A 110855-nucleotide genomic window follows, 5' to 3' on the forward strand; every position below is an offset into this window, starting at 1 on the left:
AAAAGTTGAAAAAAAGAAACCCCTATCCCCTCAAGATTGAGGGGCAGGGGAGTTGAAGTGTCGAAGACACTTTTTTAACTTATGACGCATTATTTTCATTGGAGCAGAGCGTTCCATAGAAACTGAGCAGATACAGACCCGAAAGTCCGACCAGTGCGTAGATGATTCTGGAAATCCAGCTCATACTGCCAAAGATGAGAGCTACCAGGTTAAAGTTGAAGAACCCGATCAGTCCCCAGTTGACAGCGCCGATTATTGTAAGAGTCAGACAGAAACAATTTAAAAATTTATTTTCCATAAGTCACCATCCTTTCGTAACTATAGTGTTTCTTTTTATCGTGGAAATTATACGAAAAAGCCTGTATAAAATGTGGTAAAAGATGGAATTTTAGCAGCAAAAAACAGGGGGACTGTCTGAAACTGCAAAGAGAGACATAAAAATACGCGAAAGCCTTAAACGGAACTTTCGCGTATAAAAGATTTCATTGTGCTTCCCATATGGTGATGTGCTGGTTGCTTCTTTTACTGGAGATTTAATGTCTGTGCTGCTGTAATTCCAGTATCCAGACCAAATGCGTCTGAAGCATGCAAGGTAACCGGGCTCATATCATTAAGGGAAAAAGCCTGACATACATTTACTGTTTCTCCTGGCTGGATTTCTTTCATAAATGCATCAACAGCCTCATCACTGTTTGCCGGAATAGCTGCTTCAAGAGCCGCATCATTCTGATAAGCGGTAAGATTTACATCTACCATAGCACTGGAAGAACTTTCTCCGTTATTTGTGTAGTCATAGTAGACGAGAAGGCAGGGCTCACCGCCAAAGTCTGTGGAAACTACATTTCTGGTATAGTGGATAGAGAAACGCTGGTTGGAAAGATCAATGGTTCCATCAGATGTGGCAGGCGTCTGGACCACAGAATCAGCTGGACCATCGGTTCCCTCTGCTGTGGAGTCGGAATCCGCCAGAGCCTGGCTGATCTCATCCTCTACACTTTTGAAATTGGCGGACATGATCTTTACTGTTTCATCATCAAGAGCTGTAACCTTCCATTGGCCGTTTACTTTGATCATAGGATAAACAATGTCTGTTTCACTGAATTTGTCTTCCAGGCTGGAGGCTTTTTCCATTAAAATAGAAGCAAGCTTGTCCTGGGTTTCCTGTTCCGTAAGACTCTCGCCGGAAAAGGCGCTGGAAACAATCTGACGAAGGAATTCGGTTACAGTTTCACGGTAGATATCAGATCCGTCTACATAGCGGATCCGCGCAGTGACTTCAGCAGTGCCGTCTTGAAAACTGAAACGTGTCTTTGTGATCTTCCAGGTCATTTTGGCATTGATGGATTTGAAGAAGCTTTCGTAGGTGGCGTTTCGCACATCTGCATTGTCAAGAGCGGAAAGATCGGCGCTCTGGAGCATACTTTCCATTGTGTCGAAATCAAGGCTCTGGATGCCGGTAAGATATTTATCCAATTCTTTGGCTGGCTGGCTGCGTTCGTAGAAATAGTAGCCAATGGCGGCACCGACGATAAGGATAAGAATAAGCAGAAGCAGAATGCGTCCGGCCTTTTCTTTCCTTTTTTTCTTCGGAACAGGGTGTTCATCTGGCATATTTAGTTGTTTTTCTTCCATGTTTCCTCCTTGTTAAGTTTAGAGCGTGTTTGAAAAATCATTCCCGCAATCTGCACGCCCCACTTTGCGGTATATTTCGCCCGAATTCGGTTGCCTTAGCCCGGCTACGGCGCCCTCATCCGGAAAAAATCTCTCACAAATCGTGACGCACATCTTGCAGAAAGTCTTTTTCAAACATGCTCTGGCGATGTCTATGATATTATAATTTCATAAATTGACCGTCTGTAAAAATTTCACATATAAATCTTTGTGACATCTTTTTTATTATAGTATACTCTTGGGAGAGTGTCAAAGTATTTACAGAGTGTTACTGCTCACTCCGTTCAAAGTAACCAGTAACTTTACGGATACCGGTTATTTATGTTAAGATAATAAAAAAAGAAGAAAGGCGGAAAAACTATGGGTGCAAAGTATGAAGCTTATATAGAATCAGAGGCGGATGGACTTGATATTTCCGTTCTGGCAGTGGTTCCGGATGAGACACCGTACAAAGGAATCCTGCAGCTTGTTCATGGGATGAGCGAATACAAGGAGCGCTATCTTCCCTTTATGGAATACATGGCTAAAAAAGGCTATGTATGCGTGATCCACGATCACCGTGGCCATGGGAAAAGTGTGCGGGCGCTGGATGACCTGGGATATATGTATGGCGGCGGCGCGGATGCGATCCTCAAGGATATTGAGGTGGTGAACCGGGAAATGCACCAGCAGCTTCCGGATCTGCCATTGATCTTATTCGGGCATAGTATGGGTTCGCTGGCCGTGCGCGCTTTTGCAAGAGATCATGATGACTGCATGGACATGCTGATCGTTTGTGGTTCTCCAAGCAAGAATGGGGCAAGATCTCTTGGAGAAGCAATTGCCCATATGGAAAGTGCTGTGTTTGGACCAGCTCACAAGAGTAAAGTTATCGAAACCCTTTCCTTTGCCGGAAATGTGATGCGCTTCCGCAAGGACAAAAACTGTACTTCCTGGATCTGTGCCAATAAGGCAGCAGCTCAGGAATACTCCGATTCTGAACTTTGTGGCTTTACGTTTACAGATGATGGCTATCTGGCACTTTTTGAGCTGATGAAGCGTGCTTACGACGTAAAGCACTGGCACTGCACCAGACCGAAAATGCCCGTGCTTTTTGTCAGTGGTTCTGATGATCCCTGTATGATCAACGTGCGTCATTTTGCAAAAGCAGTGCAGGATATGCGGCGCGCCGGTTATGTAGACGTGAAAGGCAAGCTGTATCCGGGAATGCGCCACGAAATTCTGAATGAGACAGACCGGAAGCGGGTTTATCATGACATTGCCTTCTATATAAAGAAAAAGGGTTTTTGAGAAAACACGTCCATTATGCATAATATGCTCTATTTTGCACATACTCACAGAAATACAGTGTGAAATGGAGAACTATATGAGAAAAAAAGGCTGGATTCTGCTGCTGGTTCTTCTGGGTGTGGCTTTTCTTATGAGCTGCGGCAAAGATACGGAGCCGGATGAAGCAAAAGGGGAACTGGTAAGAATTGAGAGAGAAGGATGCCAAGCTGGTATCCTTCTTTTTTGAATTGGAAAATAGATTGGTCCTGTACAGATTACAGGAATGATTTTTAAAACAGGCTCAAAAGTTTTTTTTAAACATGCTGTAGAGTTATGATAAACAATCTGCGCTTGTGAAACAAACAAATGTCTTTGTATAAAATACACAAAAAATATACCATAATAGCACTGAAAAATAGTACAAGCTTAAAAAATTGCACCGTCACCGTTCTAAAGTTTAAAATGTTACTTGAATAAAGCGAATTGAAATGCTATAATTTTTTTCATATATTATAAAAATGAACTCTGGTCAGAAATCAGTCTGATATGGGTGTGGCGTTTTTGACGGCATCGCTCATAAAGGAAACCGAAATAAATGTTTTCGACCGGAAAAAATAAGGAGGAAAAATGGGAAAGTATTTTGCAAAAAGACTTGGAATGGCGATTCTGACTATCTTTCTGGTAGCCTGTCTTACCTTCCTGCTGATGAATGCTGTACCTGGAAGCCCATGGCTCAGTGAAAAAACACCTTCTGAGACCACACTGGCTGCGCTGAATGCCAAATATGGACTGGATAAGCCGGTCTATGTACAGTTGTTTATGTATCTGAAAAATATTCTTCACGGTGACTTCGGTGTATCACTTAAGATGCAGAAGAACCGTGCAGTTCTTGACATTATCGTGGATATGTTCCCGGTATCTGCCAAGGTAGGTGCACTTGCACTTGCATGGGCGATTCTGGTGGGTGTACCTCTTGGCTGTCTTGCCGCATTTAAGAGAGGCAAGCTGACAGACAGCATTCTTCGTGTGATCTGTACACTTGGAATCTCCATGCCAAGCTTCGTTGTGGCATCTGTTCTTCTGGTAACCCTGACTGGAAACAATGCACTGAATCTGTTTCCGTCTATTTTTGATCCGTCGCAGGGATGGCGCGCCTATGTACTGCCATGCTTTGCCCTGGGCTTTTACCCAATGTGCTATACAGCACGTCAGACACGTTCTGCCATGCTGGATTCCTTAAGCCAGGAGTACATTAAGACAGCCCGCGCCAAAGGTCTGAAGAACAAAAAGATTATTTTCAAGCATGCTCTTAGAAATGCACTGATTCCGGTTATTACATACTTAGGACCGCAGGTGGCCTTTACTCTTTGTGGTGGTTTTGTTGTAGAGAGCGTATTCTCAATTCCAGGACTTGGACGTTACTTCGTACAGTCCATCCAGAACCGTGATTATCCGGTTATTATGGGAACTACCATTTTCCTGGCAGCATTTATTATTCTGATGAACCTGGTTGTAGACCTCCTTTATAAGGTTGCTGACCCGAGAATCAGCCTTGCGAAAGGAGGAGAATGATCGTGGCAGAAGATAAGAAGATTAAGAAATGTCCGGTGAGTCTTCAGCCGGATATTGAGAACCTCCTTCAGGATTTAAGTCCGGATGATTTTGCATCTGCGTCCAGACAGGAGAAGGATGATTTTATTCAGGACCGCCAGAGCGTTTCCTACTGGAAAGATGCCTGGAGAAGATTAAAGAAAAATGTGGTGGCTATGGTTGCACTTGGTGTGATCGTATTCCTGTTTTTATTTGCCTTTGTGGGCCCGCTTCTGATCCCATATGGTTATGACGAGTTTAACAAAGGTGCTGAGAACCTTTATCCCTATCACTACACACTGGAGGACACTCAGCGTGTGAACGACGAGATCGCTTCCAGAACCCAGTCCGATGTAGTGGATGTAGATGAAATGATCGCCCAGGCGAAAGCAGAAGCTGAGAAAAAGGGCGAGAAATTTACAAAGAAAGATGAAGCAGTTATCCGTGCAAAAGCAAAAGTCGCTGCAAAACCTTCAGAAGATTCTTCTGAGGAGCAGAGCGTAGATGAGGATTCCATCCGCAAGGAGCTTGGAATCAAGAAGCATATTTTCGGTTATTCCCAGGCAGAGCTTGAGCGCAAGGCAAATGGGGAAAAAGTATTCCCTCATGTATTTGGTACTGACATGTATGGCCGTGATATTCTGGTCCGTGTTATGTATGGTGCCCGTGTTTCCATGTCTGTCGGCGTATTCGCAGCTATCCTGGTACTGGTGATCGGCGCCCTTTATGGTGCTATTTCCGGTTACTGTGGCGGCAAGGTGGACGCAGTGATGCAGCGTATTGTTGAACTTATTTATGCAGTTCCGGAGATGCTGGTTGTCCTTTTGATCGCAACTGCACTGAAACCAATCCTTACTGACTATGTGAATTCATCAGGAACCAGTCCTATGAAATCCTTTGTCAATGTACTTGGACCGAACCTGATCTCCATGTTTATTGCATTTGGTCTGTTATACTGGGTTACCATGAGTCGTATTATCCGTGGCCAGGTACTTCAGCTGAAACAGCAGGAATATGTAACCGCAGCAAGAGCACTTGGTGCATCTGGCGGCAGAATCATCCGCCGTCATCTGCTTCCAAACTGTATCGGACAGATCGTTGTTACTACCTGCCTGCAGATACCGTCTGCAATTTTCCTGGAATCCTTCTTATCCTACCTTGGAGTTGGTGTTTCTGCACCTCTTCCAAGCCTTGGATCCATGGCAACAGACGCACTTAGCGGTATGTACACTTATACTTACAGACTGATCGTACCTTCCGTGATCCTGAGCATTATGATCCTTGCATTCAACCTGTTTGGCGATGGACTTCGCGATGCTCTTGATCCGAAGCTGAAGAAATAAGAGAGGAGGAGAACAATGTCTGAACAGAAAAATAAATTGCTGGAAGTAAAAGACCTGAAAGTCTCCTTCTTTACCCCGGCCGGCGAGGTAAAAGCCGTTGGCGGTATCTCCTATGACCTTGATTATGGCGAAGTTATGGGAGTTGTTGGAGAATCTGGTTCTGGAAAGAGCCAGGAGGCATATTCTATTATGGGGCTTCTTCAGTCCCCAGGTAAAGTTATCGGAGGCTCCATTACCTTCGAGGGAAAAGATGTCCTTTCTTTTTCCAAGGAAGAGATGACTGCGTTCCGCGGAAACAAAGTAGCTATGATTTTCCAGAATCCCATGACCTGTCTGAATCCGGTTTACACCATCGGAAATCAGCTTGTGGAAGCTCTTCGTGCCCATGATAAGAAAATCAGCAAAGAAGAAGCCCAGAAACGTGCCATGGAAATGATGGAACTGGTTGGAATCAATAATGTGGAGAAGCGTATGAAGCAGTATCCACACGAGTTTTCCGGCGGTATGCGACAGCGTGTCATGATCGCTATGGGACTGATCTGCCATCCGCAGCTTCTGATCGCAGATGAGCCGACCACAGCCCTTGATGTTACCATTCAGGCACAGATCCTTGACTTGATGAAGGATCTTCAGAAAAAGACCGGAATGGGAATCATTTTCATCACACACAACCTTGGTGTTGTGGCAGATATCTGTGACAAGGTATCCGTTATGTATGCAGGTAAAATTGTGGAGCAGGGACCTGTAGATGACATTTTCTACGAGCCTGCACATCCATATACAAAGGGTCTTCTTCGTTCCATGCCCCGTGTTGATGCCGAGAGCTATGAAAGACTGATCCCAATCGAGGGAACCCCGGTTGATATGCTGAATCCGCCGGAAGGATGTCCGTTTGCTCCACGTTGTGAGCATTGCATGAAGATCTGTCTGAAGAAAATGCCTCCTTACGTGGAAGTGGGCGAGAAACATCGTTCCGCCTGCTGGCTTCGGGTTCAGGAGCTTATGAACAAGGAGGAGAAATAAATGGCAGAAGAAAAGAAGCTTCTTGAAATTGAGAATTTACGAAAATATTTTCCGGTAAACGGCATAAAAGGTCCGGGGGTACAGGCTGTACAGGATGTTTCCCTTTATATCAAAAAAGGTGAAACACTCGGTCTTGTAGGAGAGTCCGGATGTGGAAAGACCACACTGGGAAGAACGATTCTTCGCCTTTATGAGCCAACCGGAGGAAAGATTATTTATGATGGCGAAACCATTTACGACAATCCTCTGGATAAAGACGGCAAACCTCTTGGAAAAGCCAAAGCTGCCAAAATGCTTCCCTACAGAAGAAAAATGCAGATCATTTTCCAGGATCCGTCCGCTTCCCTGGATCCTCGAATGACAGTTGGTGAGATCATTGGAGAGGCCATTGATATCCACAAGCTTGCAGCGAGTAAGAAAGACCGCGCTGACATGATCAAAGAGCTGCTGGCGCAGGTTGGATTAAATACAGAGCATGCAAACCGTTATCCACATGAGTTTTCCGGCGGTCAGCAGCAGCGTGTTGGTATTGCCCGCGCCCTTGCAGTAAAACCGGAGTTCATCGTCTGTGACGAGCCGATTTCCGCATTGGATGTTTCTATCCAGTCACAGGTGGTAAACATGCTGGAAGACATGCAGGAGCAGATGGGTCTGACTTATCTGTTCATTGCCCATGATCTTTCCGTTGTCCGTCATATTTCCAACAGAATCGGTGTTATGTATCTTGGCTCTCTTGTTGAGTTGGGCGAGAGCTATGAGCTGAACAGACATCCGATCCATCCATATACACAGACCCTGCTTTCCGCAGTTCCGGTTCCGGATCCAAAGCTGAGCCGGACAAGAAAGCGTATTATTCTGGAAGGAGACGTGCCAAGTCCTATGAATCCGCCAAGCGGATGCCGTTTCCACACCAGATGTCCATATGCCACTGAAAAGTGCAGCCAGGTAACTCCTGTGTTCAGAGAGCATGAGCCGGGCCACTGGGCAGCCTGCCATTTGCTGGACAAATAAAGGAAGTTTAGGTATTTCGTTCTTCTTCACGGAAGAGCTGATGAATACAAGCGTCGATTCTCATCTCTCATGCGGCGCAAAAAAGCATAAAGGAGGAAATGTAATGAGAAGAAAATTTATGTCTATGGCACTGACTGCAGCTATGGTATTAAGCATGGCAGCAACTCCTGTATTCGCCGAGGATACAGCATCTGACGAAGGATTCAACCTGAACCTTTGTATCGCATCTGAACCACAGACAATTGACCCTGCACTGAACTCTGCAGTTGATGGAGCTATCATGTGCAACCATATGTTCGAAGGTCTGGCTAAATGGGTAAATGATGGTGAAGGAAATGCTGTCACAGCTCCTGGACAGGCTGAGTCCTGGGAAAAGGCCGAGAACGAAGATGGTACAGTTACTTACACTGTTAAACTTCGTGACGGAATCAAATGGTCTGATGGACAGGCTGTAACAGCTGGTGACTTCGTTTATGCATGGCAGCGTCTAGCAAATCCTGAGACAGCAGCAGATTACTGCTACATGATCGACATGGTAAAAGGATATGACGCAGTTGCTGACGGAAGTGCGGATCCAAGCACTCTTGGAATTACAGCAGTTGATGATCAGACTCTTCAGATCGATCTTACCTATGACTGCCCGTATTTCGAAGAAATCATGGCATTCCCGGCAACCTTCCCGGTTCGTCAGGATATGGTAGAGAGCAGTGACAACTGGACATTTGATCCAAGCACATACATTGGCAATGGACCATACAAAATGACAGAGTGGTCTCACAATGCTTACATCTCCATGGAGAAAAACGAGAACTACTATGACTATGAGAATCTTGGACCGGATACTATCAAGTTTACACTTCTTGATGACAACAACGCAATGCTCAAAGGTTACAACAACGGAGAGCTTGATTTCATCGAGAACCTTCCTGTAGACGAGATCCCGACCTACCTTGCTTCTGGCGAGCTTGAGATTGGTGACTATCTTGGAACCTACTATGTATGCTTCAACACAGAGGACGAAGTTTTCTCTGACCCTAACATCCGTAAAGCGTTCTCACTTGTAATCGACCGTAACTACATCGTAGAGAACGTTTCCCAGGCTGGTGAGGTTCCGGCTGACGGATATGTACCGAACGGTGTAAATGATGCAGCTGGTGCTGGTAGTGATGACTTCCGTACAGTAGGCGGTTCTTACTACAGCATTTCCGATGAGGATTATGAGGCTAACTGCGAAGAGGCCCGTCAGCTTCTTGCAGACGCTGGTTATCCGAACGGCGAAGGCTTCCCGACTGTAGAGTATCTGTACAACACAGCTGATAACCACAAGAAGATCGGTGAGGCTCTTCAGAACATGTGGCAGACAGAGCTTGGTGTAACTGTTAACTTGAACAACCAGGATTGGAACGTATTCCTTCAGAACAGAAAAGATGGTAACTTCCAGATCGCCCGTAACGGCTGGATCGCAGACTACAACGATCCTTGCTCATTCCTGGATATGTGGTACACAGACGGCGGTAACAACGACGCTCAGTACTCTAACCCAGACTATGATGCAGCTATCGATGCAGCAAAAGCTACTTCTGATCCGGAAGAGCGTATGAAAGCATTCCACGAAGCTGAGGATATCCTCATTGGACAGGACAGCGTACTTGCTCCGATCTACTTCTATACACAGCCATATATGCTCAATCCAGACATTGACGGCATGTACTACACACCACTTGGATACTTCTTCTTCGGTTATACAAGTAAGAAATAATCAAGTCAAAAGAATATAAGTCTTTTGGTATTACTTAAATGTGATGCAGAAGAAAATGACAGGCATTCGGAATTTTTCCGGGTGCCTGTTTTTTGAGCAGAAACGAAAGCAGGATAAAATTTGCGAAGCTGTTTTATTCTGTTGACCGATTATGCATGATAGCGGTATAATAAGCAGATAATGGTTATTGAACCAGACAGGAGGAACATATGATGAGAGCCAGCGGTATTTTATTGCCTATATCCAGTATCCCTTCCAACTATGGAATCGGATGTTTTTCTAAAGAAGCTTACGCTTTTGTAGATCAGCTTGCAGAAGCGGGTCAGAAATACTGGCAGATCCTGCCACTTGGACCTACCGGATACGGGGATTCCCCTTACCAGTCTTTTTCCACATTTGCAGGAAATCCTTATTTCATTGATTTGGAGGAATTGATCCAGAGAGACCTTCTCACAGCAGCAGAATGTGCAGAATGTGACTGGGGCGGCAGCAAAAGCTATGTGGACTATGAGAAGGTTTATCTTTCCAGATTTTCCCTTCTTCGGAAGGCTTACAGACGTTTTTACCAAATGGATGGGAAAGAAAAGGAGCTTCAGCTGATCCGTGAGGAGATGGAAGCCTTTGAGAAAGAGCAGGGCTTCTGGCTTGCAGATTATTGTCTTTATATGGCAGTAAAGGACAGCCTGGAGGGAATTTCCTGGAATCAGTGGCCGGAGGACTTAAAGACACGTAAGCCGGAGGCGCTTGCTAAGGCAAGAGAGGAGCTGAAGGAGGATATCAGCTTCTATGCCTTTCAGCAGTTCTGGTTCTACCGCCAGTGGAACCGGCTGAAGAAATATGCAAATGACAGAGGTATTAAGATCATCGGTGATCTTCCTATTTATGTGGCTTTTGATGGCGCAGATGCATGGGCGAACCCGGATCTGTTCCAGTTTGATGAGGAGGCTACACCGGCAGCAGTGGCAGGATGTCCTCCAGACGCTTTTTCCGCAACTGGTCAGCTGTGGGGAAATCCACTTTATAATTGGGAATATCATAAGAAAACAGGTTATAACTGGTGGATCCTTCGTATGGCTCACTGTATGAAGCTGTACGACAAGGTCCGGATCGATCATTTCCGCGGTTTTGACGAGTACTGGTCAGTTCCCTATGGAGATGAGACCGCTGAGAATGGAAAATGGGAAAAAGGTCCTGGAATAGAACTGTTCAAGGTCCTGGAGGAAAAAATTAAGAATCTGGATGTGATCGCAGAGGATCTGGGATTCCTTACAGACAGCGTCAGGGAGCTTCTGGCAGAATCCGGATATCCGGGTATGAAGGTGCTTCAGTTTGCCTTTGATGAAAGCGGCGAGAGCGTATATCTTCCTTTCCGATATGACAAAAACTGTATTGTATACACTGGAACCCACGACAATGAGACTACGAAGGGCTGGCTTGGAAACCTTACCCAGTCAAACAGAGACTATGTGAACCAGTACACAGCCTGTGAGGAGAAAGACACAGATGAATGTGTATGGGGGCTTATCCGGGCGGCACAGTCCTCAGTAGCAGAAGTGTGCGTAGTACCTTTGCAGGATTATCTCTGTCTTGGAAATGAAGCGAGAATGAATACGCCTTCTACTTTGGGAGACAACTGGAAATGGCGTCTTACAAGAGGTCAGCTTACGGATGAGATCATTCATAGAATTAACGCAATGACCAGATTATATGGACGAATCCAGGAGAATAAGAAGTAAGATGAAGAGATTGCTTATATTTTTGAAGGGCTATGAGAAAGAAAGTTTTCTGGCTCCTTTGTTCAAAATGCTGGAGGCCACCTTTGAGCTGATCGTGCCTCTGGTTGTTGCAAGAATCATGGATATCGGCATTAAGAATCAGGACAATGTCTATATCTGGCACCAGTGTGTGATCATGGTACTGCTTGGAGTGATCGGTCTTGCATGTTCCCTGACAGCACAGTATTTCTCTGCAAAGGCAGCCATGGGATTCAGCACTGCCCTTCGCAAGGAGCTTTTTTCCCATATCAGCAGGCTTTCTTACAGAGAACTGGATATGCTTGGAACTCCTACCCTTGTGACAAGGATCACCAATGACGTGAATCAGGCACAGACTGGTGTGAACATGGTACTTCGTCTGTTCCTTCGTTCTCCTTTTATTGTTGTGGGTGCAGTGATCATGTCCTTTACCATTGATGTGAAGATTGGTCTGATCTTCCTGATTGCGGTTCCGGTGATCTCCATTGTAATTTACGGAATTATGCGTACAACAGTGCCAATTTACAAAAAGGCTCAGTCATTTCTGGACCGAATTTCACTGATCACCAGAGAGAATCATGTGGGTGCCAGAGTGGTAAGGGCTTTTGGAAGACAGCAGGAAGAATATAAAGAATTTTCAGAAGTAAACGACGATTACACCAAGGTGCAGGTAAGAGCGGGAAAAATTTCCGCACTTCTGAATCCTGCCACTACGGTTATCATGAACTTTGCCATTATCGGAATCCTCTGGTATGGAAGCAAGGAAGTGTCTGTGGGTATTCTTACACAGGGGGAAGTGGTTGCCCTTGTAAACTATATGAACCAGATCCTGATCGCACTGATCGCTCTTGCAAACCTGATCGTGGCAGTGACAAAGGCTATGGCTTCCGGTGTGCGTCTGAATGAGGTGCTGGATACACAGCCGTCTCTCACGGATCAGGGCAATAGTGTTCAGAAAGAAAATGCAGGCGCTGCAAGAGTTGTCTTTGAAGATGTGAGCTTTACCTATGCAGGCAGCAAGGAGCCGGCGCTTTCCCATATTTCCTTTACGGCAAAACCAGGTGAGACCATCGGCATCATTGGTGGTACCGGATGTGGTAAATCCACTCTGGTCAATCTGATCCCACGCTTCTATGACGTAACTTCCGGTAATGTGGTAATTGATGGAAATAATGTAAAAGAATATCCATTTTCACAGCTTCGTAAAAAGGTGGGGATGGTACCACAACAGGCAGTTCTGTTTAAGGGAACCATCCGTGACAATATGAAATGGGGCAAAGAGGACGCTTCCGAAGAAGAAATCCAACGGGCTCTTTCCATTGCGCAGGCAAGTGGTTTTGTAAAAAGTAAGCCGGAGGGCTTAAATACCATGGTAAGTCAGGGCGGCGCCAATCTTTCCGGCGGACAGCGCCAGCGTCTTACCATAGCAAGAGCACTGGTGGGAGATCCGGAGATCCTGATCATGGATGACAGTGCTTCTGCCCTTGACTTTGCCACAGATGCGGCTCTTCGTCATGCCATTCATGAGCAGACAAAGGGAATGACTGTGTTTATCGTTTCCCAGAGAGCAACCTCCATCAAGCAGGCAGATAAGATCCTGGTTCTGGATGATGGTGAGCTGGCTGGTGTGGGAACACACAAAGAGCTTATGGAATCCTGTGAGGTCTACAGAGAAATCTGCCTGTCACAGCTTTCCGAACAGGAGGTGAACCGCTGATGGGAAGGAATAAAGAGACTATGAAGAGGGTACTGAAATTTATCAGCCCTTACAAAGCAAAAATTATCATTATGCTTCTGACAGCGCTTGTCACCGTTGGATTTACCCTGTATACACCCATTCTGATTGGTAATGGTGTAGATAATATCGTAGGTCCGGGAAATGTAAATACAGCCGGACTTTTGAAGGTGCTTGGAGCTCTGGCTGTGATCGTTGTGGGAAATGCAGTTTCCCAGTGGGTGATGAACCTTCTTACCAATCAGGTTACCTACAGCGTGGTGCAGGATGTGCGAAGCCAGGCGTTTGCCCATCTTCAGGAGGTGCCGGTATCTTATATAGATGCCAATCAGCCAGGAGATATTTTAAGCCGTATTGTTTCTGATGTCAGTCAGTTTTCAGATGGTCTCCTTATGGGCTTTACCCAGCTGTTTACCGGTGTGCTGACCATCTTTGGAACCATTGGATTTATGCTTTCCATCAGTGTGAAGATCACAGTGATCGTTATTTTGCTCACTCCGATTTCCCTGTTCGTGGCAAGCTTTATCGCAGGCAGAACCTTCCGCATGTTTCAGGAGCAGTCCGAGAAGAGAGCGGAGATGACTTCTATTGTGGAAGAGCTTGTTGGAAATCAGAAGATCGTGCAGGCTTTTTCCTATGAGGAGAGAGCTAATGAAAGGTTTGGAAAAGTAAATGAAGAGCTTCGCGTCTGCGGAATCAAAGCGATTTTCTTTTCCTCTATTACAAACCCATCCACACGCTTTGTAAATGGTCTTGTTTACACAGCAGTTGGAATTTTTGGTGCATTTACAGTAATTAAGGGCGGTATGACTGTGGGACAGCTGACCAGCTTCCTGAACTATGCAAATCAGTATACCAAGCCGTTTAATGAGATTTCCGGCGTTATCACAGAGCTGGAGAATGCGCTGGCATGTGCAAAACGTCTCTTTGACTTTATTGATACACCGGCACAGGAGCCAGATGCGCCAGATGCTTGGGAGCTGGAGAAAGCAGACGGCCGTGTAAGCGTGGAGAGTGTTTCCTTTTCTTACAGAAAAGAAGTTCCGCTTCTTACTGATATTTCCATTGACGTAAAACCTGGACAGAGGATCGCCATCGTCGGACCTACCGGATGCGGTAAGACCACTATGATCAACCTTCTTATGAGATTCTATGATGTAGATAAGGGACAGATTAAGGTAAGCGGTTATCCGGTAAGAGAGCTGACAAGAGACAGCCTGAGACGAAACTTTGGTATGGTGCTTCAGGAGACCTGGCTGAAGGCAGGAACCATCCGCGAGAACATTGCCTATGGAAAGCCGGATGCGACTTTGGAAAAGGTTATGGAGGCAGCTAAGCATGCACATGCCCACAGTTTTATCAAGCGTATGCCAAACGGCTATGATACCGTGATTTCAGAGGGAGGCGGAAATATTTCCCAGGGACAGAAGCAGCTTCTTTGCATTGCAAGGGTTATGCTGATGCACCCGGCTATGTTGATCCTGGATGAGGCCACTTCTTCCATTGATACCCGTACTGAGGTGAAGGTGCAGAAGGCTTTTGCAGAGTTGATGGAAGGAAGAACCAGCTTTATTGTAGCACATCGTCTTTCCACTATTCAGGAGGCAGATCTGATCCTGGTCATGAAGGACGGAAATATTATCGAGCAGGGCAGACATGAGGAATTGCTGGCGAAGAAGGGCTTCTATGCGAATCTGTATGAGAGTCAGTTTGCTATTTCATAAGGGGGATGAATATGGAAAATAAGAATCTGGAAGAGACTGATGTAAATGAGAAGCAGAAAGCCAGAAATGGGAAGTCTGCTATGCCTATGAGAACCTGCCTGGTTATGATTCTGGCAGGGGTTTATGTGGCTTATCTTGGTGTTTCACTTTGCCAGAATGTAATAAATGGTGCTGAGGGCAGCAGTCCTGGCTTTATGGTTGCGGGAGTGATTTTTATTGTGCTTGGCGTGGCTTTCGTGATCAATGGAATCCGCGGCAGCATAAAGGCTGGCAAGATTCAGAAGGAGTCGAATGCAGAAAGTGAAGCGCAGGCTTCTGAGACAGAAACTTCAAGGACAGTTGAATCTAAAATGGAAAGTACTTCATCCTTGAATAAGAAAATGTCTATTGCTGACCGCGCTAATCTGGTTAGCCAGTTAGGGGATGCGACAGAGGATGAAGAATAGAGAGTATTGTTTTTTGAAAAGAAATTGATATATTAGATAGTGTTAATATATGTATGAAAAATGAGTGGTGTAGTTATTTCGAGAACGATGTACTAGTTTGCAGACCGGGCGGTTACTTTTGCGTTTTATGATTATAACAGCACGAAATTACGAATACAATACTAAATATAAAAAAATAAACAGACTTCCGAATGAGTGATAATCAATCAGAAGTCTGTTTTTTTGTTGAAATACACGCTCTAGCGCCGTTTCCTGCGCCTGCGTTTCCCGCTTGGGTTATGTAGAGTGGACCAGCAGAATGCCTGCACCAACAGGATTCCCGCTGTGACTCCGATGCTGTCGATTCCCACATCACGTACAGAAGGTCCGCGGTCTGCCACAAAGGACTGGTGGTATTCATCAAAGCCTGCGAAGCCTACGCATATGGCGCCTGCCAGCAGGATCAGCCAGATACCTCTTACTCCGTAAACATAAAGTGGGAAAGAAATGGCAATGGCAAGCAGACAGTACTCTGTCATGTGAGCTGCTTTTCGCACATAAAATTCGATGGAGCTGGCAGAATAGGCGAGCTCGTCATAAGTTTTGTTTTCGTTGAGAACTTCATTCTTGGTTTCCACAATCTGGTAGCTGACTTCATAGCTTAGGGCTCCGGACACCTCCCCTGTCTGGGCTGAAAATGAATAGATCAGATACATCATCAGAATTGCAGGAAGAAAAGAAAGAGGTTTCAGTAAATGGATTAAAATTTTCTTCATGGGGTTTACTATAACACGGGAAAATAAGATTGTAAAGAAAAAGGTGATTTGACAAGGCTTTGAAAAAACAATAAAACCAGAGCAAGCAGAAGGGAGACAGGAGGGCAAAGAACTTGTTATTTACAGGAATCTATGCTAAAATTGTTGAAGTATGAAAAGCAGCGAGATACTTGGTGGGGAGAGACTCTGGCAGCCAGGTATCGTGTTGCTATAAAGAACGCACAATGGAGACCAGGAGGAAAAAGACAGGTATGAGTTTAGCTGATCATATTTTTATAGATATGTGTAAAGACGTAATTGAGAACGGAACCAGTACAGAAGGGGAGAAGGTCCGGCCAGTGTGGGAGGATGGCACTTCTGCTTATACGATCAAACGTTTTGGTGTTGTGAACCGTTATGATCTGAGAAAGGAATTTCCAGCGCTGACCCTTCGCAAGACCGCATTAAAGAGCGCTATGGATGAGATCCTCTGGATCTGGCAGAAGAAATCAAACAACATTCATGACCTTCACAGCCATATCTGGGATAGCTGGGCTGACGAGAATGGCTCCATTGGAAAAGCGTATGGTTATCAGCTGGGTGTGAAGCATCAGTACAAAGAAGGCATGATGGATCAGGTAGACCGTGTTCTTTATGATCTGAAGAATAATCCATACAGCCGTCGTATTATGACCAATATTTATGTGCATGAAGATCTTCATGAGATGAATCTTTACCCATGTGCTTACTCTATGACCTTCAATGTAACAAAGGAGCCTGGAAAGGACAAGCTGACTTTAAATGCCATTTTGAACCAGCGCTCCCAGGATATCCTGGCTGCAAATAACTGGAATGTATGCCAGTACTCCCTTCTTCTTATGATGATCGCACAATGCTGTGACATGGAAGCCGGTGAGCTGGTACATGTGATCGCGGATTGTCATATTTATGACAGACATGTTCCGGTTATCAAGGAGCTGATTTCCAGGACACCTTATCCGGCACCGACTGTGAAACTGAATCCGAATGTGAAGAATTTCTATGATTTTACCACGGATGATCTGATCGTGGAGAATTATCAGACCTGGCCTCAGATTAAAAATATTCCGATTGCCATTTAAACATGGAGTAAATGAGAAAGGGTTCCAATGCCGCATGCGTTTCAGATATGGTGAGGCTGCTGTAGCGGGCTACGGCAACCGAATTTGGGCAAAATCTCCCGCAAAGTGGGGCGTGCAGATTGCGGGAATGATTTTTAGACATGCTCTAGGAGTTCGTATAAAGGAGATTATAAGAAATGAAAATAATAGTAGCTGCTGACAAAAACTGGGGAATTGGAAAAGACAATAAGCTTCTTGTAAGCATTCCGGCGGATATGAAAATGTTTCGTCAGGAGACCACTGGCAAGGTTTGTGTTATGGGAAGAAAGACCCTGGAGAGTTTCCCAGGAGGGCTTCCTCTTAAAAACCGCATAAACATCGTTCTTACCAGAAATGAGAATTACAAGGTGAAAGATGCCATAATCGTTCATTCTATTGAAGAGCTTATGGAAGAATTGAAAAAGTATCCGGCAGAAGATGTATACTGCATCGGCGGCGACACTATCTATAAGCAGCTTCTTCCTTATTGCGATGCTGCTCAGGTGACCAAGATTGATTTTGCTTATATTGCAGACAGTTATTTTCCGAATCTGGATGAAGATCCACAGTGGCATGTGGCAGCAGAGAGTGAAGAGCAGACATATTTTGATCTGGAATATAAGTTTGTGAGATATGAGAGAAATAAATAAGCGGGAAAATATAATGTGTTTTTAAAAAAATCAGTTCTGCCATCACGACAGAACTGATTTTTGTTATATGCTGTGTAGAGTGTGTTTGAAAAAATACGAAAAATGGGAAGCTTAAGAAATTACTCAATAACCTTCAGCCATCCCTCTGGAGCCTGGATGCGTCCCATCTGGATTCCGGTAAGGGTTTCATACAGCTTCTTGGTGATCGGTCCCATCTCGTTCATGCCGCTTGGGAAGCAAATCTCTTTGCCGTGGTCCACGATCTTTCCAACAGGAGAGATAACAGCAGCAGTACCGCAAAGACCGCACTCTGCGAAATCCTTCACTTCGTCGAAGTATACTTCTCTTTCCTCAGCCTCAAGTCCAAGGTACTCTTTCGCAACGTAGATCAGAGAACGACGTGTGATGGATGGAAGGATACTGTCAGACTTCGGAGTAACAACCTTGCCGTCTTTTGTTACGAATAAGAAGTTTGCTCCGCCTGTCTCCTCAACCTTGGTACGAGTTTTGGAATCAAGATACATGTTCTCATCGAATCCGTTCTTATGAGCGTCAACGATCGCATGAAGGCTCATTGCGTAGTTAAGACCAGCTTTGATATGACCGGTACCATTTGGTGCAGCACGGTCAAAGTCGCTGACACGGATTGTGATCGGCTTAGCGCCGCCTTTGAAGTATGGTCCGACAGGTGTGGTGAATACACGGAACTGATACTCGCTGGCAGGTTTTACACCGATAACAGCGTCGCTTCCGAACATGTACGGACGTACATATAAAGTAGCACCAGAACCATATGGCGGAACATATGCTGCATTTGCTTTAATTGTCTGAACAACTGCGTCAACAAAACGGTCTTTCGGGAATACAGGCATTTCCAGTCTTGCGGCGGAATGCTCCATACGCTCACCGTTCAGGTCAGGACGGAAAGTAACGATATGTCCGTCTTCTGTAGTATATGCTTTCATACCCTCAAAAACAGTCTGTGCATACTGAAGGACACCTGCACACTCACTGATGGTAACCATATCATCTGTGGTAAGGCCTCCCTCATCCCACTTGCCGTCTTTATAATTGGATACATAACGGTAGTCTGTTTTTACATAACCAAAGCCCAGGTTTCCCCAGTCAATGTTCTTTTTTTCCATAACAATTTCCTCCTAGCGTGGTTTTTGGGGGGAGATTCTTATTGTGAATCCCCAATGTTTTTACTATTGTAAAACTTTTACGTGTGAAATTCAATGGGAAAAGCAGATTTTTTAAGTGATTTTCCTGTGAAAAAGGTTACAAAAAGTATAATGTGTTTATATTTTATGGTGTCTTGTTTTTTGAGGGGGATTTTTGTATAATGATAAAACAAGCGTTGTGAAATAAAATATCCGGAGGAAAAGATGGGATATAACGAATTTGATGAACTTGGAGATAAGATCCAGAGCATCATTGACAGTGCAGTAAATGAAAAAAATTACCAGAAACTGAGCCAGAGTATTAATCAGGCGCTGAATAAGGCTATTGATAATGGGAGTGATGCCCTTCGGGATGCGCTTAATAATACTGTGGGCAGTGGGAAATATACCAATTACCGCAGCGGCAGTTCTTATGATTACAGAGAGAATCGGTCCTGGGATTTTCAGAAGGATGGAAAGAAAAACCGGAGTACCGGGGAGGATCATGGAACTGGTTATCAAGGATATGCCGATGCGAAAGGGAATGATTCGCGTAATGGAAATTTCCAGAGAAATGGTACAGGCAGGCAGGATACCAATCACCAGAATTCGGATCTGGCATTGTATTTACCGACGAATGGAATCAAGGTCGGGGGAATTCTGAAGACAGTGTTTGGTGGGATTCTTACTGGAGTATTTGGAATTGCTACAATGGTAGTTGGTGGAATTGGAGCTGGCTTTAGCAGCAGTGTAATGCTTGGAATTTCGGCAGTGCTGGCGGCATTTACGGTCGGCGGAGGTATTCTTCTTGGACAGGGCTGCAGCAGTCTTACCAGTTTAAGCCGCCGAAACAAGTATATCAAGGCTCTTGGCACTCACACCTACTGCAATTTCCAGCAGCTGGCACAGGCAGTCGGCAAGCCGGTGAAATTTGTAAAAAAAGATATCAAACGTATGATAAGCAAAGGCTGGTTCCTTCAGGGACATGTTGATAAACAGGAAACTTGTCTGATCACAAGTAATGAGACTTACGACCAATATGTAAGCACTCAGAAGCGGCTGGAAGAAAGAGATCATCAGCAGGATGAAGAGCGTGCACGCCAGGAGGCAGCGCTTCGTCAGCAGGCAGAGGAAAAAGAAAGGCAGAAATTTAACCAGCATGAACAGGCAGATGCCCGGGCGTGTGTGGAAGCAGAACGGGATGCTGCGGAAAGAATCAGACTTTCCCCGGAAGTCCGGCAGGTTCTGGATAAGGGAAATGACTTTCTTGATAAAATCCACCGCAGCAATGATGCCATTCCAGGAGAAGAGATTTCCAGAAAAATCTCCCGTATGGAGCTGATCATAGCGAAGATTTTTGAACGCGCCAAGGCTCATCCGGAGATTATTCCGGATTTGAACCGCCTTATGGATTATTATCTTCCTATGACTGTGAAGCTTTTGAATGCATATGAAGAAATGGACAGCCAGCCGGTTCAGGGAGAGAATATTACTTCTTCCAAGAAAGAAATCGAAGAGACTATTGATACGTTGAATGTGGCTTTTGAGAAGCTTCTGGATTCCATATTTGAAGACACGGCTATGGATGTATCCAGTGATATTTCTGTTCTGAATACAGTTTTGGCACAGGAAGGGCTGACTGAGGACGAGCTTACCCGTATGAGAAAAGAGGCTGAAAAAAACAGGCTCTAGCAGTGTGCGGAATGTTAAGTATATGAAAAGATAAGATTTGCAGCGGGGTTAGAGCGTGTTATAAAAATAACGAAAATGCCAAACTGAAGGCTGCTGATAAATATGGGCAGACCTATACACAAGGAGGATGCTATGGGAAACGAATTTACAGGTTTTGAAGATAACGCACCTACACTTACATTAGAACCGGATTTGGGAGAGTCAAAGGCAGAGATTGCAGCAGAGCCGGAAGCCGAAGCTGTGAAAAAGGAAATGGAACAGACCGTTCTCTCCCCGGAAGAACAGCAGATGGTAGACAGCTTTGCTAAGAAAATTGACATTGAGAATACCAGCCAGATCCTCCAGTACGGTGCCGGAACCCAGAAGAAAATGGCTGATTTTTCCGATGCAGCTCTTGAAAATGTACGGACACAGGATCTGGGTGAGGTTGGAGAGCTGATCACCCAGGTGGTAGGCGAGCTTCGCGATTTTGATGCTGCTGAGGAGGAGAAAGGCTTTCTTGGCTTTTTCAAGAAACAGGGCAGCAAGATTGAAAATATGAAGAACCGCTACGCCAAGGCTGAGGTAAATGTGCAGAAGATCACTACCTCCCTTCAGGATCACCAGATGCGTCTCATGAAGGATTCCGCAGTTCTGGAAAAAATGTATGCTCAGAACCTGAACTATTATAAAGAACTGACCATGTACATCCTTGCAGGAAAACAGAAGCTGCAGGAAGTACGGGAGGGAAAATTAAAAGATCTGGAGGCAAAAGCAGCAGTCAGCGGACTTCCGGAGGATGCGCAGGAAGCCAAGGATCTGGACAGCAAGTGCAATCGTTTCGAGAAGAAGCTGCATGATCTGGAACTGACCAGAACCATTTCCCTGCAGACAGCACCGCAGATTCGTCTGGTGCAGAACAATGACACCCTTATGGTAGAAAAAATCCAGACAACCATTGTAAATACCATTCCACTTTGGAAGAGCCAGATGGTACTGGCACTTGGAATCGCCCATTCCACAGAAGCAGCCCAGGCCCAGCGCCAGGTAACAGACCTGACAAATGAGCTTTTGAAGAAAAATGCGGAGGCACTTCACCTTGCATCCACAGAGACTGCCAGGGAATCTGAGCGCGGAATCGTGGATATTGAGACTCTGAAGCAGACCAATCAGGAGCTGATCGCTACTTTGGATGATGTCATGAATATTCAGAAAGAGGGCCGCGCCAAGAGAGCCCAGGCAGAACTGGAAATGCGCAAGATGGAAGAAGACTTGAAGAATAAATTGTTGGAAATCCAGCATTAAATTGCAAAGAAAACAGGCTCTGGAGCCTGTTTGAAAATACTTGCAGAATGCTGTGAAAATAACTGTACAGCAGGGGTGTCAGAGACATCCCTTTTGTGCCTTTTTGCATAGAAAAGTTTGATAAGCGCCTGCGGTGTAAAAGTGAACCGCAAAGAATGCTATCAGTGAACAGTAACCAAAGAATACCATGTTCATAATATATGGAGGAATTTCGTATGTACAGAGACCATACCAAAGTAATTCAGATAGGAAATAAGAAGATTGGAGGCGGAAATCCCATCCTGATCCAGTCTATGACCAATACAAAAACAGAGGATGTGCAGGCAACCGTAGAGCAGATCCTTGCCCTGGAGGCTGCTGGCTGCGACATTATCCGCTGTGCAGTGCCGACCATGGAAGCGGCAAAGGCTCTGAAAGAGATCAAAAAACAAATTCACATTCCGCTGGTAGCAGATATTCATTTTGATTATCGTCTTGCGATTGCGGCCATGGAGAACGGTGCCGACAAGATCCGTATCAATCCCGGAAATATTGGAAGCACAGAGCGTATCAAGGCAGTTGTAGATGTGGCGAAGGAGCGGAATATTCCCATCCGTGTTGGGGTAAACAGCGGTTCTCTTGAGAAAGAACTGGTGGAGAAATATCACGGTGTTACCGCAGAAGGTCTGGTAGAAAGCGCCCTTAACAAGGTGCACATTATTGAAGAGCTTGGCTACGACAATCTGGTGATCAGCATCAAATCTTCTAATGTTATGATGTGCGCCAGGGCTCACGAACTGATTGCGGAACAGACCAGTTATCCTCTCCATGTGGGAATTACAGAGGCAGGAACCCTTTATTCTGGAAATATCAAATCTGCCATAGGGCTTGGTATTATTTTATACCAGGGAATCGGTGACACGATCCGCGTCTCCCTGACTGGTGCCCCTCTGGAAGAGATAAAATCTGCCAGACGTATCCTAAAAACCCTTGGACTTCGCAAAGGCGGCGTGGAAGTAGTATCCTGTCCAACCTGCGGGCGCACCCAGATCGATCTGATCGGTCTTGCAAATAAAGTAGAAACTATGGTGCAGGATATCCCTCTTGACATTAAAGTAGCTGTTATGGGCTGTGTGGTAAATGGCCCGGGAGAAGCGAAAGAAGCCGATATCGGAATTGCAGGCGGCGTAGGTGTAGGTCTTCTGATCAAAGGCGGTGAGATTGTGAAGAAAGTGCCGGAAGACCAGCTGCTGGATACCTTGAGAGAAGAATTGATGAACTGGGATAGCAATAAGACACAGAAATGACAGAAGGTGTATATTCTATAAATGGAAAAAGAATTTTTTGACGTATTTCCAAACTTAAAATTAAAACAGGAATTAAGTGAACTTCTGGAAGAGGTGATCGTCACCAAGGTTGCCTGCAACTCTGCCAAAACTTGTGTCCGGGTTTACTTGAAAAGCGACCGCTGGATCCATAAAAAGCATATTTTCAGCCTGGAAGAGCAGATTCAGAGACAGTGCTTTCCTGGTCTTGAAGTGAGTGTGAAGGTAATCGAGAAGTTCCATCTGTCCAGACAGTACACGCCAAAGAATTTCCTGGATACCTACCGCTCCAGCATGGAACTGGAGCTTCGCAATTACAACATGCTGGAATACAATCTGTTCAAGCAGGCACAGATCACATTTCCAGAAGATGACTGCCTGAATATGGCACTTCCGGATTCTGTGATTTCCAGACAGAAAAGTGAGATACTTATTGAATATCTTCACAAAGTATTCTGCGAGCGTTGCGGAATGGACCTGAAAGTTTCTCTGGATTATGTGCAGACGGAGGAGAGCAGGTACCGCAAAAATGCAGCTATCCAGATCCGTCAGGAAGTAGCTAATGTGCTGAAGCATGCCAGACTTTCCACAGAAGAAGAGAGCGCAGCACCAGCTCCTGCAGCTGAGGAAAAAACAGGAAAAGAGGCCGCAGCCGGCAAGACATCCGCTGCCAGGTCGGAGAAGAAAGCAGAGGCAGCCAGTGAAAAGAAGCCTTTCGAGAAAAAGCCATTCGAAAAGAAAGGCAAATGGGGCGATTTCCGTGGTGGCTTCCGCAAGGATCCAAATCCGGACGTTATTTATGGAAGGGATTTCGAGGACGAGCCTATTCCATTGGAAAATATTGTGCAGGAAATGGGAGAGGTTATCATCCGCTGCCAGGTTATGGATGTGGAAGCGAGAGAAATCCGAAATGAGAAGACCATACTGATTTTCCCGGTTACGGATTTCACAGACTCCATCACAGTAAAAATGTTCCTGCGCAACGAGCAGGTGCCGGAGATCAAAGAGCATGTGAAAAAAGGTGCCTTCCTGAAAATCAAAGGCGTTACTTCTATTGACCGTTTCGATGGTGAGCTTACCATAGGCTCCATCTCCGGAATTAAGAAAATCTCCGATTTCCGCAGTTACAGAGTGGACACCAGCCCTCAGAAGCGTGTGGAACTTCACTGTCATACGAAAATGAGCGATATGGATGGTGTAACCGAGGCAAAAGCGCTGGTAAAACGTGCCTACGAGTGGGGGCATCCTGCCATTGCCATCACAGATCATGGTGTGGTGCAGGCTTTCCCGGAGGCAAACCATTGCTTTGATGCGTGGGGAGGCTGCGTGCCAAAGGATTCTGATTTTAAGGTGCTTTACGGTATGGAGGCCTATCTGGTAGACGACTTAAAGGGTATGGTCACCAACCCGAAAAAACAGTCCCTGGACGGCAGATTCGTGGTTTTCGACATTGAGACCACAGGATTTTCCCCCCTTACCTGTAAGATCATTGAAATTGGTGCTGTATTGGTGGAAAATGGAAAGATCACAGATCGTTTTTCCACATTTGTCAATCCTCAGGTTCCAATTCCATTTCGAATTGAGCAGCTGACCAGTATTAATGACAGCATGGTTATGGATGCCCATCCAATTGAAGAAATTTTACCGGAATTCCTGAAATTTTGTGAAGGAGCTACAATGGTAGCCCACAACGCAGATTTCGATATGAGTTTTATTATAGAGAATTGTAACCGCATGGGAATTCCAAATGATTTCACCTATGTGGATACGGTAGGTATGGCACGATTCCTGCTGCCTGCGCTGAACCGTTTTAAGTTGGATACCGTTGCCAAGGCAGTTGGCGTTTCCCTGGATCATCACCATCGTGCGGTTGATGATGCAGAGTGTACGGCCCGTATTTTCGAGAAATTCGTGGGAATGTGCAGGGAAAGAGATATTACGGATGTAGACAAGCTGAATGAGCAGGGAAAAGTTTCCCCGGACACCATTAAGAAACTGCCCACTTACCATGCCGTTATTTTCATGCGGAATGAGACCGGCCGTATCAATCTGTACAAGCTGGTAAGCCAGTCCCATATCAAGTACTTTAACCACAGACCCCGTGTGCCAAAGAGCCTGTTTGAGGCACATCGGGAGGGACTTCTTATTGGAAGTGCCTGCGAGGCTGGTGAGCTTTACCAGGCTCTTTTGCGCAATGCACCGGAGCAGGAAATCGCAAGGCTGGTAAGCTTTTATGATTATCTGGAAATCCAGCCCCTTGGGAACAATATGTTCATGGTGGAGGATGAAAAGAATGATACGATTCATTCGAAAGAGGATCTGATTGAGATCAACAAAAAAATTGTAAAGCTTGGTGAACAGTTTAACAAGCCGGTTGTTGCTACCTGTGACGTTCACTTTATGGATCCCCAGGATGAAATCTACCGTCGTATTATCATGGCTGGAAGCGGCTTCAAGGATGCCGACAATCAGGCACCTCTTTATCTTCGCACTACTGAGGAAATGCTGGAGGAGTTTTCCTATCTGGGAAGCGAGAAGGCAGAGGAAGTGGTAATTACAAATACAGTGAAGATTGCGGATATGATAGAGAAAATGTCACCGATCCATCCGGATAAATATCCGCCGGTTATTGAGAATTCTGACCAGGACTTAAAGGATATGTGTTTCCAGAAAGCCCATGAAATGTATGGTGAAGTGCTTCCCAAGATCGTAGAAGACCGTCTGGACAAAGAGCTGAATTCCATTATTTCCAATGGATATGCGGTGATGTATATTATTGCCCAGAAGCTGGTGTGGAAGTCCAATGCAGATGGTTATCTGGTGGGCTCCCGAGGGTCTGTAGGTTCTTCCCTGGCGGCTACCATGTCTGGTATTACAGAGGTAAATCCTCTGCCACCCCATTATCTGTGCCCAAATCCGGAGTGTAAGTACAGTGACTTTGATTCTCCGGAGATCAAGGCTTTTTCCGGTATGGCGGGATGCGATATGCCAGACAGGATCTGTCCAAAGTGCGGCACCAGGATGACCAAACAGGGCTTTGACATTCCCTTTGAGACCTTCCTTGGATTCAAAGGAGATAAGGAGCCTGATATTGACCTGAACTTCTCAGGAGAGTATCAGTCCAATGCCCATCATTATACAGAGGTTATATTCGGAAAAGGTCAGACCTTCAAGGCGGGAACCATCGGTACCCTTGCGGATAAAACCGCATTCGGATATGTAAAGAACTATTTTGAAGAGCGGGGACAGCACAAGCGTTCCTGCGAGATCAACCGTATTGTACAGGGGTGTACCGGTATCCGGCGAAGCACCGGACAGCATCCTGGCGGAATTATTGTACTCCCAATGGGAGAGGAAATAGAGAAATTTACCCCGGTCCAGTACCCGGCGAACGATTCCAGCAGTGGATTTATCACCACCCATTTTGACTACCATTCCATTGATGGAAACCTGCTGAAGCTGGATATTCTGGGACACGATGATCCCACCATGATCCGTACCCTTGAGGATATGACAGACCTGAATGCAAGAGAGGTTCCTCTTGATGACAAGGCGGTTATGTCACTTTTTGCCAGTACAGAAGCTCTTGGAATTGATCCGAAGGATATCGGCGGCTGCAAGCTTGGCTGTCTGGGAATTCCAGAATTTGGTACTGATTTCGCCATGCAGATGCTTGTGGATACCAAGCCGAAATATTTTTCTGATCTGGTCCGTATTGCCGGACTTTCCCACGGTACGGATGTATGGCTGGGAAATGCGCAGACACTGATCGAAGAGGGAAAAGCTACTATTTCCACGGCAATCTGTACCCGAGATGATATTATGATCTACCTGATCGGTCAGGGTGTGGAAAGTGGTCTTGCCTTTACTATTATGGAGAGCGTCCGTAAAGGAAAAGGTCTCCGGGATGAGTGGATCACCACTATGAAAGAACACGGCGTTCCGGACTGGTACATCTGGTCCTGCAAAAAAATCAAATACATGTTCCCGAAAGCCCATGCGGCAGCTTACGTTATGATGGCATACAGAATCGCCTGGTTCAAGGTATTCCAGCCGCTGGCTTATTACGGTGCATATTTCAGTATCCGTGCCACAGCTTTTTCCTATGAACTGATGTGTATGGGAAAAGAAAAGCTGGAGTTTTATATGGCAGAGATACGCAAGAAAGGGGACGCTGCATCCAAAAAAGAGCAGGATACCCTGAAAGATATGCGTATTGTCCAGGAAATGTATGCAAGAGGTTATGATTTTATGCCCATTGATATTTACCGGGCGAAGGCACATCGTTTCCAGATCATAGAAGGAAAACTGATGCCGTCCATTGATTCTATAGAAGGTCTTGGAGATAAGGCGGCAGATGCTGTAGTGGATGCTGCTGTACAGGGAAGATTTCTTTCCAAGGATGATTTCCGTGACAGGACCAAGGTCAGCAAGACCGTAATTGATCTGATGGATAAACTTGGATTATTTGGAGATATTCCACAGTCCAATCAGATTTCATTGTTTGATTTCTAACGCTGGTTAAATAAGAGTAATATGAATTTAGGAGGTTCCATGAAAACAGAAGAACTGCGCTACCTACAACGTCTGGCGGAGCTCTACCCCACTATCGGGAAGGCTTCTACAGAGATCATCAACCTTCAGTCCATTCTCAATCTTCCAAAAGGCACCGAGCATTTTCTTTCCGATATCCACGGAGAGTACGAAGCTTTTTCCCATGTGCTTCGAAACGGTTCGGGAGCTGTGCGAAAGAAGATAGATGATGTATTTGGACATACCTTAAGCAACAGTGACAAGCGTTCCCTGGCAACTCTCGTGTATTACCCGAAGGAAAAAATTGCCTATGTGAAGAAAAAAGAGTCTGATATGCAGAACTGGTACAAGATCACCCTGTACCGTCTTATTGAAGTGTGCAAGACAACTGCCTCCAAATATACCAGATCCAAGGTTCGTAAGGCATTGCCTTCGGATTATGCATATGTGATCGAAGAGCTGATCACGGAGAAAGCAGAAGTTCTGGATAAAGAGGCTTATTACGATTCCATTGTGGATACCATTATAGATATCGGCAGGGCAGAGAACTTCATTATCGCTCTTGCTGAACTGATCCAGAGACTGGTTGTAGACCACCTTCATGTGCTTGGAGATATATATGACAGAGGTCCCGGTCCTCATTTTATTATGGACAGACTGATGGATTATCATTCTCTGGATATTCAGTGGGGAAACCATGATGTGGTATGGATGGGCGCCGCTGTAGGACAGGCTGCCTGTATGGCCACAGTGATCCGTAACAGTATCCGTTACGGCAATCTGGATATTCTGGAGGATGGTTATGGAATCAATATGATGCCTCTTGCTGCTTTTGCCATGGAGGTTTACGGGGATGATCCCTGCCAGGTATTTGAAGTACATGGCAATCCTTCCAATTACAATGCTCTTGAGAAAGAGCTGAGCAGGAAAATGCACAAAGCCATTTCCATTATCCAGTTTAAGCTGGAAGGGGTACTGGCGAAAGAACATCCGGATTTTCATATGGAGAATCGATGCGTTCTGGAGGGGATTGATCCGGAGAAGGGCACTGTGCAGCTGCCGGATGGAAGTGTGCATAATCTTCTGGACACCCATTTTCCAACCATTGACTGGGAACATCCTTATGAGCTGACAGATGGGGAAAAAGAAGTAGTGGAGCGCCTGAGCTCAGCATTTCGAAACTGCGAGAAGCTTCAGAACCACATGCAGCTGCTTCTGGATAAAGGCGGCCTTTATAAGACCTATAACGGGAACCTTCTTTTCCATGGAAGTATTCCGCTGAACGAAGATGGAACTCTGAAAGAGGTTGAGATTTACGGTGAGACTTGTAAAGGCAAGGCACTTTATGATAAACTGGAAGCCTACGTAAGAAAAGCTTTTTTTACCGTAGATGAGAAGGAGAAGAAAGCAAGCCAGGATATTCTGTGGTATATCTGGGCCGGGCCTAATTCTCCCCTTTATGGAAAAGATAAAATGACTACCTTCGAGCGTTATTTTATCGCAGATAAAGAGACACACAAAGAGAAAAAGAATGCCTACTATCACCTCTGGGAAAAAGAAGAGGTAGTAAATCGTATGCTGGAAGAATTCGGGCTGGATCCGGATGAGGGGCATATTATCAATGGTCACGTGCCTGTTCATCAGCTGGAGGGAGAGAATCCGGTGAAATGTGATGGCAAGGTGATCGTAATTGACGGTGGTTTTTGTGAGGCATACCGGAATGTGACCGGTATTGCCGGATATACTCTTGTTTACAGTTCCTATGGTCTGAGCCTGACTGCCCATGAGCCTTTTACTTCGGCGGAAGATGCAGTGGAAACAGAGAGGGACATTGTGTCCAACCGTGTGGCTGTCCGCTATAATCCAAGGCGTGCCCTTGTGGGAGATACGGATAACGGTAAGGCACTGAAAGAACGAATTCAGGAGCTGAAACAGCTTTTGGATGCCTACAGAAAAGGCGTTATAAAGGAGAAAAAATAAGGAGACTAAGGAAAAATGGGTGGAATTTTTGGTGTTGCGTCAAAGTCTGATTGTGTAATGGATCTTTTTTTTGGAATTGATTATCACTCCCATCTGGGTACAAGAAGGGGCGGAATGACCGTTTATAGCAGGAGCAGTGGATTTAACCGCGTGATCCATAATATTGAGAACTCACCGTTCCGTACCAAATTTGACAAGGATGTGGCAGAGATGGAAGGCAATCTTGGAATAGGCTGTATTTCTGACAATGAACCGCAGCCTCTTCTGGTGCGTTCCCATCTGGGAAATTTTGCAATTACAACAGTAGGCAAGATCAATAATATAGAAGCTTTGGTAGAGAAATGCTTCAAAGACGGGCATACCCATTTTCTGGAGATGAGCGGTGGCAGTGTGAATCCTACAGAGGTAACGGCAGCGCTGATCAATCAGAAGGACAGTATTGTTGAGGGAATCCGCTATGCACAGGAGATGATCGAGGGCTCTATGACCCTTCTTCTTATGACAGGGGAGGGCATTTACGCAGCACGCGACCGTTATGGAAGAACTCCTCTTGTAATCGGCAAGAAGGAAGATGCATGCTGTGCTTCTTTTGAAAGTCATGCCTACATTAATCTTGGCTATGAAGACCTGAAAGAGCTGGGACCTGGAGAGATTGATTTTATTACCCCGGAGGGAGCCCAGGTTCTGCAGAAGCCAGGAGACAAGATGCGAATCTGTTCTTTCCTCTGGGTATATTATGGATATCCAACCTCCACTTATGAGGGGGTAAATGTAGAGGAAATGCGTTACAAATGCGGCGATATTCTGGCAGGAAGAGATGCCGGAGAAGTGAATCCGGATCTGGTTGCAGGAGTACCGGATTCCGGTATTGCACATGCCATCGGCTATGCTAACCGCTCTGGTGTGCCGTTTGCCCGTCCGTTTATTAAATATACGCCCACATGGCCAAGATCTTTTATGCCGACTCAGCAGAGCCAGCGAAATCTTATCGCCAGAATGAAACTGATCCCAGTACATAAACTGATCAAAGATAAAAGCCTCCTTATGATTGACGACTCTATCGTAAGAGGTACCCAGCTTCGTGAGACAACAGAATTCCTCTATAACAATGGTGCTAAGGAGGTTCATATCAGACCTGCCTGCCCGCCGCTTTTATATGGATGTAAGTACCTGAATTTCTCATGCTCTAAGTCAGAGATGGATCTGATCACAAGAAGGATCATTGCGAAACGTGAAGGGGACAATGTATCAGACAGGATTTTGCAGGATTATGCAAATCCGGATTCTACAAACTACAAAGAAATGCTGGAAGAAATCCGCAAGGAACTGAATTTTACATCCCTGAAATATCATCGTCTGGATGATCTGAAGAAGTCAATTGATATTGAACCGTGCAAGCTTTGCACTTATTGCTGGAACGGACAGGAATAAACAGGAGGTGACTGCCTGTGAAAAAGCACAACAAAGATGTACTAAAAGCAACGCTGTTTGCCTTGATCGCCATATTTATCATGATTGGAGCAGCGGGGCTTCTGTTTGCCGAACATAAGAAAAAGATTCAGAAGGAGCAGCAGAAGAAGGCTGCTATTGAGGCTCTGGAAAGGGTGCCCACAGTGACACCGACTCCAGCGGCTACAGCCACGCCCACACCGGAGCCTACGGCCACAGTGACACCGACTCCTGTGATCACCCGGGCACCGGCGTTCGTGGCAAATGATTATATGGGAACCTGGTACAGTAAGGATGGACTGGTGACACTGTCTATAGACGACCTTACCCTGAAGTCTGTTACTTTTACTTTTTCTCAGGCTGGTGACAATGCCGGCACTAAGGTTTCGGAAGCTTCGGACACTGCAAAAGTGGCTGGAAATGCAGCAAAGCTTTCCTTTACAGATTCCTGGGGAAACCAGGTGCGTGGAAATATGACCTTTGATCAGGGCAGACTTTATCTGCGCCTAAATACAGCTTCCCCTGCAGAGGGTGCCGGGGTGACACCAAAGGTAGATGGGGTCCTTACAAGGGAGAAAGCCGCTTCAGTGACACAGGCACCTTCAGTGACTCCGGCTGATAATACAGATAAAACGGATCTCTCTTCCCGGGATTATATATTCCCGGACAGCAACAGCCGATATCTTACAGATGAGGATTTGTCGGGCTATTCATCTGACCAGCTGGAACTGGCGAAAAATGAGATTTACGCCCGACATGGCAGGAAATTTGTGACACAGAGAATTGCGGATTATTTTAACAGCAAATCCTGGTATAAGGGAACTGTGGAGCCGGAGACCTTTGATGCAGATACTTCTGTATTTAATGAATATGAAGTCGCAAATATTCAGAAAATTGCAGATACGGAAGGGAAGCTTCGAAGTGAAGGAAAGTAACTGATATATGAAAAAAACTTTACGGAATGTTACGCGTGAATGGTAATAACTTTATTTATGGTATACAAAATGAGGGGGAAATCGCATCCCCCTCATTTTGTACCTGCTGAGTACCTTTACAATTACGGCATTTTTTTATTATCAGTACGGCCAACCAGATAGTCAATGCTGGTTTCATAATAATTTGCAAGGCGGATCAGCATTTCGATTGGAATGTTCCTGGAGCCAGTTTCGTAGTGGGAGTAGGAACGCTGGCTGATGTGAAGGATATCACTGATCTGCTTCTGGGACAGATCAGCGTCTGTCCGAAGGTCTTGAATTCTCTGAAATTTCATAGGTTCACCTCTTTTTCTTCTGTAGAGTCTGCAGGGACCAAATGTAACGAACAACGAAAAACGTCTGGCCCCGAATCCTTTCAGAAAGTATAAATCAGAACGAAATGCACTATTGCAATTCAGAGCAAAATGGGCTATAATGAATTTTGTATATCTTTTAATCATATCTTTTTTACTTTTATTCTTTTTTATTCCAGAGACACATTGAAATGGCAGAGCAGGTTCGCATATGGGGAAGAACTGTATCTGCAGAAAGGGATAAGATTGTTTGCAAGTGTTTTATCAGCGGCGATTTCAGGAATGGAAGTCTGCCCGGTTCAGGTGGAAGCTGATGTAAGCAGCGGTCTGCCTTGTTTTACTATGGTTGGATTTCCAAGCACCCAGGTGAAAGAAGCACAGGACAGAGTGCGCACAGCGTTAAAAAATAATGGGATCAGTCTGCCGCCTAAGAAGGTGACTGTGAATCTGGCACCTGCTGATCTGCGAAAAGAGGGGGCCGGTTTTGACCTGCCTGTGGCAGCAGCGGTGCTGGCAGCATCGGGATTTATAGAACCACAGCTTCTTCGGAATGTAATGGTGGTTGGTGAACTCAGTCTGAATGGGGAGGTAAGAAGTGTATCCGGAGTGCTGCCAAGAGTGATCCGGGCAAGGGAACTGGGATGCCGGTACTGTATCATTCCGTTTGAAAACCTGGCAGAAGGAGCTCTGGTGAAGGATATGAAAGTGGTCGGAGTTCAAAATATAAAAGAAGTTTTGAAGCTTGTCTCAGATCCGGATGCATTTGGAAAAGAAAATCAGTTTTCAGAGGTAAATTCAGAAGAGAACCAGGTAGAAGAGAGTCTGGTGGATTTCGGGGAAATCTGTGGTCAGGAGAGTGCCAGAAGAGCTGCTGAGATTGCAGTCAGCGGATTTCACAACATCCTGTTTATCGGCCCTCCGGGCACTGGGAAGACCATGCTTGCCAAAAGAATACCTACGATTATGCCCTCTCTTACTTTTGAGGAAAGCCTGGAGCTTACAAAAATCTACAGCATTGCCGGACTTTTAAGTCCAAAGAGACCATTAATTAAGGCAAGACCCTTTCGAAGTCCGCATCATACCAGTTCGTCTGCAGCTCTGGCTGGAGGCGGAAGGATCCCGGGTCCCGGTGAAGTGACCCTGGCTCACAGAGGCGTTCTGTTTCTGGATGAAATGCCGGAATTTGCAAGAGGCAGCCTGGAAGTGCTGCGACAGCCCCTGGAGGACAAGCAGATCCAGCTGTCAAGGGCAAGTGGAACGTACGTGTTTCCGGCGGGATTTATTCTGGTAGCAGCCATGAACCCCTGTCCCTGCGGCTATTATCCGGATATGAACAAATGCAGGTGCACACCTGGCGAGGTGAGTCATTATCTTCATAAGCTGAGCCAGCCCCTTCTGGAGCGGATCGATCTATGTGCGGATGTGCCGCCTGTTAATTTTTCCCAGATCTCAGAAGAAAAACCGGGAGAAAGTTCTGCCCTTATCCGGAAAAGAGTGGAAAAAGCCAGAAAAATACAGCAGAAACGCTACCAGAATGAGAAAATCTGTTTTAACGGTGAACTGTCCGGGAAGCAGATCCGGAAATACTGTGTGCTGACAGAAAATGCTCTTCAGGTGGCAAAAAATGCTTTTGAGCTTATGGAACTTAGTGCAAGATCCTATCACCGGATTTTGAAGGTTTCACGCACGATTGCGGATATGGAAGGGGAGGAACTGATACACACAAGACATGTTGCAGAAGCCCTTACTTACAAAGCATTTGATAAGAAGTACAGAAGCTGAATGAATTTATTCATAAAACCGCACACAGGGAGGTATTTTAGTATGGAAGCAATGCAGAAAATCAAATGTTTAACTATAGAGGATTCCAATTTTCCAGATCGTTTGAGAAAACTTTCCGGAATGCCCAAAAAACTGTACTACATCGGAAACCTGCCAGATCCGAAGAAGCCTGCTGCAGCAGTGGTAGGTGCTCGCATGTGCAGTCCTTATGGCAGATGTCAGGCATTTAAATATGCAAGAACCATGGCAAGCTACGGTGTGCAGATCATCAGTGGAATGGCAAGAGGGATTGATGCAGAGGGGCATAAAGGTGCACTGGATACGGACACTCCTACTTTTGCAGTACTGGGAAGCGGAGTGGACGTGTGTTATCCCAATTCTAACAGATGGCTTTATCAGCGGATTCTGGAAAAAGGCGGTGGGATCATCAGCGAGCTTCCCCCGGGCTCTCCGCCTGTGAACTGGGCGTTCCCGGCAAGAAACCGGATCATCAGCGGACTTTCCGATGCTGTTCTTGTGGTAGAAGCCAAGGAACAGAGTGGTTCTTTGATCACTGCAAACTTTGCCCTGGAACATGGACACAGTGTTTATGCCCTTCCGGGAGCTGTGACAGAGGAACTGAGCAGAGGCTGCAACAAACTGATCTTCGATGGTGCAGGAATCGCTTACAGCCCGGAAATCATGCTTATGGAATGGGGAATCGAGGCAAAAAACAGACCTCAAAATGTGGAAAAAAAGAAGTTGGGGCTTGCACCGGATTTGGATTTGGTGTATAGTGGTCTCGATTTACGACCTGAAAATCTGGATAATTTAATACGGAAAACCGGTTTTTCAGCATCAAAAGTCTGTGCTCTTCTGACAGAACTTCAGCTAATGGGGCTTGTGGGAGAGACAGGCAGACAATACTACAGAATATCAGGGGGATAATTTGTAGTGTATGTAGACTGAATACAAAGTAGGAGAGGTAGTATGGCTAAATATCTGGTGATAGTTGAGTCACCTGCAAAAGTAAAGACAATAAAGAAATTTCTTGGGGCAAATTATGAGGTAGAGGCATCTAATGGACATGTCCGTGATTTTCCCAAGAGTCAGTTTGGAATAGATGTGGAGAATGATTTCGAGCCGAAATATATAACCATCCGCGGTAAGGGGGAATTGCTTGCCAAACTTCGCAAGGCAGCCAAAAAAGCTGATAAGATTTATCTTGCCACTGACCCTGACCGTGAAGGAGAAGCAATTTCCTGGCACTTGATGCAGGCTCTGAAAGAAGATCCGGATAAAATGCACCGAATCACTTTCAACGAGATCACAAAGACTGCTGTAAAGGATTCCCTGAAGCATGCACGAGGTCTGAATATGAATCTTGTAGATGCACAGCAGGCGAGAAGAATGCTGGACCGTATGGTGGGTTATACCATCAGTCCGCTTCTCTGGGCGAAAGTAAAGAGAGGCTTAAGTGCTGGCCGTGTGCAGTCTGTTGCACTTCGCATCATTTGTGACAGGGAGGAGGAGATTAATTCTTTTATCCCGGAAGAATACTGGAGCCTGAATGGTGAATTCCTTGTGGATGGCGAGAAAAAGCCTCTGGAGGCTAAATTCTACGGAACAGACAAGAAGATGGATATCCACAATAAAGCTGAGATGGATGAGATTCTTAAGGTTCTTGAGAACGAAGAATTTGAGATCTCTGAGGTGAAAAAAGGCGAGAGAATCAAGAATGCTCCGCTTCCTTTTACTACCAGTACCCTGCAGCAGGAGGCATCCAAAACACTGAATTTTTCCACCCAGAAGACTATGCGTCTGGCACAGCAGCTTTATGAGGGTGTTGACATCAAGGGCAACGGTACTGTAGGTGTGATCACATACCTTCGTACTGATTCTGTACGTATTTCTGACGAGGCAGATGCGGCAGCAAGAAGCTACATCAGCAGCCAGTATGGAGAAGAATATGTGTCAGAAACTGCCAAGACAGTGAAGAAGGGACAGAAGATCCAGGATGCTCATGAGGCTATCCGCCCAACTGATATCAGCCGTACACCTGTACAGATAAAAGAATCCCTTACACGAGATCAGTTCCGATTGTATCAGCTGATCTGGAAGCGGTTTGCGGCCAGCCGTATGGCTCCTGCAAAGTATGAGACTACCTCTGTAAAAGTGGCTGGTGGAGATTATACGTTCACTGTGTCCGCTTCCAAGGTGGCATTTGACGGCTTCCTTTCGGTATATATGCAGGAAGAGGATATGAAGAAGGGAAATGTGTTAAGCCAGAGCCTGAGTAAAGGCATGAAGCTGAAGCTGAAAGAGTTAAAGCCGGAACAGCATTTTACCCAGCCGCCGGCACATTATACAGAGGCTTCCCTGGTAAAGACCATGGAGGAACTTGGAATCGGCCGTCCGAGTACTTATGCACCGACCATCACCACCATTATCAGCCGCCGTTATGTTTCAAAGGAGCAGCGTAACCTTTATGTGACAGAGTTGGGCGAGGTGGTAAACAGTATTATGAAACAGGCGTTCCCAAGCATTGTGGACGTGAATTTCACGGCTACCATGGAGGGACTTCTGGACTGTGTGGAGAATGGTACTGTACAGTGGAAGACAGTAGTCCGGAACTTCTATCCGGATCTGAAACATGATGTGGATGCTGCCCAGGAAGAGCTGGAGAAAGTAGACATCCATGATGAAGAGACCGATGTGATCTGTGATAACTGTGGTCGTCATATGGTGATTAAATATGGTCCTCACGGACGTTTCCTTGCATGCCCGGGATTTCCGGAATGCCGCAATACCAAGCCTTACTATGAAAAGATTGGTGTAGCCTGCCCGAAGTGTGGTAAGGAAGTGGTGCTTAAGAAGACGAAGAAAGGCCGTAAGTATTACGGCTGTGAAGATAATCCGGAATGTGACTTTATGTCATGGCAGAAGCCGTCGGATAAGAAATGTCCGGTGTGCGGAAGTTACATGGTGGAAAAAGGAAATAAACTGGTGTGCAGCCAGGAGACCTGTGGCTATGTAGAAGCCAGGCCGAAGGATGAAAAAGAAAATTAAGGTTGCTGTGAAGGGTGCGAGCAGTAACAAATTAAGGAATTTCCGGGGAAAATCCCCTGCAAGGCAGCTGTATTATGTTTTGCAGGGGATTTTTTAAATAAAAGCTCTATTACTTCCATTGTTTGATGAATAGTTTCAAAAACGTGATATTTTCAGAAAAGCTAAACAAAATTGAAAAATAGTAAAAAATAGCTTGTAAATAGTTTGAAAAACGTGTAGTATTAGAATAACAGTTAAAGCCAGAGCATGTCTGAAAAGGCTTTCTGCAAAGTGGAGCGTACAGATTGCGGGAATGATTTTTTTAACAGGCTCTCATGTAACAAAAGCGAAGGGAGGACAAAATGAGCGTTCAGTTACTTGATAAAACAAGAAAAATCAATAAACTTCTCCATAACAGCAGTTCCAGCAAGGTGGTTTTTAATGATATCTGCCAGGTTCTGATGGATACTTTAAGTTCTAATATCCTGGTTCTCAGCAAGAAAGGCAAGGTGCTTGGTGTAAGTTTTTGCCCGGGAGTTGAGGAAATCCGGGAACTGATAGCTGATGAGGTGGGCGGTCATGTTGACCCTCTGCTGAATGAGCGCTTTTTAGGAGTATTATCCACCAAAGAGAACGTGAATCTCCAGACACTTGGCTTTGAGCATGTTTCCAGCAGCTATCAGGGAATCATCAATCCTATTGATATTGCAGGAGAACGTCTTGGAACGGTGTTTATGTACCGCAAGGATCGTCCATACGATATTGAGGATATTATTGTCAGTGAATACGGCACCACAGTTGTAGGTCTTGAGATGATGCGAGCTGTACATGAAGAGAATGCTGAGGAAGACCGAAAGAAACAGGTTGTGAAATCTGCTTTTAACACACTTTCTTTCTCTGAACTGGAAGCTATCATCCATATTTTTGATGAGCTTGACGGAGATGAGGGAATTCTTGTTGCCAGCAAGATTGCAGACAGAGTAGGTATTACCAGATCAGTAATCGTAAATGCACTCCGCAAGTTCGAGAGCGCGGGCGTTATTGAGTCCCGGTCATCCGGTATGAAGGGAACCTATATCAAGGTTCTCAATGAAGTGATCTTTGATGAATTAGAAGAGATTAAGGCCCAGAGAAATAAAAAGGCCTGAGTGAATTCAATAAATAATAAACAAGTGTACAGAAGAACTGTTTTCTTTCGAACGTGTTTGAAAAAGGCTTTCTGCAAATTGTGAAATGCAGATTGCGGGAATGATTTTTCAAACACGCTCTGGAGGGCAGTTCTTTTTTTGTGTGTAACAGGAAAATTCATTGGAATTCACTATTACACCAAAAAGTTTTAACGGTCAGGCTTCAAAAGCGGCGAAACAAAAAAATCAGAAAATTTTTAAAGTGAGAAAACAAGAGAAAAAAAGAGCATAAAAGAGAATAAAACAGAATATACTTGAAAATGTAACTATGAAAAGAGTTGCACAAATAACGATAATTCAATAATATAATGAACAGTGATTAGCACTCAGCAATAATGAGTGCTAGTAAGAAAAAGGAAAACAATTCTAAAGGAGGACATAGATCATGAAATTAGTTCCATTAGGCGACAGAGTTGTATTAAAACAGTTAGAAGCAGAAGAGACAACAAAATCCGGTATCGTTCTTCCGGGACAGGCACAGGAGAAACCACAGCAGGCAGAGGTAATCGCTGTAGGACCTGGCGGAGTCGTTGACGGGAAAGAAGTGAAAATGGAAGTTACTGTAGGCGACAAGGTTATCTATTCCAAATATTCAGGAACAGAGGTTAAGCTTGACGGTGAAGAGTATATCATCGTAAAACAGAGCGATATTCTTGCAATTGTGAAATAAGACATAACCTTATAAATAACTTGAAATCAGGAGGATGATTCATTATGGCAAAAGAGATTAAATATGGCGCAGAAGCCAGAACAGCATTAGAGGCTGGTGTAAATAAACTTGCTGATACCGTAAGAGTAACACTTGGTCCGAAAGGAAGAAACGTAGTACTTGATAAACAGTTCGGTGCTCCGCTTATCACAAACGATGGTGTTACAATCGCAAAAGAGATCGAGCTTGAGGATGCTTTCGAGAACATGGGAGCTCAGCTGATCAAGGAAGTTGCATCCAAGACAAACGATGTAGCTGGTGATGGTACTACAACTGCTACTGTACTTGCCCAGGCAATGGTTCATGAAGGAATGAAGAATCTGGCAGCAGGTGCTAACCCGATCGTTATGAGACGCGGTATGAAGAAAGCTACAGATGCTGCTGTAGAAGCAATTAAGAACATGAGCCAGAAAGTAAGCGGAAAGAAACAGATCGCAAACGTTGCATCTATTTCCGCCGGAGATAAAGAAGTCGGAGAGCTTGTTGCAAATGCAATGGAAAAAGTTTCCAACGACGGTGTTATTACTGTAGAAGAGTCCAAGACCATGCACACAGAGCTTGACCTTGTAGAAGGTATGCAGTTTGACCGTGGATATATTTCCGCATACATGTCCACTGATATGGAGAAGATGGAAGCAAACCTTGAGGATCCATATATTCTGATCACAGACAAGAAAATCTCCAACATTCAGGAAGTTCTTCCGCTGCTGGAGCAGATCGTACAGGCTGGAGCAAAACTTCTTATCATCGCTGAAGATGTTGAGGGTGAGGCTCTTACCACTCTGATCGTAAACAAATTAAGAGGAACCTTCCAGGTAGTAGCTGTAAAAGCTCCTGGCTATGGTGACAGAAGAAAAGAAATGCTTCAGGATATCGCAATTCTGACAGGTGGTACTGTAATTTCTGACGAGGTAGGTCTTGAACTGAAAGATGCTACAATGGCTCAGTTAGGACGTGCAAAATCTGTTAAAGTTGCAAAAGAGAATACTGTTATTGTCGATGGTATGGGAGATAAAGAAGCAATTGCCAATCGTGTTGCCCAGATCCGTGCTCAGATTGAGGAGACAAAATCTGATTTCGACAGAGAGAAGCTTCAGGAAAGACTTGCAAAACTTGCAGGCGGTGTAGCAGTGGTTCGTGTTGGTGCAGCTACTGAGACTGAGATGAAAGAAGCAAAACTTCGTATGGAAGATGCTCTTGCAGCTACCAGAGCAGCTGTTGAAGAAGGAATCATTGCAGGAGGCGGTTCTGCATATATCCACGCTTCCAAAGAGGTTGCAAAACTTGCGGCAGATCTTGAGGGAGATGAGAAGACTGGTGCAAACATCATCCTGAAAGCACTGGAAGCTCCGCTGTTCCGTATTGCTGCTAATGCAGGTCTTGAAGGTGCAGTTATCATCAACAAAGTAAGAGAGTCTGAGCCAGGTGTTGGTTTTGATGCTCTGAACGAGAAATATGTAAACATGGTAGACGAGGGAATCCTTGATCCTGCAAAGGTTACAAGAAGTGCTCTTCAGAACGCAACAAGTGTTGCTTCTACTCTGCTTACAACTGAGTCTGTTGTTGCAAATATCAAAGAAGATACTCCGGCAATGCCAGCTGGCGGTCAGGGTATGGGAATGATGTAATTTCCGGCAGCGGAAAACAGAACGGAAAATCCATGAAAGGATTTTTGAAGGTATAATTCAGAACTCATAAGGGTCGGTGTCAAAGACGCTGGCCCTTTTGCATTCAATAAAAGTCATTTTTTACTGTTACTGTGTATTGGCAATATTCCGTGTTTTATCAGGAACAATGTTCACAGGAAAACTTTTGTGTGTTATACTTAGAACAACATGCCGGCTGGCAAAAAAAACAAAGGAGAATTGTAATATGAGCGATTTGTATTCCGAGCTGCTTGTAAAAAAAGAGCGGACCGCAAAGGACAGGCTGGTAAAAGGCAGTATCATTGCACTGATCGTGCTTCTGGTACTCGCAGGACTGTTTATTATGCCCCCGCTTCTGATCGCGGCAATTGTACTGGGAGTCTGTGCCTATCTTTTTATTTTTCCAGGAACTGATCTGGAATTTGAGTACTTGTTTGTAAACGGAGAACTTGACATTGACAAGATCATGGCAAAGTCCAAGCGAAAAAGAGTAAAAAGCCTGAATATTACAGAATGTGATATTATGGCACCCCTTAATTCACACAGAATGGACTATTACAACAGCAACCAGAAGCTGAAGGTACAGGATTTTTCCTCCGGAAATCCGGAACATAAGCGTTTTGCAATTGTCTGCCGCGATGGCGCAGAAACCTGCAAAGTAATTATCGAGCCAGATGAAATATTGGCAAAAACCATGAGAAACACTGCTCCGAGCAAAGTATTTTTAGATTAATTTACTAGATTGACACACTTTTAGTTTTTTGCTACACTAATCTACAAACCAAAGACACAATAAGACAAGGGAGGAAAAGCAATGGGTACTATCATTGGTGAAGGCATTACTTTCGACGACGTCCTTTTAGTTCCGGCGTACTCCAAAGTAATCCCGAATCAAGTTGACGTTTCAACTTACCTTACAAAGAAGATTAAACTGAACATTCCCATGATGAGTGCAGGAATGGACACCGTTACTGAGTACAATATGGCGATTGCCATGGCACGTCAGGGAGGTATCGGTATCATTCACAAGAACATGTCTATCGAGGCGCAGGCAGAAGAGGTGGACAAGGTTAAGCGTTCTGAGAATGGTGTTATCACAGATCCGTTTTTCTTATCTCCGGAACATACATTGAAGGATGCCAATGACTTAATGGCGAAATTCCGTATTTCCGGTGTCCCGATCACAGAAGGCAAGAAGCTGGTAGGTATTATTACCAACCGTGATCTGAAGTTTGAGACAGATTTCAGCAAGAAGATCAAAGAGTCCATGACATCTGAGGGACTGATCACAGCCAAAGAAGGTATTACACTGGAAGAGGCGAAAGAGATCCTTGCGAAATCCCGTAAAGAGAAATTACCCATTGTAGATGATGATTTTAACTTAAAAGGACTTATCACCATCAAGGATATTGAGAAACAGATTAAATATCCTTTGGCTGCCAAAGATGAACAGGGACGTCTTCTCTGTGGAGCTGCTGTTGGTATTACCGCCAACGTGCTTGCCCGTGTAGATGCACTTGTGAAGGCAAATGTTGATGTCATCGTTGTTGATTCTGCTCATGGTCATTCTGAGAATATCCTCCGTGCTGTACGAGAAATCAAGGCTGCATATCCGGAGCTTCAGGTTATCGCAGGAAACGTTGCCACAGGAGCCGCTACCAAGGCTCTGATTGATGCTGGTGTAGATGCAGTTAAGGTCGGAATCGGACCTGGCTCTATCTGTACCACCCGTGTAGTTGCAGGTATTGGTGTACCGCAGATCACAGCAGTCATGGATTGCTATGAGGTTGCCAAGAGATATGGTATTCCGATTATTGCAGACGGTGGTATCAAGTATTCAGGCGATGTTACCAAGGCAATCGCAGCTGGTGCAAACGTTTGTATGATGGGAAGCATGTTCGCCGGATGCGATGAGAGCCCGGGAACTTTCGAGTTATATCAGGGAAGAAAATATAAAGTATACCGTGGAATGGGATCCATTGCAGCTATGGAGAATGGCAGCAAGGACCGTTACTTCCAGGAGAATGCCAAGAAGCTTGTTCCGGAAGGTGTGGAAGGACGTGTTGCATACAAGGGACACCTTGAGGACACTGTATTCCAGCTGATCGGAGGACTTCGCTCCGGTATGGGATACTGTGGAGCTGAGAATATTGAAGCACTGAAACAGAATGGTAAATTCGTGAAGATTTCTGCTGCTTCCCTGAAAGAGTCTCACCCACATGACATTCACATTACAAAAGAAGCACCGAACTACAGTGTGGATGACAAATAATGAAAAGAAAATCTGCAAGGCCGTCTTTTTCAAGGCGGCCTTCTTTTAACAAAAGAGAAAAAAAAGATAAGGGCGGCAGGATCCGTCAGAGAAATCAGCGTCTGGCATTTCTGGTGCTTTTTTTGCTTCTGGTTGTGACAGGAGTGGTTATTCTGATGGTAAGGAATGGACAGAAGCAGGAGAAAAGTGCAGAGACATCCCAGGAAATGAATGATCATACGAATTATGGACCGGAAGAATGGATGTCCCAGGGTGCTCCCTACATAGATGTACAATTATTGACACCAAATGAGTATTCCAGGCCTCAGCTGCCCCTGAATGGAGCTGATTACATAGCAATCCATTATACAGCCAATCCTGGTGCTACAGCGCAGAATAACAGGGATTATTTTGAGAATCTTTCCATTTCTCATGAGGCGAAAGTAAGCAGCCATTTTGTAGTAGGACTGGAGGGTGAAGTGATCCAGTGTATTCCTACCTCAGAGATGTCTTACGCGACTAACTCAAGGAATGTGGACAGTATTTCTATTGAGTGCTGTCATAAAGATGATACAGGCGTTTTTGAACAGGAAACTTATGATTCTGTGGTAAAGCTGGCTGCATGGCTGTGCGCCCGATTTGGGCTGACCTCAGAGCAGGTGATCCGGCATTATGATGTGACAGGAAAGGAATGTCCCAAGTATTATGTGGATCATCCGGATGCCTGGGAGCAGATGAAGGCGGATATCAGTGCACAGATCACAATAGATCAGGGCTTGATGGGGATTTCCTGAGAAGAAAGTACGGACTATATCCATAAATTTGCTTATGCAGGCATTGCGACCAGTAACTACAAAAAGTTACTGTTCACTTGTAACGTTCCGCGAGGTGTTTTTTGTGAACAAAGTTCACAGAAAACCCGAGAATCTCAGCGCGAAATCATGCGAATGCATGATTTCTGTGCATCGCGAAGCGTGTTACTGGTCACGGAGTGATTAGTAACCACAAAAAAATTGTACATAAAAGAAAAAGATTTCCCATCTTGAAATAACGAAAAAAATATTGTAGTATAAAAAAGAACTGCATGACTGGCGGATCGTGGGAATACCCACAGGGAGTGCGGTGATATCATTGTGTCGACCGCCTGGGCAGCCTGGAAGAGGGGCTTCCCAGGCGTTTTTTTATACACGCAGCCAGTATAAGCTTATGCCAGAGCGTGTTTGAAAATCTGGCGGCTGCGGTAATATACTCATGTAAATTTCGAAAGGAGAACATCTGCATGGAAATGATAGCATTGGACAAAGAACTGAAGGAAAATTCTTACCCGGGACGAGGAATCATCATTGGCCGCAGCGCTGATGGAACGAAGGCAGTTACCGCTTACTTTATTATGGGAAGAAGTGAGAACAGCCGCAATCGTGTATTTGTGGAGGATGGAGAGGGAATCCGCACACAGGCATTTGACCCTTCCAAACTGGTAGATCCAAGCCTGATCATTTATGCACCTGTCCGCGTACTTGGAAATAAAACAATTGTGACAAACGGTGACCAGACAGACACTATTTACGAAGGAATGGATCATCAGCTCACTTTTGAGCAGTCTTTACGTTCCAGAGAGTTTGAGCCAGATGCACCAAACTATACACCACGTATTTCCGGAATTATGCATGTAGAGAACGGCACTTACAGTTATGCAATGTCCATTTTGAAAAGCAATAATGGAGATCCTTCTTCCTGCAACCGTTACACTTTTGCATATCAGAATGCAAAGGCCGGTGAGGGACATTTTATCCATACTTATAAATGTGATGGAAACCCGCTGCCAAGCTTTGAGGGCGAGCCGAAGCTTGTTCAGATTCCGGATAACATGGATGCGTTTGCAGATATGTTGTGGGAGAGCCTGAATGAAGACAATAAGGTTTCACTTTTTGTGAGATACATTGATATCGAGACTGGTAAATATGAATCAAAAATTATCAACAAGAATCACTGAAAATAAAGCATTCCGTTTTTGGTAAATTATATTCGCAAAACGGAATGCCTTACGGAATAGTACCTACTGAATCGTTACCTTAAAAGATAAAATGGAGGAGATAACCATGAAAGAGTTAGAATTAAAATACGGCTGTAACCCAAATCAGAAACCATCTAAAATATACATGGAAGATGGAAGTGAACTGCCAATTAAAGTACTTTCCGGAAAACCTGGATATATTAACTTTCTGGATGCCTTTAACGGCTGGCAGCTGGTGCGTGATCTGAAAAAGGCAACCGGACTTCCTGCAGCTACTTCTTTTAAACATGTTTCCCCGGCAGGTGCTTCCATTGGTCTTCCGCTTACAGAGACGCTTGCAAAAATCTACTGGGTAGAGGATATGGACTGGCAGAATTTTTCACCGCTTGCATGTGCATATGCCCGTGCAAGAGGCGCAGACAGAATGTCTTCCTTCGGTGATTTTATTTCCCTTTCTGATGTATGTGACAAAGATACAGCACTTCTGATCAAGAGAGAAGTTTCCGACGGTGTAATCGCTCCTGGTTATACAGAGGAGGCACTTGAGGTTCTGAAACAGAAGAAAAAAGGCAACTACAATGTAATTCAGATCGATTCGGAATATGTACCGGCTCCATTAGAGCATAAGCAGGTGTTCGGCGTTACTTTTGAGCAGGGAAGACAGGAGCTTGCAATTGATGATGAGCTGATTTCCAACATCGTAACTGAGAATAAAGAATTATCTGAGGAAGCAAAGCGTGATATGAAAGTTTCCCTGATTATTCTGAAATATACCCAGTCCAATTCCGTATGCTATGTAAAAGACGGACAGGCAATCGGCGTTGGTGCAGGACAGCAGTCAAGAGTTCACTGTACACGTCTTGCAGGACAGAAAGCAGACAACTGGTTCCTTCGTCAAAGCCCGAAAGTATTGAATCTTCCATTTAAGGAAAGCATTTCAAGAGCTGAGCGCGACAATGCTATCGACGTTTACATTGGTGATGAGTATATGGATGTTCTGGCGGATGGAAACTGGGAAAAGACATTCACAGAGAAACCTGCAGTTTTCACAAAGGAAGAGAAGAGAGCATGGCTGGATCAGATGACAGATGTAACATTAGGATCTGATGCGTTCTTTCCATTCAGCGACAATATTGAGCGAGCTTACAAAAGTGGCGTGAAATATATTGCACAGCCAGGCGGTTCTGTGAGAGATGCAGACGTAATCGATACCTGCAATAAATATAATATAGCAATGGCATTTACCGGAATTAGATTATTCCATCACTAAATCGTAGTTGAAAAATCATTCCTGCAATTGAGACGCACATCTTGCGGAAAGTTTTTTTTACATGTTTTAAGAAAAAATATTGGATTCTGGACAGAATAATAAAATGAAGTAATAAAAGGTCTTGTACAAAGTGCAAAGAACTGAAAATTCTTATTGAAAGATGAGTCAATAGAGAATCTTCAGATAGAAAAGCAAATTGTACAAGGCTTTTTTGTTTAAAATAAGATGTCCGTTATAAATTATTTCCGAAAGAATAAGCGGGATTTTCTTATGAAGTATACAAAAGACAGTGACCGCTTTGTAAGGCGGATTCAGACACAAAAAAGCTCCGACTAAATCGGAGCTTCAGAGCGATAGACGGGGCTCGAACCCGCGGTCTCGACCTTGGCAAGGTCGCGCGTTACCAACTACGCCACTATCGCATTTATTGCTGTCAACTGTTTTCCTCAGCGACAAAACATATAATACAGTATAAAATCTATTTTGTCAAATGTTTTTTTGAAAAAAATGAAATAATGTTTTTTTTAATGAAAAAATAAAAAAGCTACAATAATAAATGTGAAAAATTTCTAAAAAGCCTGATGGGATTTGAAATAAGAAAATAGCTGTGCTATGATAAACAAAGAGTAGAGGGGAAAATTGAACAGATCAGGAGATATAAATTTATGAAAAAAAGATTTCTGGTTATGGCAGTATGTGTTTCCGCATGTATGCCTGTTTCTGCGCTTGGAGCGGAAATAGCCGGTCCGGCCATTTCAGGTACAGCACAGGAAAATACTGATAATAAAGAAGAAACAGTTTCAGAAGAAGCTATCGAAAAAAAGGATTCCGGGAAAATCGAGGACGAGATTACGGAAGTCCAGGATACTGTCACAGTAGCGGCAGATACAGATGTATTAGATTATCCTGGCAGAAAAGAGGGTTCTGTGATCGGTGAAGTGCTGGAAGAAGATGAAATCAGCCGTACAGGTACTATTGATGATATCTGGAGCAGGATTCTATTTGAGGATGATAATGGAGAAGAACAGGTGGGATATATCCCAACCTCTGTTTTGGAGGGGTATGAAGATAAGAATCAGGTAGCTTCAGATGCAACCTCAGATGGAACTGTAGAAGCAGGAATTATACATAAAAGTACAGGAGAGGGCGTATTTGCAGAAGCAGTAGAAGGTGTTACCCAGACAGGGGGAAATGCAGGTGTTCTTGAAGGACAGCCGATTATGGTTTCCGCAGACAGCAGCCTTCGTCCACTTGGTGTTTTCCATATTACCCATTACTGCCAGTGCAGCATTTGCTGCGGTCCGTGGGCAAACGGAATCACATCCACAGGTGTGACAGCTACCACGAACCGCACTATTGCAGTAGATCCAACTGTAATTCCTTATGGCTCTAAAGTAGTCATCAATGGACAGGTCTATGTGGCCGAAGATTGCGGCGGCGCCATTAAGAACAACCGCATTGATATTTATATGGGAAGCCATGCGGAAGCATTGAACAGCGGTGTATTTGATGTAGAAGTTTATCTTTTGGAAGAGGGATCATCCGTTCAGGGTATAGAAGGGATTCAGGAAGGGAATCAAGAATAATATGAAAATTTTGTGAAAAATTGTGCATATTTAGTTCGAAAATGTACTAGCCAATGCGGTACTTCTAGTGTATAATGTTTAGGCAGATACTGCCATGACGTGAATTATGGGAAATCAGAAGGAAAATATGGCAGATTTACAGGATAACAAATAGATAAGGTGAAAACAAAATTATGGTAAAAGTAAAAATTAGCGACTGGAAAGCTGATTCATCCATGGATGAGGCTTATAAGGCACTTCGTACAAACATTCAATTTTGCGGTGCCGACAAAAAGGTGATTGCATTTACAAGCTGTACCCCGAATGAAGGAAAGAGTAATGTAACTTTCCATCTTGCAGCTTCCCTTGCAGAGAGTGGTAAATCTGTACTTTTGATTGATGCAGACCTTCGTAAATCCGTACTTATGGGACGTGTACAGGTTGAGGAAGAAGTGAAGGGACTGACCCACTACCTGTCCAAGCAGGCGAAACTGCAGGACGTTATCTGCGCAACCAATCTTCCCAAGTTTCACATTATTTTTTCCGGTGTTGTACCGCCGAACCCGGCAGAGCTTTTAGGAAGCAGACAGTTTAAAGACATGATCCGTGTTGTAAGAGATGTATATGATTACATTATCATAGATACACCGCCTCTTGGACGAGTAATCGACTGTGCAGTTGTGGCGGATTCCTGCGATGGAACTGTCATTGTAATCGAATCCGGCAGTATCAGCTACCATTTTGTACAGGAGATCAAGGGGCAGCTGGAGAAGACCAACTGTCCGATCATCGGTGCGATTTTGAACAAGGTAGATACTAAGGAATATGGTAAATACGGTAAGTATGGTAAATATGGCAAATATGGCAAGTACGGAGAATACGGAAAATATTGATCCGTCATTATTCGAGATTGTTATATGAAAAGATTGGAAATGGGCGAAGCGAATGAAAGGTATTTATGATATTCACTGTCATATTGTTCCGGGAGTTGATGATGGAGCGAAGGATCTCAAGACATCTGTACGCATGCTCCAGAAGGAATATGATGATGGTGTCCGCAACATTATTGCCACTCCGCATTTTCGATATGATATGTTTGAGCCGTCTCTGGAACAGGTTAAGAAGCAGTTCCTTCGTGTGAGGAAGGCTGCCGCTGAGATTGGAGAAGACGGTATTCAGATGTATCTGGGCTGCGAGCTTCATTCCAGTATGGATATGACAGACTGTCTGAAAAAAGGGGAAAGACTTACCATGTCAGGTTCCCGTTATGTGTTAACGGAGTTTCGGACTTCAGACGAAAAGTCCTATATCAGGGAACGGGTGCAGGCATTGATCCGGAAAGGGTATTATCCTATTATCGCACATGTAGAACGCTATCATTCGGTAGTAAAAAACGGTCTGGATTTTATTGATGAACTCAGGGATATGGGTGCCTATATTCAGATGAATGCGGACAGTATTATTGGTGAGGATGGCTTTATGATCAAGCGTTTCTGCAAGAAAGTAATTAAAGAAGAAATGTTGGATTTTGTGGGGTCTGACGGTCATGATCTGGCCAGACGAACGCCTCACATTGGCAAATGTTACGACAAAATTGAAAAAATGATGGGTACGGATTACGCGGATATGATTTTTATCAGCAATCCGGAGTGCATTATAAATAACGAGAGATTTTGACTTTTATATATGGGATATCGTTGGAAACGATGTATCTGTTTAGAAAAAGTAAAGAAAATTACAGGGTAACGGAGAAGAAGAATGGAAAATCAGGTTACAAATAATAACGATGAAATTGAAATCGATTTAGGTGAGATTTTTCACCTGATTCTTAGCAGGCTGGGAGTGATTATTCTTTCCGGTATCATTCTGGGTGTGATTTCCATTATCGGAACAATGCTTTTTATCACTCCACAGTATGAATCTACCACGAAGATCATGGTGCTGAATAAACAGGACAGCAATACACTGACCAGTGCTGATATGCAGACCAGTACACAGCTGACTAAGGACTATGCGGAACTTATTAAGAGCCGTACAGTTCTTGAAGGTGTAATTGCACAGCTGAATCTTAATATTACCTATCAGCAGCTGCTTGGCAAACTGACCGTAGATACTTCTACAGACAGCCGTATTGTAACGATCATAGTATCTGATGAAGATCCATATACAGCAAGCGAGATGGCCAATGCTATCCGTGATATGGCAGCAGAGCACATTCAGTCAGTTATGGATATTGAGGCGGTTAACGTAGTTGACAGCGCAAACATCCCAAGTGAAAAAGCCAGCCCAAGCCTTGCGAAGAATGGTGTGATCGGTGGACTTTTAGGTGTTATCATTGCAATGGCGATTGTGATCATCATTTATCTTACAAATGATACGATCAAGGTTGAGGAAGATGTAGAGCGTTATCTTGGACTTTCTGTTCTGGGAAGCATTCCATATTCAGAGAAAGAAAGCAGATCCAAGAAACAGAAATCAAGAAAACGTCGCTGATGAAATTGAGTATAAGGAGCTGCAGATATGCGTAAATGGTTGATTGTTTTAATGGCGGCAGTGGCAATAGGAGCGACCGGAATCCTGGGATGGCTGTATATGAGGCAGGATCGCAAGGGACCGGAAATTACCATTGCAGAGAGCAAGAAAAACAGCTACACTTCGGATATGACAACGGAAGATCTTCTGGAAGGAGTAAAAGCTGTTGACAAGAGAGATGGAGATGTTTCAGCCAGCCTGACAGTTGAGAATGTTTATCCAAATGAAAAAGGGGATGAAGTCACAGTTGTTTATGTTGCAAAGGATAACAGTAACAATGTAACAAAGGTAACTTATCATATGACTTCCGAGGGAAATCTTATGGGATTTACTTCAGAAACCAAAACTTCTTCTGACAATACAGATACAGATGCAGAAACGGATGAAGCCCTGCAGGATGAAAATGAGACTGATTCAGAAGATGAAGAAGAACCAGAAATGACAGAAGAAGAAAAAGCGCAGGAAAGGGAAGAAGAAAAGATTGACCAGCTGAACCCTCAGGATCCGCGTTTTTATCTGAATACTTACTACGTTGAAATTGCCAAGGGAACACAGATTGACAGACTGAGTTATGTAAAAGACATTCAAGACGATAAAGATTCAACAAGTGATCTTTATCGTAAGATTCAGATCACTGGAACCGTTGATGTGAATACTCCGGGTACTTATGAACTGACTTATTATGTTGTTGACTCCAATGGCAATGCTTCAAACGGAGCTGTTCTGACAATTGTAGTAAAATAATGATTACTGTGAACGGAGTGAACAGTAATCAATAGCGACTGCTGGTTATGAAAGAACCGGCAGAAAGATTCCTTTTTGACCATGCACATGTACATAGGAGCAAATATATGAGATCTACCATATGGAAGAAGACCCTTATCTGCCTTGGCGCGGTGCTGTTTCTGGAAAGCCCGGCTGTGAGTACGGCGTTTGCATATACAGTAAAGGCAGAGAATACGGATGCTGAAGCGGCCACCAGCAATATCAAGAGTATTTTGCTGATCGGACAGGACAAAAGAGAGGGAGAGTCCCGTCAGCGTTCCGATTCCATGATTCTTGCTACATTGGACAAGGATCAGGGTACTGTAAGCCTGACCTCTTTTATGAGAGATCTTTATGTTGCCATTCCTGGATATTCGACTACTCGTATTAATGCGGCTTACGCATATGGAGGAATGGATCTTTTGGACCAGACTCTGGAAGAAAATTTCGGAGTAAAGATAGATGGAAATGTGGAAGTGGATTTTGAAGTTTTCCAGGTTCTGGTTGACAAGGTTGGAGGAATAGATCTGGAGTTGACTCAGGCGGAAGCAGATTATATCTGCGGACGAGATCAGAATGTTCTTTACCCTCAGCCTCTTCGAAGCGACTGGAATCTTCAGGAAGGAATGAACCATCTGGATGGAGAACAGGCACTTATCCATGCACGCAACCGTTCTATTGGAAATTCCGATTATCGGAGAACAGAGCGGCAGCAGGAAGTACTTATGGCTGCTTTTGCCAAGATAAAAGATCTGGGAGTTTTTGATATTGCAGGTCTGGTTAAGGATGTTCTTCCAATGGTTACTACGGATCTTTCTTTGTGGGATATAACCGGATATGCCATGGATGTGATGAACATCGGTACAGATGAAATTGCATCATACCGGATTCCGGAGGATGGAGCCTACACACCTCAGACGATTGACGGCATGCAGGTTCTGGTTCCTGATCTTGAGCAGAATCGGCAATATCTTCAGCAGATCCTGTATCACGCAGGTGAATAAGAATTAAAAAGAATTAAGACGGTTCGCACCACACGAACCGTCTTTTACGCTATAATAACGAAATAAAAGCAGCTGTTGAGTTCCTTTGCAGTTACACACTGTCTGCTGAACCATTATAAAAATAAATTATAGAAATATATAGACAGCAATCAGAATTGAAAGCGGGTGGAGGATAAGTGGAATTGCTTGAATGGATACATAATATTGATGCACAGATTCTGCTTTTTATACAGCAGTATTTAAGAAGTGATCTGTTTACCTGGCTGTGGAAGGGAATTACCTTTCTAGGAGACGGAGGCTGGTTCTGGATTGTTTTGGGGCTGCTCTTTCTTTTTCCAAAGAAGACAAGAAAGGCAGGTGTAACCGCACTTCTGGCACTAGCTATAGGGGCAGTGGTTACGAATTTATGCCTTAAGGATCTGGTAGCGCGTATAAGACCTTATGATTCTGTGGAGGGACTTGTGCCTCTGGTTGCCAGGCTGAAGGACTATTCTTTTCCATCAGGTCATACCTGCGCATCTTTTGCCTGTGCAGGCGTATATTATAAAGCCTTTCCTGGAAAATGGGGAAAAGCAGCCATGGTCCTGGCAGTACTGATCGCTTTGTCCCGATTGTACGTGGGAGTACACTATCCTACAGATGTGCTGGCTGGAGCCCTTGTAGGCACTTTTAGTGCGTTGGCGGCGCTGAAGCTAGAGCACGCTCTAGTTAGATATTATGAAGAACGAAAAGCAAAATAAAGATAAGGGAGAATTTATGGAAGAGAAAAAAACACAGACAGTCTGTCCATACGCAAAAAAGTGCGGTGGGTGCCAGTATCAGGGTGTGCCTTATTCCGCACAGCTTAAAAAGAAACAAAATCAGGTACAGGGGCTTTTGAAGAAGTTTGGGAATGTGAAGCCGGTAATTGGAATGAAAGATCCTTATTTTTACCGGAATAAAGTTCATGCTGTATTTGACCGTGACCGGAAGGGAAATATTATTTCTGGAATTTATGAGGCTGGTACCCACAGAGTGGTTTCTATTGAACAGTGTCTGATTGAGGATAAGAAGAGTCAGGAAATCATCCGTACCATTCGGGGAATGCTGAAGTCTTTTAAGATCAAAACATATGATGAGGATACCGGATATGGACTTCTGCGCCATGTACTGGTGCGTCGTGGCTTTTCTACAGGTGAGGTAATGGTAGTACTGGTGGTCGCCTCTCCTATTTTTCCATCCAAGAATAACTTTGTGAAGGCATTAAGAAAAGTTCATCCAGAGATCAGTACTGTGGTATTAAATATTAATGACAAAAATACAAGCATGGTTCTTGGCGAGCGGGAAATCGTACTTTATGGTAAGGGATTTATCCGTGATACCCTTTGTGGAAAATCCTTCCGTATTTCACCAAAATCCTTCTATCAGGTAAATTCAGTGCAGACCGAAATTCTTTATGGAAAAGCTGTGGAATTTGCAGGGCTGACAGGGAAAGAAAAAGTCATTGATGCATATTGTGGAATTGGCACCATTGGTCTGGTAGCTTCTGGTAAGGCAAGAGAAGTGGTCGGAGTGGAACTGAATAAAGATGCAGTCAGGGATGCAAGGATCAATGCAAGAGAGAATAAGGTGGTAAACATATCTTTCCGCCAGGGTGATGCCGGTGAATTTATGGAGGCAATGGCAGAAGCTGGTGAAAAGGCAGATGTGGTATTTATGGATCCTCCCCGCTCAGGCAGCAGCGAGAAATTCCTGAATTCCGTAATAAAACTCTCTCCGAAGAAAATTGTTTACATTTCCTGTAACCCGGAAACACTTGCAAGAGACCTTAATTTCCTTACGAGAAAAAATTATATAGTTAAAGAAATCCAGCCTGTGGAAATGTTTTGTTTTACAGATCACACAGAAGTGGTGACCTGGCTGGAGCAAAAATAAGAAACTGTTGCTGTTTACAGGCTGTGTAGCAATGAAAATATATTCTGTAAGAAAAGGTATCCTGTCAGCAGGAAAAAGGAGGTACCTATGATGACGACCATAACTGGAATTATGGAGTGGGTTCTGGAGAATATTGCTGGTTTCGCCATTGTAATTTTTGAGTTTATTGGAGTTGCCATTATTATCTGGAGTGGAATTACCGGATTTATCAAGTGGCTGAAACATGCCGGAGATACTGGTGTCTATCTGGCGAGGGGACTTGCCATGGGACTGGAATTTAAAATGGGAAGTGAGATTCTACGTACTGTAGTGGTACGTGAGTGGAAGGAAATCGGAATTGTAGCCGGAATTATTGCTCTTCGTGCAGCTCTTACGTTCCTGCTTCACTGGGAAATCAAGGAGGAAGAAAAAAGCGGCGGACATGAGGAATAGAGGTTCGCTGTTTATAGATGATATCTGCGGGTTTATAGGAGCACACATAAAGATTGATAAAGGTATAATAAACAATGGAAATGAAAGTAATTGCTCATATCAGAAGTGATTTTCCAACGAAATTTGGAATTCCCCATCAGAGCGGCAGAATACAGGAACTAAAGGCGGATATTATTTTTGAACCGGAATATCGGAACCATGAGGCATTTCGAGGGCTGGAAGAGTATACCCATATCTGGCTGATCTGGGAATTTTCACAGGCTGTCCGCAAGGAGTGGTCTCCTACAGTGCGTCCTCCAAGACTTGGGGGAAACGTCAGAATGGGCGTTTTTGCTACAAGGTCTCCTTTTCGTCCAAATCCCATAGGACTTTCCAGTGTAAGGCTGGAGAGCGTAGAGTTTTCTGAAAAGTATGGACCGGTGCTTCATGTATCAGGAGCGGATCTTATGGACGGAACACCTATTTATGATATAAAGCCCTATCTGGCTTACGTGGACAGCCATCCGGAAGCAGCAGGCGGATTTACCGACCAGATTCAGGATCATAAGCTGAAAGTAGAGTTTCCGGAAGAGCTTTTGAAGAAGATTCCAGTGGAAAAAAGAGAAGCGCTTCTTGCTGTCCTTGCAAACGATCCAAGACCTGGGTATCAGAAGGACCCTGAAAGAAAATACGGAATGTCTTTTGGATCCTGGGATATTCATTTTAAAGTAGATGGAGAACAGCTGCGGGTATTGGAGGTATTTAACACTTTCACGAATTAAATCGAAAAAACCCTTGCAAAAAGTCGAATTTTTTCATAAAATGGAGAAAAAGTTTTTGAGGAGCATAAGGATTATGAGAAAAGTTGTAAAGTTTGGCGGAAGCTCCCTTGCAAATGCGGAGCAGTTTGAAAAAGTCGGAGATATTATCAGAAGTGAAGAGAGCAGACGTTTTGTTGTTCCTTCTGCACCAGGTAAGAGATTTGACGGGGACACGAAGGTAACAGATCTTCTTTACAGCTGTTATGACGCAGCTGCAAATGGCGGTGATTTTGAAAAGGTTTTAGAAGAAATCAAATCTCGTTATTATGAGATTATTAAAGGGCTTGGCCTTGCTCTTTCCATGGAAGAGGATTTCCAGTTGATCAAAGAGAATTTTAAAGCACAGATTGGCAGGGATTACGCCGCTTCCCGTGGAGAATATCTGAACGGCAAAGTGATGGCTGCTTATCTTGGTTATGAATTTGTGGATGCAGCAGAAGTAATCCGTTTTGATAAAAACGGAAATCTGGATTCAGAGAAGACAGACAAACTTCTGAACAAGCGTCTTTCCAAATGTGAGAATGCAGTTGTGCCGGGCTTCTATGGTGCAAAGGACGATGGAACTGTGACCACTTTTTCCAGAGGTGGTTCTGATGTGACAGGTTCTCTGGTTGCCAAGGCAATTAAGGCTGATATGTATGAAAACTGGACTGATGTATCCGGTTTCCTTGTAACAGACCCGAGAATTGTAAAGAATCCGGCTGTGATTGAGACCATTACATACCGTGAACTTCGTGAGCTTTCCTACATGGGAGCTACTGTTCTTCATGAAGATGCTATTTTCCCTGTAAGAAAAGAGGGAATTCCGATTAATATCCGCAACACCAACCGTCCGGAGGATAAGGGAACTTTTATTGTGGAGAGTACCTGCCGCAAGCCGAAATATACCATAACCGGTATTGCAGGAAAGAAAGGTTTCTGTTCTATCAACATTGAGAAGTCCATGATGAACAGTGAAATCGGATTTGGCAGAAGAGTGCTTCAGGTATTTGAAGACCAGGGAATCAGTTTTGAGCATGTTCCATCCGGTATTGATACCATGACAGTATATGTTCACCAGGATGAGTTTGAAGAAAAGGAGCAGCAGGTAATTGCGGGAATCCATCGCCTGGTTCAGCCGGATTTTGTGGAAATGGAATCTGACCTTGCCCTGATCGCAGTTGTAGGACGTGGAATGAAATCCACCCGCGGTACAGCCGGAAGAATTTTCTCTGCCCTCGCACATGCAAATGTAAACGTCAAGATGATTGACCAGGGATCCAGTGAGCTGAATATTATCATTGGCGTGGAGAACCGTGATTTTGAAAATGCAGTGAAAGCAATTTATGATATTTTTGTGCTGACACAGATTTGAAATTGAGTGGATAGGTCACCTGTCGGCAGCATTCACATATATGAAAATCTGCTCATACGTTCAGAACGTCTGGTATTCATGAATTCGCTGATGTAAGCATGTACCATTTCTGGCTGTCGTCCGGGAGCTTTAATAGTAAAAGAATGAGATAAGAGCCGTAAATCAAAGGTAGTGTTAGAATTAATCTTTGATTTATGGCTCTTTTTGTATAGAAAAAATTTCGTGCCGTTTTATGATATTGACAAAACAGAACGTGCGTTCTAAAATAAAACAAGAACAAACGTTCTGAAATTAAGAATAATAAAGAATGCGAAACACAGATTACATAAAAGGAGCTTTGTTACGGGATGATTATTCAGGAATCAATGACATTGAAGCGGAAACTGGAGATTTTATCGGATGCCGCGAAATATGATGTGGCTTGCACATCCAGTGGTGTGGATCGAAAGGGAGATGGAAAGGGCATGGGAAACAGCATTGCTGCCGGAATCTGTCATAGTTTTGCTCAGGATGGCAGATGTATCAGTCTTTTGAAGATCCTTTATACAAATGAATGTGTATTTGACTGTAAATACTGTATAAACAGAGCCTCCAATGATGTGGTGCGTACCAGTTTTACCCCAGAAGAAGTGTGTCGTCTGACTATGGAATTTTACAGGAGGAACTATATTGAAGGACTGTTTTTAAGTTCCGGAGTAAAGGAAAGTCCAGACAGGACTATGGAAGAACTGCTTTGTACAGTAAATCTTCTTCGTAATAAATATCATTTTCAGGGATATATTCATTTGAAAGCCATTCCAGGTGCTGCTCCTGAACTGATCGCCAGGGCGGGGTATCTGGCAGATCGCATGAGCGTGAACCTGGAACTTCCTACTGCAGACGGGCTTAGGAAACTGGCACCGCATAAGAGCAGGCAAACCATTCTGCGCCCTATGAAGCAGATTCAGCAGCAGCGAGATCAGAATAAGGAGGAATTGGTTCTGTACCGTCATGCCCCTAAGTTTGTACCAGCCGGTCAAAGTACCCAGATGATTATTGGAGCTATGGGGGAGAGCGATTATCAGATCGTGTCAGTAGCAGAATCTTTGTATAAGAACTTTGCATTAAAAAGAGTTTTTTATTCGGCTTTTGTCGCCGTAAATGAAGATAAGGATCTGCCCATGTCCTTATCAGGTCCGCCTCTTTTGCGGGAACACCGGCTTTATCAGGCAGACTGGCTTATGCGGTTTTATGGTTTTCGGGCTTCAGAACTGCTTTCAGAGAAGCATCCGGATTTTAACCTTCTTCTGGATCCCAAGGCAGACTGGGCAGTGTCACATCTGGAGTTTTTTCCGGTAGAGATCAACCAGGCAGATTATTATGAACTTCTTCGTGTACCGGGAATCGGTTATACCTCTGCCAGAAGAATCATTGGAGCCAGGAGAACCCATTCCCTGGAATTTGCAGATTTGAAGAGGATTGGTGTGGTTCTGAAGCGTGCCTTATATTTTATCACCTGTAATGGCCGCATGATGTACAATACCAGGTTGGAGGAATCTTATATTACCCGTAATCTTCTGGATGAAGAGAACTGTCGGAAGCATGGGAATGAAGCTGCATTTCAGCAATTATCCCTCTTTGGAGATGAGATGGGGAGCAGAAGACTGTATACAGAAAATACAAAGAATCATGTGGACAGAAAGGTGGGAGCTATATGAATCAAGAGAAAAGAATCCTGGTATGTGAGGACTCTATGGAGGGAATTTTTTCTGCTGTCTATGATGGATGGAAAGAGTGTGCAGGCGGCTGTAAAGTGAGCATTCAGACCAGTTTTCCTGTAAGCATGGAATTGTTCACTTCTTATCGGGAGATTGCTACAGATCAGAGTAAGGTTGGTAAGGTTATGAGGACGATTCTTATGAGACTGGGAAGCGAGGTTTACGAACAGATCTGTCTGGCGGCAGCTTCAGCAGATGAAGACAGGGGAACTGCCATTTATTATGTGCTGCACCGGGCTTTTGGGGGAGGCAGATGCGAAAAACGTGTAATGGAGGCACTGGCAGATCCATATGTATCCAGGGTTGCGAAACTGGCACTCTGCGTGAAGCGGGAATATCACCATTATTTTGGGTTTGTCCGTTTCAGGGAGATTGGCGGAAGGTTTCTGTTGGCAAAGATCCAGCCGGGGAATGATATCCTGTCTCTTATGGCTCTTCATTTTTCCAATCGCTTTCCCAATGAGAACTGGGTAATCTATGATGAGAAGAGGCAGAAGGCGTTGTGCCATGAGAAAGGGAAGGAGTGCGTCATGAGAAAAGAAGTGCGTATACAGGTGCCAGGGAGCGCCGTAGGGGATATGGGAGAGTACGAGGAACTGTGGCAGACATTTTGTGATAGCATATCCATTGAAGCAAGGAGGAATGAGAAACTTCAGAAGCAGATGCTTGCTTTGCATTTTCGGAGTAATATGCCGGAGTTTTCTGTGAAAGGATAGGCCGATAAGTAAAATTCGTGTTATAATGCTTACAGATAAGGTATCTTTGTTTGGAAGGCAGCAGACCAGTAAAAGGCGGTAAATTGGAAATGGACAATCCGGTAACACGAATATCAGTAAGAAATCTTGTGGAGTTTATATTGCAAAGCGGTGATCTTGATAACCGAAGAGGTACTATAGACAAAGATGCTATGTTAAAGGGCAGCAGACTGCATCGGAAGCTTCAGAAACAAATGGGCGGAGACTACAGAGCAGAGGTTGCTTTGCGGATGAATTGCAGCTATGAGGATCTGGACATTCGGTTAGAAGGTCGTGCAGATGGAATTTTTACAGAAGATGAAGTTGTCTGGATCGATGAGATTAAAGGAATATATGGAAATGTGGAACAGATGGAAGAGCCTGTGAAGGTTCATAAGGCTCAGGCTATGTGTTATGGCTATATTTACGGTGTTCAGGAAGGCTTGTCGAAGATTGGAATCCAGATGACATATGCCAATCTGGAGACAGAAGTGGTGAAAAGGTTCCGGGAGGTGATCTCCATAGAGGAACTGAAAGAATGGTACCAGAAACTTCTGGATGAATATCATAAATGGCTCAGTTATCAGAAAAAATGGAAGGAAGAGAGAAATCATTCTCTTCAGAGCCTGGAATTTCCATTTTTCTACAGAGAAGGTCAGAGAAAGATGGTGAGCAGTGTTTACCATGCAATTGGAGCCAGTCGTCAGATTTTTATTCAGGCACCTACCGGCGTAGGAAAAACCATGTCTACCATTTTTCCGGCAGTTCGCGCTGTTGGCGAAGGGAAAGGGGAGACGATCTTTTATCTTACAGCCAAGACTATTACAAGAACAGTGGCTCAGGAAGCTTTTGAGGTGCTGCGGGAAAAGGGAATGAAATACAAAGTGGTGACCATTACAGCCAAGGAGAAGCTGTGTTTTATGGACGAAACCAAATGTGATCCGGTACATTGTCCTTACGCCAGGGGACATTTCGACAGGGTCAATGACGCTGTCTATGAGCTGTGGACGACGAAGAGCAGATATGACAGGGAGACTATACGGGAGCAGGCAGAGAAATGGCAGGTATGTCCTTTTGAAATGTGTTTGGATCTGTCTTTATGGGTGGATGCTGTAATTTGTGATTATAATTATGTGTTTGACCCTACGGTTCATTTAAAACGTTTTTTCGGGGAAGGTGCAGGTGGAGATTATGTCTTTCTCATTGATGAAGCTCATAATCTGGCAGAACGGGGAAGAGAGATGTACAGCGCTTCTATTTGCAGGGAAGATGCTGTTCGGGTTCGAAAAGTTATGAAAGAAAGAGCACCCCGGCTTTACCGCTCCCTTGGAAAGCTGGATAAACAGCTGAAAGAACTACAGGTGGACTGTGGAAATTACCTCGTTCTCCCAGGCACGGGTTCCATAACTATGACGATTTTAAAGGTTCAGGGAGAATTTGATGCTTTTCTGGAAGCACATAAGGATGTGGAACTGGAAGATGAAGTAAGGAAGTTTTATTTTGATATTCGTAATTTCCTGAATATTGCAGAACTGATAGATGAGAACTATGTAGTTTATGCTGAGAATGGAGAAGATGGTCTGTTTCGCCTGAAACTGTTCTGTGTAAATCCGGCAGTGAACCTGGGGGAATATCTGAAGAAAGGCCGCAGTGCCGTATTCTTTTCTGCCACATTGCTGCCCATGAACTACTACAGGAAATTGCTCAGCAACAGGCAGGACGATTATGGAATCTACGTGGAATCACCGTTTTCACAGAAGAACCGCTGTATTTTAAATGCCGGCGATGTAAGTTCCTTATATAGTCGCAGGGGATATGAGGAATATCATAAAATTGCGGAATATATAGCAAAGACTGTATGGCAGCGCAAGGGAAATTATATGGTATTTTTTCCTTCTTACAAAATGTTGGAAGAGGTTTATGCAGTCTACGAAGAAGAATTTTCTGTAAACTGGGTGAAGTGTATCTGTCAGAACAGCTCTATGAAGGAACAGGAAAGAGAAGAGTTTCTTCAGGAATTTGAACAGAATCAGGAATCACTGGTAGCTTTTTGCATTATGGGTGGTATTTTTTCAGAGGGAATTGATCTGCTGGGAGAAAAACTGATTGGAGCCATTTTAGTGGGAACCGGATTGCCCCAGTTGGGAAATGAGAGGGAAATTCTTCGTTCTTTTTACACAGAAAATGGGGAAAATGGATTTGATTACGCCTATAGGTATCCTGGCATGAATAAGGTTCTGCAGGCTGCTGGAAGAGTAATCCGCACAAGGGAGGATCATGGTGTTATTCTCCTTTTGGATGAACGGTTCCGGCAGAGAGAATACAGCAATCTTTTTCCGGTGGAGTGGAATGACAGGAAAACGTGTACATTGTCAAATGTGGAAGCACAGCTGCAAAAATTTTGGGAGAGTATTCCGGACAAAATCTCTCACAAATTGTGACGTACATCCTGCAGAAAGTCTTTTCAAACACATTCCAGAGCCTGTAAAAATGTTATGGAAAACAAAGAGGTTGCATACAAAGCAGAAACAGGTTATACTGCCCTTATTAAAAGGAGAATAACATGAAAAAAGGCAAAAAAACCAGATGGCTGTATAAAGCAGCTGGAATGGCAGTCCTTTTGGGGGCAGCATTTTGGTGCAGCAACAGCGGGCTCCTGTTATGGAAGCCTGAAGTTCTGACTGTATTGGCGGAATCAGAAAGTGGCGGCAGCCTGTCATCTGTTACAGAGGAAGCTAAGATACTTCCTATTCCCAACAGTGATGGCAAATATATGTTGAAAAGTGACGGCTTTTACTGTCTGAATGAAGATGGTTCAGGAGACTGCGTTCAGGCTATACATTATTTCGACCATTTTGTTGTAGATGGAACAGTGTTTAATGGATATTATTATCACGACGAGACAGGAAAATTTAAAGCTTCTGAAGCACATCTTACAGCCATTTCACAGGAAGCACTCCCGAAAGCAGAAGATGGAACTGTGGAAGCAGGATGGACTTCGGGGATTTATGTGGTAAATAACCTTGGAAGGCTTTCCGGTACCGGAAGAGTTTGTATTCTAAAAGAAGAGATTGGACAGATAAAACTAGATGGCGGGTATTACGTTGACAGAAATGGAAGAGTGTGTCAGGAAGGTGGCATTTATTATATCCAGGAAATGAATGTGGGAGAAAAGAGATTTTCCGGGTATTATTATTTTGATGAATCAAGCGGCGTATTAGTGGAAGAAGCTGGTACTACACCAGAGGGCTTGACAATCCAAAAAGATGGCAGTATCAAGGAATTGACGGATCCGGGGATCAAAAATCTGAAGAAAGCTGTGAAGGAATTTACGGAAAATTTGGAAGGGGACTGGAGCGTCTATGTGAAAGATCTGAAGAGCGGAGAGAAGTTCTCCATCAATGATAAAGCCATATCTTCTGCAAGTCTGATAAAAGCATTTACAATGGCTGCAAGTTATGAAAATATGGAAAAAATCAGGATAGCTGAGGGGATACTTCTGAAAGCAGATTCAGCTAGTCAGACTGTGACAGACAAGCTGTTTCGGCTTATGGAGAATATGGTAACCTACAGTGACAATGAGTCTTTTAATGAAATGGTAAGGCTTCAGACTGCTTCCAATCAATTCAATGCAGGTGCACGTGTAATTAACAGGTATCTTAGGGAACAGGGTTATAAAGAGACAGCTGTGCTTCATACGCTTGCGCCTTCGAATACAGATCCGGAAGGGCTTGGCAGCAGTAATATGACCTCTGTGGAGGATTGTGGCACTTTGTTAGAGAAGATTTACCGAAGAGAATGTGTAAGTCCGGAGGATTCTGACCAGATGCTGTCTTTGCTTCTGAATCAGGATACCAGAACAAAGATTCCTGGCGGGCTCAAGGAATCTGTTCAGGTAGCGAATAAAACTGGTGAAAATGATAAAAGCCAGCACGATATTGGAATTGTCTATGGAGCCAGAACGGATTATATTCTATGCGTAATGTCTGAGAATGCAGGAAAGGAAGCAGATGCTGTTTCCAATATTCAAAGGATTTCTGCGATGGTTTATTATTATTTGAATTAGAGCATGTTTGAAAAAGGCTTTCTGCAAGATGTGCGTCACAATTTGTGGGAGATTTCGCCCGGATGAGGGTGCCGTAGCGGGCTACTGCAACCGAATTCGGGTGAAATCTCCCACAAAGTGGGGCGTGCAGATTGCGGGAATGATTTTTTAAACACGCCCTAAGACTGTGCAGCAAACATTATTTATGTAATAGGAAAATCCTGCAAGGCAGAATCCGTTCCAGACTTGTACAAAAAAATTACTTTCCAGATTCGTACAAAAAAATTGCTTGACACTAATAAAATTTTGCGATAGCATGAAGACAATAAAAGAAAAATTGAAAGGAGATTTACACCATGAAAGTAGTTTATACAGAGAAGGCACCAGCAGCAATCGGACCATACTCCCAGGCAATGATCTTAAATGGAGTATTATTCACATCTGGACAGATTCCGGTAAATCCTGCAACAGGCGAGATCAACGGAAATACCATTGAGACTCAGGCAGAGCAGGTTATGAAGAATCTTGGCGAAGTACTGAAAGAAGCAGGAAGTAGCTTTGAGAAGGCAGTTAAGACAACATGCTTCCTTGCTGATATGGGAGATTTTGCCAAGTTTAATGAAGTGTATGCGAAATACTTTGTAAACAAACCAGCACGTTCCTGTGTCGCTGTGAAAACTCTTCCGAAGAATGTTCTTTGCGAAGTTGAGGTAATCGCAGAAGTTTAATAGTACTGTCCACAGGAAAATGTGTCAAATGTTTTTGTATTTAAAGATATGCAAATATTTAGAATATATATTGTCAGGCCTTCTGGGGTTCACCCGGGAGGCCTTTGTCATAAATAAAAATTGTGCAGAATTCTGTTGCAACGCAGTCTGGAATGTCAGACAGAAATCCCTGGCATATTAAACTGTTGACGGATTGCTTTTTAGTTGGAAATCATGTATAATAGCGAACGATAGCATGGGGATTTTTTGCTATGCAGGAAAATCCCTTTCAAGAAGAAAGGCAGGGACGAAATGTGGATAATCTTATGAAAGTGGGAATGGGATATGATGTACACAGACTGACAGAGAACCGGAATCTGATCCTTGGCGGTGTGAAGATACCGTGGGAGAAAGGCCTGCTGGGACATTCAGATGCAGATGTACTGATTCATGCGATTATGGATGCTCTTTTGGGAGCTGCAGCTCTTGGAGATATTGGACAGCATTTTCCAGATACAGATCCGGCATACGAGGGGATTTCCAGCGTAAAGCTGTTGGAACATGTAGCCTCTCTTCTGGAAAAAAAAGGATATGGTGTAGGAAATATTGACGCTGTGATCATTGCCCAGAAGCCGAAGATGGCACCTCATATTCCACAGATGAAGGAAAACATTGCGAAAGCGCTGCATATGGAGCCTGACTGTCTGAATATCAAGGCTACCACAGAGGAGAAGCTGGGTTTTACCGGAAGAGAAGAGGGAATTGCTTCCCAGGCAGTCTGCCTTTTATACAAGAAATAATGTTGTTGTGCGCACAAGTACAAAATGCTGCAGAAGTCTGGAATTGGTAGCTGCGAAATAACATTTAGAGAAATTGACCGGAGGGAGAAATAAAATGAAGATTTTTAATACGCTGACCCGTCAGAAAGAGGAATTTGTACCCCTTGAAGAGGGAAAGGTAAAAATGTATGTCTGCGGACCTACTGTATACAACCTGATCCATATTGGTAATGCACGTCCAATGATCATTTTTGATACAGTCCGCCGTTATCTGGAATATAAAGGATACGAAGTAAACTATGTATCCAACTTTACAGATGTAGATGACAAAATTATCAAGAAAGCAATCGAAGAGGGAGTTTCCGCAGAAGAAATTTCCCAGAGATATATTGAAGAGTGCAAAAAGGATATGGCAGGAATGAACGTGAAGCCTGCTACTACACATCCTCAGGCAACTCAGGAAATTGACGGCATGATCAGCATGATCCAAACTCTTATGGATAAAGGATATGCTTATGCAGTGGCAGACGGAACTGTATATTTCCGTGTAAAGAAATTTAAAGAATATGGAAAGCTTTCCCACAAAAACCTGGATGACCTGCAGTCTGGATTCCGTGCGCTTCAGGTATCAGGAGAGGACCAGAAAGAAGATCCGCTGGATTTCGTACTCTGGAAACCGAAAAAAGAAGGGGAACCATACTGGACTTCTCCGTGGTGCGACGGCCGTCCGGGCTGGCACATTGAGTGCTCTGTTATGTCTAAGAAATATCTTGGAGATGAGATCGATATCCATGCCGGTGGTGAGGACCTTATTTTCCCGCACCACGAGAATGAAATCGCACAGAGCGAGTGCTGCAATGATAAAATTTTTGCAAGATACTGGATGCACAATGCATTCCTGAATATTGATAACCGTAAAATGTCCAAGTCCCTTGGAAACTTCCGTACTGTGCGTGAAATCAGCGAGCAGTATGATCTGCAGGTGCTTCGTTTCTTCATGCTGAATGCACACTACAGAAGTCCGCTGAACTTTAGTGCTGATCTTATGGAGTCTTCCAAGAATGCCCTTGAGAGAATTACAGAGGCAGCAGGACGCCTGAAAGACCGTAAGGAGAAGGCATCTGCTGCTGAACTTACTGAGGCTGAGAAGAAACTTCTTGTAGAGGCAGAAGGATATGTAAAGAAATTTGAAGAAGCAATGGAAGACGATTTCAACACAGCTGATGCGCTTGCAGCTGTATTTGAACTGGTCAAATTTGCCAATACAAATGTAACAGAAGAAAGCAGCGCTGCTTTTGCAGAGGGAATTCTTGAAATTCTTGTGAAGCTTTGTGATGTGCTTGGACTTGCTGCTGTGAAGAAAGAAGAAATTCTGGATAAAGAAATCGAAGATCTGATTGCAGAGCGCCAGGAGGCAAGAAAGGCAAAGAATTTTGCAAGAGCAGATGAGATTCGTGATGAACTCCTTGCAAAGGGAATCATTCTTAAGGATACACGTGAAGGAGTAAAATGGAAACGGGCTTAAGTGAATTAAAAGAACTGTTTGATCTGAAAGACAGGGATCTGCGAACCTATTCCCCGCTGACACTGGCTTATATTGGAGATGGTGTTTATGAACTGGTGATCCGGACGGTCCTTGTAAAAAAAGGCAACTGTCCGGTGAATCAGCTTCATAAAAAGGCCAGCAGTCTGGTAAAGGCAGGAGCGCAGTCAAAAATGATGGAGCTTCTGGAACCAGATCTTACAGAAGAAGAGTTGGCTGTCTATAAAAGAGGCAGAAATGCGCATTCCCCTACAATGGCCAAGCATGCTACAATGGCAGATTACCGCAGAGCTACAGGCTTTGAGGCACTGATGGGATATCTGTACCTAAAGGAAGATTATTCCAGAATTGTGGAACTGGTGAGAAAAGGAATTCCGGAAGAGAATTTATAAAGAATAACAGCAATGATTTTACAAAGGCAATAAGAGACAGGAGGCTGCAAATGAGCGAGCAGATTGAAGGAAGAAATGCGGTATTAGAGGCATTTCGCTCAGGAAAATGCGTGGACAAGCTTTTTGTTCTGGACAGATGCCAGGATGGACCAGTACGCACCATTATCCGTGAGGCAAGAAAAAAAGATACGATCATTAATTTTGTACAGAAAGAGCGTCTTGATCAGTTAAGCGAGACAGGCGCACATCAGGGCGTGATCGCGCAGGTGGCTGCATATGAATATTCCACAGTTGAGGATATTTTAAATAAAGCAAAGGAAAAAGGAGAAGCACCTTTCATTTTCCTTCTTGATGATATCGAAGATCCCCATAATCTGGGAGCTATTATCCGTACTGCCAACCTTGCAGGCGCACATGGTGTTATCATTCCGAAAAGACATGCTGCAGGGCTTACATCCACAGTTGCAAAAACGTCTGCAGGGGCTTTGAACTACACACCAGTTGCCAAGGTATCTAATCTTGGACAGACCATCGAAGAGCTGAAAAAAGAGGGTATGTGGTTCGTATGCGCAGATATGGGCGGAGAACTGATGTACAATCTGAATCTTACCGGTCCTATGGGTGTGGTAATCGGAAATGAGGGAGAGGGCGTGAGCCGCCTTGTAAAGGAGAAATGTGACTTTGTGGCAGCTATTCCTATGAAGGGAGATATTGATTCTCTGAATGCGTCTGTTGCAGCAGGAATCCTTGCCTATGAGGTGGTTCGCCAGAGAATGAAATAAAATCCGGAGGAAATATGGGAAAGTTCGATGGTGTAAGTGATGAAGAACTGATTGCCCGTCTGCGGGCTGGAGAGACAGCCATAGAAGATTATCTGATGGAGAAATATAAAGGGCTGGTGCGTCAGAAAGCCCGGGCCATGTTCCTCATCGGAGGAGATACAGATGACCTGATTCAGGAAGGAATGATCGGTTTGTTTAAAGCAGTCCGGGATTTTCAGACAGATAAGGAGGCATCTTTTGTTACTTTTGCCAGGGTATGCATTGACAGGCAGATATACAGTGCCATTCAGAATTCTAACCGCCAGAAGCACCAGCCTCTGAATTCCTATGTATCGTTGAATCAGGAGGATGAAAGCAGTCCAATCTGGGAACTGAGCGTGGAGAATCCGGAATCCATCATTATTGATCAGGAGACTACAGAAGATCTTCGGAAAAGAATTTCAGATTATTTAAGTCCTATGGAAAATAAAGTGCTGGATTTGTATCTGAAGGGAAAAGGATATGTGGAAATTGGAGGAATCCTGAATAAATCTCCAAAATCTGTTGATAATGCTCTGCAGAGAATCCGCTCCAAAATCCGCGAGGTAATAAGCTAGAGCCTTTTCTAGTCCAGGAGCTGGTACAGGAAATAGAAAAATTCTATTTCCTGTATTGACTTTTTCAAAAAACATGTTATCATATCAATTAATCAATGCGTCACAGAAGACGCGTCAATTTAATCTTTAATTCAAATTTGTTAATTCAGTTATTAAAATCCATTTAATTAATTATTGTACCTTAGAAATTGTTAAAATATTAATAATTATAGTTTCTATTTATTTCACTGATCTCAGATATATTTATAAATCAAATCTTTTATTCTTTTTACTATTTAATTTTCGAAAAAATCCCTAATGACAGATATGACCGTTCTGGTTCTTTGTAAAGGAGGTGGTACCCATGTGCTGATTTTATGGTTACTGGTCTTTTTGAGCAGTAGCTGTTTTGCAGCAGGTCTGCAAAATAACAGAAATTCCAGGAGGAAAGGAGTAAGCAGGAACGGTTCCTGCCGTGATTGATCCATGAGAAAGAAATGGATGCTGTTTGTACTAGCGTTCTGCCTTTTGGCGGGAGCAGCAGGTTCTATGGTGTATGCCTATTTAATTGACCGCCAGGAAACTGTTAACAGGATAAAGATAGTGGAGAATAAGACACACATTGAAGAAGAGTTTGATCCTCCGACCGATCCTGGACCAGGATCGGTCATAAAGAAAAAGCCATGTATTGTAAATGATTCTGTGATTCCGGTATATGTCCGGGTCAGGGTAGTATTCAGCAATCTGGATGCACAGGCGCAGTGTGAGCCTCTTAAGATAAAAGATAGTTGGAAAACAGGAGAAGACGGATACTATTATTATCAGAAACAGCTTCAGCCAGGACTGCGAACAGATACGGTTTTTGATAATATTGTTATAAAAAACACAGTAAAAAAAGAAGATTTAGTTCCATTTGATATTCTTGTGTATGAAGAGTCGGTTCAGAGCGAAGGATTTTCTTCTCCGGAAGAAGCCTTTTCAAGACTGTAAGGAGGTGCACATGAAAAAAATGAAAAAGGCAGCGCTGATCTTTGGAACCGGGTTATGTCTGGCTGTGGGAACTGGCGGCACACTTGCTTATCTTGGGGATACAGGACAAGTTGCAAACAAGCTGACATTTGCCGGGGAAAAAGGCCTGGATGCAGTTCTTACAGAGCCGTTATGGAATCCACAGAAAGGATTACTTACTGTTCCGGGTTCTTCTGTTGCAAAAGATCCTCAGATAACCAATACATCAGAACTGAATATGAATGAGCTTGCAGCATTGAAATGTGAGTTCGTTTACAGTCAGAATTGCCCGGATAAGAGCAAAAGAGGAAAAGTCTTAAGCGTTCAGGATATGGAAAAAGTAGTCCAGGTTTATACCATTGATTATAACAGTGACGATGCTGCTAAAGGAGAATGGGTGCGATTTGCTGATCAGAAAAAGACAGACCCTGTACAGTATTTTTACTACTCGAAAGTTTTGAAAAGGAACCTGAATGGTACAGGAGAAACAACTGTTCCTCTATTTACAAAGGTCTGGGTGGATAAAAAGGTAAATAACCGCAGGCAGACCTGGATCCAGGAAATGGGCGGGGTGGAAATTAAGATTTCCGGACAGATTCTTCAGCAGATGACAGGAGAAGAATATTTTGGTCTTAACAATCCAAAAAGTGCGTATGAAGCAGGATTGTTTCATTTTTAATGAGAGAAAGGAAGAGATAATATGAAAATGAGCAGAGGAAAAAGAAATGCATTATTTGCGGGAGCACTTTCATGTGCCATGTTATTTGGAATTGGAAACACAATGGCTTATTTCACGGAAAATTCTGTGCAGACCAATGTTTTTACCACAGGGGACCTTGATATTGGTCTGAAAGAACCGGACTGGGATCCAAATGAAAACGATGGAAAGAATATGTATCCGGGATACACGGTATACAAAAATCCAACTGTAAAGAACATTACCTCCGACAAAAACGGGGACGAGCCCTGTTATGTGAGAATGAGTGTGGACATTCTGAATAGTCAGGGGACACCGATCACAGACGATCAGGCGTTGAATCTGATTTATAAAACCATTTATTTTGATAAGACTTTTACCGGTGGATATGACAAAAAAGAAGGTAAGGCTACCGGACTGATCCAGGATCGGATTCCCGGCTATAACCTTGCACAGCTGGCAGCCTATCCAATGGTAAATCCATTGTGGACAAAGGACACGGCACGCTCCACTGCATCAAAACTTATTTTCAATTATATGGGAGCAAAAGGGGATGGAATTTTAAATATTGGAGAAGAGTCTACCCTGTTTACCAATATTGCGATTCCTACAGACTGGAATCAGACACAGATGCAGAAAGTTGGAAATTATCAGCTGAAAGTAACAGCACAGGCAATTCAGAGCAAAGGATTTGCTACCCAGTCAGAAGCTTACCGCATGTTGGATGAAGAAATTAAAGGAGGAACCTTGCAGGAAATAAACCGCGGCAGTGAGAACTGATCAGAAAGGAAGAGATACCATGAAGAAGCATAAGTGCACAAGTATCTGCATAACTGTGGTGGCAGTACTGCTGCTTGCATGCGGTACTGCGCTGGCTGCCTGGAATGTATCTGAATATGCAGTAAATCTGCTGTCCATGTCCTCTTACAAAAATTCCATACAGGAAAATTATGTAAGGCCAGATCATGTAGATCCGGGACAGAAAGTGGTGAAAGAGGTAAATATAAAAAATGAAGGAACTGTGGATTCCTTTGTCCGGATAAAAATTGGAAGAGTGTTTGGGAGTATCAGTGAAACCGGTCAGTTTCTGGAAAATCGGGAACTGGATCCTGAGATGATCGAAATTCATTACAACACCGATCTCTGGAAGCTGTGTGAGGACGGCTACTGGTACTATAAGGATGTATTGCCGGCAGGAAAAACCACGAAAAAGCCTCTGATGGACAGCTACTATCTCTCTGAAAAAGCAGACAACCGTTATAAGAACAAAGAGGCAAGAATTATTGTAAATCTGGAGAGTATACAGGCAGAGAGCGGCGAAATGAAAGCAATATGGGGAAAAAATGAGAAGGATCTTGGAATTACCTATCAGCCATGTACTTGCGAAGTTGTTACCAGTGTGATTTTTGACAAAAATCATAAGCTGATCATTGGCGGCGAGAAAACAGATCTGTTTGCAAATTTTAAGAACCTGCAGCCTGGATGTACAAGAAGCCAGACAATAAGGCTTGCTAATAATTCGGATTTAAACATTAAGATGAGCCTTCGGGCGGAAGCTGCCAAACAGAACAAACACAGCAAAAAGAATCTGGAGCTGATACGGAAGCTTCTTACCAGTTATGCAAAGATTGAAATTCTGGAGAACAATAAAGTTCTTTATCATGGAACTGTAGATGGAAATCTGACGAAAAAAGGCTGGAGCATGAAAAAAGACATTTCCCTTGGTGAGTTTAAACCAGGAGCAGGAAAAAATCTGATTGTAAAATTGTCTTTAAGTGAAGAGATGGATAATGAATATCAGGAACTGTTGGGAAAAGTGAAATGGGTATTTTCTGCGAGTCAGGCCTCTTCGGATTCATCTTCCGGTCAAAATGGAAATGGTGACCGGGGGCACAATGACGATGAGAACAATGGAGATGACGGAAATAACGGCGGAAGTGGAAATAAAAGCGGAAATGGAAAGTATGGCGAAAACAGAAACAGTGGTGGAAGTGGATACAACGGTGGAGAGGAAAGCTTAAATGGAGCAGCAGGAGAAAAAGTGTATGCAACTGCGTCTGCAAGCCCTAAAACCGGAGATAACACAAATCTGCTGGCAAGATGGTTTGCGCTATTTGCAGCTGCGGTGGTTCTTGCAGTAACTGCAAGAAAACTGTACAGAAAGGAAAAAGACAGATGAGATTAAAAATCTGGGGAAAAGGTCTGTTGAAAATCATATGGGTGATTTTTGTCATTTTGTTAGTCGGACTTTCGTTTCCCCAGATATATGGCATGAAATGTTACAGCGTAATGTCTGGAAGCATGAGCCCTGATTTGCCAGTTGGAAGTGCCATATATGTGAAGGAAAAGGAGCCGGAAAAAGTAGAAAAAGGGGAGATCATTACATTTACCACAGAACAAGGGAGAACAATGATTACACACCGGGTAGCTGAAAACAATAAGGAAAAGCATTTTTTTGTAACAAAAGGGGATTCCAATCAATATCAGGATACAAAACCGGTAAAGTGGGAAAATCTGCAGGGCACGGTTGTATTTTGCATCCCTTTTGCCGGATATGTGCTGAACTTTACAGGAAGCAGAACGGGTAAAATTGCGGCAGTCTTTTTCCTGTTTGCAATTTATCTGGCAACAGAAATTTTTGAAGGGCAGACAAAAAGGAGAGTGAGATAAGTTGAGGAAAAAAAGAAGCTTTTTGGCAGTTATGGGGCTGCTTGTCGGAACTATGTCTTTTGCCGGGGGAACAGCTGCGTATTTAAGCAAATCCGCCGGCGAAGTAAAGAATGTTTTTACGGCAGGATCTGTAAAGGCGCAGCTTACAGAAGCCCACTGGGATACGCAAAAAGCGTCAAAGGTTTATCCAGGTCAGATCCTGGAAAAAGATCCGGTTGTAAAAAATATAGGGGAAAACAGTGCAAATGTTTTTCTGGAGGTAAATGTTCCTATGAGAAGTATAGCTGTTCTGGATGGCAGTACAGGCAGAAAAACAATAAGAGAAAACAGAGAATTGTTTACATTTCAGGCAGACGAGACGAAGTGGACTCTTCTTTATCAGGAGAAAACCTCAGGAAACAAAAAATATATTTACGGCTATAAAAGTGTTTTGAACCCAGGAGAATCCACTACACCGCTATTTCGAAAACTTGCTGCTGTTTCCTATTTAGAGGGGGAATTGGATGCAAGTGTAAGCTATGATGTACCTGTGATTGCCAGCGTTATTCAGGAACAGGATGGAAGCAAAACCATGAAAGAAATCTATCAGGAATATTTGAAACAGGCTGATATTGACCAGAAGGAGGCGAGGGGATGAGAAAAAGAAATCTGAAAAAAACTATATTGGCCGCGGCTCTGGCTGTGCCTGTAGCGTTCTCCTATCCTGGCTGGGCAGTAAGGGCACAGGAAGATGAGAAGGTGTCAACTGAAACGGAAGCGCAGGAAGTAATGCAAGACAATACAGCGCCTGAAGAAGCTGAATGTGAAGAAAATCCTGCTCATGATGAAATGGATGGGGCAGAAACAGATAGTACAGAAACAGACAGTACAGAAGCCGACAGGAATGTTTCAGAAGAGGAGAAATTTTTTCAGAGTGGACTGATTGCAAATGAGGATGGAGAATTTTTGTCTTCTTTGGAGGAAATGGAAACTTCAGGAGAGGATTCCATGTTTTTTCAAGATGGTCTGGAAGTGCTTGAAGATGGCAGCACAGATGACTTGATTGATGCATATGTTGCTCCGGAAAATTATGCACAGGAAGGAACTCCTGTAAGAGAAGGAAAGGGCGGTTTTACCGCTGTTGCAAATGGAAGTACGCTTTTCAGCAGCAAATATACAAGACTTGGCTGGAATGCGGATACCCAGGTTTATTCATGGAACAATGCAGGAAATGACGTTATTTCAGGAATGAAGCAGGGAGCAATGGTAGAGGGACCGTATTTTGTTCCACTTAATAACAATGCAAAAGGAAAATTTGGTTTTCGTGTTACACATGTAGGATACAATAAAGAAGCAAATACGAAGGTAGACCTTCTTCTTACCTGTAATAATTATCAGGATTATACCTACGATTACAAGGGAAATAAAATAACGGGAATTTATCCTATGTTTGGTGTCAGCAATTCAAATGAATTGTGGATCAGCTTTAAGGATGAGCTCTCTGCACAGGAAATCAAAATTGATATTGTAAAAAGCGGTACAGATATTCCGGTTGCAGGCAACTATCGTTTTCGATGGCTGGATATTGATTTGTACCAGAGATTTGGAATCAATCTTCAGAATGGTTCTATAGGACACCGGTATGCGACAACTGATTCTGTAGTAAATGTAGTGAAGAAAACTTTATTTTCCAAAAACTTTGAAGTTCTTACCGCACCGGCACCTGCCGTTGACGGAGAGATTCCGCAAAATACAGTTGTCTATGAGCTGGACAATTCATCCGGCTTCTATCTGGCAATTCTGCGGCCTGGTTGCGGAGCTTATTCTATTGAAACAGCAAGCAGGATCAAAAGTGTATTTGCTGATGTACAGACTGGAACCTGTAAAACGTCTGCCGGACTTAACTGGGATGCGAAAGGCTATGGTCCGGTAGAGTATCCTGGCCTTGTAAAAAAGACTGGAAATACACTGGCTTCCCAGGGAACGTCAAACATCTTGTCTGACAGTACCTCGGAATTTTATTATACCTTGCAGACAGATATCCCGGAAGAGCATTCAGCGTATTATTACAGCTCTTGCGAAGTCAGTGATACCCTGCCGGCAGGAGTCGATTTCGCTGGTTACGCAGCTGTAAAGATGCTGCCTTCAGAGAATGATGTAACCTCATGGTTTAGTATTTCTACAGATGGGGATGTGATAAATTTTCAGGCTACACAGGCAGCATTGTCACAGGCGGACTTTTATGGAAAAACATATGAGTTTCAGATAAAAGTGAGAATGGATCCTACTGAAATAACACCGGTTTACAGTGGTGACAGTTACCGTTATGAGGTAAAAAATAAGGCTTCGATTACCTGTCAGCATATAAATGGGCTCGCAGAAACTTCCTGGTCAGATGAAGTGACTACAGATTGTACAAGATATAAAAACAAAGTAGTGAATGCCTCTGTAAAGAAGTATACTGCCAATTTGCAGGATGGGGTATGGAGAGAAGACCTTCTTCTTCCAGGTCCGGACAGTGAGTATAAATATAAACTGAATATAAATGTGCCGGATAATGAATTTGGCGGGTATATGACCAGAATGGAAATTGCAGATACATTGCCGGCGGGAGCAGAATTGACAGCTGCAACAGCGGAGGTTTATGAAAACGGGCAGAACAGAGTGGATGGACGGTTCCAGATATCTGTAAATGGAAAGAACATTACCTTAAAGGCAACAGAAGCTGCTCTTGGTGACAGAGGATTTTATGGGAAATCCTATGATGTGATTTTTAACGCCAGAATGGTACCAGGAGAGATTTCCTGTACTTATAACGGAACTGTAGCTTCTTATGTGACCAGCAATCATTTTACTGTTACGACACAGCATAAAGGAGACTCGCAGGCTGTAACAATTACCTCGAACAATGTTGCAGATAGGGCAAGCGTAAACAGAACCGAACCAAAGAATCCTCAAAAATGGATTCTAAGGGAAAATCAGAGAATAGTTACTGCAGAGTATAATGGCAGAGATTTTGAAAGTGTGTTTGAAATTGTTCAGGAAATTCCTTCCAATAAAAGAGAATGGAAAATTTCCAAATTTAAAATCCAGGATACTTTGGCAGACTGTTTTGAACTGAAAGGGGTTCAGATATATCTTGATCAGACAGTAGAAGCTTCATTTGGCGCTTCTGACAGTGTACGCGGAGATTGGAGTCTGAATGTTGCTGGAAATTCGATTACCTTGTCTTCTGTGGCAGAATTGCCAGAGCGCTGTTATGGAAAATCCGTGCGTCTTTTACTTACTGTTGGATTGAAGAGTAACAGTAACTTACAGCAGTACTATGTAGCAAATCAAAATCCGGATGTACTGGAAGCCCATATATACAATATTGCTACAAGTACTTTTAACTGGATCGGAGGAGAACCTTCTTCCACATCAAAAAATACAGAAAAGACCAGGGTGATTGTAAAGGAAAAAGTTCCAAAAGGTCATATTACTATAAGAAAAGTGGATGAGACAGGAAAGGCACTGCAGAATGGAAAATTTCAGATCACAGCTTTGGAGGACATCCGTTCTGCTTCTGGAAATATTTTGCTGAGAGCTGGGACTGTAGCAGATACTATAGTAACGGGTGGAAATGGAACAGCCATTTCAAAAGACATTTATCTTGGGAAATATAAGGTAAGTGAGGTAAGACCACCAGCGGGATATGCAATCAGCCGGCAGGTATTTGAGGCGAATTTAAGCAAAACAGAGCCTGAAAAAGCGATCCTTGTCAGAAATCAGAAAATGCATCTGTACATCAAAAAAGTAACAGAAACGGAAGAAGCAGGAGGAAATCGTCCTCCTATTGAAGGCGTAAAATTCCGTTTATGGGAAAGCAGTGCAAATGCAGATTCGGCGGGAACAACATACACAACAAACAAAAACGGATTAATAAAATTGGAAGGGCTGTCACCTGCAACATATTGTATACAGGAGACAGCAGTACCTGCCGGATATGTTTTAGATAACACAGTTCATAAATTTACTGTGGATGCAAATGGATTGGTAAAGAATGAGCAAGGTTATACAATGGTAATTGAAAATCGTTATATAAAAGCGGAATTTTTAAAGACGGATAAGGTGACAGGTGAAGCTGTTGCAGGAGCTGTTATGCAGTTGACGGATAAAAGCGGAAAAGTGATCGACACCTGGACGTCCGGGAAAACTGCTCATAGGATTAATAAACTGCCAGCCGGAGAATATGTACTTACAGAAATAACAGCTCCTTCCGGTTACAAAAAAGGAAAACCGGTGATTTGTACGGTAAAAAGTACATCTGGAGTTCAGAAGTTCCAGATGACAGATGTGAAGATGGTGACTCTTACAATAAACAAAATTCTTCATGGAGATGAAATTGTCTGGGGACAGGGAAATCCGGCCTTTACATTCACGGTGAAAGGAACAGATCTGGATGGAGAAGAACGTATTTACTCTAAAACTGTGGAATTTACAAAAGAAAACACAGACACCCGGGCAGATGTAAGCAAAAGGGCTGTATTCGCACTTCCGGCAGGGAAATACCAGGTTCAAGAGAGTAAAGTTATGCGGTATAAACTGGAGAAAATTGACCAGGTAGTAAATGGAACTGTACAGGGAAATACTGTTCAGTTTGATCTGTCCGGAAATCAGAATGGGACCGCTTCCTTTACAAACAAGAAAAGCGGAGATGGCTTACTGACAGATACAGATTATGTGCGGAATATTGTTATTCCTGAAAAATGAAAAATGCAGTATAGCAGTACCTGCCAGGTTGCAGCGGCAGGTGCTGCAGCAAAGAATTTTAATTATTTTATATTTTTTGAAAAAATTTGAAAATAGGTGTTGACAATAAGATAACCTTCTGGTAATATAATCAACTGTGAGCGGCAGAAATGCCGGACATGAGAGTGCTGATGTGGCTCAGTCGGTAGAGCGTCGCCTTGGTAAGGCGGAGGTCACGGGTTCGATTCCCGTCATCAGCTCTTTTTAATCCCTGATTATATATCAGGGATTTTTTTGTGGCATAAATTAATATATTCTCATAGATAGGGATAAAAATCAATATTTTTGTAAGAAAAACTTTTAAAATGCACCTATTTATGATAAGATAAATCATCAAAGAACAGAATATGTTTGAGAAATTATTCCCGATACACATATTGAAGAAAATTTTTTAACATGCTCTGACAGATATTGGAATTTATGCTATAAAAGAGTTGATATCAGGAGGGAGAACCATGGAGAACGAAAAGGTTTCCAAAAATTTTATTGAGAATATCATTGATAAAGACCTGGCAGAAGGAGTTTATGACACCGTTCATACACGTTTTCCGCCAGAGCCAAACGGTTATCTTCATATAGGACATGCCAAATCCATTCTTTTAAATGCCGGACTGGCGAAAGAGTACAATGGTAAATTCAACATGCGTTTTGATGATACCAATCCGACTAAGGAGAAATCTGAGTTTGTTGAGTCCATTAAAGCCGATATCAAATGGCTGGGAGCTGACTGGGAGGACAGACTGTTCTTCGCTTCCGATTATTTCGGACAGATGTATGAAGCTGCAGTAAAATTGATTAAAAAGGGTAAGGCATATGTCTGCGATTTAACTGCGGACCAGATCAGAGAATATCGTGGAACTTTAAAGGAGCCTGGCAAAGAGAGTCCGTATCGCAACAGAACTGTAGAAGAGAATCTTCAGCTTTTTGAAGAGATGAAAGAAGGCAAATATGCTGATGGTGAGAAAGTTCTGAGAGCAAAGATTGACATGGCTTCTCCAAACATGAACATGCGAGATCCGGTTATCTATCGTGTAGCTCATGTAAGCCATCACAGAACAGGAGATACCTGGTGTATTTACCCGATGTATGATTTTGCTCATCCTATTGAGGATGCAATTGAGGGAATTACACATTCCATTTGTACTCTGGAATTTGAAGATCACAGACCATTATATGACTGGGTTGTAAGAGAACTGGAATATCCACATCCTCCGAAGCAGATTGAGTTTGCAAAGCTGTATCTGACGAATGTAGTAACAGGTAAGCGTTATATTAAGAAGCTGGTAGAGAATGGAATTGTTGACGGATGGGATGATCCAAGACTGGTATCTATTTCCGGTTTACGTCGCCGTGGTTACACACCTGAATCTATTCAGAAGTTTGTGGAACTTTGTGGTGTATCCAAAGCTGACAGTTCAGTAGACTATGCAATGCTCGAGTACTGTATCCGTGAGGATCTGAAATTAAAGGCTCCTCGCTATATGGCAGTCCTTGATCCGATCAAACTGATCATTGACAATTATCCGGAAGGACAGGTGGAATATCTGGATGCTCCGAACAATATGGAAAATGAAGCCCTTGGTAGCAGAAAGGTTCCATTTGGAAAGGAACTTTATATTGAAAGAGAAGACTTTATGATCGATCCTCCAAAGAAATACAAACGACTTTTCCTTGGTACGGAAGTTCGTCTTATGAATGCATATTTTGTTACATGCACAGGTTTCGAGGCATTGGATGATGGAACAGTTACTGCTGTACATTGTACTTATGATCCGGAAACAAAGGGCGGAAATGCACCTGACGGACGTAAAGTAAAAGGAACCATTCACTGGGTTGAAGCGTCAAATGCAGGTAAGGTTCCGGTACGTCTTTATGAGAATATCGTAGATGAGGAAAAGGGTGTTTATGATAAAGAGACAGGAGAACTGAATCTGAACCCGAATTCTCTTATAGAGATGTCTGCTTATGTTGAACCAGAGCTTCTGAAAGCCAAAGGACTGGATAGTTACCAGTTTGTAAGAAATGGCTTTTATTGTGCAGACATTCATGATTCCAAAGAAGGGGCACCGGTATTTAACCGTATTGTTTCTCTTAAGAGTTCATTTAAACTTCCAAAAGCGTAAAAGAAACCCCCACGGAAAATTATATTCAAATTGCCGTGGGGGGGTTGCAATAGAAAATTCTGTTGGAACTTCTTCTTGCAAAGTGAAATCTAAATACTGTCAACGAAAGTGGCAAGCCTGATTGTCACTATTTGTAAAATGTGGAATAATTATGAATTTACCTGCAATTAATCAATGTGGATAGAAGCTTCTTCTTCGTCCTGCTCTTTCTCAGCTTCAGCAAGTTCTTCCTCGAATTTATCTTCATCTTTCGCTGCTTTTTCAAGAGCATCGGCTATAGCATTATCCTGCTCTTCTGCATTTTCAGCAGAATCCTCTTCTGTATCCTCTGAACTTTCTTGTGAATCAGGCTCCTCAGAGCCTTCGGTTTCATCATCTTTTTCATCTTCGGAAGTAGCTTCCCAGGTTACGAAATCTTCGTGGACATCCTTTGCTTCAGGCTGCTCGTCATCTTCCTGCTCATCTTCAAAATCATCTTCAAGGTCAGCTGCCTCTTCCAAAGCATGTCTTTTGGCAAAAGCTGCTGCTACGGCACCGGCTACTGCTGCTGTTGCTGCTCCGAGTGCAACCATTCCCCAATATTTGTTAATCTTAGCCATATTGTCTGCTCCTTTCGGTATTTTCCATCTGTCTAAACAAAGCTTAATGGAGTTGTCTATATTGTAATACTTTTTACGCAAAAAGAAAAGAAAAAAATCGTTGCACCCATATAAATGGAGGGTTATACTGTTAAGACAGAAAAGGAGAGATTATGGAGAAAATTGTTTTAGCTTCTGGGTCCCCACGAAGAAAGGAACTGCTTGCAAGAACCGGTGTGGTTTTTTCTGTGGTTGTAAGCAATGGGGAAGAGAACACCAACCTGACAGATCCAGCGGAAACGGTGGAAAAGCTTTCGCAGGATAAAGCAATATCGGTTGCAGACAGACTTGAAAATGAAAGTGAACCTTGTCTGATCATTGGTGCGGATACCGTAGTTGCATTTGAAGGAAAGATTCTTGGAAAGCCGTCAGATGAAGAAGATGCATTAGATACATTGTTAAAACTTCAGGGGAAATCCCATCAGGTCTATACCGGTGTAACCCTTCTTGTAAAAGAACAGGGTATCTGGAAGCCTTATACTTTCAGTGAAAGGACCGACGTTGAATTTTATCCTGTTTCCAGGGAAGAGCTTCTGGAATATATAAAAACAGGGGAGCCTATGGATAAAGCAGGAAGCTATGGAATCCAGGGGAAATTTGGAATTTACGTAAAAGGAATCTGCGGAGACTACAATAATGTGGTTGGGCTTCCTGTAGGAAGACTGGTTTATGAACTTAAGAAAATGAAAATCAATATAAGGGGAATGAGAAAATGATAAAAGCATGTATTTTTGATCTGGACGGAACTTTAGCCTACACATTGGATTCCATGGCTGTTGTAGGAAATGAAGTTGTAAGAAAATACGGTTTGAAACCAATGCCTATAGAAAATTACAGATATTATTGCGGAAACGGTGCTGACATGCTGGTGAAAAGACTTCTGGTCGATGCAGGAGATCCGGAATTGCTGCACTATGAGGAAGCAAGAGCGTTATATAGAAAAGAATTTGATAAAGACCCATTTTACAAAATACAGCATTATCCGGGAATGCCGGAAACCTTAAAAGAGTTGAAAAAAAGAGGCGTGAAGCTGGGGGTGTGCTCAAATAAACCACATGAAGCAGCCGTGAAAGTGGTGGAAAGAATGTTTGGGTCTCAGATTTTTGATGCAGTTATGGGACAGAGTGATTCTGTAAGAAAGAAACCAGCACCGGATGGTCCGCTTAAAATCGCGGAGCAGTTTGGAATTAAGCCAGAAGAGTGTATGTATCTGGGAGACTCCGGAACAGACATGCAAACTGGAAAAGCAGCCGGGATGTACACGGTAGGTGTTCTGTGGGGATACAGGGAAAAAGAAGAACTGCTGAAAAATGGAGCGGACTATCTTGTGGATTCTCCAGAGGATATTCTTGATTTATATGAGGAAAAATGCGAAGAGTAAAATTTTGATAACTATTCAGCAGGCTCTAAACAGTTATAACTTTTATTATAAAACAGGAGGTCGGAAAAATGTATACAGAGGAGTGTATTCAGACATTTTTGGAAAAACAGGAGCAGCTTTTTGATGAACCGGTTGCAGAAACTTACGAAGAAGCAGAGGAATTCCTGGAGGATTGCATGGCTGTAGTTGCAGATTCTATTGACGAAGTGCGAAAATATCTGTCTGGAATGGGTGCAGATGTGGATGGCATGAGTAATGAAGAATTAGAAGAAGCAAGTGAAGTATTTGCCCTTCCAGATGGAAAATATCTGATTGTGGAGGGATGATCTTTTGAAGCAGAGGTTTGCAGCTGTAGAGTAACTGACTTTCACATAAGGTGATGAAACCGGCGAAAAGGCAGTATGTCCGGTTGGAAATTCAGAACAGTTATCGGATAAATTCATATTACATAAGTATAAAATCAGGTTGCTATAATGACACTAAACAAGAGAACATAATGTGTTATTGTTCAGAAGAGAGGATACATCCCATAGGATGTTTTCCGGAGAAAGAAGTGGCCAGCAACTATCGCGTTATGGTTCACTGGCAATGTTCCGCGAGGTGTTTTTTGTAAACAAAGTTCACAGAAAACCCGAGAAGCTGGGCGCGGAATCGTGCGGATGCATGATTCCTGTGCAGCGCGAAGTGGTTGCAGTGCGCGGAGCGAACAGTAGCACTGTCACATGCACTGTAAGAATTACAATAAAATAAAAGTGCTTGTGGAAATGTTTAAAATATGTTACAATAATGTTACAGGTCAGCCTAAAAGGGGAATGTAAAGGAGGATGGCATATGAGACCTAGGAAAATTATAGCAATGATTATGACTTTTCTTATGATGCTTTCATTGCTTCCGTCTCTGGTATTTGCGGCAGCAGCACCAGAGGGAGAACTTGGAGGTCAGCTTAAGATTAAGGGAACTGCAGCTGTAGGCTCTGAGCTTAGCGCAGATTATGAAAAGGTTACACCGGAAGGACTTACAGACGATTATGTAACGTTCAGCTGGTCAAGAAAAGTTGGAGATCAGCTTACTGAAGTAGGCACTGAGAAGACCTATAAGCTTGTTGATGAAGATCTTGGAAATAAGATTGAGCTGAAAATTACCGGAAAGGCCGAAATGGGCATAACCGGAGAACTGAAAGTAAATACAGTTGAAATTGTGGCTACACCGGAAGAAGCTCCGGAAGAGACAACAGAGCTTCCAGAGGGAGAGCAGGAGGCTGCACCGACAGAGGAAACCCCTGTTCAGGAGATCGCAGCAGAGGATACACCTGCGGAAGGTTCCCAGACAGATGAGAACACACAGCCGGCTCAGGATGTGGCAGAAGATACACAAACCGAGGAAGTAACTGACATTGGTGCTGATGAACCAACTGATTCTTCCGCTGATGTTATGCAGCCGGCAGATGGACAGGACACAGAGAATTCTGCTGACAATTCCCAGTCTGAGATCACTACAGATGACAGTGTGATTAACATTGGAACAGAAGGCTATCTGGAAGTTCCTGAGAATGGACAGGCTGAGGCTGCAAATCAGGGAGCATCAGCTGAATCCCCTGCCCAGCAGGAACCTGTGTATACAGCAAAAATTGTTGCAGAAAATACTGCAGAAGATGGTACTGCAGTACTTGATTTTGGAACCGTAAATGCAGGTTTCACACAGGAAAATGCGAATTCTTCCATGACTAAGAATGTAACTGTTAAGAATACTGGCAACAGCACTCTTAATTTCAAAGAAATCAGTCCGGAACATTTTATGGTAAAGGATCTGGGTTCTCTTGCGGCTGGAGAATCAGTCGATGCATGGGTTATGCCAAGAGAAGGTACAGCTGTTGGAGAATACAGTGATACGATCACTTATGAAACAGAGGAAGGTGTAAAGGTTTCCTTCATTGCAAAGCTTACAGTAGCTGAGCAGAAGCAGGATGATACGAATACAGATCAGCAGCCAGCAGAGAAACCAGCTACACCGGAAACCACCCCGGAAGTGACACCAGAGGTAACTCCAGAAGTTACCCCAGAAGTCACCCCAGAGGTAACTCCAGAAGTTACCCCAGAAGTCACCCCAGAGGTAACTCCGGAAGTAACACCAGAAGTCACCCCGGAAGTGACTCCGGAGATTACTCCAGCTCCTTCATTTACTACCGACATTTCCGAAGTGAAATTCGACAGTAAAGAAGCTGGTTACAAAGAAGCACCAGCTGCAGTTACAATCAATGTATCCAATACTGGAAATGTGAAATTAACCGGTATTGCTGTAAGTGTAAGCGGAAACGAATTTACAGTAAGTGCTCCGTCTGCTTCAGAATTAGAGGCAAATGCAAACCAGTCTGTATCCTTTACTGTTGCACCGGCAGTTGGATTGGCAGCAGGAACCTATACACAGACTGTTTCCATTAAGACAGATCAGACAGATTACCTGAATATTCCAGTAAGCTTTACAGTAACAGAAGCTGCTGCCAAGCTTACAGCTGTAGGCAAAGTATCTGATATCAGTCTGGCAAACGGGGTTGAGAAGTCAGCAGCTGGACTGCAGCTTCCATCTACTGTTAAGATTACTACAAACAAGGGCGATATGAATGCCTCTGTAAAATGGGATGTAAAGGGCAGTGCATATAATCAGAACAGTACAGAAGCACAGAAGTTCTCTGTGAAAGGTACTGCTGCTCTTCCAGACGGTGTTACCAATCCGGATAACCTGAGCCTTGTAGTATCTGTTAATGTCACTGTAAGCCGTGGACCGATTGTATCTGATGCAGGGAATAACAGTATCACAGGAATCAGCTCCGATGGAAACTATACTACAGAGACCAAGATTACTTTCACTGCAGTTGGCGCAGGTATGGATATTGAAAATCCGATTAAGGGAGATGTAAGATATCAGCCGCTGAACTGGGAGGTTCTTGAGGCAAGAAGCTGGGACGGCGCACCATATTCTGCAACTTTCCGCATGGGCAAGAATGGAAATTATACTTTGACTGTCACATATAATCAGCAGCAGTTTGATGGAAGCAACTGGGTAAACACTGGAACACAGGATACCAAGCAGGTTAATTTCACTGTAAATGCTGCACCGAATCAGACTCTGACACCGGCTGCAGACAAAACAGATGCAAATCAGAAGAATGCAGTAAAGACCGGGGATAATACTCCAATCCTCCCATTTGTAATTATTCTGATTGTTGCGATTGTATTAATTGCAGGAATACTTGTTTACCGCAATAAGAAAAAATAATAGTGGATTCTCAGATAAACAGTAATTGTGAATGAGAGCAGAACGAATGAGGGAGACCAGAAATGGTCTCCCTTCTTTTAATAAAAACTACTAGCACTCAATTAAAATGAGTGCTAAATTTTCCTTGACTTTTAGTCAGTTTGGTATTACTATAGTTTGTATAATTAAGAAGACAAAGGAGAGTGAGCTGCATGGCTGAGAAGCATGGTAGTTTATCAATTAACAGTGAAAATATTTTTCCAATTATAAAGAAATGGTTATATTCTGATCACGACATTTTTGCAAGAGAGTTAATCTCCAATGGTTGTGATGCAATTACGAAGCTTAAGAAACTTGATGTTATGGGTGAATACACACTTCCGGATGATTACAAAGCTGAAGTACAAGTTATTGTGAATCCGGAAGAGAAGACTTTGAAGTTTATTGATACAGGTCTTGGTATGACGGCCGATGAAGTGGAAGAGTATATTACACAGATTGCTTTTTCAGGAGCTACTGAGTTTCTTTCCAAATATAAAGATAAGACCACGGATGATCAGATCATCGGTCATTTTGGACTTGGCTTTTATTCAGCATTTATGGTAGCAGATGAAGTTCATATTGATACTCTTTCTTATAAAGAGGGCGCTGCTCCAGTACATTGGACCTGTGATGGTGGTACAGAGTATGATATGCAGGAAGGCAATAAGACTACAGTTGGTACTGAAATTACTCTGTTTTTAAATGATGAGAGTACAGAATTTTCCAACGAATATCGTATGAGAGAGATTATTGAGAAATATTGTTCTTTCATGCCGGTAAATATCTATCTGTCTAAAGAGAATGCACCGCAGGAGTATGAGACTATTGATGAGGCTGAGCTTCGTGATGATGATGTAATTGTAGAGCGTATCCACGAGGATGCTAAGACTGAGGAGAAAGAGAATGACAAAGGTGAGAAAGAAGTCGTAGAAGTATCTCCTGCAAAAGATAAAGTAAAAATCAATAAACGTCCGGTATCTTTAAGTGATCCGGAGCCATTGTGGATGAAACATCCAAACAGTTGTACAGATGAGGAATATAAAGAGTTTTACCGTAAAGTCTTTATGGATTATAAGGAGCCTTTGTTCTGGATTCATTTGAACATGGACTATCCGTTTAACCTGAAAGGTATTCTGTACTTCCCGAAGATCAATACAGAATATGATTCCATTGAAGGTACGATCAAACTGTACAATAACCAGGTATTTATCGCAGATAACATCAAGGAAGTAATTCCAGAATTTCTGCTTCTTCTGAAAGGTGTAATTGATTGTCCGGATCTTCCACTGAATGTATCCAGATCTGCACTGCAGAACGATGGCTTCGTGAAGAAGATTTCCGAGTATATTACAAAGAAAGTAGCGGACAAGCTTACCGGAATGTGTAAAACAGACCGTGAGTCCTACGAGAAATACTGGGATGATATCAGTCCATTTATCAAATATGGCTGCATTAAGGACAGTAAGTTCTCAGATAAGATGAATGATTATATCCTCTTCAAGAACATTGATGGCAAATATCTGACTCTGAAAGATTGCATCGAAGAGAACAGGAAACCAGAAGATGAGACTAAGACAGAAGAGACTGTTGAATCCACAGAAGAGAAGAAAGAGGACGGCGCGAAAGACGAGAAAGAGCCTGAGAAGACTACTATCTTCTATGTAACAGATGAGGTTCAGCAGAGTCAGTATATTAACATGTTCCGTGAGGCAAAGAAGGATGCTGTTATTCTGAAACACAATATTGACAGCGCTTTTATTTCCCATCTGGAGCAGAAGAATCAGACTATCCAGTTTAAGAGAATTGATGCAGATCTTACAGAAGAACTGCGTGGGGAGGAAGCTACTGACGAGGAGACTTCCAAGACTCTTACAGAAGTATTCAGAGATGCATTGAAGAATGACAAACTGGAAGTGAAGGTTGAGAATCTGAAAAATGAAAAAGTTGCTGCTATGATGACCCTTTCTGAAGAGAGCCGTCGTATGCAGGATATGATGAAGATGTATAATATGTACGGCATGGATCCATCTATGTTTGGTGGTCAGGAAACTTTGGTTCTGAATGCGAAACATCCGTTGGTTCAGTTTGTAGCAGACAACAAGGATTCTGATAAGACCCCGGTTATTTGCGAGGAACTGTATGATCTTGCCATGCTGAGCCATAAACAGCTTTCACCGGAAGAGATGACCAGATTTGTTCAGAGAAGCAATGAAATTCTGCTTATGCTGACAAAATAAGTTATGACAAAAAGGGACAGACGCATAAATGAGTATTGCATTTAGGACGCCTGTCCTTTTTATATGAAAAATTGGAAAAGTTTATCCTGTTATTCTGTTTTTCTATAGAATTTTATCTCGAAATCTCTAAAAAATATTACAATTTTCTTAATTTTCGTCTCAAAATGCTAAAAAAGGCAAATTTAACTCGTATTATATGTAGAGGCAAATCAAGGGCTGACTGCAGATGCAGAATCAGAAGTATAACTTATTGTGGGAGGGACAAAAATGAGAGAGGTATACGGCACGATACGCAAACTTGGTGCGACATCGAAATATAAAGGATATTATTTTGTGGCGGAAGCCATACGCATGACAATGGAATTTCAGGAAAGACCAATGAAGATCACAAAAGATATTTATCCAAGGCTTGCAAAGAAATTTAAATCCAAGCCATCTAATATTGAGCATGATATTCGTACAATTGTAAATGTATGTTGGGAAAATCATCGGGAAAGACTGGAAGAGATTGCCGGATATCCTCTGGAATACAGACCTACCAACAGTGAATTTGTAGATATGATCGCCTTTTATCTGGGAGATGAAAAAGAAAGCAAGGTTCCAGACGTGGAATGCCAGAATAACTCTATTGGAAAATTAATGGAGAACCTATTCTGACAGGATTAAACTTCTTCTACAGATAATCCGCTGCGATGAAAAAAATCCATCACATATTGCTCCCAAAGGTGGTCCAGTTCTTTACCGGGAAGAAAGGTTTTCATAGATGTTCCGGTAATACAAAACAAGGTCTTATTCTTATATTGGAGATTCAAATACAGACCTGTTATCAGTTCGGGAGAAAGTGAAAATGCAGAACTCTGCAATAATGCAACGGTCTTGTTCGGAGAAAACTGAAGCACGATTTTGAAAGAAAGAGGCGCTTTTTTTCCACGGATAACAGAATAACAAAATGGTTTTACTTCTTTCCAGAGAGAGAATGTACGGTGGCTGGAAGCTAAAAATTCCTGCTCATCATTATCGAAAAAATCAGTTTGGAGTTTGCCGTCAATGGAAAAAACATTGCTGGTAATGATCTCTGCCTGGTTTAGCCAGAAGAGATCGAAGGTATCTCCAAGAAAAAGCTTATTGGTAAAATTCTTCTGGTCAGTGATTTTTAAAGCGAGCATAGGGACCTCCTTTCTAAAGGGCATGTCGCCTGTCGACGACATCAATATATGAAAATCAGTTGCTGATGAACAATAACCATTATAAAGCAATTTGGGGGAAAATGGAAGAAAAAACTCTTTTCAAACACATAGTAATGTGTTAATATAGATGTGGTATTTAAAACTACATATTACGGAAAAGAGGACGATATAATTGAGTTATAAAATTGTGATAGATAGCTGTGGAGAACTTCTGGAGCAGTGGAAACAGGATGAAAGATTTGCTTCCGTACCGCTTACACTGACTGTTGGAAGTGAGAATATAATAGATGATGAGACATTTAACCAGGCAGATTTTTTACAGAAAGTTGCCGCCTGCCCGGAATGTCCGAAATCAGCCTGCCCGTCGCCAGAGAGCTACAGAAAGGCATTTGACTGCGAAGCTGAACATATATATTGCGTTACTCTTTCCTCTGAACTCAGTGGTTCCTATAACAGTGCAGTGCTTGGAGCAAGTCTTCTTCATGAGGAGAAGAAAGGCGTTCAGATTCATGTTTTCAATTCCTGTTCTGCTTCTATAGGGCAGACTTTGATTGCAATGAAAATTGCACAGTGCGAAGATGCCGGCCTTCCGTTTGAGGATGTTGTCAGCGTTGTGAATAAATATATTGAAGAACAGCACACTTTTTTTGTGCTGGAGAATCTGGAAACCTTACGTAAAAATGGCCGCCTCAGCCGTGTGAAAGCGCTTGTGGCAACAGCCCTTAAGATCAAACCGATCATGGGATCTACTCCGGAGGGGACGATCTGCCAGCTGGATCAGGCACGAGGCATGAATAAGGCGCTTGTGAAAATGGTGGATAAAATTGTGGAAGTGACAGAAAACAGTGAGAACAAAATTCTTGCCATTTCCCACTGCAACAGCCCGAAGAAAGCAAATATGCTTAAAGAAGCCATCCAGGAGAAGATGAAGCTGGCTGATATTGTGGTTCTTGACACAGCCGGTGTCAGCAGTATGTATGCAAATGATGGAGGAATTATTGTGGCTGTCTGATGCTAGAGCCTGTTTGAAAAATCATTCCCGCAATCTGCACGCCCCACTTTGCGGTATATTTTGTCCGAATTCGGTTGCCGTAGCCCGCTACGGCGCCCTCATCCGGACAAAATCTCCCACAAATTATGACGCACATCTTGCAGAAAGCCTTTTTCAAACATGCTCTAGAGCGTATTCACTGATAACATTTCGCGAGGCGTTTTTTGTGAACTGTAAGTGAACATACTTCCATTTTGTTGGGAAATATGATATACTCATCTAAGTTGATATTTTATCCCAAAGGAGACGTGCGGCTATGAGTCAGAAGAAAGTAGATGCCTATAAAGCAGAAAAAGCAAACCGTGAGAAAATTATGAAAAAGGAGAAACTGATCCTTACTATTGAGAAACTGGCAGCGCTTGTTGCGTGTATGGTTGCTGTATGCTGGATTGGTTATTCTGTTTACGGAAAGGTTACAGAAGGTCAGGAGACTGTGACGACAGAGACTGTTATGGATACTTCTGCACTGGATTCTTATCTGAATGGACTTAGTGCAGATTCAGAGGCGGAATAAGTATGAAATATAAGAAAATATAAGAAAAAACTGCCTGAGGTAGCTTAAAAAGATGGGGATGGATTTCGGATCTGTCCCCATTTTGTTTATATAATAACAATAAAAAGAATCCTGTCTACAGGACTCTCCGCCTACGGTGGGGCGTCTTGGGCGATATTTACCCTTCCGCTGCAGTGTAATCCTGCCAGATAGGGATTTTTTTATAATAGGAAATTCTGAGGAGATTTCTTATTACATAAAAAATTCCCCCCGGATATGATTCCGAGGGGAAATTTCTGCTTCAGTTGCTTCAATTATAACTTAGTAACGTTAGCAGCCTGCATTCCGCGAGCGCCTTCTGTTAAGTCATATGTTACAGCCTGGCCTTCTTCAAGAGATTTGAAGCCTTCACCATTGATTGCAGAAAAATGTACGAATACATCAGCTCCGTCTTCTCCTGTGATGAAACCATAACCTTTTTCAGCGTTGAACCATTTTACAGTGCCCTTGTTCATTTTGAGTTACCTCCATAAAAAATAAAAAATTAAAAAGATGTTCTGGCGAAAAAAATCACCAGATTTTACAGACTATATCATGTAAATATATAATCTCTAAAAACTAGTGATTTTACATTAAATAATCTTCGACATGGATTGATTATATAACCTGAACTAAAAAAAGTCAAGGATAATTAAAATTGTGCAACAAAAAATATAATTGGGTGGAAAATATAAGGAAAAATGCCGGAAGGGAAAAAAACTCTTTATTAAATGAAAAAATTCGTGTATGATAGGTTGTGATAAAGTTTACGTTATACCAGAAGGGAGAGAACCAAATGGGTATTCTGATTCGAGGCGGACGTGTTGTGGATGCGGCTGCTCAGATTGATAAAATTGCGGATGTTTATCTGGATGACGGCGTAATCCAAAAAGTGGGAGAGAAGCTGGAAGCAAAGAATAAAGATGACAAGATTATAGACGCTAAGGGACTGGTAGTAATGCCAGGCCTTGTGGATCTTCACGTACATTTTCGTGATCCTGGACAGACGGAGAAGGAAGACATTGAAACCGGTTCCCATGCAGCTGCAAGAGGCGGTGTGACTACTGTAGTGGCGATGCCGAACACCACACCGGTTATTGACAGCCCTGACCGTGCAAACTATGTGAAAAATAAAGCTGCGCAGGTTTCCGCTATTCATGTGCTCCAGGCAGGAGCCATGACAAAGGGAGAACTTGGGGAGGAGCTTTCTGATATTGCAGGCATGGCAGCAGCAGGAGTACCTGTTCTTTCCGAAGATGGTAAATCTGTTATGAAAGCAAGCCTTTGCAAGCAGGCGATGGAAGAAGCCGTGAAAGCCGGACTTCCTATCTTTGACCACTGTGAGGATATGTCTCTTCGTGGAAACGGCTGCATGAATGAGGATGAAAACGCCAAACGCCTTGGGCTTCCGGGAATCTGCAATTCCACAGAAGATACCATTGCGGCAAGAGATTCTTTGCTTGCCATTGAGACAGGCGCTAAGCTGCACCTTTGCCACTGTTCTACAAAAGGTGTTGCAATTATGATGAAAATGTTAAAGGCAGAAGGCGTTGAGAATGTAACCGCAGAAGTTTGCCCCCATCATTTTATACTCACATCTGATGATATTGAAAGAGATGATCCAAACTATAAAATGAATCCGCCTCTCCGTACCAGAAAAGATGTGGATGCGCTGATTGAAGGTCTGAAGGAGGGCTACATTCAGGTGATAAGCACTGATCATGCCCCACACACCCAGAAAGACAAGACCGGTTCCATGAGAACCGCAGCTTTCGGAATTGTGGGAATCGAGACCAGCTTTGCACTTAGTTACACCGCTCTTGTAGAGACTGGAATCCTCACTCTTTCCCAGCTTGTAGAGAAGATGAGCTACAATCCGGCTCAGATTCTGAACCTGCCATGTGGAACCTTACAGAAAGGACATCCGGCAGATGTGATAATCGCGGACATTAAGAATCCATATACCATTCACAAAGCGGACTTTGTTTCCAAAGGCAAAAATACACCATTTGAGGGCAAAGAGGTGAAAGGAAAGATTCTATACACTATTTGCGATGGTAAGATTGTGTACAAGGATTCTGCTGCTAAATAAGAAAAAAATGAAATTTCCAGGAAAACATATTAAGGAGGAAACACCCATGATCAACAAACTTATTGCCAATATCAAGAAAACAGGAGCCCCTATTGTAGTAGGCCTTGACCCAATGCTGAATTATATTCCGAAGCAGATCCAGGAAGCTGCATTTAAGGAATTCGGAGAGACTCTGGAAGGTGCTGCAGAAGCAATCTGGCAGTACAATAAAGGAATTGTGGATGCCACATATGATCTGATTCCTGCTGTGAAGCCGCAGATCGCTATGTATGAACAGTTTGGAATTCCGGGACTTATGGCTTACAAGCGTACTGTAGATTATTGCAAGGAAAAAGACCTTGTAGTAATTGGAGATATTAAACGTGGTGATATCGGTTCCACATCTGCAGCTTATGCCGTCGGACATCTTGGAAAGGTTCAGGTAGGAAGCAAGACTTATGTTCCATTTAATGAGGATTTTGCAACTGTAAACCCATATCTTGGAACAGACGGAGTGAAGCCTTTCATGGATGTTTGTAAAGAAGAGAAAAAAGGAATTTTTGTTCTGGTTAAGACCTCCAATCCGTCCAGCGGTGAGTTCCAGGACAGAATAATTGAAAAACGTCCTCTCTATGAGTGGGTTGGTGAGAAAGTTGCCAAATGGGGAGATGAGCTTATGGGAGACGGTTACAGCTATGTAGGCGCAGTTGTAGGTGCTACCTATCCGGAAATGGGCAAAGTATTAAGAAAACTTATGCCAAAAACCTTTATTCTGGTACCAGGATATGGCGCACAGGGTGGTAAGGGTGCAGATCTTGTACATTTCTTTAACAAAGATGGTCTTGGCGCTATCGTAAACTCCTCCAGAGGAATTATTGCAGCTTACAAGCAGGAGAAATACGCTAAGTTTGGTGAAGCGAACTATGCAGATGCTTCCCGTCAGGCAGTGAAAGACATGATTCTTGACATCAGCACTGCACTTGAGAACCGCTAGGAGGAAGAAAATGGGTACAAAGGTAAAAGAAACCTGTACAGTCCTCAGCCAGGAATGTATTGGAAAAGACATTTACAGCATGTGGATTCAGACAAAGACCATTGCAGGGAATGCGAAGCCGGGACAGTTCGTTTCCGTTTATACACAGGATGGAAGCAAACTGCTGCCACGCCCTATCAGTCTTTGTGAAATTGATAAAGAAAAAGGTGCACTTCGCCTTGTCTATCGTGTAACAGGTCCGAAAACAGGTACAGAAAGCTTTTCCAGACTGCATGCAGGTGCACAGCTTGAACTTCTTGGACCTCTTGGAAATGGATTTCCACTGGAAGAGGCTGCTGGCAGGAGGGTATTCCTTATGGGCGGAGGAATCGGTGTTCCGCCTATGCTGGAGACCATGAAGCAGCTGGATGCTAAGAAGATTGCAGTTCTTGGCTATCGTGATGAGCTGTTTTTAAATGAGGAATTTGAAAAAAATGGTGAGGTATACATTGCAACAGAAGACGGCTCTGCCGGAACCAAAGGAAATGTAATGGATGCGATCCGGGAGAATGACCTGGAAGCAGACGTGATTTTTGCCTGTGGTCCTAAGCCTATGCTTCGCGCCATCAAGGCCTATGCACTGGAGAAGGGAATCCCCTGCTGGGTTTCCATGGAAGAGCGCATGGCATGTGGTATCGGTGCCTGCCTTGGCTGTGTATGCCAGTCCACAGAAACGGATGCCCATTCTCATGTACACAATAAGCGCGTATGTAAAGACGGTCCGGTGTTCAGAAGTACGGAGGTGGAGTTATGAGCAAAATGAGCGTAAATCTTGCAGGAGTGACTCTGAAAAATCCAGTAATGACTGCATCTGGAACATTTGGTTCCGGTGCGGAATATAGTGAATTTGTAGACCTGAATAATCTTGGTGCAGTCGTGACAAAAGGCGTGGCAAATGTGCCGTGGCCTGGAAATCCTACACCCCGTGTAGCAGAGACCACAGGAGGAATGCTGAATGCTATCGGTCTTCAGAATCCTGGAATCGATGTTTTCTGTGAGAGAGATATTCCATTTTTGAAGAAATTCGATACGAAGATCATTGTAAATGTATGCGGAAAGACCACAGAGGACTACTGTGAGGTTGTGGAACGTCTTGGAAATGAGCCTGTAGATATGCTGGAGATCAATGTATCCTGCCCGAATGTAAAGGAAGGCGGCATTGCCTTTGGACAGAATCCCAAGGCTCTGGAGGCCATTACAAGAGAAGTAAAAAAATATGCCAGACAGCCGGTGATTATGAAGCTGAGTCCTAATGTAACAGATATTACAGAGATGGCAAGGGCAGCAGAAGCAGGCGGTGCAGATGTGGTTTCCCTTATTAACACCATTACCGGAATGAAGATTGATATTAACCGCAGAACATTTGCCCTGGCAAATAAAACAGGTGGTATGTCCGGTCCGGCTGTGAAACCTGTGGCAGTGCGTATGGTTTATCAGGTGGCAAATGCAGTGAAAATCCCAATCATCGGAATGGGTGGAATTGCAAGTGCTGAAGATGCCCTTGAATTCATTATGGCGGGTGCCACCGCAGTATCTGTAGGAACTGCAAATTTCATTAATCCATACACCACTCAGGAGGTTGTGGATGGTATGTCTGCATTCCTTGAAAGACAGAAAGTGGAAGATATTAATGAGCTGATCGGTTGTGTGAAATAGTTTACTGTTCATTGGTGATATTCCGCGAGGCGTTTTTTGTGAACGTAGTTCACAGAAAACCCGAGAAGTGTGGCGCGAAATCATGCGAATGCATGATTTCTGTGCATCGCGAAGCGTGTTATTGTGAACGGAGTGAACAGTAACACTGAAATAGGTTTTACTTCGCGGGTTAAAAGAGATTTTGACCACGCCCATATTTTGTGTTACTATAAAGAGAGCGTAAAGCGGTTACATTACTGATCACTAAGTGAACAATAATGTAACTGGGTTTTGCTTTGAAAACGGCATATGCAAGAGTTTTTTTCAAATATGCTTTAAGAAAGACCAATAACAGATACAGCCCATATACGAGGAGGATAAAAATGGAACAGTATAAACAGGAATTTATTGAGTTTATGATTGATTGCAATGTATTGAAATTTGGAGATTTCGTAACCAAATCCGGAAGAAAAACTCCATTTTTTGTAAACACAGGATTTTATCGTACAGGAGCTCAGTTAAGAAAATTAGGACAGTATTATGCAAAAGCAATTGAGAGCAAATTCGGTCTGGATTTTGATGTGCTTTTTGGACCTGCATACAAGGGAATTCCGCTGACTGTTGCAGCGACAATGGCAATCAGCGAGGAGTATGGCAAGGATATCCGCTATTGCTCCAATCGTAAAGAGGTAAAGGATCATGGGGATAAGGGAATTCTTCTTGGAAGCCCGATTGAGGACGGAGATAAGGTTGTGATTATCGAGGATGTTACGACAGCCGGAACTTCTATTCAGGAGACTCTGCCGATCATCAAAGCTCAGGGTGACGTTTCCCCAATCGGTCTTGTGGTTTCTGTAGACCGTATGGAGCGCGGACAGGGTACCAAGAGCGCTTTAAAGGAGATTGAGGAGAAATATGGCCTTAAGACAACTGCTATTGTAACTATGGCAGAGGTAGTAGAGCATCTTTACAACAAAGAGTATAAAGGGAAAGTCATCATTGATGACACATTAAAAGCTGCTATTGATGCATACTATGAGCAGTACGGCGCAGAATAAGAGAATTCTATGCAGCATTAAAAATTCTGAAAGTGTGCTGCGGCAACTGGCAGCATAATGGCAAAAGGAGGAAATGCTGATGAGTGAAAAGCTTTACAAAATCGTATCTGGCGTAGGTGCCGGAAGTATTGCACTTGGGATCATCACACTGGTGACAGGTGTGTCCACTGGTATTCTCATGATCGTGAATGGTGCCAGACTTCTGAAGGGCAAATCCGATATGATGATTTAAGGGGATTTTTTTGAAAAAGGAAACGAAGACTTTAATTCGCCGTATGGGAATCCTGCTGTTCGTCATCTATATAATCTTTCTTGTTTATTTTCTGTTCTTTTCAGAGGAATATGGCAGGGCGGCAGAGACGCAGCGGGTATACAGGTATAATCTGATTCCCTTTGTGGAAATCAGAAGGTTCTGGATATACCGGGAGCAGCTTGGCACATTTGCAGTATTTTCTAACATATTCGGAAATGTGATAGGCTTTCTGCCTTTCGGGTTTATCCTTCCTGTTATTTTCCGAAGAATGAACAGCGGTTTTCTCATCTGCGTATCAGGATTTATATTAAGTCTGACTGTGGAAGTGATCCAGCTGGTCACGAAGGTTGGCTGTTTCGATGTGGATGATATGATTTTGAACACCCTGGGGGCAACCTTGGGGTATGTTCTTTTTTTCATCTGTAATCATATTCGAAGGAAAGTTCTGGATGGCAGCCATGTATGAGCCATGCTTACCTAAGCGGATTTATGGATATTGCATGGCAGCAGCTGACTTTCATATTTTGACATGCTTGCGCAAGCAGACATGTCCATTTAGGAGAAAGTTCCATTATGGCAAGAAGATATAGATATTCATTTACAAAGAAAAAAGAAGCGAAAAAAGGGAAGCTGTCTGCCGGTCTGGCGGCAGCGTCCTTTTTGTTGTTTATAACGGCTGTTGTTCTGGCATATCTCTTGGATGACAGCTTTGGTTTTTTGGTAGGAGGAGTGGGCTTATTTGCCACCCTTCTTTCCGTATACGGATTTATTATGGGGCTGCTCAGCTTTTCTGAGGAAGGAAGAAGCCATAAAACCAGCATTATCGGTTCAATCAGCAATGGACTGATCCTGATTGTGTGGATCGGAGTGTACCTGACCGGATTGTAGAGCACGGCGTATGTATGACGGAAATCCGATTGAAAGCAATAACAATTGATCAGACAGGGAAGGGGAATATATATGGATGAACGTTTAAAAAAACAATTAGACTTTATTCTGGAAGCAGATAAAGTGAAAAATATTATGCGTCAGACCTATCTGGCGGATGGAAAACGTAAGGAAAACGATGCAGAACATTCCTGGCACCTGGCACTTATGGCAGTACTTTTGAAAGAATATGCACCAGAGGAAGTTGATCTTTCCAAAGTCATTCCTATGGTACTGATTCATGATCTGGTAGAGATTGATGCCGGAGATACCTATGCTTATGACGCTGTTGGGGGAGCTACCCAGCATACAAGAGAAGAAGCTGCTGCACAGCGCATTTACGGCATTCTTCCAGAAGACCAGGGAAAATGGCTTTATGATCTTTGGGAAGAGTTCGAAGCTTATGAAACACCAGAGGCCAAATATGCGCACATGCTGGACAACAGTCAGCCTCTTTTTCTGAACAATGCTACAGATGGAATCAGCTGGGTAGAGCATGGCGTGAAGAAAAGTCAGATTTACACACGAAACCGCCGTACTGGTGAGGGAGCACCAAAGATCTGGGAATATATGCAGGAATTGATCGACCAGCATGTAGAAAAAGGACATGTGATCGACGATATGTCCAAAAAAGAATAAGAAGTGTGCTGATCGCGGAAACAATTATTCAAACAGGCTCTGTCAGTGCCGTGACGGATAGCTTCGTATAAATAAAAAGGAAGAGTGAGGGAAACGAGTGGACGAATTACTGATGGAACGTTATGCTCTTGCAAAAGAAAGAGTATGTGAGATCAAAGAGGAGAAAGCAGTACAGATGCCATATCTGGACTTTTTCCAGAAAACAGCTGCTTTTCTTGAAAAAAATGTGGAAATAATGGATGGCGTTGTATTTTTGGGAGAAGCCAGGGAACCAAAGAAACTTGCAGATGCGGCTGATCTATCTATAGATGAATGGAAAGAACTGAATCGTGATCTGTATGCAGATATCCTTCCGGAAAATTATAAAAACAGCTACGGAAATCCGGTTTATGCCTGTGAAAAGCTTGGGGAATACGGAAGGGACTTTTCTTTCCTGTATGCAGAACTACGTGGTATTGTGGTCTATGCCTTTGAAAAGAGGCTGTGGGACATAACTGTGCTTCTGGAGCTGTTTCTGGAAGTTTATGGCGCTTTTGCTCAGGAGGAGGTTCCTACAGAGGAAGAATTGAGGGGGATTTTAAATTCCTATGCAAATGATTACTGCCAGGATATGATAGAGTACCGCACCAGAGAGTGCGTGGACCCGGAGTTGGATTTTGCGGCAAAAATTATCATGCATTCTGATTTTTCAGACCTTCGTTACCTGTATCTGTTTGGAGAATACATTACAGAGAATGAACTTGGAGTGGCTGCATTTCTTAACGGTCTTTCCCAGGAAGAAATCGATTCCTGCGCAAGAACTTATACAGAGGGCTACCGTTTGGGATTTGTAAATGGACACAAAGACCTGAGCAAAAAGAAAACAGTCAATATCCGTTACAACCTTGGCTTTGAACGTATGGTAAAAGCGGCAGTTCTTCAGTTTGAGGAGATGGGGCTGAAGCCAGTCATATATCGCTATCCGACCCATGCGGTAAACAGGCGCGGCTCTTATAGAATTGGCTATACAGGCGCTGTTGCAAATCCGCAGTTTGACTATGATCATCGACAGGACGGGGCACTTTTTCTGGATCAGGATTTTGTGCAGAAGCGTCTTCGTGCCCTGCAGACTTCCTATGAGAAATATAAGGAACTGGCGTATGTTCACGCTGGTCCGGCCTGCATTGAGGTATTTGGGGAAGCTCCGTTTTCACCAGTGAGTGTAAAAGAGGCATGGCAGTTCAGTGATGCTCAGCAGAAGCTGGAAATTGAGATGCAAAATGAAGCTGGACAGATTACAAACCGCTACATTAAAGGTGATGAGAGAAGCTTTACCATTATTGCATATCCGGTTCCTGAAATCGGCGGTGATTATGAGGAGATTTTCCGCCAGATTGTGAAAATCAACACCTTGGATTACCAGCTTTACCAGAAAATCCAGCAGACTCTTATCGATACTCTGGATACCGCAGAATGGGTATCTGTAAAGGGAAAAGGAGCGAATGAAACAGATCTCAGGATACATCTGCACACTCTTACAGACCCGGCGAAGCAGTCCAATTTCGAGAACTGTGTAGCGGATGTAAATATTCCCGTTGGCGAAGTGTTTACTTCCCCGGTCCTTTCCGGAACAGACGGTCTTCTTCACGTAAGCCAGGTATATCTGGAAGGTCTTCAGTTCCGTGATCTGAAGCTTGAATTTAAAGATGGAAAAATTGTATCCTATTCCTGCGGGAATTTTGAAAATGAAGAAGAGAATAAAAAATATATTGAAGATAATATCCTGTTCCATCATCCAACACTTCCAATGGGTGAATTTGCAATCGGAACGAATACTACGGCTTATGTAGCTGCGAAGAAATACAATATTGCAGATAAGCTGCCTATTCTGATTGCAGAAAAAATGGGACCTCATTTTGCAGTAGGTGATACCTGTTACAGCTGGTCTGAGGATACTGCCATGTACAATCCGGATGGAAAAGAGATCATTGCAAGAGATAATGAAATCTCCATTCTGAGAAAAGAAGATATAAGCAAGGCGTACTTTGGCTGTCATACAGATATTACCATTCCTTATGATGAATTGGGAAGCATCTGTGTTCTTGGAAAGAATGGGGAGAAAATTTCAATTATTGAGGATGGCAGATTTGTGCTGGCCGGAACAGAAGAACTGAATAAACCTTTTGAGGAATAAAGGAAAGTTTAAAATCTAACAGCAAAATTAATTAGCCCTACAAAATTTTTCTTTGCCCCAATCGTATTGACAGAAAATGTTATTCTTAGTAGAATTTACGCGAATGGTAGTTCTAAATATAACTAAAAGAGGAGAATATTATGCCAAAAGTAGGAATTGTAATGGGCAGTGATTCAGATATGCCGGTAATGAGCAAGGCAGCAGACATTCTGGAGAAACTTGGGATTGATTACGAAATGCGTATCATCTCCGCACACAGAGAGCCGGACGTGTTCTTTGATTATGCGAAGACAGCTGAGGAAAAGGGATTTAAGGTCATCATTGCAGGTGCCGGTATGGCAGCACATTTACCAGGAATGTGCGCAGCGATTTTTCCGATGCCTGTTATCGGAATTCCTATGCACACTACATCACTTGGGGGAAGAGATTCCCTGTATTCCATCGTACAGATGCCATCCGGCATTCCGGTAGCAACTGTTGCAATAAACGGAGGGGCAAATGCCGGTCTTCTTGCAGCGAAGATTCTTGCAACATCCGATCCGGAGCTTCTTGCACGTCTGAAAGCCTACAGCCAGGAGCTGAAGGAGCAGGTCGAAGCCAAGGATGCGAAATTACAGGAAGTGGGACATAAGGCTTATACAAAATAGAGTTACACAGCAGGGGCGTAATAACCCTTTCTGCTTATGCAGGTGAAGAATCCTGCGAGGCAGGATTTTTCTATGAAAACCATAATAAACACCATAATAGAAACCATAAAATTCTGGGAGGAAAAAGGCATGGATTACAAGAACGCGGGCGTTGATATTGAGGCAGGATACAAATCAGTAGAATTAATGAAACAGCATATTGCAAAGACTATGAGACCAGAGGTACTTGGAGGAATCGGCGGATTCTCAGGTGCTTTTTCCATGAACAGCTTCAAGGATATGGAAGAGCCTACACTGGTTTCAGGAACTGACGGAGTTGGAACCAAGCTGAAACTGGCATTTATTATGGACAAACATGACACTGTTGGAATCGACTGTGTGGCAATGTGTGTAAACGATATTGCATGTGCAGGCGGAGAACCTCTTTTCTTCCTGGACTACATTGCCTGCGGAAAGAACTATCCGGAAAAGATTGCTGAGATCGTAAAAGGCGTTGCAGAAGGCTGCAGCCAGTCAAGCGCAGCCCTCATCGGCGGCGAAACTGCTGAGATGCCAGGATTTTATCCGGTAGACGAGTATGACCTGGCTGGATTTGCAGTTGGCGTTGTTGATAAAAAAGACCTGATTACAGGAGAAAATTTAAATACCGGAGATGTTCTGATCGGAATGGCTTCCTCAGGCGTACACAGCAATGGTTTCTCTCTTGTCCGCAAAGTATTTGAGATGACAAAAGAGTCTCTGGACACATATTATGATGAACTTGGAACTACCCTTGGTGAGGCGCTGATCGCACCAACCAAGATTTATGTAAAAGCTCTTAAGAGCATTAAGGATGCAGGGGTTAAGATCCACGCATGCAGCCATATCACAGGCGGCGGTTTCTATGAGAATGTACCTCGTATGCTGAAAGAGGGTACAAGAGCCGTGATTGAGAAAGACAGTTATCCGGTACTTCCGATCTTTAAGCTTCTTGCAAAGACCGGAGACATTGAAGAAAAGATGATGTACAACACCTACAACATGGGACTTGGTATGGTTCTGGCAGTTGATCCGGCTGATGTAGATAAGACTATGGAAGCAATCAAGGCAGCAGGTGAGACACCATACGTAGTAGGACGTATTGAAGCAGGAGAAAAGGGAGTGACATTATGCTAAAGGTTGCTGTCCTGGTATCAGGAGGCGGTACCAATCTCCAGGCAATCCTGGATGCCATTGATTCCGGCAGGATCACCAACGCGGAAGTTTCTCTTGTGATCAGCAATAATCCAAATGCTTACGCACTGGAAAGAGCGAAGAACCATGGTATAGAGGCTGTCTGTATTTCCCCTAAAGAATTTGAAAACCGTGAAGAATTTCATAAGGCACTTTTAAAGAAATTGCAGGAAAACGGTGCAGAACTGATTGTTCTTGCAGGCTATCTGGTTGCAATTCCACCTATGATCGTGGAGGCATTTCCAAATAAGATCATCAACATCCATCCATCCCTGATCCCATCCTTTTGCGGTGTAGGATACTATGGACTTCATGTTCATGAAGCTGCCTTAAAAAGAGGAGTGAAAGTAACAGGTGCTACTGTTCATTTCGTGGATACAGGTACAGATACCGGCCCTATTATTTTGCAGAAAGCAGTAAAAATTGAGCCGGATGATACCCCTCAGTCTCTTCAGAGAAGTGTAATGGAAAAGGCAGAGTGGAAGATCCTTCCGAAAGCAATTAATCTCATTGCCAATGGAAAGATTTCGGTAGAAGATCATATTGTGACTATCAGCGATTAAGGAGGAGATTATGAAAGTACTGATCGTAGGAAGCGGCGGAAGAGAGCATGCAATCGCATGGAGCGTATCCAGAAGCCCTAAGGCAGATAAGATTTACTGTGCACCGGGAAATGCAGGAATTGCAGAGTATGCGGAGTGCGTGAACATTGGTGCTATGGAATTTGAAAAACTTGCTGATTTTGCTCAGGAAAATCAGGTAGACCTTACTATCATCGGTATGGATGATCCGTTGGTAGGCGGTATAGTAGACGAGTTTGAATCCCGTGGTTTACGAGTATTCGGACCTCGTAAAAATGCAGCAATCCTGGAAGGCTCCAAGGCATTTTCCAAGGATCTGATGAAGAAATACAACATTCCAACAGCTGCATACGAGAATTTTGATGACCCGGAAAAGGCACTGGCTTATCTTCGCACCGAAGCAAAATTCCCTATTGTCCTCAAAGCAGACGGACTTGCTCTTGGAAAAGGTGTTCTGATCTGTCAGAATCTTCAGGAAGCGGAAGCTGGTGTGAAAGAGATCATGGAAGATAAGAAGTTTGGAAGCGCCGGAAATACCATGGTTATTGAGGAATTTATGACCGGTCGTGAAGTTTCCGTTCTTTCTTTTGTGGATGGAAAAACAATTAAAACCATGACCTCCGCACAGGATCATAAGCGTGCAAAGGACGGTGACCAGGGCTTAAATACAGGCGGAATGGGAACTTTTTCACCCAGTCCTTTCTACACAAAAGAGGTGGATGAGTTCTGCAGGAAATATGTATATCAGCCAACTGTGGATGCAATGGCTGCTGAAGGAAGAGAATTTAAAGGAATCATTTTCTTTGGCCTGATGCTGACTGCAGATGGTCCGAAGGTACTGGAATACAATGCACGTTTCGGAGATCCGGAAGCACAGGTTGTTCTTCCACGTATGAAGAACGACATTGTAGAAGTTATGGAAGCCTGCATTGATGGAACTCTGGATCAGATCGATCTTCAGTTTGAGGACAATGCTGCTGTTTGTGTAGTTCTTGCAAGCGATGGATATCCGGTGAAATATGAGAAAGAAATCCCGATGTATGGATTTGAGAATTTCAAGGATAAAGAGGGATATTACTGTTTCCATGCCGGAACCAAGTTTAAGGACGGACAGATCGTTACAAATGGTGGACGTGTTGTAGGAATCACAGCCACAGGCAGCAATCTGAAAGAGGCCAGAAAAAATGCCTATGCGGCAACAGAGTGGATCACTTTCGCAAATAAATATATGCGCCATGATATTGGAAAAGCAATTGACGAAGCATAATTAAGTGGTATAAAATAGGCAGGAGACAAGAGTGTTTCCTGTCTGTTTTTGGTTATGGAAGTCCTGACAGGATGAAAATACAAAAGCCAGAGAGTTCTGTATTGCAGAATTTGTTTAGCAAAAGCATTAGGAGGAATCATTATGTACAATGTGAAAAAAGTAAACGAAGATTTATACTGGATCGGTGCAAGTGACAGAAGACTTGCCCTTTTTGAAAATATTTACCCGATTCCAAGAGGAGTTTCCTACAACTCTTATGTGATTCTGGATGAGCAGACCGTGCTTCTGGATACAGTTGACAAGTCTGTAAGCGGACAGTTTTTTGAAAATCTGGAGCATGTTCTTGGAAACAGACCTTTGGATTATATGATCGTAAACCATATGGAACCAGATCATTGTGCAATTGTGGAAGAGGTGGTAAGAAGATTCCCGGAAGTGAAGGTTGTGGGAAATGCCAAGACCTTTAACATGATGAAACAGTTCTTTACCTTTGACGTGGACGCCCATGCAGTTGTGATCAAAGAGGGAGATACCATCAGTACAGGTAAACATACCCTTGCGTTTGCCATGATCCCCATGGTTCACTGGCCGGAGGCAATGGTTACATACGATGCATATGACAAAGTGCTTTTTAGCGCAGATGCTTTTGGTACTTTTGGAGCGCTGAATGGAAATGTGTTTGCAGATGAAGTAAACTTTAAAGAAGAGTGGCTGGATGACGCCAGAAGATATCTGGTAAATATTGTTGGAAAATACGGCGGACCGGTTCAGAGTGCCCTGAAAAAGGCTCTTACACTTGATATCGCCATGATCTGCCCACTTCATGGTCCTATCTGGAGAGAGGATCTTGGATGGTTTATTGACAAATATCAGAAATGGAGCACTTATACACCGGAAGACCATAATGTTGTGGTTATGTATGCCTCCATTTATGGAAATACAGAGAATGCAGCTGATGTTCTGGCAGGCAGACTGGCAGATGCAGGGGAGAAGAATGTGAAGGTTTATGATGTTTCTGTAACAGATCCTTCCTATCTGGTAGCGGAAGCATTCCGCTGTGACAGAATCGTATTTGCCTGCCCGACTTATAATGCAGGACTTTTCCCGAAGATGGAAACCTTGCTTCATGAACTTGCTGCCCACAATCTGCAGAAGAGAAAAGTGGCAGTCCTGGAAAACGGTACCTGGGCTCCTACTGCAGGTAAGCAGATGAAGGAAATCCTTTCTGGTATGAAAGATATGGAAATCTATGAAGAGACGGTAACGGTAAAGTCTGCCCTGAAAGAAGACCAGCTGGCACAGCTTGATAAGATTGTAGAATTTATGACAAAATAAGAGAAGGCTTGTCGGATCAGTGGATGCCAGGCGTGACAAGATATACTGAAAATTGGGGCGTGCAGCATGAAGAAATGATTTTTTGGACACGCTCTAGTATGGAACGCGGTAAAATTGCATAAAAACACTGACGGTTAGACTTTACTTTTTTGCAATTTTGTTATAAAATAAAACCTATATTAGGTTTTTGTCGATATGTTTTGAAATCTGCCAGACAGGACAAGGTTCATAGAATTTTCGTATACGACAGCAGGAAACCAGGACTGAGAGGATAATGACATGGGAATCACTGAACAGGAAGCAATTAAGGAATTACAGACAAGAGACGAAATCTTTGTAGCGTATTCACAGGCTACGAAGCTTCCATATGTAATTTGCGATCAGGAAAGCTTTAATGATCAGGTGTGGGTATTTGCCACAGAAGAAGAGATTAAAGCATTTGGCAAGAAGAAATTAGAGGATAAGATTCTTCTTATGGGAATGAAATATGAGAAGAAAGACTACCCAAGATTCTACGGCACACTTTATGCAATCGGTGTAAACAGTGTAGTATGGGTTGATGGAGAGAATCAGATTGAGGTTGAGCTTACCAGAATTGCCAGACAGGCAGACTTCAGCCAGCTTGAGCCGAAGAAGCAGCCACTTTTTAATTCCACTCTTCAGCTTTCGGGTATCTATTTTATGCAGGAACTCCGTCGCCCGATTAAGAAAGAGGAGCGCACTGTAAACCTTCGTGAAATGGAAGAAGAGCTGATCGTGAATCTTAAGAAATCCGAATTCCTGGTAGCTATGGCTACTGATCCGGAAGACCCGACCAAGGTTAACATTCCATATCTTAAGAACAAACAGGGCGATATTCTTCAGCCGGCTTTTACAGATGTTATGGAATTTGATAAATTTGCAAGAGGCAAGAAGCTTCGGGCAGCCAAGGTTCCATTTGCCAAACTGCCAGGTCTTATCATCAATCAGGCGAAGGCATTTGTGATCAACCCGATGGGATTCAATCTGATCCTTGACAGAGTACAGCTTGGAAAGATTCTGGGTGTTGAGATCCCTCCGGCTGCAGTACCGGCTGAGAGTGCGCCTGCTGAGGCAGCGGCACAGGAGACTAAGGCATCAGAGGGTGAAGTAAAGGCAGAAGAAGCACCGGCAGCTGAGACACCGGTTCAGTAGGAATAGGGAGCGCTGCAGCTTTACAGATGGCTTATATTTAAACGAAGTGTTTATTACGAAAGACAGGAAGAGACCGGGGCAGTATGACTCCGGTCCCTTTGTTTTGTAATATTCACTGTTTTTTACAGGGAGGGATAAAATGGTAATAGAGATAGATTTCCAGAGTGACGAGGCACTTTATACCCAGCTGATGAATCAGATCATTATGGGAATTGCCACATCCCGGCTGCAGGAAGGAGATCCTCTTCCATCTGTCAGACAGCTTGCGGATACCATTGGAATTAATATGCATACCGTAAACAAAGCCTATTCCTTGTTACGCCAGGAAGGATTTGTCTCCATTGACAGAAGAAAAGGCGCAGTAATCTGTCTGGATGTGGATAAGTTAAGGGCTATGGAGGAATTGAAGCAGAATTTACGTGTTGCGCTGGCAAGGGGCTGCTGCAATAATGTGACAAGGGAAGAAGTGCATAGTCTTATAGATGAGATTCTGGATGAATATGAGAAATAAAAGCGAGATTGTTCGAGAAATCAACTTGTTTGTACACTAGCGTAAGGAGGAACAATTGATCAATGCGAAATAAATTTACGAAACAGGCTCAGACAGCCCTGACACTGGCAAAGGCCGCAGCCATTGACTTTGAACTGGGCTATATTGGTACAGAACATCTTTTGCTGGGACTTTTAAGTGAGACAGAAGGTACTGCCGGAAGAGTCCTGGAGGAATTTCAGGTAGATGGCAAGAAACTGGTGGAACTGATCGATAAGCTGGTGACTCCGGCAGAAGTGGGAAATATAACTGAGATTGAAATGAAGCCGTCATACAGTCCGAGAACAGAGAAGGTTCTGGAAAGTGCTGTGGCAGAGGCACAGAATTCTGGCTGTGAGAAGGCCGGAACGGAGCATTTGCTCCTTGCCATGCTCCGCGAGACGGACTGTGTTGGAACCAGGCTTTTATATACGATGGGAGTGAATATCCAGAAGCTTTATGCAGCAGTCCTTGGAGCCATGGGCTATGACAATGAGTCTATTCAGGAAGAGTTCCAGGCTGCCAAGGCCATGCAAAATCCCGGAGGCAGCCCGACACCGGCACTTGACCAGTACAGCCGTGATCTGACCCAGATGGCAGCAGAGGGCAAACTGGATCCTGTTGTGGGAAGGGAAAAGGAAATCAGCAGACTGATCCAGATCTTAAGCCGCAGAACCAAGAACAATCCATGTCTGGTAGGAGAACCTGGGGTAGGCAAGACTGCTATTGCAGAGGGGCTTGCCCAGAGGATTCTTGCAGGTAGTGTTCCGGAGACGATTAAAGACAAGCGACTGGTAGTGTTGGATCTGTCTGGAATGGTGGCTGGAAGCAAGTACAGAGGTGAATTTGAGGAGCGTATCCGTAAGGTCGTGGATGAAGTACGTGAGAATCAGGGGATTCTTCTGTTTATTGATGAGCTTCATACAATTATTGGAGCTGGCGGAGCAGAAGGAGCCCTTGACGCTTCCAATATTCTGAAGCCCTCTCTTTCCCGTGGAGAATTGCAGATCATAGGTGCGACCACTCTGGAAGAGTACCGCAAATATATAGAGAAGGATGCTGCTCTGGAGCGACGCTTCCAACCGGTTACCGTGGAAGAGCCTTCTGAAGAGGAGGCTTACGAGATCCTGAAAGGACTTCGCCCATACTATGAAAGACATCATAAAGTAGAAATATCAGATGAAGCTTTGGAAGCAGCAGTTAAAATGTCAGTACGTTATATTAACGACAGATTTCTTCCGGATAAAGCAATCGACCTGATTGATGAAGCTGCTTCTAAGGTACAGCTTTCCGGATATCAGGCTTCTTCCGAGATTGAGGATTTAAGCCGTGAGATTCAGGAAATCCTTCAGGAGAAAGAGCGTGCCATCAAAACTGGTTATTTAAGTCTTGCCAAAGAATGTCAGGAGAAACAGAAGGAAGCAGAAGCCAGACTTGAGCAGCTTCAGGTAAAAGAAGAAAAGAAGAATCAGAGAAAATCCGGAAAAGTGGACGAAAAAGCCGTAGCCTCGATTGTATCCGACTGGACCAAAATTCCGGTACAAAGACTGACGGAGGGAGAGACCAGACGTCTTGCTCAATTGGAAAAAGAACTTCACAAACGTGTGATTGGTCAGGAGGAAGCAGTGCATGCTGTTTCTCAGGCTGTAAAACGTGGTCGTGTAGGATTGAAGGATCCGAACCGTCCAATTGGTTCTTTCCTGTTTCTGGGACCAACAGGCGTTGGGAAAACAGAACTTTCCAAGGCACTGGCTCAGGCTGTGTTTGGCAGTGAACAGGCTATGATTCGTGTGGATATGTCTGAATATATGGAGAAACACAGTGTTTCCAAGCTGATCGGTTCTCCGCCAGGATATGTGGGATATGATGAAGGCGGACAGCTCAGCGAAAAAGTACGCAGAAATCCATACAGTGTTATTCTTTTTGATGAGATCGAGAAAGCACATCCGGATGTGTTTAACATTTTGCTTCAGGTGCTGGATGACGGACATATTACAGATGCCCACGGAAGAAAAGTGGATTTTAAACAGACGATCATTATCATGACTTCCAATGCGGGCGCCCAGGCAATCGTAGAACCGAAGCAGCTTGGGTTTATTTCCCAGAAAGATGAGAAAAAGGATTATGAAAAAATGAAATCCGGCGTTATGGAAGAAGTGCGCCGTCTTTTCAAACCAGAATTCTTGAATCGAATTGACGAGATTATGGTATTCCACACCCTGAATAAGGAGGAAATCCGTAAGATTGTACTTCTGCTCCTGAAATCACTGGAAAAACGTTGTGAGGAACAGATGGATATTCATCTGAATGTGACGAATTCTGCAGTAGATTATATTGCAGAAGCCGGATTTGATGCTAAATACGGTGCAAGACCTCTTCGCCGGGCCATTCAGTCCAAGATAGAAGACCGGCTGGCAAATGAGCTCCTGGAGGGCAAAATCAAGCGGGGAGACATCGTGCAGGTACAGTATAGAAATAAAGAAATTCGTTTTATAGTGAAGTAAGATTCTGTTTGAACAGTAACGTAATCTTCTAAAATTACTATAAATTTTATATAAGGTACTGGCAAAGAAAAAAGTTTTATTATATAATATGTACAACATCGGGGAACCGGTGAAAAGGATCTGGCGAGGAGAAATCCGCCGGAGAACATAACGAAAGAGTCTTAGGGAGGACAAGCATCATGGCAGTAGTAAAGGAACTGATCCGTACAGAGGAAAATGGTACCATCAGCTTTGGAGATTATGAGAAGAACCAGAAATCAAAGGTTTCTGATTACCCACATCAGGGAGATATGTATAAAGTAAAAACATTCAAGGAGATCACCAAGCTGGAACGCAACGGTATGTTTGTATATGAGTCCGTACCAGGTACCGCTGTATTCAATCTTGCACAGGACGGAAACCAGATGAGTTTTCGCGTAGAGGGACCGGAGGATGCACAGATTACTGTAGAACTTGAAGCAGAAGCACAGTATGAGGTATATCTTGACGGAGCAAGTACAGGTAAAATGGAGACCAACCTTGGCGGAAAGCTTTCTTTCAGCGTAGAGCTTGGAAATGGCTCAGCTGTTGATGTAAAAATTGTAAAATGCTAAAAAACAAAAAAATGGTATATTTTTGCCAGGAGTGCGGTTACGAATCCTCGAAATGGATGGGACAGTGCCCTGGCTGTAAGGCCTGGAATTCTTTTGCGGAAGAACCTGTATCCACAGGGAAAAAGGCATCAGGAGGCGGTAAGTCCGTTTCCAGGCAGCAGTCTGAACCGGTGATTCTGAAGGAGATCAGTCTGAAAGAGGATGAACGTCAGACAACGAAAATAGGGGAACTTGACAGAGTACTCGGGGGCGGCATTGTCCCCGGGTCTTTGGTTCTTGTGGGGGGAGATCCAGGTATCGGAAAATCTACCCTTCTTTTACAGGTGTGCCGGAATCTGGCAGAGAATGGAAGCTCTGTCCTTTACATTTCTGGAGAGGAATCCCTGCGTCAGATCAAGCTTCGTGCGAATCGTATTGGTACTTTCAACGAGAATCTTCAGCTTTTATGCGAGACCAATCTGGATACAGTGCGTGAAGTGATGGAGCGGAAGAAACCGGATGTAGCAATCATAGATTCCATCCAGACCATGTTTGACGAAGAAATCGGATCTGCGCCGGGAAGTGTTTCCCAGGTGAGAGAATCTACCAATGTACTGATGCAGATTGCAAAAGGATTTGGAATCACGATTTTCATCGTTGGTCATGTTACCAAGGAGGGGAACGTGGCTGGACCGAGAGTGTTGGAGCACATGGTAGACACAGTGCTCTATTTTGAAGGAGACAGACATGCCTCCTATCGAATCCTGCGTGCTGTAAAAAACCGGTTTGGTTCTACTAATGAGATTGGTGTATTTGAGATGCAGGGCTCAGGTCTTGAGGAGGTTTCCAACCCATCTGAATATCTTCTGGAGGGACGGCCTGAGAATGCATCTGGATGTGTAGTGGCCTGCTCTATGGAAGGAACACGTCCGATTCTGGTGGAAATCCAGGCGTTGGTTTGCGAGAGCAATTTTGGTATTCCCAGAAGAACCGCAGTGGGAACAGATTTTAACAGAGTGAATCTTCTGATGGCTGTATTGGAGAAGAAGGTGGGACTTCGCCTTGCTTCATCTGACGCCTACGTAAATATTGCCGGCGGTATGAAGATGACAGAACCGGCGATTGATCTTGGAATCTGTCTGGCAATTGCATCCAGCATGAAGGATATTGTAATTCCAGATAAGCTGATGGCTTTTGGGGAAATCGGACTTAGCGGTGAAGTGCGTGCTGTGAGCATGGCCGGTCAGAGAGTGCAGGAGGCAAAGAAACTGGGCTTTGACACAGTGATCCTGCCGGAAGTGTGCAGAAGCTCGGTGGAAAAAGCTGATGGGATTAAGCTGGTGTATGTGAGACAGATTCAGGAGGCGATTCGGTATATTATGAGTAAATAGGTTTTATGTTTACATTTGTAAAAATATATAGAAAAATAATACTTGAAAAAGTAAGCAATGATAACCTGTAAAAAAATATGGATTTTTTTGTAAAAAGTGCTTGACGATTCCTTGCGGCAGTGGTATAGTAAACAAGCTGTCGCAAGGAATTGCTTCTGAA

101 protein-coding genes, 2 tRNA genes, 4 pseudogenes and 1 riboswitch are annotated in these 110855 nt (G+C 43.5%); of the genes and pseudogenes, 95 read left to right on the forward strand and 12 right to left on the reverse strand.

Going from position 1 to position 110855, the window contains the following annotated elements; all coding sequences use genetic code 11:
* Nucleotides 1–79 precede the first annotated feature (79 nt).
* The 3 genes from AB5706_RS11080 to AB5706_RS11090 form a co-directional block, all read right to left on the reverse strand.
* Complete coding sequence (locus AB5706_RS11080) at nucleotides 80–298, reverse strand: DUF378 domain-containing protein (RefSeq protein WP_148462795.1); 219 nt, start codon at nucleotides 296–298, stop codon at nucleotides 80–82.
* Nucleotides 299–522: 224 nt separating this feature from the next.
* Nucleotides 523–1632, reverse strand: a complete 1110-nt coding sequence (locus AB5706_RS11085; RefSeq protein WP_237926070.1) for a DUF5067 domain-containing protein — start codon at nucleotides 1630–1632, stop codon at nucleotides 523–525.
* On the reverse strand, nucleotides 1614–1688 hold the full coding sequence (locus AB5706_RS11090) for a hypothetical protein (RefSeq protein ID WP_334297762.1): 75 nt from the start codon (nucleotides 1686–1688) through the stop codon (nucleotides 1614–1616). The genes AB5706_RS11085 and AB5706_RS11090 overlap by 19 nt, the downstream gene beginning before the upstream one ends.
* Before the next feature lie 85 nt (nucleotides 1689–1773).
* On the opposite strand from AB5706_RS11090, the pseudogene AB5706_RS11095 reads away from it, so the two are divergent.
* From AB5706_RS11095 to AB5706_RS11150, 12 genes and pseudogenes are all read left to right on the forward strand, one after another.
* Nucleotides 1774–1845: pseudogene (locus AB5706_RS11095) on the forward strand (hypothetical protein); the annotation flags it as partial.
* 186 nt (nucleotides 1846–2031) lie between these two features.
* Nucleotides 2032–2961, forward strand: coding sequence for an alpha/beta fold hydrolase (locus AB5706_RS11100; protein ID WP_118579222.1), 930 nt, complete (start codon nucleotides 2032–2034; stop codon nucleotides 2959–2961).
* A 76-nt stretch (nucleotides 2962–3037) separates the two neighbouring features.
* Nucleotides 3038–3187 (forward strand): hypothetical protein, encoded by a 150-nt coding sequence (locus AB5706_RS11105; RefSeq protein ID WP_173716424.1) that lies wholly within the window; start codon nucleotides 3038–3040, stop codon nucleotides 3185–3187.
* Between the two features lie 380 nt (nucleotides 3188–3567).
* Nucleotides 3568–4512 (forward strand): ABC transporter permease, encoded by a 945-nt coding sequence (locus AB5706_RS11110; RefSeq protein ID WP_118579219.1) that lies wholly within the window; start codon nucleotides 3568–3570, stop codon nucleotides 4510–4512.
* Nucleotides 4513–4514: 2 nt separating this feature from the next.
* Nucleotides 4515–5873 carry an ABC transporter permease gene (locus tag AB5706_RS11115; protein ID WP_118579270.1) on the forward strand — a complete coding sequence of 453 codons (1359 nt, stop codon included), beginning with the start codon at nucleotides 4515–4517 and terminating at the stop codon, nucleotides 5871–5873.
* A 15-nt stretch (nucleotides 5874–5888) separates the two neighbouring features.
* Complete coding sequence (locus AB5706_RS11120; RefSeq protein ID WP_118579216.1) at nucleotides 5889–6896, forward strand: ABC transporter ATP-binding protein; 1008 nt, start codon at nucleotides 5889–5891, stop codon at nucleotides 6894–6896.
* Nucleotides 6897–7907: an ABC transporter ATP-binding protein gene (locus tag AB5706_RS11125; protein WP_118579213.1), complete on the forward strand. Its 1011-nt coding sequence runs from the start codon at nucleotides 6897–6899 to the stop codon at nucleotides 7905–7907.
* A gap of 103 nt (nucleotides 7908–8010) precedes the next feature.
* Nucleotides 8011–9666 carry a peptide ABC transporter substrate-binding protein gene (locus tag AB5706_RS11130; RefSeq protein WP_118579210.1) on the forward strand — a complete coding sequence of 552 codons (1656 nt, stop codon included), beginning with the start codon at nucleotides 8011–8013 and terminating at the stop codon, nucleotides 9664–9666.
* Nucleotides 9667–9878: 212 nt separating this feature from the next.
* Entirely contained in the window at nucleotides 9879–11402 is a 1524-nt protein-coding gene (gene malQ / locus AB5706_RS11135) for a 4-alpha-glucanotransferase (protein WP_173718281.1), read from the forward strand.
* A 1-nt stretch (nucleotide 11403) separates the two neighbouring features.
* Nucleotides 11404–13137, forward strand: a complete 1734-nt coding sequence (locus AB5706_RS11140; protein ID WP_148462791.1) for an ABC transporter ATP-binding protein — start codon at nucleotides 11404–11406, stop codon at nucleotides 13135–13137.
* A complete protein-coding gene (locus AB5706_RS11145; RefSeq protein WP_173718254.1) occupies nucleotides 13137–14879 on the forward strand; it encodes an ABC transporter ATP-binding protein in 1743 nt (580 codons plus the stop codon). Before AB5706_RS11140 ends, AB5706_RS11145 begins: the two co-directional genes overlap by 1 nt.
* Before the next feature lie 11 nt (nucleotides 14880–14890).
* A complete protein-coding gene (locus AB5706_RS11150) occupies nucleotides 14891–15325 on the forward strand; it encodes a hypothetical protein (protein ID WP_173718255.1) in 435 nt (144 codons plus the stop codon).
* Between the two features lie 239 nt (nucleotides 15326–15564).
* Here AB5706_RS11150 and AB5706_RS11155 read toward each other — a convergent pair whose 3' ends face one another.
* Nucleotides 15565–16080, reverse strand: coding sequence for a VanZ family protein (locus AB5706_RS11155; RefSeq protein ID WP_118579198.1), 516 nt, complete (start codon nucleotides 16078–16080; stop codon nucleotides 15565–15567).
* A gap of 251 nt (nucleotides 16081–16331) precedes the next feature.
* On the opposite strand from AB5706_RS11155, the gene thyA reads away from it, so the two are divergent.
* Nucleotides 16332–17180: a thymidylate synthase gene (gene thyA / locus AB5706_RS11160; RefSeq protein ID WP_118579195.1), complete on the forward strand. Its 849-nt coding sequence runs from the start codon at nucleotides 16332–16334 to the stop codon at nucleotides 17178–17180.
* Here the strand turns inward: thyA and AB5706_RS11165 are convergent.
* The gene (locus tag AB5706_RS11165) at nucleotides 17155–17298 is read right to left on the reverse strand and encodes a DUF6783 domain-containing protein (RefSeq protein ID WP_306797087.1); all 144 of its coding nucleotides are present in this window, start codon (nucleotides 17296–17298) and stop codon (nucleotides 17155–17157) included. The two genes, thyA and AB5706_RS11165, sit on opposite strands and share 26 nt — an antisense overlap.
* Between AB5706_RS11165 and AB5706_RS11170 the strand changes: the two are divergent.
* Both AB5706_RS11170 and AB5706_RS11175 read left to right on the forward strand, forming a co-directional pair.
* Nucleotides 17230–17379: pseudogene (locus AB5706_RS11170) on the forward strand (DUF6783 domain-containing protein); the annotation flags it as partial. The gene AB5706_RS11165 and the pseudogene AB5706_RS11170 sit on opposite strands and share 69 nt — an antisense overlap.
* The gene (locus AB5706_RS11175; RefSeq protein ID WP_173718256.1) at nucleotides 17357–17848 is read left to right on the forward strand and encodes a dihydrofolate reductase; all 492 of its coding nucleotides are present in this window, start codon (nucleotides 17357–17359) and stop codon (nucleotides 17846–17848) included. The pseudogene AB5706_RS11170 and the gene AB5706_RS11175, both read left to right, overlap by 23 nt.
* A 119-nt stretch (nucleotides 17849–17967) precedes the next feature.
* Here AB5706_RS11175 and AB5706_RS11180 read toward each other — a convergent pair whose 3' ends face one another.
* A complete protein-coding gene (locus tag AB5706_RS11180) occupies nucleotides 17968–18993 on the reverse strand; it encodes a branched-chain amino acid aminotransferase (RefSeq protein WP_148462786.1) in 1026 nt (341 codons plus the stop codon).
* Nucleotides 18994–19236: 243 nt separating this feature from the next.
* Between AB5706_RS11180 and AB5706_RS11185 the strand changes: the two genes are divergently transcribed.
* From AB5706_RS11185 to AB5706_RS11215, 7 genes are all read left to right on the forward strand, one after another.
* A complete protein-coding gene (locus AB5706_RS11185) occupies nucleotides 19237–20703 on the forward strand; it encodes a 5-bromo-4-chloroindolyl phosphate hydrolysis family protein (protein WP_173718257.1) in 1467 nt (488 codons plus the stop codon).
* Nucleotides 20704–20835: 132 nt separating this feature from the next.
* A complete protein-coding gene (locus tag AB5706_RS11190; protein ID WP_173772145.1) occupies nucleotides 20836–21987 on the forward strand; it encodes a toxic anion resistance protein in 1152 nt (383 codons plus the stop codon).
* A gap of 215 nt (nucleotides 21988–22202) precedes the next feature.
* Nucleotides 22203–23273 (forward strand): flavodoxin-dependent (E)-4-hydroxy-3-methylbut-2-enyl-diphosphate synthase, encoded by a 1071-nt coding sequence (ispG, locus tag AB5706_RS11195; protein WP_173772143.1) that lies wholly within the window; start codon nucleotides 22203–22205, stop codon nucleotides 23271–23273.
* Between the two features lie 21 nt (nucleotides 23274–23294).
* Complete coding sequence (locus AB5706_RS11200; protein ID WP_148462782.1) at nucleotides 23295–27806, forward strand: PolC-type DNA polymerase III; 4512 nt, start codon at nucleotides 23295–23297, stop codon at nucleotides 27804–27806.
* A gap of 21 nt (nucleotides 27807–27827) precedes the next feature.
* The gene (locus AB5706_RS11205; RefSeq protein ID WP_334285856.1) at nucleotides 27828–29804 is read left to right on the forward strand and encodes a fructose-1,6-bisphosphatase; all 1977 of its coding nucleotides are present in this window, start codon (nucleotides 27828–27830) and stop codon (nucleotides 29802–29804) included.
* A 15-nt stretch (nucleotides 29805–29819) separates the two neighbouring features.
* Nucleotides 29820–31235, forward strand: coding sequence for an amidophosphoribosyltransferase (locus AB5706_RS11210; protein ID WP_368366095.1), 1416 nt, complete (start codon nucleotides 29820–29822; stop codon nucleotides 31233–31235).
* 17 nt (nucleotides 31236–31252) lie between these two features.
* Nucleotides 31253–32188, forward strand: a complete 936-nt coding sequence (locus AB5706_RS11215) for a YARHG domain-containing protein (RefSeq protein ID WP_226837704.1) — start codon at nucleotides 31253–31255, stop codon at nucleotides 32186–32188.
* A gap of 122 nt (nucleotides 32189–32310) precedes the next feature.
* Here AB5706_RS11215 and AB5706_RS11220 read toward each other — a convergent pair whose 3' ends face one another.
* The gene (locus tag AB5706_RS11220; RefSeq protein ID WP_118579180.1) at nucleotides 32311–32523 is read right to left on the reverse strand and encodes a helix-turn-helix domain-containing protein; all 213 of its coding nucleotides are present in this window, start codon (nucleotides 32521–32523) and stop codon (nucleotides 32311–32313) included.
* A 204-nt stretch (nucleotides 32524–32727) separates the two neighbouring features.
* Between AB5706_RS11220 and AB5706_RS11225 the strand changes: the two genes are divergently transcribed.
* The 13 genes and pseudogenes from AB5706_RS11225 (at nucleotide 32728) to AB5706_RS11285 (ending at nucleotide 46427) form a co-directional block, all read left to right on the forward strand.
* A complete protein-coding gene (locus AB5706_RS11225; protein ID WP_306467761.1) occupies nucleotides 32728–34323 on the forward strand; it encodes a YifB family Mg chelatase-like AAA ATPase in 1596 nt (531 codons plus the stop codon).
* Nucleotides 34324–34365: 42 nt separating this feature from the next.
* Nucleotides 34366–35250, forward strand: a complete 885-nt coding sequence (gene dprA / locus AB5706_RS11230) for a DNA-processing protein DprA (protein ID WP_118579174.1) — start codon at nucleotides 34366–34368, stop codon at nucleotides 35248–35250.
* A 42-nt stretch (nucleotides 35251–35292) separates the two neighbouring features.
* Entirely contained in the window at nucleotides 35293–37371 is a 2079-nt protein-coding gene (topA, locus tag AB5706_RS11235) for a type I DNA topoisomerase (RefSeq protein WP_173716433.1), read from the forward strand.
* Nucleotides 37372–37621: 250 nt separating this feature from the next.
* The gene (locus tag AB5706_RS11240) at nucleotides 37622–37732 is read left to right on the forward strand and encodes a DUF6783 domain-containing protein (RefSeq protein ID WP_368366096.1); all 111 of its coding nucleotides are present in this window, start codon (nucleotides 37622–37624) and stop codon (nucleotides 37730–37732) included.
* Nucleotides 37713–38498 carry a GTP-sensing pleiotropic transcriptional regulator CodY gene (gene codY, locus AB5706_RS11245; RefSeq protein ID WP_173716434.1) on the forward strand — a complete coding sequence of 262 codons (786 nt, stop codon included), beginning with the start codon at nucleotides 37713–37715 and terminating at the stop codon, nucleotides 38496–38498. Before AB5706_RS11240 ends, codY begins: the two co-directional genes overlap by 20 nt.
* Nucleotides 38499–38568: 70 nt before the next feature.
* A pseudogene (locus AB5706_RS11250) lies at nucleotides 38569–38646 on the forward strand (DUF6783 domain-containing protein); the annotation flags it as partial.
* A 276-nt stretch (nucleotides 38647–38922) separates the two neighbouring features.
* Nucleotides 38923–39207, forward strand: a complete 285-nt coding sequence (groES, locus tag AB5706_RS11255; protein ID WP_118579169.1) for a co-chaperone GroES — start codon at nucleotides 38923–38925, stop codon at nucleotides 39205–39207.
* 44 nt (nucleotides 39208–39251) lie between these two features.
* Nucleotides 39252–40874, forward strand: a complete 1623-nt coding sequence (groL, locus tag AB5706_RS11260) for a chaperonin GroEL (RefSeq protein ID WP_118579166.1) — start codon at nucleotides 39252–39254, stop codon at nucleotides 40872–40874.
* Between the two features lie 244 nt (nucleotides 40875–41118).
* Nucleotides 41119–41625, forward strand: a complete 507-nt coding sequence (locus AB5706_RS11265) for a DUF6106 family protein (protein ID WP_173716435.1) — start codon at nucleotides 41119–41121, stop codon at nucleotides 41623–41625.
* A gap of 81 nt (nucleotides 41626–41706) precedes the next feature.
* Nucleotides 41707–43164 carry an IMP dehydrogenase gene (guaB, locus tag AB5706_RS11270; RefSeq protein WP_118579160.1) on the forward strand — a complete coding sequence of 486 codons (1458 nt, stop codon included), beginning with the start codon at nucleotides 41707–41709 and terminating at the stop codon, nucleotides 43162–43164.
* The gene (locus tag AB5706_RS11275; protein WP_173718260.1) at nucleotides 43164–43937 is read left to right on the forward strand and encodes a peptidoglycan recognition protein family protein; all 774 of its coding nucleotides are present in this window, start codon (nucleotides 43164–43166) and stop codon (nucleotides 43935–43937) included. Before guaB ends, AB5706_RS11275 begins: the two co-directional genes overlap by 1 nt.
* Before the next feature lie 280 nt (nucleotides 43938–44217).
* Nucleotides 44218–44300, forward strand: a riboswitch (ZMP/ZTP riboswitch).
* Nucleotides 44301–44422: 122 nt separating this feature from the next.
* Nucleotides 44423–45136, forward strand: a complete 714-nt coding sequence (locus AB5706_RS11280) for an IMP cyclohydrolase (RefSeq protein WP_173718261.1) — start codon at nucleotides 44423–44425, stop codon at nucleotides 45134–45136.
* Nucleotides 45137–45242: 106 nt separating this feature from the next.
* Nucleotides 45243–46427 (forward strand): phosphoribosylaminoimidazolecarboxamide formyltransferase, encoded by a 1185-nt coding sequence (locus AB5706_RS11285; RefSeq protein WP_173718262.1) that lies wholly within the window; start codon nucleotides 45243–45245, stop codon nucleotides 46425–46427.
* Between the two features lie 349 nt (nucleotides 46428–46776).
* Here AB5706_RS11285 and AB5706_RS11290 read toward each other — a convergent pair.
* Nucleotides 46777–46849, reverse strand: a tRNA-Gly gene (locus AB5706_RS11290).
* Between the two features lie 243 nt (nucleotides 46850–47092).
* Here AB5706_RS11290 and AB5706_RS11295 point away from each other — a divergent pair.
* The 31 genes from AB5706_RS11295 (at nucleotide 47093) to AB5706_RS11450 (ending at nucleotide 79375) form a co-directional block, all read left to right on the forward strand.
* Nucleotides 47093–48013, forward strand: coding sequence for a 3D domain-containing protein (locus AB5706_RS11295; RefSeq protein ID WP_226815272.1), 921 nt, complete (start codon nucleotides 47093–47095; stop codon nucleotides 48011–48013).
* Nucleotides 48014–48186: 173 nt separating this feature from the next.
* Complete coding sequence (locus AB5706_RS11300; protein ID WP_118579145.1) at nucleotides 48187–48885, forward strand: CpsD/CapB family tyrosine-protein kinase; 699 nt, start codon at nucleotides 48187–48189, stop codon at nucleotides 48883–48885.
* Nucleotides 48886–48937: 52 nt separating this feature from the next.
* On the forward strand, nucleotides 48938–49669 hold the full coding sequence (locus AB5706_RS11305) for a CpsB/CapC family capsule biosynthesis tyrosine phosphatase (RefSeq protein WP_173716439.1): 732 nt from the start codon (nucleotides 48938–48940) through the stop codon (nucleotides 49667–49669).
* An 81-nt stretch (nucleotides 49670–49750) separates the two neighbouring features.
* A complete protein-coding gene (locus AB5706_RS11310) occupies nucleotides 49751–50485 on the forward strand; it encodes a YveK family protein (RefSeq protein ID WP_118579139.1) in 735 nt (244 codons plus the stop codon).
* Nucleotides 50486–50512: 27 nt separating this feature from the next.
* Nucleotides 50513–51268, forward strand: coding sequence for an immunoglobulin-like domain-containing protein (locus tag AB5706_RS11315; protein WP_173718263.1), 756 nt, complete (start codon nucleotides 50513–50515; stop codon nucleotides 51266–51268).
* A gap of 107 nt (nucleotides 51269–51375) precedes the next feature.
* Nucleotides 51376–52293, forward strand: coding sequence for an LCP family protein (locus tag AB5706_RS11320; RefSeq protein ID WP_173718264.1), 918 nt, complete (start codon nucleotides 51376–51378; stop codon nucleotides 52291–52293).
* 176 nt (nucleotides 52294–52469) lie between these two features.
* Nucleotides 52470–53033, forward strand: a complete 564-nt coding sequence (locus tag AB5706_RS11325) for a phosphatase PAP2 family protein (protein WP_118579130.1) — start codon at nucleotides 52470–52472, stop codon at nucleotides 53031–53033.
* Nucleotides 53034–53049: 16 nt separating this feature from the next.
* Nucleotides 53050–54207, forward strand: a complete 1158-nt coding sequence (rlmD, locus tag AB5706_RS11330; protein WP_118579264.1) for a 23S rRNA (uracil(1939)-C(5))-methyltransferase RlmD — start codon at nucleotides 53050–53052, stop codon at nucleotides 54205–54207.
* Nucleotides 54208–54294: 87 nt separating this feature from the next.
* The gene (locus AB5706_RS11335) at nucleotides 54295–54639 is read left to right on the forward strand and encodes a DUF1622 domain-containing protein (RefSeq protein ID WP_173718265.1); all 345 of its coding nucleotides are present in this window, start codon (nucleotides 54295–54297) and stop codon (nucleotides 54637–54639) included.
* Between the two features lie 74 nt (nucleotides 54640–54713).
* Nucleotides 54714–55400, forward strand: coding sequence for a tRNA (N6-threonylcarbamoyladenosine(37)-N6)-methyltransferase TrmO (tsaA, locus tag AB5706_RS11340; RefSeq protein ID WP_330386367.1), 687 nt, complete (start codon nucleotides 54714–54716; stop codon nucleotides 55398–55400).
* Between the two features lie 73 nt (nucleotides 55401–55473).
* Nucleotides 55474–56793, forward strand: a complete 1320-nt coding sequence (locus AB5706_RS11345) for an aspartate kinase (RefSeq protein ID WP_148462768.1) — start codon at nucleotides 55474–55476, stop codon at nucleotides 56791–56793.
* A gap of 347 nt (nucleotides 56794–57140) precedes the next feature.
* A complete protein-coding gene (locus AB5706_RS11350; protein ID WP_148462767.1) occupies nucleotides 57141–58490 on the forward strand; it encodes a putative DNA modification/repair radical SAM protein in 1350 nt (449 codons plus the stop codon).
* Nucleotides 58487–59266, forward strand: coding sequence for a TIGR03915 family putative DNA repair protein (locus tag AB5706_RS11355; protein ID WP_148462766.1), 780 nt, complete (start codon nucleotides 58487–58489; stop codon nucleotides 59264–59266). Before AB5706_RS11350 ends, AB5706_RS11355 begins: the two co-directional genes overlap by 4 nt.
* 50 nt (nucleotides 59267–59316) lie before the next feature.
* Complete coding sequence (locus AB5706_RS11360) at nucleotides 59317–61725, forward strand: ATP-dependent DNA helicase (protein WP_347708521.1); 2409 nt, start codon at nucleotides 59317–59319, stop codon at nucleotides 61723–61725.
* A 122-nt stretch (nucleotides 61726–61847) separates the two neighbouring features.
* Nucleotides 61848–63350: a serine hydrolase gene (locus AB5706_RS11365; protein ID WP_148462764.1), complete on the forward strand. Its 1503-nt coding sequence runs from the start codon at nucleotides 61848–61850 to the stop codon at nucleotides 63348–63350.
* Between the two features lie 7 nt (nucleotides 63351–63357).
* The gene (locus AB5706_RS23110) at nucleotides 63358–63501 is read left to right on the forward strand and encodes a DUF6783 domain-containing protein (RefSeq protein WP_373119854.1); all 144 of its coding nucleotides are present in this window, start codon (nucleotides 63358–63360) and stop codon (nucleotides 63499–63501) included.
* Nucleotides 63502–63685: 184 nt separating this feature from the next.
* Nucleotides 63686–64057 (forward strand): RidA family protein, encoded by a 372-nt coding sequence (locus tag AB5706_RS11380; RefSeq protein WP_148462763.1) that lies wholly within the window; start codon nucleotides 63686–63688, stop codon nucleotides 64055–64057.
* A gap of 305 nt (nucleotides 64058–64362) precedes the next feature.
* Nucleotides 64363–64836 carry a 2-C-methyl-D-erythritol 2,4-cyclodiphosphate synthase gene (gene ispF / locus AB5706_RS11385; protein WP_118579255.1) on the forward strand — a complete coding sequence of 158 codons (474 nt, stop codon included), beginning with the start codon at nucleotides 64363–64365 and terminating at the stop codon, nucleotides 64834–64836.
* Between the two features lie 94 nt (nucleotides 64837–64930).
* Nucleotides 64931–66340 carry a cysteine--tRNA ligase gene (gene cysS / locus AB5706_RS11390; protein WP_173772366.1) on the forward strand — a complete coding sequence of 470 codons (1410 nt, stop codon included), beginning with the start codon at nucleotides 64931–64933 and terminating at the stop codon, nucleotides 66338–66340.
* Nucleotides 66325–66750 (forward strand): Mini-ribonuclease 3, encoded by a 426-nt coding sequence (locus tag AB5706_RS11395; RefSeq protein ID WP_173718270.1) that lies wholly within the window; start codon nucleotides 66325–66327, stop codon nucleotides 66748–66750. Before cysS ends, AB5706_RS11395 begins: the two co-directional genes overlap by 16 nt.
* 50 nt (nucleotides 66751–66800) lie before the next feature.
* Nucleotides 66801–67532 carry a 23S rRNA (guanosine(2251)-2'-O)-methyltransferase RlmB gene (rlmB, locus tag AB5706_RS11400; protein ID WP_173772368.1) on the forward strand — a complete coding sequence of 244 codons (732 nt, stop codon included), beginning with the start codon at nucleotides 66801–66803 and terminating at the stop codon, nucleotides 67530–67532.
* 14 nt (nucleotides 67533–67546) lie between these two features.
* Nucleotides 67547–68128, forward strand: coding sequence for an RNA polymerase sporulation sigma factor SigH (sigH, locus tag AB5706_RS11405; protein ID WP_173772370.1), 582 nt, complete (start codon nucleotides 67547–67549; stop codon nucleotides 68126–68128).
* A gap of 480 nt (nucleotides 68129–68608) precedes the next feature.
* Nucleotides 68609–69097 carry a hypothetical protein gene (locus AB5706_RS11410; RefSeq protein WP_207718734.1) on the forward strand — a complete coding sequence of 163 codons (489 nt, stop codon included), beginning with the start codon at nucleotides 68609–68611 and terminating at the stop codon, nucleotides 69095–69097.
* Nucleotides 69098–69107: 10 nt separating this feature from the next.
* Complete coding sequence (locus tag AB5706_RS11415) at nucleotides 69108–69794, forward strand: hypothetical protein (RefSeq protein WP_173772374.1); 687 nt, start codon at nucleotides 69108–69110, stop codon at nucleotides 69792–69794.
* A gap of 21 nt (nucleotides 69795–69815) precedes the next feature.
* On the forward strand, nucleotides 69816–70592 hold the full coding sequence (locus AB5706_RS11420) for a SipW-dependent-type signal peptide-containing protein (RefSeq protein WP_173772376.1): 777 nt from the start codon (nucleotides 69816–69818) through the stop codon (nucleotides 70590–70592).
* Nucleotides 70593–70611: 19 nt separating this feature from the next.
* The gene (locus AB5706_RS11425) at nucleotides 70612–71991 is read left to right on the forward strand and encodes a hypothetical protein (protein ID WP_148462758.1); all 1380 of its coding nucleotides are present in this window, start codon (nucleotides 70612–70614) and stop codon (nucleotides 71989–71991) included.
* Complete coding sequence (locus AB5706_RS11430; RefSeq protein ID WP_173772378.1) at nucleotides 71988–72482, forward strand: signal peptidase I; 495 nt, start codon at nucleotides 71988–71990, stop codon at nucleotides 72480–72482. Before AB5706_RS11425 ends, AB5706_RS11430 begins: the two co-directional genes overlap by 4 nt.
* Before the next feature lies 1 nt (nucleotide 72483).
* Nucleotides 72484–73119 carry a hypothetical protein gene (locus tag AB5706_RS11435; protein WP_148462756.1) on the forward strand — a complete coding sequence of 212 codons (636 nt, stop codon included), beginning with the start codon at nucleotides 72484–72486 and terminating at the stop codon, nucleotides 73117–73119.
* On the forward strand, nucleotides 73116–77213 hold the full coding sequence (locus AB5706_RS11440) for an isopeptide-forming domain-containing fimbrial protein (RefSeq protein ID WP_173772380.1): 4098 nt from the start codon (nucleotides 73116–73118) through the stop codon (nucleotides 77211–77213). Before AB5706_RS11435 ends, AB5706_RS11440 begins: the two co-directional genes overlap by 4 nt.
* A gap of 166 nt (nucleotides 77214–77379) precedes the next feature.
* Nucleotides 77380–77452 (forward strand) — tRNA-Thr (locus AB5706_RS11445).
* 255 nt (nucleotides 77453–77707) lie between these two features.
* Nucleotides 77708–79375, forward strand: a complete 1668-nt coding sequence (locus AB5706_RS11450) for a glutamine--tRNA ligase/YqeY domain fusion protein (RefSeq protein ID WP_118579073.1) — start codon at nucleotides 77708–77710, stop codon at nucleotides 79373–79375.
* Nucleotides 79376–79542: 167 nt separating this feature from the next.
* On the opposite strand, the gene AB5706_RS11455 is transcribed toward AB5706_RS11450, so the two are convergent.
* Nucleotides 79543–79974 (reverse strand): hypothetical protein, encoded by a 432-nt coding sequence (locus tag AB5706_RS11455; RefSeq protein ID WP_148462754.1) that lies wholly within the window; start codon nucleotides 79972–79974, stop codon nucleotides 79543–79545.
* A 152-nt stretch (nucleotides 79975–80126) separates the two neighbouring features.
* Here AB5706_RS11455 and AB5706_RS11460 point away from each other — a divergent pair, with 152 nt between their 5' ends.
* The 6 genes from AB5706_RS11460 (at nucleotide 80127) to AB5706_RS11485 (ending at nucleotide 87582) form a co-directional block, all read left to right on the forward strand.
* Nucleotides 80127–80729, forward strand: a complete 603-nt coding sequence (locus tag AB5706_RS11460) for a Maf family protein (RefSeq protein ID WP_148462753.1) — start codon at nucleotides 80127–80129, stop codon at nucleotides 80727–80729.
* A complete protein-coding gene (locus tag AB5706_RS11465) occupies nucleotides 80726–81394 on the forward strand; it encodes an HAD family hydrolase (protein WP_118579064.1) in 669 nt (222 codons plus the stop codon). The genes AB5706_RS11460 and AB5706_RS11465 overlap by 4 nt, the downstream gene beginning before the upstream one ends.
* A gap of 68 nt (nucleotides 81395–81462) precedes the next feature.
* A complete protein-coding gene (locus AB5706_RS11470; RefSeq protein ID WP_118579061.1) occupies nucleotides 81463–81720 on the forward strand; it encodes a glyoxalase in 258 nt (85 codons plus the stop codon).
* 505 nt (nucleotides 81721–82225) lie between these two features.
* Complete coding sequence (locus tag AB5706_RS11475) at nucleotides 82226–84667, forward strand: hypothetical protein (RefSeq protein WP_233456031.1); 2442 nt, start codon at nucleotides 82226–82228, stop codon at nucleotides 84665–84667.
* Between the two features lie 191 nt (nucleotides 84668–84858).
* On the forward strand, nucleotides 84859–86925 hold the full coding sequence (gene htpG, locus AB5706_RS11480) for a molecular chaperone HtpG (RefSeq protein WP_173772381.1): 2067 nt from the start codon (nucleotides 84859–84861) through the stop codon (nucleotides 86923–86925).
* 267 nt (nucleotides 86926–87192) lie between these two features.
* Nucleotides 87193–87582, forward strand: coding sequence for a sporulation initiation factor Spo0A C-terminal domain-containing protein (locus AB5706_RS11485; RefSeq protein ID WP_173772382.1), 390 nt, complete (start codon nucleotides 87193–87195; stop codon nucleotides 87580–87582).
* A gap of 5 nt (nucleotides 87583–87587) precedes the next feature.
* Here AB5706_RS11485 and AB5706_RS11490 read toward each other — a convergent pair whose 3' ends face one another.
* Nucleotides 87588–88091, reverse strand: coding sequence for a DUF5721 family protein (locus tag AB5706_RS11490; RefSeq protein WP_173772383.1), 504 nt, complete (start codon nucleotides 88089–88091; stop codon nucleotides 87588–87590).
* A 193-nt stretch (nucleotides 88092–88284) separates the two neighbouring features.
* Between AB5706_RS11490 and AB5706_RS11495 the strand changes: the two genes are divergently transcribed.
* A complete protein-coding gene (locus tag AB5706_RS11495) occupies nucleotides 88285–89124 on the forward strand; it encodes a DegV family protein (protein WP_173718274.1) in 840 nt (279 codons plus the stop codon).
* Here AB5706_RS11495 and AB5706_RS11500 read toward each other — a convergent pair.
* Nucleotides 89108–89260: a DUF6783 domain-containing protein gene (locus AB5706_RS11500; protein WP_325064521.1), complete on the reverse strand. Its 153-nt coding sequence runs from the start codon at nucleotides 89258–89260 to the stop codon at nucleotides 89108–89110. The two genes, AB5706_RS11495 and AB5706_RS11500, sit on opposite strands and share 17 nt — an antisense overlap.
* Between AB5706_RS11500 and AB5706_RS11505 the strand changes: the two are divergent.
* Together AB5706_RS11505 and AB5706_RS11510 are read left to right on the forward strand one after the other, a co-directional pair.
* Nucleotides 89198–89344 (forward strand): annotated as a pseudogene (locus AB5706_RS11505) (DUF6783 domain-containing protein); the annotation flags it as partial. The gene AB5706_RS11500 and the pseudogene AB5706_RS11505 sit on opposite strands and share 63 nt — an antisense overlap.
* Nucleotides 89345–89419: 75 nt before the next feature.
* Nucleotides 89420–89677 (forward strand): hypothetical protein, encoded by a 258-nt coding sequence (locus AB5706_RS11510; RefSeq protein ID WP_118579046.1) that lies wholly within the window; start codon nucleotides 89420–89422, stop codon nucleotides 89675–89677.
* A 293-nt stretch (nucleotides 89678–89970) separates the two neighbouring features.
* Here AB5706_RS11510 and AB5706_RS11515 read toward each other — a convergent pair whose 3' ends face one another.
* Nucleotides 89971–90171 (reverse strand): cold-shock protein, encoded by a 201-nt coding sequence (locus AB5706_RS11515; RefSeq protein ID WP_008705499.1) that lies wholly within the window; start codon nucleotides 90169–90171, stop codon nucleotides 89971–89973.
* Between the two features lie 320 nt (nucleotides 90172–90491).
* Between AB5706_RS11515 and AB5706_RS11520 the strand changes: the two genes are divergently transcribed.
* The 20 genes from AB5706_RS11520 (at nucleotide 90492) to radA (ending at nucleotide 110695) form a co-directional block, all read left to right on the forward strand.
* Nucleotides 90492–91787, forward strand: coding sequence for a dihydroorotase (locus AB5706_RS11520; RefSeq protein WP_173772797.1), 1296 nt, complete (start codon nucleotides 90492–90494; stop codon nucleotides 91785–91787).
* Between the two features lie 46 nt (nucleotides 91788–91833).
* Nucleotides 91834–92760, forward strand: a complete 927-nt coding sequence (gene pyrF, locus AB5706_RS11525) for an orotidine-5'-phosphate decarboxylase (RefSeq protein WP_173770350.1) — start codon at nucleotides 91834–91836, stop codon at nucleotides 92758–92760.
* Nucleotides 92761–92770: 10 nt separating this feature from the next.
* Complete coding sequence (locus tag AB5706_RS11530; RefSeq protein ID WP_173718277.1) at nucleotides 92771–93553, forward strand: dihydroorotate dehydrogenase electron transfer subunit; 783 nt, start codon at nucleotides 92771–92773, stop codon at nucleotides 93551–93553.
* Nucleotides 93550–94455: a dihydroorotate dehydrogenase gene (locus AB5706_RS11535; protein WP_173772798.1), complete on the forward strand. Its 906-nt coding sequence runs from the start codon at nucleotides 93550–93552 to the stop codon at nucleotides 94453–94455. Before AB5706_RS11530 ends, AB5706_RS11535 begins: the two co-directional genes overlap by 4 nt.
* A 362-nt stretch (nucleotides 94456–94817) precedes the next feature.
* Nucleotides 94818–95492 carry an orotate phosphoribosyltransferase gene (pyrE, locus tag AB5706_RS11540; RefSeq protein WP_118579037.1) on the forward strand — a complete coding sequence of 225 codons (675 nt, stop codon included), beginning with the start codon at nucleotides 94818–94820 and terminating at the stop codon, nucleotides 95490–95492.
* A 79-nt stretch (nucleotides 95493–95571) separates the two neighbouring features.
* Nucleotides 95572–95724, forward strand: a complete 153-nt coding sequence (locus AB5706_RS11545) for a hypothetical protein (protein ID WP_173717277.1) — start codon at nucleotides 95572–95574, stop codon at nucleotides 95722–95724.
* Between the two features lie 10 nt (nucleotides 95725–95734).
* Nucleotides 95735–96211: a VanZ family protein gene (locus tag AB5706_RS11550; protein ID WP_233456030.1), complete on the forward strand. Its 477-nt coding sequence runs from the start codon at nucleotides 95735–95737 to the stop codon at nucleotides 96209–96211.
* 107 nt (nucleotides 96212–96318) lie between these two features.
* Nucleotides 96319–96633 (forward strand): DUF6142 family protein, encoded by a 315-nt coding sequence (locus tag AB5706_RS11555; RefSeq protein WP_148462743.1) that lies wholly within the window; start codon nucleotides 96319–96321, stop codon nucleotides 96631–96633.
* A gap of 72 nt (nucleotides 96634–96705) precedes the next feature.
* Nucleotides 96706–97311 carry an HD domain-containing protein gene (locus AB5706_RS11560; protein ID WP_118579031.1) on the forward strand — a complete coding sequence of 202 codons (606 nt, stop codon included), beginning with the start codon at nucleotides 96706–96708 and terminating at the stop codon, nucleotides 97309–97311.
* Nucleotides 97312–97408: 97 nt separating this feature from the next.
* Nucleotides 97409–99484: an aminopeptidase gene (locus AB5706_RS11565; RefSeq protein ID WP_330602741.1), complete on the forward strand. Its 2076-nt coding sequence runs from the start codon at nucleotides 97409–97411 to the stop codon at nucleotides 99482–99484.
* Nucleotides 99485–99624: 140 nt separating this feature from the next.
* Complete coding sequence (gene purE / locus AB5706_RS11570) at nucleotides 99625–100131, forward strand: 5-(carboxyamino)imidazole ribonucleotide mutase (RefSeq protein WP_118579028.1); 507 nt, start codon at nucleotides 99625–99627, stop codon at nucleotides 100129–100131.
* Nucleotides 100132–100260: 129 nt separating this feature from the next.
* Nucleotides 100261–101286: a phosphoribosylformylglycinamidine cyclo-ligase gene (gene purM / locus AB5706_RS11575; protein ID WP_118579246.1), complete on the forward strand. Its 1026-nt coding sequence runs from the start codon at nucleotides 100261–100263 to the stop codon at nucleotides 101284–101286.
* Nucleotides 101280–101906, forward strand: a complete 627-nt coding sequence (gene purN / locus AB5706_RS11580) for a phosphoribosylglycinamide formyltransferase (protein WP_173735192.1) — start codon at nucleotides 101280–101282, stop codon at nucleotides 101904–101906. Before purM ends, purN begins: the two co-directional genes overlap by 7 nt.
* Before the next feature lie 10 nt (nucleotides 101907–101916).
* Complete coding sequence (gene purD, locus AB5706_RS11585; RefSeq protein ID WP_173772799.1) at nucleotides 101917–103191, forward strand: phosphoribosylamine--glycine ligase; 1275 nt, start codon at nucleotides 101917–101919, stop codon at nucleotides 103189–103191.
* A gap of 141 nt (nucleotides 103192–103332) precedes the next feature.
* Entirely contained in the window at nucleotides 103333–104526 is a 1194-nt protein-coding gene (locus AB5706_RS11590; protein ID WP_118579023.1) for an FprA family A-type flavoprotein, read from the forward strand.
* Between the two features lie 279 nt (nucleotides 104527–104805).
* Nucleotides 104806–105699 (forward strand): SseB family protein, encoded by an 894-nt coding sequence (locus AB5706_RS11600; protein ID WP_173717280.1) that lies wholly within the window; start codon nucleotides 104806–104808, stop codon nucleotides 105697–105699.
* Nucleotides 105700–105838: 139 nt separating this feature from the next.
* Nucleotides 105839–106210: a GntR family transcriptional regulator gene (locus tag AB5706_RS11605; RefSeq protein WP_118579020.1), complete on the forward strand. Its 372-nt coding sequence runs from the start codon at nucleotides 105839–105841 to the stop codon at nucleotides 106208–106210.
* Nucleotides 106211–106272: 62 nt separating this feature from the next.
* A complete protein-coding gene (locus tag AB5706_RS11610; RefSeq protein ID WP_173772800.1) occupies nucleotides 106273–108732 on the forward strand; it encodes an ATP-dependent Clp protease ATP-binding subunit in 2460 nt (819 codons plus the stop codon).
* A gap of 179 nt (nucleotides 108733–108911) precedes the next feature.
* The gene (locus AB5706_RS11615; RefSeq protein ID WP_118579014.1) at nucleotides 108912–109325 is read left to right on the forward strand and encodes an endosialidase; all 414 of its coding nucleotides are present in this window, start codon (nucleotides 108912–108914) and stop codon (nucleotides 109323–109325) included.
* A complete protein-coding gene (radA, locus tag AB5706_RS11620) occupies nucleotides 109319–110695 on the forward strand; it encodes a DNA repair protein RadA (protein WP_173772801.1) in 1377 nt (458 codons plus the stop codon). The genes AB5706_RS11615 and radA overlap by 7 nt, the downstream gene beginning before the upstream one ends.
* The last annotated feature ends 160 nt before the right edge of the window (nucleotides 110696–110855 follow it).

Source organism: Ruminococcus sp. RTP21484sp1_RTP21277st1_D2_RTP21277_210401 (assembly GCF_040924225.1).
GTDB classification, from domain to species: Bacteria; Bacillota; Clostridia; order Lachnospirales; family Lachnospiraceae; genus Blautia_A; species Blautia_A faecis.

What these genes read in the sequence shown, in the direction of transcription:
- AB5706_RS11080 (WP_148462795.1), bottom strand. Translation starts at nt 298, where the DNA reads ATGGAAAATAAATTTTTAAATTGTTTCTGTCTGACTCTTACAATAATC.
- AB5706_RS11265 (WP_173716435.1), top strand. Translation starts at nt 41,119, where the DNA reads ATGAGCGATTTGTATTCCGAGCTGCTTGTAAAAAAAGAGCGGACCGCA.
- AB5706_RS11150 (WP_173718255.1), top strand. Translation starts at nt 14,891, where the DNA reads ATGGAAAATAAGAATCTGGAAGAGACTGATGTAAATGAGAAGCAGAAA.
- AB5706_RS11535 (WP_173772798.1), top strand. Translation starts at nt 93,550, where the DNA reads ATGAGCAAAATGAGCGTAAATCTTGCAGGAGTGACTCTGAAAAATCCA.
- dprA (WP_118579174.1), top strand. Translation starts at nt 34,366, where the DNA reads ATGGAAGCAATGCAGAAAATCAAATGTTTAACTATAGAGGATTCCAAT.
- AB5706_RS11200 (WP_148462782.1), top strand. Translation starts at nt 23,295, where the DNA reads ATGGAAAAAGAATTTTTTGACGTATTTCCAAACTTAAAATTAAAACAG.
- AB5706_RS11380 (WP_148462763.1), top strand. Translation starts at nt 63,686, where the DNA reads ATGAAAGTAGTTTATACAGAGAAGGCACCAGCAGCAATCGGACCATAC.
- AB5706_RS11475 (WP_233456031.1), top strand. Translation starts at nt 82,226, where the DNA reads ATGAGACCTAGGAAAATTATAGCAATGATTATGACTTTTCTTATGATG.
- AB5706_RS11125 (WP_118579213.1), top strand. Translation starts at nt 6,897, where the DNA reads ATGGCAGAAGAAAAGAAGCTTCTTGAAATTGAGAATTTACGAAAATAT.
- groL (WP_118579166.1), top strand. Translation starts at nt 39,252, where the DNA reads ATGGCAAAAGAGATTAAATATGGCGCAGAAGCCAGAACAGCATTAGAG.
- AB5706_RS11355 (WP_148462766.1), top strand. Translation starts at nt 58,487, where the DNA reads ATGAATCAAGAGAAAAGAATCCTGGTATGTGAGGACTCTATGGAGGGA.
- AB5706_RS11320 (WP_173718264.1), top strand. Translation starts at nt 51,376, where the DNA reads ATGAGATCTACCATATGGAAGAAGACCCTTATCTGCCTTGGCGCGGTG.
- AB5706_RS11590 (WP_118579023.1), top strand. Translation starts at nt 103,333, where the DNA reads ATGTACAATGTGAAAAAAGTAAACGAAGATTTATACTGGATCGGTGCA.
- AB5706_RS11335 (WP_173718265.1), top strand. Translation starts at nt 54,295, where the DNA reads ATGATGACGACCATAACTGGAATTATGGAGTGGGTTCTGGAGAATATT.
- AB5706_RS11610 (WP_173772800.1), top strand. Translation starts at nt 106,273, where the DNA reads ATGCGAAATAAATTTACGAAACAGGCTCAGACAGCCCTGACACTGGCA.
- AB5706_RS11205 (WP_334285856.1), top strand. Translation starts at nt 27,828, where the DNA reads ATGAATTTAGGAGGTTCCATGAAAACAGAAGAACTGCGCTACCTACAA.
- AB5706_RS11350 (WP_148462767.1), top strand. Translation starts at nt 57,141, where the DNA reads ATGATTATTCAGGAATCAATGACATTGAAGCGGAAACTGGAGATTTTA.
- AB5706_RS11395 (WP_173718270.1), top strand. Translation starts at nt 66,325, where the DNA reads ATGGAAACGGGCTTAAGTGAATTAAAAGAACTGTTTGATCTGAAAGAC.
- purN (WP_173735192.1), top strand. Translation starts at nt 101,280, where the DNA reads ATGCTAAAGGTTGCTGTCCTGGTATCAGGAGGCGGTACCAATCTCCAG.
- AB5706_RS11210 (WP_368366095.1), top strand. Translation starts at nt 29,820, where the DNA reads ATGGGTGGAATTTTTGGTGTTGCGTCAAAGTCTGATTGTGTAATGGAT.
- groES (WP_118579169.1), top strand. Translation starts at nt 38,923, where the DNA reads ATGAAATTAGTTCCATTAGGCGACAGAGTTGTATTAAAACAGTTAGAA.
- pyrF (WP_173770350.1), top strand. Translation starts at nt 91,834, where the DNA reads ATGATCAACAAACTTATTGCCAATATCAAGAAAACAGGAGCCCCTATT.
- AB5706_RS11085 (WP_237926070.1), bottom strand. Translation starts at nt 1,632, where the DNA reads ATGGAAGAAAAACAACTAAATATGCCAGATGAACACCCTGTTCCGAAG.
- guaB (WP_118579160.1), top strand. Translation starts at nt 41,707, where the DNA reads ATGGGTACTATCATTGGTGAAGGCATTACTTTCGACGACGTCCTTTTA.
- AB5706_RS11555 (WP_148462743.1), top strand. Translation starts at nt 96,319, where the DNA reads ATGGCAAGAAGATATAGATATTCATTTACAAAGAAAAAAGAAGCGAAA.
- AB5706_RS11285 (WP_173718262.1), top strand. Translation starts at nt 45,243, where the DNA reads ATGAAAGAGTTAGAATTAAAATACGGCTGTAACCCAAATCAGAAACCA.
- AB5706_RS11430 (WP_173772378.1), top strand. Translation starts at nt 71,988, where the DNA reads ATGAGATTAAAAATCTGGGGAAAAGGTCTGTTGAAAATCATATGGGTG.
- sigH (WP_173772370.1), top strand. Translation starts at nt 67,547, where the DNA reads ATGGGAAAGTTCGATGGTGTAAGTGATGAAGAACTGATTGCCCGTCTG.
- AB5706_RS11420 (WP_173772376.1), top strand. Translation starts at nt 69,816, where the DNA reads ATGAAAATGAGCAGAGGAAAAAGAAATGCATTATTTGCGGGAGCACTT.
- AB5706_RS11545 (WP_173717277.1), top strand. Translation starts at nt 95,572, where the DNA reads ATGAGTGAAAAGCTTTACAAAATCGTATCTGGCGTAGGTGCCGGAAGT.
- purM (WP_118579246.1), top strand. Translation starts at nt 100,261, where the DNA reads ATGGATTACAAGAACGCGGGCGTTGATATTGAGGCAGGATACAAATCA.
- AB5706_RS11120 (WP_118579216.1), top strand. Translation starts at nt 5,889, where the DNA reads ATGTCTGAACAGAAAAATAAATTGCTGGAAGTAAAAGACCTGAAAGTC.
- AB5706_RS11185 (WP_173718257.1), top strand. Translation starts at nt 19,237, where the DNA reads ATGGGATATAACGAATTTGATGAACTTGGAGATAAGATCCAGAGCATC.
- AB5706_RS11490 (WP_173772383.1), bottom strand. Translation starts at nt 88,091, where the DNA reads ATGCTCGCTTTAAAAATCACTGACCAGAAGAATTTTACCAATAAGCTT.
- htpG (WP_173772381.1), top strand. Translation starts at nt 84,859, where the DNA reads ATGGCTGAGAAGCATGGTAGTTTATCAATTAACAGTGAAAATATTTTT.
- topA (WP_173716433.1), top strand. Translation starts at nt 35,293, where the DNA reads ATGGCTAAATATCTGGTGATAGTTGAGTCACCTGCAAAAGTAAAGACA.
- rlmD (WP_118579264.1), top strand. Translation starts at nt 53,050, where the DNA reads ATGGAAGAGAAAAAAACACAGACAGTCTGTCCATACGCAAAAAAGTGC.
- AB5706_RS11600 (WP_173717280.1), top strand. Translation starts at nt 104,806, where the DNA reads ATGGGAATCACTGAACAGGAAGCAATTAAGGAATTACAGACAAGAGAC.
- AB5706_RS11180 (WP_148462786.1), bottom strand. Translation starts at nt 18,993, where the DNA reads ATGGAAAAAAAGAACATTGACTGGGGAAACCTGGGCTTTGGTTATGTA.
- AB5706_RS11485 (WP_173772382.1), top strand. Translation starts at nt 87,193, where the DNA reads ATGAGAGAGGTATACGGCACGATACGCAAACTTGGTGCGACATCGAAA.
- AB5706_RS11130 (WP_118579210.1), top strand. Translation starts at nt 8,011, where the DNA reads ATGAGAAGAAAATTTATGTCTATGGCACTGACTGCAGCTATGGTATTA.
- AB5706_RS11345 (WP_148462768.1), top strand. Translation starts at nt 55,474, where the DNA reads ATGAGAAAAGTTGTAAAGTTTGGCGGAAGCTCCCTTGCAAATGCGGAG.
- rlmB (WP_173772368.1), top strand. Translation starts at nt 66,801, where the DNA reads ATGAGCGAGCAGATTGAAGGAAGAAATGCGGTATTAGAGGCATTTCGC.
- purD (WP_173772799.1), top strand. Translation starts at nt 101,917, where the DNA reads ATGAAAGTACTGATCGTAGGAAGCGGCGGAAGAGAGCATGCAATCGCA.
- AB5706_RS11365 (WP_148462764.1), top strand. Translation starts at nt 61,848, where the DNA reads ATGAAAAAAGGCAAAAAAACCAGATGGCTGTATAAAGCAGCTGGAATG.
- AB5706_RS11455 (WP_148462754.1), bottom strand. Translation starts at nt 79,974, where the DNA reads ATGGCTAAGATTAACAAATATTGGGGAATGGTTGCACTCGGAGCAGCA.
- AB5706_RS11310 (WP_118579139.1), top strand. Translation starts at nt 49,751, where the DNA reads ATGGAAAATCAGGTTACAAATAATAACGATGAAATTGAAATCGATTTA.
- AB5706_RS11280 (WP_173718261.1), top strand. Translation starts at nt 44,423, where the DNA reads ATGGAAATGATAGCATTGGACAAAGAACTGAAGGAAAATTCTTACCCG.
- AB5706_RS11145 (WP_173718254.1), top strand. Translation starts at nt 13,137, where the DNA reads ATGGGAAGGAATAAAGAGACTATGAAGAGGGTACTGAAATTTATCAGC.
- AB5706_RS11465 (WP_118579064.1), top strand. Translation starts at nt 80,726, where the DNA reads ATGATAAAAGCATGTATTTTTGATCTGGACGGAACTTTAGCCTACACA.
- AB5706_RS11460 (WP_148462753.1), top strand. Translation starts at nt 80,127, where the DNA reads ATGGAGAAAATTGTTTTAGCTTCTGGGTCCCCACGAAGAAAGGAACTG.
- AB5706_RS11415 (WP_173772374.1), top strand. Translation starts at nt 69,108, where the DNA reads ATGAAAAAAATGAAAAAGGCAGCGCTGATCTTTGGAACCGGGTTATGT.
- AB5706_RS11615 (WP_118579014.1), top strand. Translation starts at nt 108,912, where the DNA reads ATGGCAGTAGTAAAGGAACTGATCCGTACAGAGGAAAATGGTACCATC.
- AB5706_RS11425 (WP_148462758.1), top strand. Translation starts at nt 70,612, where the DNA reads ATGAAGAAGCATAAGTGCACAAGTATCTGCATAACTGTGGTGGCAGTA.
- AB5706_RS11530 (WP_173718277.1), top strand. Translation starts at nt 92,771, where the DNA reads ATGGGTACAAAGGTAAAAGAAACCTGTACAGTCCTCAGCCAGGAATGT.
- ispF (WP_118579255.1), top strand. Translation starts at nt 64,363, where the DNA reads ATGAAAGTGGGAATGGGATATGATGTACACAGACTGACAGAGAACCGG.
- AB5706_RS11305 (WP_173716439.1), top strand. Translation starts at nt 48,938, where the DNA reads ATGAAAGGTATTTATGATATTCACTGTCATATTGTTCCGGGAGTTGAT.
- AB5706_RS11155 (WP_118579198.1), bottom strand. Translation starts at nt 16,080, where the DNA reads ATGAAGAAAATTTTAATCCATTTACTGAAACCTCTTTCTTTTCTTCCT.
- AB5706_RS11100 (WP_118579222.1), top strand. Translation starts at nt 2,032, where the DNA reads ATGGGTGCAAAGTATGAAGCTTATATAGAATCAGAGGCGGATGGACTT.
- AB5706_RS11500 (WP_325064521.1), bottom strand. Translation starts at nt 89,260, where the DNA reads ATGTGCGTCATAATTTGTGGGAGATTTTGTCCGGATGAGGGCGCCGTA.
- AB5706_RS11315 (WP_173718263.1), top strand. Translation starts at nt 50,513, where the DNA reads ATGCGTAAATGGTTGATTGTTTTAATGGCGGCAGTGGCAATAGGAGCG.
- tsaA (WP_330386367.1), top strand. Translation starts at nt 54,714, where the DNA reads ATGGAAATGAAAGTAATTGCTCATATCAGAAGTGATTTTCCAACGAAA.
- AB5706_RS11450 (WP_118579073.1), top strand. Translation starts at nt 77,708, where the DNA reads ATGGAGAACGAAAAGGTTTCCAAAAATTTTATTGAGAATATCATTGAT.
- AB5706_RS11560 (WP_118579031.1), top strand. Translation starts at nt 96,706, where the DNA reads ATGGATGAACGTTTAAAAAAACAATTAGACTTTATTCTGGAAGCAGAT.
- AB5706_RS11110 (WP_118579219.1), top strand. Translation starts at nt 3,568, where the DNA reads ATGGGAAAGTATTTTGCAAAAAGACTTGGAATGGCGATTCTGACTATC.
- codY (WP_173716434.1), top strand. Translation starts at nt 37,713, where the DNA reads ATGAGCGTTCAGTTACTTGATAAAACAAGAAAAATCAATAAACTTCTC.
- ispG (WP_173772143.1), top strand. Translation starts at nt 22,203, where the DNA reads ATGTACAGAGACCATACCAAAGTAATTCAGATAGGAAATAAGAAGATT.
- pyrE (WP_118579037.1), top strand. Translation starts at nt 94,818, where the DNA reads ATGGAACAGTATAAACAGGAATTTATTGAGTTTATGATTGATTGCAAT.
- malQ (WP_173718281.1), top strand. Translation starts at nt 9,879, where the DNA reads ATGAGAGCCAGCGGTATTTTATTGCCTATATCCAGTATCCCTTCCAAC.
- AB5706_RS11175 (WP_173718256.1), top strand. Translation starts at nt 17,357, where the DNA reads ATGAAAATAATAGTAGCTGCTGACAAAAACTGGGGAATTGGAAAAGAC.
- AB5706_RS11140 (WP_148462791.1), top strand. Translation starts at nt 11,404, where the DNA reads ATGAAGAGATTGCTTATATTTTTGAAGGGCTATGAGAAAGAAAGTTTT.
- AB5706_RS11410 (WP_207718734.1), top strand. Translation starts at nt 68,609, where the DNA reads ATGCTGTTTGTACTAGCGTTCTGCCTTTTGGCGGGAGCAGCAGGTTCT.
- purE (WP_118579028.1), top strand. Translation starts at nt 99,625, where the DNA reads ATGCCAAAAGTAGGAATTGTAATGGGCAGTGATTCAGATATGCCGGTA.
- AB5706_RS11470 (WP_118579061.1), top strand. Translation starts at nt 81,463, where the DNA reads ATGTATACAGAGGAGTGTATTCAGACATTTTTGGAAAAACAGGAGCAG.
- AB5706_RS11300 (WP_118579145.1), top strand. Translation starts at nt 48,187, where the DNA reads ATGGTAAAAGTAAAAATTAGCGACTGGAAAGCTGATTCATCCATGGAT.
- radA (WP_173772801.1), top strand. Translation starts at nt 109,319, where the DNA reads ATGCTAAAAAACAAAAAAATGGTATATTTTTGCCAGGAGTGCGGTTAC.
- AB5706_RS11275 (WP_173718260.1), top strand. Translation starts at nt 43,164, where the DNA reads ATGAAAAGAAAATCTGCAAGGCCGTCTTTTTCAAGGCGGCCTTCTTTT.
- AB5706_RS11515 (WP_008705499.1), bottom strand. Translation starts at nt 90,171, where the DNA reads ATGAACAAGGGCACTGTAAAATGGTTCAACGCTGAAAAAGGTTATGGT.
- AB5706_RS11295 (WP_226815272.1), top strand. Translation starts at nt 47,093, where the DNA reads ATGAAAAAAAGATTTCTGGTTATGGCAGTATGTGTTTCCGCATGTATG.
- AB5706_RS11190 (WP_173772145.1), top strand. Translation starts at nt 20,836, where the DNA reads ATGGGAAACGAATTTACAGGTTTTGAAGATAACGCACCTACACTTACA.
- AB5706_RS11105 (WP_173716424.1), top strand. Translation starts at nt 3,038, where the DNA reads ATGAGAAAAAAAGGCTGGATTCTGCTGCTGGTTCTTCTGGGTGTGGCT.
- AB5706_RS11220 (WP_118579180.1), bottom strand. Translation starts at nt 32,523, where the DNA reads ATGAAATTTCAGAGAATTCAAGACCTTCGGACAGACGCTGATCTGTCC.
- cysS (WP_173772366.1), top strand. Translation starts at nt 64,931, where the DNA reads ATGAAGATTTTTAATACGCTGACCCGTCAGAAAGAGGAATTTGTACCC.
- AB5706_RS11440 (WP_173772380.1), top strand. Translation starts at nt 73,116, where the DNA reads ATGAGAAAAAGAAATCTGAAAAAAACTATATTGGCCGCGGCTCTGGCT.
- AB5706_RS11605 (WP_118579020.1), top strand. Translation starts at nt 105,839, where the DNA reads ATGGTAATAGAGATAGATTTCCAGAGTGACGAGGCACTTTATACCCAG.
- AB5706_RS11510 (WP_118579046.1), top strand. Translation starts at nt 89,420, where the DNA reads ATGAGTCAGAAGAAAGTAGATGCCTATAAAGCAGAAAAAGCAAACCGT.
- AB5706_RS11520 (WP_173772797.1), top strand. Translation starts at nt 90,492, where the DNA reads ATGGGTATTCTGATTCGAGGCGGACGTGTTGTGGATGCGGCTGCTCAG.
- thyA (WP_118579195.1), top strand. Translation starts at nt 16,332, where the DNA reads ATGAGTTTAGCTGATCATATTTTTATAGATATGTGTAAAGACGTAATT.